The sequence below is a fragment of the Shouchella rhizosphaerae genome (assembly GCF_036700015.1).
GTDB classification, from domain to species: domain Bacteria; phylum Bacillota; class Bacilli; order Bacillales; family Bacillaceae_D; genus Shouchella; species Shouchella rhizosphaerae.
This window is the reverse complement of record NZ_CP144921.1, coordinates 114,746-225,001: the sequence shown is the minus strand read 5'-3', so window position 1 is coordinate 225,001 and position 110,256 is coordinate 114,746. Positions and strand designations below refer to the sequence as shown.

The following is a 110,256-nucleotide window of genomic DNA, read 5'->3' as shown; positions in this document are numbered from 1 at the left end:
ATAAGATGCAAGATTTGGCTGGCGTTCGCATTGTCACTCAATTTGTCGAGGATATAGACAAAGTCATTGAGCTCATGCGTGCCCGCTCCGATTTTGAAATCATTTCCGAACGAGACTACATACAAAAGAAGAAACCGAGTGGATATCGGTCATACCACTTAATACTTCGCTACCCTGTTCAGATGATTGAAGGGGAAAAGAAAGTCCTTGTTGAATTGCAAATCCGCACACTGTCAATGAATTTTTGGGCTACGATTGAACATTCATTGCGCTATAAATATAGCGGTGAAATACCGGAAGACATCAACATGCGTTTGCAGCGGGCTGCAGAAGCTGCCTTTTGGCTCGATGAGGAAATGTCGATCATCCGTGATGAAGTACAAGAAGCTCAGCGAATTATAACCGCAAAACAACAGCAAAGCCGCTGATAGCAAGGAGTGAAACAATTTTGAAGTTTACGGTTGCCTCGCGAGGGGATACACTCTCAGATGAATTATGCGATACGATAAAAACACGACTTCTTGCTGCCGATTTGGCACATGACAGCGATAAACCGGATATCGTCATTACGGTGGGAGGGGATGGAACGTTTTTAGAGGCATTCCATTCTTATGCACACCGGTTAGAGGAAACCGCTTTTGTAGGCATCCACACTGGCCATCTCGGTTTTTATGCTGACTGGGTTCCTGAAGAAACAGAGCATTTAATTACCCATATCATCAAGACGCCGTTTCAGATTGTCGAATACCCTTTGCTTGAAGTGGTCATCCGCTATCGTGGCGGCCAACGAGAGCCGAGGCGTCATTTAGCCCTCAACGAAAGTACGATTAAAAGCACCGAAGGGTCACTCGTTTGCACAGTTGAGATTAAGGGAGAGGCGTTTGAGACATTTCGAGGCGATGGCTTGTGCATGTCCACGCCTTCGGGGAGCACGGCTTACAATAAGGCGCTAGGGGGAGCAATCTTGCATCCGTCTCTTGCATCGATCCAGCTATCGGAAATGGCTTCAATTAACAACCGCATTTATCGGACGCTCGGATCGCCTTTAGTGTTGCCTCAGCATCATACGTGTTTGTTGAAACTGCTAAATGATGTGTCCGTCCAAGTTACCATCGATCATTTTAATGTACCGGTGTTTGCAGAAAATGTCGATACGATCCAAGTCCGTGTCGCAGAAGAGAAAGTTCGTTTCGCCCGTTTTCGGCCATTTCCTTTTTGGAAGCGGGTGAAGGAGGCCTTTATTAGTGAGTAATCCGACTTTTTCATGGCGCGTCGATGAAGACGCGCCCCTGCTATTACGGACGTTTTTGCGTGAAAAAAAACAAGTGTCGAAGCGGCTTTTGGCAGCCGTGAAATTTAAAGGCGGGCTTTTGCGGGTGAACGAGATGGAAGCAACGGTGCGCCATGTGGTGAAAACAGGGGATTTAGTGACAATGGTGCTACCGCCTGAATCGCCTAGCCTAAGTTTACAACCTGAACAGCTTTTATTTGGCATCCCTTACGAAGACGAGCATATGCTCGTTGCCGATAAACCCGGACATATGGCGACGATTCCTTCACGAGATAGACCAGGAGGTTCCCTTGCCAATGGAGTGCTCCACTATTATAAACAGCAGCACTTGCAGGCAACGTTTCATGCTGTTAACCGTCTTGACCGTGGCACAAGTGGGCTGCTGATTGTTGCCAAGCATCGTTACGCCCATGATTTGCTATCTCGGTTGCAGCAGCAAGGGGGCGTCAAGCGTTGTTATAAAGCGCTTGTAACAGGGGTTCTTTCAGAAAAAGCGGGCATTATTAATGCGCCAATTGACAGGAAGCCTGGAAGCATTATTGAACGAGAAGTGGGACCAGGTGGCAAATCAGCCATAACCCACTACAAGGTGGAAGCAGAATCAAAGACACACAGCTTAGTGTCTTTGCAGCTCGAAACGGGCAGGACACACCAAATCCGCGTCCATTTTGCTTACATAGGCCATCCACTTGTCGGCGATGGGCTATATGGAGATCATGACGAGGCGTTGGCCCACCAAGCGCTGCATTGCGATCGTGTGGCATTGACGCATCCGTTTACAGACGAAGTACTTTATGTCGAAAAAAGCTTGCCGAAGGAATGGCGTCCATTCGTTGAGGGCATGCATCCCATTCATTGAAGATGTTCCGTTGTATATGGCAGGAATTAAGACAGCAAACGCGAATTTTGCATAGTACCTTGTTAGGCATTATGATAAACTATTAGTACCTGATAATAAAATGGGAGTGATAACAATTGAAAGCAATTGATTTGTCGAACCGTACATACGTAGTGATGGGTGTCGCAAATAAACGCAGTATTGCTTGGGCGATTGCTCAAGCGCTAGCAGGGGCAGGAGCAAACTTGGTGTTTACTTACGCTGGAGAAAGGTTAGAAAAAAATGTCCGTTCTCTTGCTGAAACGCTCGAAGGGGAGCATCTTGTTTTACCATGCGATATTGCGAACGATGAAGAGATTGACAAAACATTTAACGAAATTAAAGAGAAAGCCGGCGTTATTCACGGACTTGCCCATTGTATTGCATTTGCAAACAAGGAAGAGCTCGAAGGCGAATATTTAAATGTCACACGTGATGGCTACTTGCTCGCTCAAAATATTAGTGCTTATTCATTGACCGCTGTAGCCAAAGCTGCCCGCCCGTTGATGAGCGAAGGGGGAAGCATTATTACAATGACGTACTTAGGCGGGGAGAAAGTTGTCCGCAATTATAACGTAATGGGTGTAGCCAAAGCCGCTTTGGACGCCAGCGTAAAGTATTTAGCAAACGACCTCGGGAAAGACGGCATTCGTGTCAATGCCATTTCGGCTGGGCCAATCCGGACATTGGCAGCAAAAGGAATTGGCGGTTTCAATAATGTTCTTAAGGAAATTGAAGAACGAGCACCATTGCGGAAAACGACGACCCAAGAAGAAGTAGGCGATGCCGCTCTATTCCTTGCAAGTGATTTAGCACGGGGCATTACCGGAGAAATTCTTCATGTAGATAGTGGCTATAATATTCTTTCACTTGCTTAATGTTAAAAAAGCAGCGCTCATCATCAATGATGAGCGCTGCTTTTTTTATTCGTTTTTGATTTATACATAAGGCACAGCACACATTCATAATCATGTCTATTATGGGAAGAAAGGATTTTGTATCAATGATCTCACCATTTGAATGGTTCGTGCTTGCTTTTGCGACTTACCGCTTTACACGTTTGCTCGTTTGGGATGATATTACCGTATGGCTTAGGCGCCCGTTTATTAAAGAAACAGAGATGGTAGATGAAAATGGAGAAAAGGTGTTGTATTTAGAAGGCAAGGGGCAAGGGCTGCGCAAATGGGTAGGAAGCCTACTATCCTGTTATTGGTGTACCGGTGTCTGGGTTGCGCTATTCTTTTATGGAGGGTATGTTTTTTTTCCACGCGTATTTTGGCCGTTAGCCGTTCTTTTTTCCATTGCTGCTGTGGCAGCAATTTTGGAAACGATGACAAGAAAGTTGGAATAATAGAGGAGTGCCACATAGGCAACTCCCCTTTTTGTGTATAGAAAAGATAAAGGACCATACATGAAAAAGAGCTTGGCATAAGATGGTTTTGCATTCATCAAAAAATATTATTCTTTAAGCGTACAATAGGTTGCCAATCTGTTAGGGCTAAACTGTTTTCCAATTAACGATCCTATCCTTTAATCCCTTTAAAAAGAATAAAGGGAGGAACGGTTTTTTCATCTTTCCATTTTAGGCCGTACTCATCTTCCACACGTCGAATCGTCTTATTGGCAACGTTTTGTAGCGTTGGTTGTTGTGTTTCGATTTCAATAAAGCCGTTGTTAACGAGCCATGTTTCATACGTTTTTTCTGGCCAATGGTAATCTTCAATTAGCAACTGATTTCCGCCCCAACGCAATTCTTTTTGAATGATATCGCCCCGTTTGTAGGTTTTGCCTTTTTCGCCGATACGGCATGTGGAAAAAACATGACCTGTGGAATTGGGATTGGTATCTAACAGCACAAATGGAGCACCTGGTTTTAATACACGGTATACTTCTCGCAAAATGTCGTTTAGTACTGCTTCATCCCCAATCGTAATGAAAACGAAACATGAAAAAGCACCATCAATGGAGTTGTCATCTAAAAAAGCGAGTTTTGGGTCTTTCACTAAACGATAATGCACGTTTTTATGGTTGTGTTTCTTGGAAGCAAGCTGAATCATTTCTGCCGATTGGTCGACTGCAATAACGGTCGCTGAAAACAACTCAGCAAAGCGTGTTGCGATTTTGCCTGGCCCACAGCCAAAGTCAAGAATGGTCTGGCGCTCGTCTTTGTCAAAATGGGAAAACACAAATTGATACCCTAATAGTTGCTCCAAAATGTCATTATAGGCTTCGTACTTTTCCGCTACTTCCTTTTGAAAGAAAAATTCAGTCATCCCTCTATACCTCCTAGTAAACATAGTTATATGCTTGGAATTAAAAGAGTGTGCAATGAAGGTGGAAACCGGTAAAAATAAAAAAAACAGGCTTAACAACGCCTGATTTAATAAAACAGCTATACAAGGGTGAAAGCGATCGCATTCAAAGCAGGAATTCCTTCTGGATGTTCGTCGCCGTATACAAAACCGTTTACTTGCATCGCCACAGAGCTTGTTGCCGCCATAGGCAATTGAATTTCAAAATTAGAAAACATAACAGTTGATAAGGCAGGAATTTCCGCTGTTTTTGGCTTCAGCCAATACTGGCCCGTTTCTTTTGCTTGTGCATCGCCGCTTTCCTCTAAAAAAGACCAGCCATCGCTTTCATTCATTTGAGCAACATGGTCTTTAGGCGCACGGGGGCGATTGATTTTCCCAGTCAAATTAGCCAATTCCGGTTTATTAAAGGCAAGGCAAATGATAGGAGTGGACAGTGGCGCCGTGCCTTTATTTTCGATAACAAAATGGCCCTTTACAAGCACTGTTTCATCTTCTTCGAAGGTAGAAGGCGCTAGAATGGAATACGAAAAATAAGGGACGATGATCGCTTGCCTCGTAGAATTTTGTTCATAGTCGTTCGCACCGGCACCGCTGTTTTTTTCAGCTTGTTGAGCCAATTCTTCCAGCCGGTCAGTCAATCCATCGATAATTCGCTTTTGTTCAAGCAATTTCTTCTCCTGCTGACGAAGCAGCCGTTCATTTTTGACCGTTTCAGAACGATAGTGCAATAATCGCTGCTTTAGTTGAATATGTTCTTTATGAACGTTTGTTTTCTGGTTAAAAGACATAGACGCCTCCTTAAAAAGTCGGACATTGAAAACAAGTCTGGTAATACAGACTACGCGGCATCTCGTTATTGTATGTATGGCTGATTCATTTACGACGAGAAAATCCGAGCCGTCGTGAAACGGCTCGGTGGCAAAAGGGGAGATTAGGATGCGGATTTTGAATGGCTTTTGCTTTTCTTGCCAGGAAATAGAGTAGGGCATTGTGGTGGGAATTTCGTTTCTTTGCAAAGAACATCGCTAATAGGAAATTCCAACCGAGGTTTGCAATATGCCGCTTCAATTTCCAGCAAAACGTCAGCTAATACATGGACATCTAGGCAGAAGGAGAAAGAAAGGTCCAGCTGCATATAAGAGCCGTCAAAGATAAGTTCAGCATCACATTGACCTGCTGTGACGAAAGCGCACACTTCAGTGCCTTCTGGCGCGCATAAGTAGAACGTTTCGACTTTTGTAAATTCAAATGGATCGCATGACGTACAAATATGGTTGCCAGCTTCGTCGTATAGGTCTACATCGACGGAAACCTTAATGAGAATTTTCACTTTCTCAAGCGTAACCTCTTCGCCATTTGGCATGGAAACTTCTACTTGCATCCTATTATGCGGATCAGTCACTTCCTTCGTGTAAATCTCGGACTCAATCACCCGGCAGACGGCTTCACATTTCGGGAATTGTTTAATAAACTCTGTAAACGATTCTGCCTCGCTGTCCCTGCATTTAAACAGTTCGGACAAATCACTGCCGGATTTATTTCCTTCATGGTAGCATGCCGTTGGCAAATCGACTTGGCGTGTGACCCAGTCGAACACTTTAGGGACACTAATGCATACATTATGCTTTTCGTGATCTGTGCTCATGCATAAACCTCCTTATGATTTCCTAGCGTGGTTTTCTCTCTTTGTGCCCTTAACTAGGTGTTCAGGCTACTGTATAGTATGAATGGCCAGTAAAAATGTGCAGCCTGATATAAATTATTTTCGGGCTCCTATCCGTACCTTCTAGCTACAGCAACATAAGATAGTAAATACGATAAATAGAAAGAGGAGGAAAAAGCGGATGAATCAAAAAAGCAATCAGCCTCAAGCGTTTATCAAAAGAGTAACAAACAAAAAGAGACCGAAAACGGGGTACAAACCAAAGCCTACCTGTTGCGGTGGTAAGAAAAAAACAAATAAACGTTCATCTTAGACTAGGATTAAAAAGACTTGGGCCTGTATGTTCATTCAATATAAAAGGAAGGCATGCCATCTCCACGAGGCATGCCTTCAGCTGTGAGGAAGCGTTTGCATCTTTCATCTTATGTATGAAGTGAACAAGTTGGAGTCATGTCGTTTATACGTTATTGCCGCTTCCTTCATTTAAATAGAAGTTCCCCGTCAGCAAAAAAATGCAAAAGAAATACGCGTAAATAAATGAAATGGGCGTGTTTAGCCGGTAAATGAGCTGATTTTTCCGCGTGTATCACTCACTTAAGACGAGCCAAACTCATATTGTATTAGTGTCCAATAAAAAACGATGAGGAGGTTTATGCATGCAAAATCAATATCAACAATTGATAGAAGTCCTTGTTCGCCAAGTTTTAAAAAAGCATAACGTCTCTCCGACAAAAGACTTGTCAGAAGAAGAAAAAGAAAAAATCCGTAGCACTGCTTTTGGTCTGCAGCAACAAGTGGAAGAGCTGTTGAAAGAAAAACAAACGGGAACAAACGAGGAAGCAAAGAATGGCAAAGGCAATGACTCGCAGGGGAAAAGCGATCCGTTTAGTGAAATCCTAAAACGGAAAGCGGAAAAGCGGAAAAAAACAGAGTAACAAGGGCCTTAGCTGAAATTAGGCTGCTGTTCCAGGGACATACGCACAGGCAAAATAGTCGGATGAGCATAATTTAAATTAGATTCTAAATTGGAGGGAAAATCATGAGTGAAGAATTTACACGGTTTTTAGATAAACCGCGCCATCATTCATCTTCATGCGATAGCTGCTCTTGCCATAGCTGTTCACATGGTGGACACGATTCACACTGTCATTCTGATAAACACTGTCATTCGGATAAGCATCATCATTCAGATAAGGAAAAAAGAGATGACCACCACAAGAAATGGTCTGCGTTAGACCCAGATGCGTGCCATCCAATGGGCTTTGACGAAGATATCGCACAAAGAGCAACACAGGCAAACAAAGATATCCAAGTTTCCGAAGAACTCATCTATATTAAAGATTCTTGCGATGTAGAAGTGGAATCGACCGACACGAAAGCAGCGATTAATTTACAAGTAGCGATTCAAGCTGCCATTGCGTTGATTATCCGCATCTCATTAGCTGGAAGCGACAATGCCGAAGAAATCACACAAGAAATTCTTCAGGTCTCAAAGACGAAGCAAATCACTCGTCAAAAAACGATTGTCGACAATTCCAGAAATGTTCAAGTGTCAACGACGGATACGCAAGTGGCGGTCAACATTCAAATCCAAATCGCAATTCTCTTGGCCATCCTCGTCGAATTGGATATCCTTTAATACCATGGAAAGCTGTCAAGTTTGGCAGCTTTTTTTGGTATGTTGATTTCGCAGATTGGCTATTGTGCCTTGGCGGTCATTCTTTCTTCGAGCGCCCTCGATCTAAAAGGTTACGAGAGAACCAGTTTGGCGACATTTCGCTAGTTGGTTCATGTGGAGCCGCCCGATGAGCTACGTAAAAAGTGGACTCTTGTAATTTTTCTTTTGGAGACGGGTGTTCTTCTTCTTGCACCTTTACCTCAGGGCCGGCAGCAGGGGCTGCTTCTTTTGGTGGCGGTGGGTTAGTAAATGACTTGGCTTTTGCTTCCGCCAGCTCTTCTGATAATTTGTGTTTCTCGTTTAGCGCCTGCTCAAGCCGTTCCTGCAGTTGTTTGTTCTCTGCTTGCAATTGGTCGATCATGTTGTAATGATAATCATTTTTATATCGTTTCAGCTCTATTTCTAATTTAGCCGCTTCTGCCTGGGCATGGATTAATCGTTGGTGCAGTTGGGCAGCTGTTAGACGCATTGGAGATCGATTCACTCTCATCAGTCCTTTCAGCTTCATAATTGCTTAGTTTAAATGTATGAAAGCAAAACAAAAACATGAATTGAAATTGGCGGTGTTTGATTGGAAAGGGGGAAAAGTAGAGAGTGTGCTTGCTTGTTTTTGCATCATCTCCTACTGTTATACTCCTCAATGGCAAACTCATTGAGGAGTAAACGTCACCGAGGTCGTGGCATCGATTTCCGGCGTTGTTACACGAAATGGATGCCTATAAAAGGAATGAGGGAAGAGCAGACTCGTCCTAGTTTTGGCTGCGGTTCATCAAGCTGCGCACAAATCGGGTTGGGTGGGCTCGTTTGCCCCGATAATGAACAGGGGCCGAGATCGCCAATTCCTTTTTCGCACGCGTCATCGCCACATACATCAGTCGTCTTTCCTCTTGCAAGGGACCATCATCGCCTTCTCGCCAAGCGTCAAGCGCATAGTCATGGGGGAGGCTGCCCTCGACTGCTCCTACAATAAAGACATGGCTAAATTCAAGCCCTTTTGAACGATGGATCGTCAATAATTGAATGCTTTTTGGGTGGCGAGTTTGGAACGTTTGGCATTCCTGTTGTTTGGCGATTACATGGTCGATATGGATCAAAAACGATTCGACTGTTTCAAATTGTGTCGCTGCGACTTTAAGTTGATTAAAATCGTCGCTGCCTTTTTCGAATTTATTCCCTTCCTGACCTTGTTTTTTGATCGTTTCATTCAATCCTAAACGTGCTTCGGCAAAAGCAAGCGCTTCGGATGGATTCATCTTTTGCATGCGGCGGCAATCAGCAGGCAACGTTTTTAGTTTTTTTGCTTGAAAGGCGGGCAACTCTGTTAAAAAAGGGATGGCTTCAAGAAGGCTGCACCGTTCTGTTTTCTGGATGTGTAACAACTGATCGAGATGCTCTTGCTTTATAAATAAAGCTTTCAACAGTTCTGCCATCACATATGGACTTTCTTCGTTCCTGCCAATCCGCAAAAAGGAGAGCGCACGGCGTACAAATGGCCGTTCATAAAAACAGGCAAATCCTTGTTCGAGCGAGAATGGGAGCGTCGTATCAACCAAACGGTCCACGAGGGCTCTCGCGCTTGTAGACGTGCGGTAAAGCACGGCGATTTCGCTTGGACAAATGCCCTTTCCAATTAGCCTCTTGATTTCTTCCACAATCATGGTTGCTTCCTCTTCCTCGTTGTAGGGGAAGAACAAATAAGGCAATTGATCGGATGTGTGCTGAGCAACGAGCGTTTTTTCTAGTCTCGTCCGATTTTCTGCAATCACTCGATTGGCACTGGCAATAATCGGGTGTGATGAACGATAATTTTCGACTAAATGAATCGTTTTCGCTTCTGGATAGTGAGCGGTAAAACTGCGAATAAAACGAGGGTCGCTCCCCCTAAACCGATAAATCGATTGGTCATCATCGCCAACAACGCATATATTGCGCTGGGGCATCGCTAACAATTTGACAATTTCAAATTGCACAGGGTTAATGTCTTGAAATTCATCGATTAACAAGTAGGCAAAACGTTCTTGGTAGCGCTGCAAGAGGCGGTTGTTTTCCTGGAGCACATATAGGCAGCCGAGCTGCATATCGTCGAAATCAAAACGCCCTGTTTCCCGCAAGGCTTTCTCATAATATTCGTAAAGGAGGGCTGCTTTTTCTTCAAACGGATCTGTTGTCTCAACATGTTCAGGAGCGATCATATGGTTTTTCCACCAGCTAATTTGTGTTGCTGCTTGATCATAAGGAAACTCGCTCTCATCTAAACCTAGCGCTCTGCCTTGTATTTTTAACAGTTCTTGCCCTGATTTTATTAATTTTGACCCATGCCATTTACTAGAATCAGCATGGACAAGCATTGTATAGAATAAACTGTGGAATGTGCGAATCAGCAACGACTGGGCGAACGTTGGTTCAATCCCTGGGTATTCAGTCATTCGTTCCCGCATTTCTTGTGCGGCTTTTGCGGTAAACGTAACGAGCGCCATCTTGTTGGGATGAATGTTTGCTTCGCTTATCATATAGGCTGCCCGTGCTGTGAGGACGCGTGTTTTTCCACAACCTGCGCCAGCTAAAAGGAGCAGCGGCCCATCGATATGCTTGACAGCTTTCCATTGCGCATCGTCGAGTGTAAGGCCGGCTTTTGTCAGTTGTTCGCGGTAGCCTTCCATGGCCATTTGTTTAGCAGAGGCTGGCACCGTAAACGGAGCAACGTTTGACAAGACAAGAGGCGCTTTCCATTCTGGGGTGGTTTTTAAAACCGCCTTTCTTTGAGGCAAACGAAACCCATGTACGGTTGTAGCAGCTGTTTGAGATTCTGCTTGCCTTGCTTGTTCAAAAGCTTCTACTTGCTCCCTGCAACGGTTGTCGCCGCTAGGGGGATGGATAAATGAGGGCATTTGGTGAATCGAGAAGGACATAGATAAAGGGGCGCCACAGTGTATGCAATGGAGCAACCCTTTTTTACTAAGCCGGTAAAATGTATGCCATTCCCCCCGATCAAGTTCTGGCAAATACAAAGGTTCGTTTAAATAAAGTGCCGTGTTCATACTAACTCCTTTCGGGTGCAATCGTTATCGTATCAAAAGGAACAGCAACCACGCAATAAAAGCTCATAACAAAATACTATATAAAAAAACAAAAAAGATGCAGGGAATTGCTAATAGATAGCGAAAAAACTAGAAAACTGTAAAGGAGGTTACAAATGGCTGACATTGAAGCAAAAAGCACGGCCATCCTTTATGAAGCTTTTCAGTCTGAAGCGAGCGACATTCATTTTCTCCCCACTTCAAAAGGGTACCTAGTTCATTACCGGGCACTTGGTGAAATTCATGCTGGGGAAACGTTAAAGGCTGAGGATGGCTTCAGAATCGTAAGCTATTTTAAGTACGCTTGCGGAATGGATATTGGCGAACGAAGAAAACCACAAAGCAAAGCGATCTCCTACGATTGGCAAGGCAATGGTTACACACTTCGCTTCTCGACATTGCCTGCTAAACCAAGTGAAAGTTTGGCTATACGCATTTCCCCACGCACGACTCCTTATACACTCCAATCTCTTTCCTTATTTGCTTCTGATACGCGAAAGTTCACGGAGCTTGCCCATTGCCAGAACGGTCTTGTCCTCTTTACAGGGGCGACAGGGTCGGGCAAAACAACGAGTGTTTATGCATTGCTTGATTACGTGCAGCAATCGAGCACGAAAATGATTGTAACAATTGAAGACCCGATTGAAAGGCCGATTGACGGCATGGTTCAAATTGAAACAAATGAAAAAGCGGGCATCACTTTTGCAACAGCTTTAAAAGCGGTGTTGCGCCACGATCCTGATGTGATTGTCATTGGGGAAATTCGTGATCGCAACACAGCGGAACTTGCTTTGCAAGCAGCGACAACAGGCCATCTAGTAATTGCCAGTTTACACGCTGCGAGTGCTTCTCTTGCCTTTGCCCGTCTAGCGGAGTTAGGCGTAAATGTACGCGTTGAATGCGTCCGGGCAGTCATTCACCAAAAATTAGCGAAAGTCGTAAGCAAAAACAAACGTGTGGCATTTTTTGAATGGTTGCTAAAGGATTCGCTCTTAAAAGGAGCTGATTCTATTGACAAGTCAGGTGAAATAGAAGCGCTTAGAGCGGTTCGCAAGGCGTGGGCCATTGGAGCGATTGACCGGCACTCATATAACTTGCTAACAGACAAAGGGATGACGGAGGTGGGCAGTGGGTACCGTTAGGGAAAAGCAAAAAGTGGAACAAGTGCAATTTTTGAAGCGTCTCGGTGAATTGTTGAATAAAGGGTACGAAATGGACCAAGCATTGTCGTTCTTGGCTGTCCACGCCTCAAGAGAGTTGCAGGGGAAAATTACAGGTTTAAAAAAAGATTTAAGAGAAGGGAAGACATTGTGGCAAAGCATCGAGCCATTCTCCCTACCTGGAGAAGCACAATCATTTGTCTATTTCTATGAAGAGCAAGGTGAGCTTGCAGAAGGGCTTGTGTCTGCTGCTCAGTTGGCTGAAAAAAGAGCTTATACAAAAAAACAGCTGCAAAAGCTACTGCGTTACCCCATTTTTTTACTTTGGGGCGCTGCGGTTGTTCTGATCGTATTAAACCAATTTGTTGTTCCACACTTTAAATCATTGTATGCGACAATGGAATCATCGCCTCCATGGCTAACGCAGTTCTTTTTTCAGTTCCTTACTTATGTCCCCTATATGCTCATTGGACTTGCTATGGTTGGGTTTATAGCAAGTATGCTCATATGGAAGCAGTACAAAAAACGCTCTCCACACGACCAAATAGCGGTCTTTCTAAAAATAAAGCCAATAAAAGCAACAGTCCAACAAGCGATTTCCTATTATTTCTCTTTGCAACTAGGAAGGCTCCTCGAAACGGGAATGTCGTTGCAACAAGCGCTAAACGTATTTGAAGGACAAGATTATTTGCGTTTTTTTAAAGAAGAAGCACGGTGGATGAACAATGAGTTAGAAAGAGGGGAGTCATTTATTGCTTACATTAAGGAAAAGCCTTATTATCTAGATGAACTAGCTGCTATTGTGGAGAATGGTATGCGTACCGGCACAATAGCTAGTGATTTGCAGCAATACAGTGAATGGCTTTATCAAGAAATGGATGATCGCTTGCAAAAAGGCGTTGTTTGGTTGCAGCCTGTGTTGCTTTTAGCAATTGGTGCGTTTGTATTTGGTCTGTTTTTAGTAGTCATGTTGCCGATGTTTGAAATGATCGGTTCGCTTGAGTAAGACTTGACCAATCCCTATCAGAATCGGTAATATAGAAAAAGAACGAGCACAAAAATGAGTTGGAAAAACTTTTTTAAAAAAGTCCTTGCGCAATGTCTGCTCCTATGGTATATTATTAAATGTCGCTGAGGTGATAGACAAGCGGCATTACATAATCTTTCATTTTCGGGGCCTTAGCTCAGCTGGGAGAGCGCCTGCTTTGCACGCAGGAGGTCAGCGGTTCGATCCCGCTAGGCTCCACTTTTACGGAGGAATACCCAAGTCCGGCTGAAGGGATCGGTCTTGAAAACCGACAGGCGGGTTACACCGCGCGGGGGTTCGAATCCCTCTTCCTCCGCCATTCTTTTGATTTATTCTTAACAACGCGGGGTGGAGCAACGAGCGCAGCGAGTTGTCTCGACGCACCAAACATCCCTGAATGAGCAAGCAGAGGAAGAGACAGTCATCCTCTTTCAAACAATAGCACAGCAAAATTTCATTTATTTAATAACAGCGCGGGGTGGAGCAACGAACGAAGTGAGTTGTCTCGACGCACCAAACATCCCCGAATAAGCAAGCAGAGGAAGAGACAGTTATCCTCTTACAAACAATAGCACAGTAAATCTCATATTCATTAGTAGCGACGCGGGGTGGAGCAGTCTGGTAGCTCGTCGGGCTCATAACCCGAAGGTCGGCGGTTCAAATCCGTCCCCCGCAACCAAATAATGGGCTATAGCCAAGCGGTAAGGCAACGGATTTTGATTCCGTGATTCCCTGGTTCGAATCCAGGTAGCCCAGCCATATGCGGAAGTAGTTCAGTGGTAGAACATCACCTTGCCAAGGTGGGGGTCGCGGGTTCGAATCCCGTCTTCCGCTTTTTTTATTGCAAAATCAATGATAGGCGGGTGTAGTTTAGTGGTAAAACCTCAGCCACGAGCGAAACATCCGTGAGTAATCTCCGAGTTGCCTCGACGCATTCACATCGCTTGAATAAGCGAGCGGAGGAAGAGGCATGTTGTTCGGTGCTTTAAAAATGAGGACAGTAGTTATTAATATATGCGGGTGTAGTTTAGTGGTAAAACCTCAGCCACGAGCGAAACATCCATGAGTAATCTCCGAGTTGCCTCGACGCATTCACATCGCTTGAATAAGCGAGCAGAGGAAGAGGCATGTTGTTCGGTGCTTCAAAAATGAGGACAGTAGTTATTAATATATGCGGGTGTAGTTTAGTGGTAAAACCTCAGCCTTCCAAGCTGATGATGTGAGTTCGATTCTCATCACCCGCTTTTCCTGTTTAGTAAGGGCCTGTAGCTCAGCTGGTTAGAGCGCACGCCTGATAAGCGTGAGGTCGGTGGTTCAAGTCCACTCAGGCCCATCACCTTACGGAAATAGGTTGGGCGCTTTGAATAGGAGAAGTACCCAAGTGGCTGAAGGGGCTCCCCTGCTAAGGGAGTAGGTCGCGTAAGCGGCGCGAGGGTTCAAATCCCTCCTTCTCCGCCATTTATGCTACAACTGAGCTTTGGTATGCGGGTGTGGCGGAATTGGCAGACGCGCTAGAATCAGGCTCTAGTGTCCTAACGGACGTGGGGGTTCAAGTCCCTTCACCCGCATTTCAAAAACTCTTTAAGCAACGGCTTAAGGAGTTTTTTTGTGTTTGGTATGTTGGCACTCAGGGACGGGATCAACGCCACCTGGATGAAAAGGATGGCATTTTAAAATTCGTTTTATGGCAAGGTAGCTCCCTTTAATGGCCCCGTGTGTTTCGATTGCTTCAATTCCATAGGCAGAGCAAGTTGGATAGAAGCGGCAGGATGGCGGGGTAAGCGGTGAAATAAACCGTTGGTAAAGACGGATGATTTGAATGAGGAGCTTGCGCATTTGTAACTTCCTTTCATTCTATATGCTTAAAGTATAGCAAAAAATAGCGGGCAGAAACAGCTATTGGGAATGGACAAAAATTTAGTCGTTTTGTGATGCAGGATTTTCGCTTGCTGTGTCTAATTGTATCGATAACCGGAAGCGAAAGGAGGGGCGCGTTTATTGGTAAATTCCTAATAGAAAGGTGTGAGTGAGGATAAAACGACTTAAAGATGAAAAAGGGTTTACGTTGATTGAAATGCTTGTTGTGTTGATGATTATATCTGTTCTCCTTTTAATTGCCTTGCCGAATATGACAAAAAATACAGACTTGGCTGGGGACAAAAGTTGTGATGCTACACGAAAACTCGTTCAGACACAAGTGTCCGCTTATGAAGTTGAACATGGGCAATTGCCTCGCTCCCTTGATACTCTTGTTCAAGAAGGGTATGTTGACCAAGTAACTTGTGCTTCAGGAAAAACACTCCGCTTAGATGGAAAAAATGTTATCATCGTTTCGGGCTGATGATGGCTTTACGTTTATTGAATTACTCCTCACGATCTTGCTTCTGTCTGTATTGCTTCTCCTTCCTATTGTTTATATTTCCGAAAACGAACCGATTAATGAAGAAAAAGCAGCCATTGCCAAACTCCGGGAAGACCTTGTTCTTGCTCAGCATATTGCGATGACAGAAGGAAAAAAGGTAACGGTATCCTTTGAAGAAGACCGGTTAGTGGTGTTTGCTGACAAAAAAGAGCATAGCACGTTCCGTTATCCACTTGTACTCGAAATGGAAACGGTGACTATGTCTATTAACGATGTTGTTTTTTTGGAAAACGGCCATCCGCAAAGATCCGGTTCTTGGAATGTAGCGACTTCACATGTTACAGCTAGGTTCAGCCTTCAGATCGGAAAGGGGCGTGTGTCTTATCGGGAATTGTAAGGGCTTTGTGTTAATGGAAGCGTTAATTGGCTTAGGCTTATTGGCTTTGGCCACTGCGTTTCTGGTGCCCCTTTACGCGTGGGTCTATGACGCGCGAAACAAATTAGCTGATGAGATGACGATGCTTGTTGCTCTTGAGGAAAAGCGCCATCATTACTATTTCCAACAGGGCAGCCAAGACTGGCAAGGTACGGCCTATGACAATATTTTGATGTATTGCGAGGAAAGTGTGGTGAAGGCAAACAGCCAGCTTTGTGTATACACGCTTAAAAAATGAGGGCGGTTTTACATTAATCGAGCATATAATTGGCTTGCTTGTGCTATCAGTTGTTGTATTTTGCTTGCCGTCGCTATTGCAGCTAGCCGGTTACAGCGATCCTGGTGAACCGTTTGACGCACAGCCTTTTTTAAACCATGTAACTAAAGAAGCAAAAGAAGCTGAACTCATCACTTGGAAGGACGACGCCTTGTTGATTTATAAGGATGGGTCAGCTGTTAGTTATGAGTGGCGGCCACAAAAACGGATCCAACGTTTTCGAGACGGCAAGGGGGTGGTCATAATGGCAGAAGCAGTTGAACGGTTTGGCTGCGAGAAAGCTGGTTATGGCTTAAGCTGTTTGATTACTTTTGAAAATGGGAAAACGACTACACGTTCGTTTTGGACGGCAAAGGATGTGGCTTTCAATTTTCATAAAAAATGAACGAGGCGCTATTTTGCCGCTGACATTGTTGACATTCCTTGTACTGGGCGGCTATTTTTCTTATCAATTGTTCCATTATGAACGGGAGCGCCTCTTTTATGAACAACAGCTCCAATTGCTTGAATTGGAAAATGCCCTGCAATTGGCGGTTTTGGATATTCTGGCAAGCGAGGGAGATGAAACTGAAGACAAGCACTATCCAATGGGGACGGTGTCGATTGTGCAGCAGGCTAAGGAGGACAAGAGCGTTTATGAGCTTGAAGCAACTTTGAAGAATGGTGCTACAAGAAAAGCGCGTTTGGCTGTCAATGCCGATTGGGAAATGGTTTCATATGAAGAAGGGCTGTAATTTTGTCTGAATGGCGAACAAACTGGTTACACTAAACAGTGAGGTGAAGCAAATGACATTCCAGGATTTGTTGAAGTTTGCGACACAGGAAGCGGTGAAGCGAATGGAAAAACCAAAAGCTATACGGCAAGAGGAGCGCAGCAAACGAAAGGCGGAAAAACAACCACTTTCTAATTGGGCATTTGGCGTGTTGCCGATGGCTGTTTCAATCACCAGGCGTCGATTGAAAGAAGGAAGGCGCAGTTAGCGTTTAAGGTGTCGATAATATCACTCAGACTGATAGAAAGCGCTTGTCAGCTGAGATGCCAAACGGAGTGAAGATGCGAATAGAACAGGAAGTCAGGAGCAGTGGTTATCTTGCGCATGGAACGCCAGTCTCAAAGCATCTGAGCGAAGGGAGCATTGAAGGATGCAAGCGTTTGTCTACAGTCTGAGGCTTTAGCGTGTGCTTCCTTTTAAGAAAGCATTTACAAAAAATCGGCTTAGCGTATATAATGAAAGAGATGATCGCTTAAAGAAGGAGGGCAAAGAGCATGGATCGCATGTTTCGGGTTTTAGGATTTTGGACGGGCATATTTGCGGTATTATTTTATATTGGGCATATGAATGAAATGGCTTTGCTGTTTTTTGCGCAAACCGTCATTTTGATTGCGCTAGGCTACCTAGGGCTGTCTGAGAGGGTATATGTTTATATTTTTGCTGGCTATTGCACGTTATTTTTTGTTGGCTTCACGTATTATTCCGTGTTTATCCTTGTTCCAAGTTTCGGACATTAACCTACATATGCAAAAACAGCTGCTTTACATGGTAAAGCAGCTGTTTTAATAGCCGTTCAGAAACGGATTGTGGTCCATTTCTTGGCCTATCGTTGTCAACGGCCCATGTCCAGAAGCGACGATGGTTTCTTCTGGGAGTGTTAGCAGTTTGTTGTGTATGCTTTGCACTAATAATTCGTGGTTGCCGCCGAAAAGGTCGGTTCGGCCAATTCCTTGTTGAAAGAGGGCATCGCCAGAAAAGACAATGTTTTCATCGGCAACATAGTAAGATACGCTCCCAGGAGAATGGCCAGGCGTATGAAAAAGCTTGAAAGAAAAAGAACCGACTTTCAGCGTGCCTTCATCCTTGAGCAAGTGATCTGCAGGCTTTGTTTTAATCGGCTGTCTTCCCATTCGAGCTGAACCATTTTTCAAAGGGTCTAACAGCCATTGTTTTTCTGCTTCATGCAGATAGACAGGACAGGCAAATGCTTGTCTGACTTCTTCTAGTGCGCCAATGTGGTCAAAATGGGCATGTGTAAGCAAAATCGCCTGTGGTGTTAATTTTTGTTCGCGTATCCAGTTGACAAATGCAGCTCCGTCGCCGCCTGGGTCAAACAGTACAGCCTCTTTTTTCTCGTTGTAGAGGACATAGGCATTTGTTTGTAAAGGGCCAAGGGGGATTTGTGTATACATGTCTGCCTCCTAATGGTTTCTTTATGTTCTACGATACATCGTAAAAACGTGATTCTGCAAGGAAGGCGACTCGACAAATGGCATGAAAACGGGTACAATAAGAACGACCATACATACTAGTAAAATGGAGGCTTTCGCTATGGTTTTAGCCATCTTGTTTCTCTTAATCGCCATTCTGTCTGTCTTTGGCGGAATTGTGAGCGTAAAAAGGAAAAATTTCTTTGCTGCTGGCTTTAGTGGCGTGGCTGTTATCGTATTTGGATTTTTTTCAATTGCAACATTGTACGCGATTATTTTTCAAGGCACCGGCGTACCTCTCGAATAAGAACGTACAAAACAGAAGCCCATTTCCGTCCTATTCGGTAATGGGCTTCTAGCATGTATATGATTAATGGAACATTTGCTGATGTAAATAAAAGATGCCGCCATTGACGAGAGAAACTTTGATTCTCGGCTCATATAATTCTTTTAACGCTTGTTTTTCAGCGACATAGCTTTCTGGTTTGTCTTCTTCTTGCTCATAAAAAGCTTCAAGCAATGCATCATCGCTTTCCCACCGCTCCATTGCCGATTTCGCCCAATCCTTTGGTTCTTGCTCAGCAAACGTACGAATCATTTTTTGCAGGCGCTTCATTCCTGACTCGACCCGAATCATTGGTGATAATGTAAAACAATAATCTGGGATTTTTGGTGTGAGTGTTAGAGACTCAAGCCTTTCAAAAAACTGTGGCACAATTTGTCCATGGATGAGGTTTAAGCCAAGCGAAAGCAAAACATCTTTTTTGCGGTCGCATTGAAACGCTACGTTGGCATTCATGCAAAGCCACGGATGTAAAGGGTGTGAGCTTTGTCCTACAGGCTGTTTTTGTTCATACATACGGACGAATGCGCCAAGTTTCTTGGCTGATTGGAAAATTTGTGCTAACCGGACTGAACCAAAATGAACCGGTTCGCCTTTAATGCCTTCTGGACAGCGGTTGTTGTCCGTAATGAGTGTTAACGTCATCGGATTTGGCACACCACCAGTCTTTTCTAAATAATGCCAGTAAAAAGGGCGGTTCATCAGCTCTTTATCCAGCTCAACCGAGAGCTGGACTTTCAGGTGACTTGGCGATTCTTCTAGAATGGGACTGTCATTTGCAAGAAAGTAACGGCGCAAGTATTGATGGATATCAGGCGGTCTCATGGCCATCGTCCTCCTTTCCTTTTTCAGCGCGGAGTTCTTCTTGTGCGTCCGTCATAATCGCAGCTAAGTGATCAAATTTAATTTTCATTTCGCCATCTGAAGTAGACTGGGCCATGACGGATTGCACATACTCTTCTATTTCAGGTAGATCAATTCTTGCTAGAATGTCATCTAATTCACCGATCACAGACTCAAACAAATGGATTTTCTCGTAAAGCAGCTCAAGAATATGTTGCTCAACTGTATGTTGGACAGCAAAATTATAGATGCGGACATCATGCTCTTGACCGAGGCGATGCAAACGGCCAATTCGCTGTTCGACACGCATAGGATTCCAAGGCAAGTCATAGTTGATAATATGGTGGCAAAATTGAAGGTTGATTCCTTCTCCTCCTGCCTCAGTGGCGATCAGCACTTGTGCATGTTTTTGGAATAGCTCCCGCATCCAATCTTTTTTGCCGCGTTTGAACCCACCGCGAAAGGGCACGCTTGTAATGCCATGTTGTTTTAAAAACCATTGCAAGTACAGTTGGGTGGCGCGGTATTCGGTAAAAATGATGACTTTGTCATCAATTTTTTGAATCAATTCGAGTGCTTTTTCGGCCTTGGCGTGGCCATCAACTGCAGTCGCTTCGTTGAGCAATTCGACAATCGCCCCTGTCTCTTTTTCCTCTTGTTCGTATTTATCAATCATGTTTTTCAGCGTAACAAAGACCGCTTCGCGGCTAGAACATAATTCTCGCTTTAACGTAAGCAACGTAAAATGGTTGATCGTGCCGTGTAACGATTCAAGCTTTTCATAAAAGTTCCGTTCACTTTGGCTAAATGTAATCGGCACTGTATTAACGACTCGTTTGGTCCATTCAATCCCTGTTTCCTCACGACGGTTGCGAACCATTACTTTTTGTATGAGGGCACGGAGCTGTTCATCATTTTTTGCGGAACGGTTATTGGCTCGGTATTGCTGTTTAAAGCTCTCGATATTGCCAAGGTGGCCGGGCTTTAATAAAGACACTAAATTAAAAATTTCCTCCAGCTTGTTTTGTACAGGCGTTGCTGTTAACAGCAGGCAAAACTTCTTTTTCAACAAACGGATAAACTCGTAGTTTTTTGTTTTCGGGTTTTTTAGTTTATGGGCTTCATCGATAATGACCATATCGTATGGCTGGGCGAGCACAATCTCACGGTGTGGCTGGCGTTTTGCTGTGTCAATCGAGGCGACGACCACGTCGCATTGCTCCCACACATATGCTTTTTTTTGCGGAATCGCAGGAATGTAAAATTTGCTGTTTAGCTCGATCGCCCATTGTGACACGAGTGATGCTGGCACTAAAATAAGCGCTTTTTTGACTAGGCCGCGAATCATATACTCTTTTAAAATTAGACCCGCTTCAATTGTTTTGCCTAGTCCAACTTCGTCTGCGAGAATCGCTTTGCCATTCATTTTTTCGATCACGGTTTGCGCGGCTTCAAGCTGGTGCTCGTAAGGTTGTAAAGCCGGCAAATAACGGGGCGCAAGCAATCCTTGAAAGTCGGGGATTTGCTCGTGTTGTTCTGCTTCATATGCGAGTTTGAACGTTTCAAAGTTAGACCATGGCCCGTCGTCGGCCAAACGTTGTAAGAACCGAACATTCCAACTATCATCAAAGTTAATGTTAATATCCAAGTCGGTCACATCCTTTATTTCTTGGAAATTGCCGCCGCATTTTTCAAAAAATCTGTTGCGAAACGGACGATCGGTTGTTAGGATAAGAAGTGAACATGTCGTCTGTTTAGTATGTACATATTCCAATCATTTGATTCGGCAAACGCAACTGAATAAAGCGGATGATGGTAAAGGGAGAGACTGGGCATTTACGCCCAGCGCCGAAGGAGCAAGCATTTTGCGAATCTCTCAGGCAAAGAAGACTTTTACTTGACGCATCTCTGGAGAGCGCTTTTTATAAGCCACCTACGAAGACAATTCGGCTTTTGGCCGAGGGAAACTTTCTGGTTCAAGGACAGGGCATACACAGCTTGTGTTTGCCGTGTCCTTTTTTCGTCTATTGAGGGGACTTATATGACTCAATGGCATGGTTTAAAAATCGAGGAGGGTTCTTTATGGAGACTAAGCTGTTACGAACACCGCTTTATGAACTTTACGGTCAGGCAGGAGCGAAAACGGTTGACTTCGGCGGCTGGGAATTGCCCGTTTTCTTTTCAGGAATTAAAAAAGAGCATCACGCCGTTCGAAACGCTGCTGGGCTTTTTGATGTTTCCCATATGGGCGAATTGCTTGTGGAAGGGCCCGATGCGTTAAACAGTTTGCAAGCACTAGTAACGAACGACTTGTCGAAATTGCAAGATAACCAAGCCCAATACAATGCAATGTGTACGGAATCAGGGGGGACGGTTGATGATTTAATTGTTTACCGCCGCAATGAAAATGCGTATTTGCTTGTGCTCAATGCGGCCAACATTCAATCAGATATTGAATGGATTCGCGCCCATGTATCGGGGCAAGTGACCCTTACCGACATTTCTAATGAAACAGCTTTGCTAGCTGTCCAAGGTCCAAAAGCATTAGCGGTTTTGCAGACGTTGACGGATGAGCCTCTGTCTGAGATTCGCCCGTTCCGCTTTAAAGAGAACGTTATGTTCGCAGCGATCCCTGTATTAGCTTCCAGGACAGGCTACACAGGCGAAGATGGCTTCGAGCTTTACGTAAAAGCAGGCGATGCGGCTGAACTTTGGCGGGCGATTTTAGCAGCGGGCGAACCGTTTGGCCTTCTGCCATGTGGGTTAGGAGCCCGTGATACGTTGCGTTTTGAAGCGCGGTTGCCATTATACGGGCAAGAGCTGACAAAAGACATTAGCCCCATTGAAGCTGGCATCGGTTTCGCAGTTAAGACTGATAAACAGGCTGCTTTTATTGGCCAACAAGCGCTTAAAAAGCAAAAAGAACAAGGGCCGAGCCGCAAGCTAGTCGGAATTGAAATGGTGGATCGGGGAATTCCAAGGACTGGGTACCGTGTCTTTTATCAAGGGCAGGACGTCGGCTTTGTCACGAGCGGCACGCAATCGCCAACGCTTGGCAAAAATGTCGGTCTCGTACTTGCCAAAGCTGATGGGGCAGCTATTGACACGGAACTTGAAGTAGAAGTACGAGGCAAACGCCTCCGTGCTCGAGTCGTAAAAACGCCGTTTTACAAGCGTACGAAATAGGAGGGGTAACTGTGAATACACACCGCTATTTGCCGATGACAGAGGAAGATAAAAAAGAAATGCTTGCTACAATCGGCGTTGATTCGATTGAGGCGTTGTTTGCCGATATTCCAGAGTCGACCCGTTTTAAAGGCCAACTTGCTATAGAGGCAGCGTTGAAAGAGCCAGAATTAATCGCTCATTTTCAAAAGCTTGCTGATGAAAACCAATCGATTAAAACGTACACGTCCTTTTTAGGGGCAGGCGTTTACGAGCATTATATCCCGTCGATTGTTGACCATGTGATTTCTAGGTCTGAATTTTATACAGCTTATACACCGTATCAACCGGAAATTTCCCAAGGTGAGTTGCAAGCCATTTTTGAATTTCAAACAATGATTTGCGAACTAACTGGCATGGATATTGCCAACTCTTCTATGTATGACGGGCCTACTGCACTTGCTGAAGCAGCGATGTTATCGTGTGGGCATACAAAAAAGAAGACGATTCTTGTTTCAAAAGCTGTCCATCCAGAGGCACGGGCGGTTTTGAAAACGAATGCGTACGGGCAACGTTTGAATGTCATTGAAATTGACGCTAATGCGAATGTGACTGATATCGAGTCATTAAAGGCGGCTTACAATGAAGAGGTTGCTTGTGTCATTGTCCAACACCCTAACTTTTATGGCAGCCTTGAACCTCTTGCTGAAATCGAGGAAATTGTCCATCAAGGCAAAGCTCAATTTGTTGTTTCCAGCAACCCGCTTGCCCTTGGTGTCTTAAAGCCTCCTGGCGACTTTGGGGCGGACATTGTCGTTGGCGATGCACAACCGTTTGGGATTCCGGTTCAATTTGGCGGACCTCATTGCGGCTATTTTGCGACAACGAAAAAATTAATGCGTAAAATCCCTGGAAGGCTCGTAGGGCAAACCGTCGACGAAGAAGGGCGGAGAGGTTTTGTTCTGACGTTACAAGCCCGTGAACAGCATATTCGCCGTGAGAAAGCAACCTCTAATATTTGCTCGAACCAGGCGCTTAATGCATTGGCTGCATCTGTGGCGATGACTGCCCTTGGCAAGCAAGGTGTGAAAGAAATGGCAAAACAAAATGTCCAAAAAAGCGCTTATTTAAAAAAGCAGCTTAGTCTTGCAGGTATTGACGTAGTAGGCGACGGGCCCACATTTAATGAATTTGTCATCAACTGCGGCCAGCCTGTCAAAGACGTAAATCGCCAATTGCTGGAAAAAGGCATGATCGGTGGTTTTGATCTCGGCAGTGTCGAGCCAGAACGGAACGGGCAAATGCTCGTTTGCGTGACAGAACTGCGCACAAAAGAAGAGTTGGATCTCTTCGCGAACGAAATGGGGGCGCTCGTATGACACAAGCAAAAGATGTTGCATTGATTTTTGAATTAAGCAAACAAGGACGCGTTGGCCATAGTTTGCCTAACTTGGATATTGAAGAGCAGCCGCTTGAATCGCTGCTCCCTGAAGCATATGTACGTGAGGAAGAGCCTGAGCTGCCTGAAGTGTCTGAGTTGCAAATTATGCGCCATTACACCGCTTTATCAAAACGGAACCATGGCGTTGACTCTGGTTTTTACCCACTTGGTTCGTGCACCATGAAGTACAATCCGAAAATCAATGAAGACATTGCCCGTTTGCCTGGTTTGGTGCATGTCCATCCTTACCAGCCGGAGGAGCAAGTACAAGGATCGCTGAAGATGCTCTATTCGTTGCAAACCGCACTTGCGGAAATTACAGGCATGGATGAAGTGACATTGCAACCAGCTGCAGGAGCCCATGGTGAATGGACAGGGTTAATGATGATCCGCGCTTATCATGAGGCGAATGGCGATAAGAAGCGTACGAAAGTGGTCGTTCCTGATTCGGCCCATGGGACGAACCCAGCCTCGGCGACTGTTGCTGGCTTTGAATCAGTGACAGTACGTACCAATGAAGCAGGGCTTGTCGATTTAGACCATTTACGTGAAGTGGTCAACGAGGAAACGGCTGCCCTTATGCTGACCAATCCGAATACGCTTGGCTTGTTTGAAGCAGACATACAGGAAATGGCTGATATCATTCATCGTGCAGGAGGAAAGCTGTACTATGATGGAGCCAACTCCAATGCGATACTGGGCATCGCTAGACCAGGGGATATGGGTTTTGATGTAGTCCACTTGAATTTGCATAAGACGTTTACAGGCCCACATGGGGGCGGCGGTCCAGGCTCAGGACCAGTGGGCGTCAAAAAAGAGTTGGTTCCCTTTTTGCCTAAGCCAGTGTTAGTCAACGATAACGGCTTTTTCCGCTTTGATGCTGATCGGCCACAATCAATTGGCCGTGTAAAACCGTATTACGGGAATTATGGCATTAACTTGCGCGCCTACACGTATATTCGCACAATGGGTCCAGACGGATTGCGGCAAGTCTCTGAAAACGCTGTGTTAAATGCCAATTATATGATGCGCCGGCTAGAATCCTATTATGATTTGCCGTATGCACAACATTGTAAACATGAATTTGTTCTATCGGGCAAACGCCAGAAGAAACTTGGCGTACGGACGCTTGATATAGCGAAGCGGCTTCTTGATTTTGGCTATCATCCGCCTACTATCTATTTTCCGCTTAACGTCGAAGAATGTATGATGATTGAGCCAACTGAAACGGAATCAAAAGAGACGCTGGATGAGTTTATTGAAGCGATGATTCAAATTGCCAAAGAAGCAGAGGAATCGCCAGAACTTGTCCAAGAAGCGCCACACCATACGGTCATTAAGCGCTTAGACGAAACACTTGCAGCGCGCAAACCGATTTTGCGCTATGAAATGAAAAAAGAAACGGTTTAAAATGAGAAAGCAGCCGAGGCACAAGGGGCCTGGCTGCTTTTTTCAAAACAAGTGGTTCATTATTTCTTTTTGACTTTGCCTGTCCAGTTGCGGAAGCCGCCTTTTAAATAAGAAATGTCTTGGACGCCCCGCTTTTTCCGCAGCAATTTTGCCGCTTGTTTGCTTCGTGTGCCTGATTGGCAATACAGATAGACGGGCTGGTCTTGGCGGATTTCGCTTAACCGCTGCCGCATTTGTGAGAGCGGAATATTGCGCGCTCCTAAAATATGGCCCCCCTCATATTCCCGTGTTTCCCGCACGTCAATTAGCTGTGCTTTGCGGTAGCCTTTAATAAATTCGTCTTGGCTCAATGTCTTCAAATACTTCGGTTTGTAAAAACGAGATGCAATAAAAACGATGAGCACAACTGTGAGGACAATAAGAATGATTGTTTGTGCATCCATAATATGAGGCTAGATTCTCCTTTTGCAATATCGACTATCATTATTATAAGCGTGGGTCTCCTTTTTTTCAATAATTGTAGCAGGCAGGAGAAGTGGCTTTTATGCTTACGGAGAATTCCTTAGTTTGGTAAACTAATAGAGGAATGTAGCAGACACTAGGAAAAGGAAGCGATTTTATGAGTGAAGTATGGCGCTTTATTGATTCAAAAAAACAAGGGCCTGCTTATAATATGGCCCTAGACGAGGCGTTGTTGAATTGGCACAGCGAAGGAAAAATCCCCCCGACTATTCGTTTTTATGGCTGGGAACCTGCGACGTTGTCAATTGGTTATTTTCAGCGTGTCGCCAAAGAAATCCGAATGGAAGCTGTTAGAGAAAAACAGCTCGGCTTTGTGCGCCGCCCTACAGGAGGGCGCGGCGTGTTGCATGAACATGAGTTAACCTATAGCGTGATTGTGTCAGAAGCCCATCCAGCTATGCCAAAGACAGTTACCGAAGCATACCGCGTCATTTCCACAGGGTTGCTTGAAGGATTTAAAGCATTGGGCCTCAATGCTTATTTTGCTGTTCCTGATAGCGAAAAAGAGCGTGAAGCATTAAAAAAGCCAAGGTCTGCCGTTTGTTTTGACGCCCCGTCCTATTATGAATTAGTCGTGGAAGGGAAAAAAATCGCCGGGAGTGCGCAAACGCGGCAAAAAGGCGTGATATTACAGCATGGTTCGATTCTACTAGATATCGACGAAGAGAAATTGTTTGATTTATTCCAGTATCGAAGCGACCGGTTGAGGGAGAGGATGCAACGCGCTTTTTCGCAAAAAGCCGTTGCGATTAACGCCCTTAGAAAGGAACCTGTCACATTAGACGAGGCAAGCCGAGCGTTTAAACAAGGGTTCGAGAAAGGCCTAGGCATTCAATTGGTCCCTTATCAGTTAAGTGAATCGGAAGAAAAGGAAGTCCAATTGTTAGCGAAAAGCCGTTATGAGAGCGATGAATGGAATTTCCGCCGTTAATTCGCTACTTGAATGGCTGAATCGCGCTATGCTAAGATAAACGTTGACTCTTTTTGAAAGCCCTGTGGAAAGGACGTGTTGCTTTGCAATACGAAAAAGAACGCGCCGCTTATATACATGCATTTATCAGGACAAAACAAGCGATGCTCCGTGAACAATTGGAAGGCGTAGCGGGCGATGAAATGGAATTGAAGGAAACGTTTTGGGATCATGTCACCGTCAACTTTTCCAATAGCCACGAGATTCAAGAAACGATTTCCAGCATTAAACAACAAGCCGAACTTTTACATGAACGGGAACGTAGTGGCGCACTAATTAAAAAACAAATGCGGACGTTGCGACGGTTAGCTGATTCTCCCTACTTTGGCCGAATAGATTTAAAGATCGAAGGCGAAGATCAGGCGGAACCGATTTACATTGGCCTCGCCTCGCTAATGGATGAAAACGATAGCGATTTTCTCATTTATGACTGGCGTGCCCCGATTTCTAGCGTCTATTATGACTCAGAAATTGGCCCTGTTACCTATACGGCGCCAGCGGGTACGGTCAAAGGGGTGTTAGAGAACAAGCGGCAATATGTGTTTCGCCGTGGCGAGTTAAAAGCCATGTTTGATACATCGCTTGCGATTGGTGACGAACGTTTAAAGGAATCTCTTAGCGAAGGCGCTTCCCGTTATATGAAAACGATTGTTTCCACGATTCAAAAAGAACAAAACCAAGCCATACGTGATGAAAAAAGCCGGTATTTGGTTATACAAGGAGTAGCAGGCAGCGGAAAAACGTCTGTGGCGATGCAGCGTGCTGCTTATTTGCTTTTTCGCCATCGTTCTCACATCGAAGCAAACCAACTTGTTTTGTTTTCGCCGAATGAGTTGTTTTCCAGTTATGTGTCGACTGTTCTTCCTGAGTTAGGCGAAGAAAATATGAAGCAATTGACGTTTCGTGGTTACCTTTATAAGCGACTTGGGCGTGTGTATGAAGTAGAAGACGGATTTGCCCACCTTGAATATATACTAGGCGCAGCTAAAGGCGAGTTGTACCGAACGCGAATGAGAAGCATTGCTGTAAAATCAGGACGTGCATTTAAAGAAAAACTGGATGCTTTTATTGAAAAGCTGAAAGAAGGGGGACTATTCTTTAAAGACATCCGTTTTCGCAAAAAGACACTGATACCAAAAGAAGATATTGAAACGTATTTTTATTGCTTGGACCACGGCATTCCTTTGCAAAATCGGCTTAGGCTCACTGGGGAATGGTTGCTAAAAGAGATCGCCAAACAAGAAGGGAAAGAACGTTCTGAAGCATGGGTCGAAAAAGCCCGTGAGCTGTTAGACAATGAAACACTGCTGCGAACGCACTGGGAAGTAGAAAAGGCAACTGCAAACGAAGAGGGGTTCGGTACCCAGGAAAGACAAGAACAACTCATTGCTAAACAACTGGTGCGCGAGGCGTTTGAGCCATTGAAAAAGCGGATAAAAGCGCTGGCTTTTATCGATAGTGAAAAGCTATACGAACAATTTTTGTTTGATGATTGCCATCGGGATACGGAGGGGTTTGCTGCTGTTGCCTTATGGTCTAGCAGTGAAATTAGTAAAAAGCGGATGCCTTATGAAGATGCAACGCCTTTTCTCTATTTACAGGACCGTATTAAAGGGTTACAAGTAGACCGGTCCATTAAACACGTCTTCATTGATGAAGCACAGGATTACACTCATTTTCAGCTCGTCTATATGCAAATGCTCTATCCAGCCGCCCATTTTACAATTGTCGGCGACGTCAGCCAGACGCTTTATTTCCACGGACCAAACCAAACAGGCTTAATCGGTGGCGACGAGGCTGATGTCAAATACATGGCGTTCTATAAAAGCTACCGTTCTACTGAAGCCATTATTCGTTTTGCTCGGGAGATGCTGCCGAATCCAGAGGAGATTATCCCGTTTGAACGGCCAGGTGATGTGCCTGTTTTAGTGAAGGGAACAAGCCGCCAAGCTTTAATAAAGCCTGTTAAAGAATGGGTCGAACAAATGGGAGAGAGAGGCTACAGGACGGTTGCCGTAATCGTCAAAACGGCGAAAGAAGCAAACGATGTCCATGCCCAACTGAGCGAATGGCTCGACATTCAGCTTGTGGCCAAAGACCATCATGAATACAAAGAAGGAGCAGTCGTTTTGCCTGTTTACTTGGCGAAAGGAATTGAATTTGATGCAGTCGGCGTATTTGATGCGTCTGCAAGCCATTATGCTTCTTCCCAAGAACGGTACCACCTTTACACAGCATGCACACGGGCGATGGACCACTTAACCGTTTTTGCCGCAGGCGAATGGTCGCCATGGCTGAAGCCGATCCCGTCCCATCTTTATGAAGAAAAACAAGCGCTCTCCTAACGGAAGCGCTTGTTTCAGCCTGTAGACAAACGCTCGCATACTTCGTCATTTGTCTCGGTCATATGTTCATGAACACTTGTTCTATTCACATCTTCCCTCGCCTGCATTCCTCGTCTGACAAGCGTTTTCTATCAGCTGACGGTTTGTCGACATAGTCGACAAACCCAAACAAGCGCTCTCCTAAACGGAAGCGCTTGTTTGGGTGTGAATATGCTCTGCAAGTGCTTGTTGCAGCTTTCTTGTTACAGGGCCGACGGACAGTGTAGCCACTACATCGCCTTTAAACGTATGGACAGGCGTAATTTCAATCGATGTGCTAGTAATGAACGCTTCTTCCGCATGAGCAAGCACTTCTTTTGGAAACGGCTCTTCCACAACATCGATCCCCATGTTCTTGGCAATCGAGATGATTTCTTGGCGTGTAATGCCATTTAAAATTAGATTGTTTGCCGGGTGTGTGTATAAAGTCTCATTGTTAACAAGAAATAAGTTAGATGAAGACCCTTCTGTGACCGCCTCATCACGGTAAAGCACCGCCTCTGCACAATCGTGGTCGCTTGCTTTCCGTTTGGCGAGGACATTGCCTAGCAAATTGATGGTTTTTATGTCACAGCGGAGCCAACGGATATCAGGCGTTACATAAACGGAAACGCCTTTTTCCTGACTTGCTTGCATCGGCTTATCAGGGAGTGCAAAGCCAGTTAAAACAGGCGTTTCTTCACGGGTATACAAATGGTTGCGAGCGCCTGCGCCCCTTGTAAATTGGACGTAAACAGAGCCATTTTCGATTTTTTCGGTGTTCTTGTAATCGTTTAGGCGGGCTGCCAACGTTTCTTTTTGATAAGGGATGCGCATGTCGAGTTTTTCTGCGCTGGCATACAACCGGTCTAAATGAGCATCGAGCGCAAAATAACTTCCTTCATAAATGCGTATAACTTCATAAATGCCATCACCGAAATGGTACCCGCGGTCATTGTATGAAACATGGGCCTCTGTTTCAGGGACGATGGAGTCATTCACGATAATATGATTCATTTTTAGCCCTCGTTTCCTATATTTTCTTCTTGACGTCTCTTCTATTTTCCAAAAAGAACGCTTGTTTGTCAATGGGAGTAATGAAATTCACCCGAGATACACATTCTATAGGAAAATAAAAAGGAGCGTTTTGATGAGACCATTTTATCCCCAACTTGTGTACTTTGAACCACAAGCACTTAATTATCCACTTGGTAAGGAATTATACGAGAAGTTTAAAAACGCAGATGTCGAAATTCGGGAGACAACGTCACACAACCAGGTACGAAACATTCCCGGGAAAAATGAAAATCAACAATACCGAAATGCCAAATCGACACTCGTAGTGGGTGTCCGAAAAACATTAAAATTCGACACATCCAAGCCATCGGCAGAGTATGCCATTCCATTGGCAACAGGGTGTATGGGGCATTGCCACTACTGTTATTTGCAAACAACGCTTGGAGATAAACCGTACATCCGAACATATGTAAACCTCGATGATATTTTTTCAGCAGCTGATGATTATATGAAAGAGCGTGCGCCAGAAATCACCCGTTTTGAAGCGGCGTGCACATCCGATATTGTCGGCATCGATCATTTAACACATTCATTAAAGAAAACAATTGAATTTATTGGGGAGCGTGAACATGGCCGGCTTCGCTTTGTCACGAAGTACCACCATGTCGATCACCTCCTCGATGCCAAACATAACGGCCACACGCGTTTCCGTTTTAGTGTCAATGCTGCACATGTTATTAAGTATTTTGAACCAGGAACGTCCAATTTTTTAGAACGAATTGAAGCTGCTGAAAAAGTCGCTAAAGCGGACTATCCACTCGGCTTTGTCATCGCACCGATTATTTGGCATGAAGGCTGGGAAGAAGGTTATCTAGAATTGTTTGAACGCTTAGAGGCCAGTTTGCCTTCCTATGCAAAGAAAGATTTGACATTTGAAATGATCCAGCACCGTTTCACACAAACGGCGAAACGGGTCATAAACAAACGTTATCCGAAATCAAAGCTGGAAATGGAGGAGAAGGAGCGGAAATACAAATGGGGCCGGTATGGACGTGGAAAGTATGTTTACAAAGATGAACGGGCGGCCGAGTTGCGAGACACTCTTACTGGCTATATTGACAAGTACTTTCCACGTGCAAAAATCGAGTACTTTACGTGATCCCCCTGTCTCTTATCTCCATTTTATAGTAAGATAAGAAGTGACGGCTTTCGCCTGTTTGATTGGAGGGATTTCATGCCAACACCAAGCATGGAAGATTATTTAGAGCGGATTTATATGTTAATTGAAGAAAAGGGATATGCAAGGGTATCGGACATTGCCGAAGCGCTTGAAGTCCATCCATCGTCGGTGACGAAAATGGTTCAAAAACTGGATAAAAGCGATTATTTGGTGTATGAGCGTTATAGGGGTTTGGTTTTAACGGCAAAGGGCAATAAAATCGGCAAAAGGCTCGTTTATCGCCACGAATTGCTTGAGGATTTTATGAAAATCATTGGTGTGGACGATACCCATATTTATAAAGACGTAGAAGGGATTGAACATCATATCAGCTGGGATGCGATAGACCGGATTGGCGACCTTGTCCAATACTTCCAAGAAAACCAAACGAGAATCGACGATTTGCGGGAAATCCAAAAGCGCAACGACTTTCCCGAAGACGAGTAACGATCACAGTTTATTAACTCCATTTATAGCCCCCCACAAAAAGAAGGAAACCATCCTTCTTTTTTCACATATAGGTGATAAGGGGGTGACGAAAGTGAATGTAGATGCCGTGTTTGCAGGAGGAGGCGTTAAAGCGTTTGCCTTTGTAGGGGCAGTGGAAGCAGCGGAAGAACGCAAGCTCTCTTTTACACGGATTGCCGGTACAAGCGCAGGTGCGATCATAGCAGCGCTGCTTATGGCTGGCTATACGAGTAAAGAGCTGTATCGGCTGTTAGATCAGCTTGACGTCGTAAAAATGAAAGATGAACGGATGTCGTTTTTGCCTTTGCCTGTTGCCAAGTGGATCAATCTTTACTTTCGCCTCGGTTTATATAAAGGCGATCAGTTGGAAGGATGGCTGCAAGACGTTTTGGCGGCAAAAGGCATCCGTCGTTTTGCTGATCTTCCGAGCGGCTCATTGCGGGTGATTGTTTCCGACATTACTCAAGGACGGATGGTTGTGCTCCCAGATGATTTGCCTAAATATAAATATGACCCCGGCGCCTTTAGCGTAGCAAAGGCCATTCGCATGAGCTGTAGCATTCCGTATTTTTTTGAGCCGGTAAAGCTAAATGACAGATCCACGAAAAAAAAGACGTTTTATATGGTCGATGGTGGGTTGCTGAGCAATTTTCCGATGTGGCTTTTTAAAGACGGCAGCCAAGGAGGTTGGAGGCGGCCGGTGATTGGCTTTCAATTAGCGCCCCGGCTTGACGAGCGGCCGCCAGCGGTGATTAACAATGCTGTTGACATGTACAAAGCGCTGTTCGAAACGGTGACAAGCGCCCATGATGTTCGCTATATTAGTGAAAAGCATGCGAAAAATGTCGTCTTTATTCCAGTCGAGGACATCAAATCAACCGATTTTTCGCTAACGAATGAAGAAAAACGGCATATGATTCAACTCGGTCGAGAAAAAACAACTGCCTTTCTATCGACTTGGACACCTTAAAAACAGGAGGCTCTTTCACGAAAGAGCCTCCTGTTTTTAGCTAAACGCAATGGGCCGTTCCACTATTCCCCCAATTGACTTGGTGGATAAACATTACGCTTTTTTCTTGCGCTTCGGTTTCGTTCCTTTGCCCTCAATGACAGTTAACTGGGGACCTGACCGGCGTTTTGCTCCTTTTTTTAATGGGCTTTTTGCCTTTGTCGCTGGTTTGGCTCCGTTTTGTTTGAACACTCGTTTTTGTTCCTGCTTGTTTGCAGAACTCGTTCGTTGCGCTTTTTTTATTTGAGCGCGTGTCGGCCCGTCTTTCCGTTTCGGAAAAATACTCGTGCCGTACCGTTTTGCGATCACAAGCCGATAAATAAAGTAAATTGCCGCGATGGCGATCACCGCTTTGCCAACCATTGCAAAAAAGCTGCCAATGTTGCTGAAAATGCCAATTGCCGCCAGTGCGAGTAAGACAACTAAAATGGTTTTCATTGGGTTATTCACGTCCATGTCCCCTTTCTAAATAAAAGCTTAAAGCTTGCGCAAACACGTTCGCAAAAATAGCGTCCATCGTCTAAAGCGGTTCCATGGACATTCGGCCAAATGAGGAAGACACATGCACAAGATCGTGAACATGCAAGATGGGGAAAACGAAGTTCTGATTTTATCGCTCATTCATTTATAAGTAAAGTATAAAACGTCTATGAACAGTGAGCAAGGCAAATTGACGAAAATTGGTTTTTAAAAGTATGTACGGCAAATGCTTGTTTATACCTTTTTTTAGCAAAAACGAACAAGCGTACAAGTATTTTTTCATTTAGGGCATGCTAGCAAATGGAGGTGTGCAAGCATGTCAAGAAGAAAAGAGTTGCATCGGAAAATAAAAGAAGAAAAACAAATGAGCTTTACTACTAAAACGATGTTGATCGGGTTTTTTGGTGGGCTTATTTGGTCGTTGATCGGCTATTTCTCTTATTATTTCAATTTTACACAAGTCGGGCCTTCCTTTGTCTTATTGCCATGGGCTTTAGGAGAGTGGAAAACGGGCCACATCGGTCAAGTTGTTGGCGTAGGCGTCATTGCGATTTGCTCGATTGGGGTTGCGTTTTTGTACAAATGGATGCTGCAAAAAGTAAATAGCATCTGGCCTGGAGTTGGTTTTGGCGTATTGATATGGGTGATTGTTTTTTACATTCTTAATCCTTTTATACCACAATTAAAACCAGTCCAATCGTACACAGTCAATACACTGGTAACAACGTTATGTCTATTTATCCTTTACGGATTGTTTATCGGCTATTCGATTGCTTATGAGTATTCGGAACAAAACGAAGCTCGCCATTAATGAGCGCCCCGTTTCCCAGTGGCAAAAATTGTGCTACAATTTGCTTATTCAAGGATGAAGCGAGGGATAGCCATGTCGATTGTAAAAGCATTGCAAGCAAAGCTAAGCGATTATGAATTGGACGGTTTGCTCATTTCCAGCAACGTTAACCGTCGCTATGTCAGCGGTTTTACCGGAACGGCTGGCGCTGTTTTACTTACGGAAACAGACGCACTGTTTTTGACCGATTTCCGTTATACTGAACAAGCAATGAAACAAGTCGTTGATTGTTCTGTAATGGAACAAAAAGGCACGCTACCACAGGAAGTTGCCGCGCAAGTGGAACGCCTCCGCATAAAGCGCCTTGGTTTTGAGAAAACACAGCTTACATATGCAGAATTTGAAACATATCAGAACTTGCTGGACAATACGAAATTGATCCCCGTTTCGCAAGTGGTTGAATCGCTTCGTGTCATTAAAACACAGGAAGAGATTGCAATTATGCAAAAAGCGGCAGCGATTGCCGATGAAGCGTTTGCCCATATCCAAGGATACATTAAACCTGGCGTAAGAGAAATAGACGTATCCAACGAGCTGGAGTTTTTTATGCGCAAAAAAGGAGCGACGTCGTCTTCTTTTGATATTATTGTTGCTTCTGGCGTTCGTTCTGCTTTGCCTCATGGCGTGGCTTCTGAAAAAACGATTGAGCATGGTGAATTGGTAACGCTCGATTATGGCGCTTATTATAACGGCTATTGTTCAGACATAACACGGACGCTCGCAGTAGGGGATATATCGGATGAACTGCTAGCTATTTATGAAACGGTCCGGGTTGCTCAAGAGCGAGCTGTTGAGGGCATTAAAGCAGGCATAACTGGCAAGGAAGGCGATGCCCTTGCACGAGATTACATTGCTGAAAAAGGATATGGTCAATATTTTGGTCACTCAACAGGCCACGGGCTCGGCATGGAAGTACATGAAGGACCGAGTTTATCAACAAAATCGGACATAGTTTTGCAGCCAGGAATGGTCGTGACGGTTGAGCCTGGTGTTTATATACCTGGCGTTGGTGGTACGCGTATTGAAGACGACGTCGTCATTACAGAAAACGGGAACTCGACGCTGACCCATTCGCCGCGGACGCTCATTCATGTCGGTGTATAAAGACACAGAGCGAAAGCTGTGGTATAGTAAACAAGGCAAATTGTGCAAATGGAGGAAACGAAATGATCTCAGTGAATGATTTTAAAACGGGCTTAACCATTGAAGTCGATAATGGCATTTGGCAAGTGATGGAGTTCCAACATGTTAAACCGGGAAAAGGAGCAGCGTTTGTCCGTTCAAAACTGCGTAACTTGAGGACGGGCGCAATCCAAGAAAAAACGTTCCGTGCTGGCGAGAAAGTCGCAAAAGCGCATATTGAAAACCGCCGTATGCAATACTTGTATGCTAGCGGCGACACGCACACATTTATGGATAACGAAACGTATGAACAGCTTGAATTGCAAACAGCACAAATTGAATACGAGCTAAAATTTTTAAAAGAGAACATGGAAGTGCATGTGATCTCGTATGAAAGCGAAACACTGGGCGTAGAAGTGCCGAATACGGTCATTTTAGAAGTAGTGGAAACCGAGCCTGGAATTAAAGGCGATACAGCCTCAGGTGGTACGAAGCCGGCAACTTTAGAAACAGGCTTGACGGTTCAGGTGCCTTTCTTCGTAAACCAAGGCGATAAGCTTGTAATTGACACAAGATCGGCTTCTTACGTATCAAGAGCATAACAGAATGTTAGCGGCTTTTCCTGACTACCAAGGAAAAGCCGCTTTTTTAGCCTTCGATTTCATAGGCGAGGTGGAGCGATTCTTTTAAATACTCTGCGGCTTCATCGACATTGAACGCATCTGTCGAAAAGCGGGAGTGATAATTTTCATAAGCCTTGCGTCTTACCGTGTATAGTTGTTTTAATTCAGGCATCGTTTTTCCTTGGAGAATCGGGCGGTTGTCAATCAGCATGTGGACACGATCTTTCCAAGACTCAAATGAAAGATCCAAATGGATGACAATGCAGTTCGCAAGGCAGCGCTGGCGGATCGCTTCTTGTGTAAAAGCGCCGCCGCCAAGGGAAATAATTTTCAATTTTTCATTGCAAGCAGAAAAAACGGCTTCCTTTTCATGTTGGCGAAAAAAAGCTTCCCCATGTTTTTCGAAAATCGTGGGAATGCTCATGTTCAACTTTGCTTCGATTTCGGCGTCAATATCAATAAAATCACGGTACATTTTTTTGGCGAGCGCTTGGCCAATGCTTGTTTTGCCGACGCCCATAAACCCGACTAAAACAATGTTTTTTTCAATTAAAGGCACTTCAGTTCTCATAGGTGGCACTCTCTTTTACAATCAATTTGCTTTTAGTATAGCAAAAAAATCAGCAGCGTGGGGAGGCGTATGCCCGTTTTTACGAAACGGCAGGATGGGCTTGCGTAAAAGGAGAACATCCGTTAAATTGAAATAATGTCATTTTGATTTTATTGGCTAAAATGTTTTAGACGGGCCAATTAACTGTAGAGAAGCTTCATTCAAAGGAGAGAACTTTTTTGGCTACTAAAAAAAATCCTGTTTCGTTTCTAAAAAAGCCTTGGCTATCTTCTATTTGTGTATTTTTATTGTCACAAATAATTTTTATTATATTTGAGACGACAGGCTGGATCCCTTATAGGGATTTTGATGATGGAACGTTATATGGAAAAATCGTTGGATCTCCCATTTTTACAAAGTGGTTTGCTTTTTATGAAGAACCACATATGAATTTACTTACTATATTTTTTGGTATCTTTTTTCTAGTACCTGGAATTATAGGGGCAATAAAAAATATTTTTGTCACTGGGAAATAGTGGCTTCCACAACCGGGCGCGATTGTTGGCTAAAAGATACGGAGAGCTTTCTCTTGTATCTTTTTTTATTTTTGAGTGGTTTTGTCCGTTACATTGGAAAACCAAAAGGCAATAAAAATGTTCTTTTTGCTGAGTCTTGCTTCGGTCCGTAAATGGCTGCTATGAAACAGTCGTTTCATTTGCGAGAAAACCGTTGTTTATGAACCACTCGTTCTATTCGCATCTTCCCTCGCCTACACTCCTCGTCTGTCAAACGTTTTCTATCCGTCCGATTCATTTTGTTGGTGTTTTTAATCGTTTTATCCTGTTCTAAAACGGTCCATGCCTTTCATAGAGTGTACAAAGTGCTTGTCTTTCGAAAAGACCGAAATGGGGTGACCGGCAAATTGAATATGTTTGTTGCCATTAAATGGGCGCTTCTTGTCATGGTAGGGTTGAGGCTGCTTTCTGGCTTGATTGAAATTAGCGCTGCCTTGCTAATGCTCAAATACAACAGCATTGAACGCGCTGTAGCGATCAATGCTGTCCTTGCCATCGTCGGTCCTTCAATTTTTTTACTATCGATCGCCATTGGCTTGATTAGCGTTGCTGATAAACTGTCGCCAAGCAAATTAGTCTTTATCGCCACAGGCGTTGCCCTCATTTTAATTGGCATCCGCAAATAGGAGGATCGCTTATGCTTCGTGACTTACTGCGGCTGTTTCCCCAGCCGGTTCAATCCTTTATAGAAAGCCTTCGCACAACGGAATTGGAGGAGCTTGAAGAAATCCGGTTACGGGTGGGTCAACCGGTTGAATGTCTGTTTGCCTCCCGTTCCGTTTATTCAACCAATCCGCTATACCGATTTTCCGTTGCTGACGCTAGCTATGTTTTAAACCAACTTAGCCAGTATTCACTCTATGCGTTTGAAGAAGAATTGCAAAAAGGCTATATCACCGTAGCTGGCGGGCACCGAGTCGGCCTTGCTGGGAAAACCGTTTTGGAAAATGGCGCGGTCCAGACCATTCGTCCAGTTAGCTCTTTTAATGTGCGGGTTGCCCGCCAAAAAATAGGCGCTGCAGAAAAGATAATTGACAAACTGTATGATCGACAAACACGTAGTTGGCAGAACGCGTTGCTCATTGGACCACCGCAAACTGGGAAAACAACGGTGTTGCGCGATGTAGCTCGGATCGTGAGCACAGGAAGCAAAAAAAACCACATACCCTCCTGCAAAGTCGGCATTGTCGATGAACGTTCAGAAATTGCTGGCTGTGTGGCTGGTGTGCCACAGCATGAACTCGGGGTACGGGTGGATGTTCTCGATGGTTGTCCAAAGGCAGAAGGGATGATGATGTTAATCCGCTCTATGTCGCCTGATGTTCTCATCGTCGATGAAATTGGCAGAGAAGAAGACGCAAAAGCGATTCTAGAAGCACGGCATGCAGGCGTTTGCCTTATTGCCACCGCTCACGGCCATACATTGGAAGAAGTAGCCAAGCGCCCTGTTTTTAAAGGGCTGTTTGAACAAGAGGCGTTCACTTGTGTCATTGAATTAGGGAAAAGCCCGCACCCTGGTAGCATTAAGCGAGTAAGACGCCCGCAGCAAACGAGGATCATGCGATGAAATGGTTCGGTGCTGCGCTCATTCTTTTATGCTCCACTCTTTACGGGCTAGAACAGGCGAAAAAGCTAAGAGACAGACCTCAGCAAATTCGCCAGCTTCGTATAGCATTACAGGCGCTTGAAGCAGAAATGCTTTACGGGCAAACGCCTCTCGCTCAAGCTAGCGAAAACATTGCCAAACAACTAGAAGGCGCAATCGGAGACATGTTTGCCTGTTTCGCCGCCAATCTTCGGGCGCGTAAGCAAACGGCAATGGACGCTTGGAGGGAAGCGTTAGAGGCTGTGTGGGAAGAAACGGCATTAAAAAGCGGAGAACGGGAAGTGCTGCATCAGTTTGGCGCTACGCTTGGAACAATGGACCGCAGCCAGCAACAAAAACAGCTAAAGCTCGCCCAAACCCATTTGGAGCGGGAGGAGCTTGAAGCGAAAGAGACACAGCTTCGCTATGAAAAAATGGCAAAAACGCTAGGCGTGCTTGCAGGGCTGTTACTGGTCATTTTATTTGTATAAAAAGCGAAAGCAGGGAGGATGAGCAGGTGGCATATGATGTGAATACGATATTCCAAATTGCCGGAATTGGCATTATCGTGGCGATGATGCATACCGTGCTTAAGCAAATGGGCAAGGAAGATTGGGCCCACTGGGTGACACTAATCGGCTTTGTCGTTGTTTTATATATGGTTGCCACAATCATTGACGACTTGTTCCAAAAAATCCGCAGCGTGTTTTTGTTCCAGGCGTAGCCAAGGAGGTGAGCTGCGATTGAAATCGTCCAACTAGTTGGATTAGGGCTGATTGCCACATTTCTAGCACTTGTCGTAAAAGAGCAGAAACCGGCATTTGCTTTTTTGCTGACAATGTTCGTTGGCGCTTTTATTTTTCTATTCTTGATTGACGAAATTGCCGTCATGATTGAGATGATCAGCCAGCTTGCCGAAAGTGCCAACATCCATATGGTTTATTTGCAAACGATTTTAAAAATCATAGGCATTGCTTATATTACAGAATTTGGTGCACAAATTGCCAAGGATGCTGGTCAAAGCTCAATCGCTTCTAAAATTGAACTGGCAGGAAAGATTTTTATTCTTGTGCTGGCAATCCCTATCATTAAGGCTGTCATTGAAATGATTTTGTCGCTTTTGCCCATGTCGGGATAAGGAGGACAAGCGTAATGGGAAGCAAAAAAATCGCCGTTTCCTTGCTTTTCTGCATCGTTTGTTGCTTTGGCCTTCAAAGCGAGAACGCGTTTGCAGAAGAAAATAACGTCCAACCGTCAGCAGAAGAGCTCGTAAACGAGCAGTTAAATATATTAAAGCTTGATGAAATCCAAGAATACTGGGAGTCCGTCTCAGAAGAGTACGGGGGCTTTCTTCCTGAAAGCCAAAAAGGGCAATTAATCGATTTTTTAAAAGGAGACAAGCAGTTTGAGCTAAAGGAATGGGGCGTCGGCCTCGTTAAATACTTGTTCCATGAATTGATCGTCAATGGAAAACTAATGGGAATGCTGCTGTTGTTAACGATTTTTTCTTATATCCTTCAATCATTTCAAACTGCATTCGAACATCAGACAGTGAGCAAAACCGCTTATGCGGTCACGCTGTTGGTATTAGCGATGATTGCAATGAATGGCTTTCATACAGCCATTACATATGCGACAGAAGCGATTAATTCGATGGTGCACTTTACAATTGCGTTGCTGCCGCTGTTGCTGGCAATGATGGCTTCCATTGGCGGCGCATCGACTTCCGCATTGTTTCATCCGATTATTATTTTTTTAGTCCATACGAGTGGGTTAATCGTCAATGCTGTCGTTTTGCCGCTTTTGTTCATTTCGGCTGTTCTTGGCATCGTCAGTACATTTAGTGACCACTATAAAGTGACACGACTAGCGAATTTATTCCGGACTGGAGCAGTTGGGCTGCTGGGCATTTGTATGACTGTCTTCCTAGGCGTCGTTTCAGTCCAAGGGACGACAACTGCCGCTGTCGACGGATTAACGTTGCGGACCGCAAAGTTTATCGCGAGCAATTTTGTGCCAGTAGTAGGACGGATGTTTACAGATGCAACGGATACTGTTGCGAGCGCTTCATTGCTTTTAAAAAATACGATCGGCATGAGTGGGCTTGTCATTCTCTTGGCTATATGCGCTTTTCCAGCGATTAAAGTGTTGTCGATTGCGTTTATTTTCCAGGTTTCGGCTGCCGTTCTACAGCCACTTGGCGACGGGGCAATCATTGATTGTTTAGGGATCATCGGCAAAGCCGTCCTATATGTGTTTGCGGCGCTTGCACTCGTCGGCTTCATGTTTTTCTTAGCAATCACATTAATGGTTGCGGCCAGCAACATCGCTTTTTTGATGAGGTGAGGAGGCGTACAAAATCGAATTTATTAATGGGTGGGTAACGTCGATTGTGCTGTTGATTTTGCTTGCGGTCGTCCTAGAGTTGCTTTTGCCAAATACAGCGTTAAAAAACTATGTCAAACTGGTTGTTAGTTTAATGCTGCTTGTCATGATGCTCCAACCTGTGCTTTCCCTGTTTCATCAAGACCCAGAAAAATGGCTCTACAGCCTGGTAGAGCAGGCATCTCAACAAGAAAAAGCCATTGACATTGAGGAAAAAATAAATTCACAAAAAAAAGAGATAGATCAGTTCTTTGATGCATATACATCTGAACAAGTGGCTGTCCAACTAAAAGACCAAGTTGAGGAAGAGTTGGCGAGTCGTCATCAAATGTTCATTACGCACATTGCCGTGGCGGAGACAGCAGAGGAACCTGGAGTGGCAATAGAAGTCCATGTAGGTTCGTCGGAAAAACCAGAGTCCAGCTTAGGCGCGGGGAAGCCCATTGAACCTGTATCCATTGAAATCGACACAACCGACGGGCGTAGCCAGCAAAAGCCAGTTGAAAACAAGGATGAGCTTGCTCTGTTTTTGGCCGACGAATGGGGTGTTCCAGAGTCCGCAATTACATTGGTAAGAGAAGGAGGGGTGGGTGAATGAATGACAAAGAAAAAGCTGACGATTGGTTTAAAAAATGGCTACCAAAACAGCCAGATAAAAAAAAACGCAGCTTTTCGCCCAAATACATCTTACTGCTAGGCTGTCTCGGTGTAGCGTTAATGCTTTTGAGTCAATTTTTGCAACCGGAAAATGATGACGCAATGCCAACTACAAATGAGGCAGACTCGAATGAAGACGGCGAGGAGGACACAGCCCCTGTGTTTGGCCGGAAAGTCGAAGAAAATTCAATGGCTGACTATGAAATGCGCTATGAAAATCAATTGCGCGAGGCGCTGCAAGAGATAGTCGGCGTCAATAATGTCTCAATCGTTGTCAATCTCGCGGAAAGTGAAAAGCAAGTCTATGAAAAAAATGTAAAACGCGGGCGCCAAGAGACAAATGAGACAGACCGTGAAGGCGGCAGCAGACAAGTAGAGGATACGCAAGAAGAAGAAAATGTTGTGATTACCCGCAACGGCGATCAAGATGAGCCGCTTGTCATCTCGAAAGAAAAACCAGCGGTAGCAGGCGTGCTTGTTGTTGCGGAAGGAGTGGAAAATGTACAAGTAAAGGCTTGGGTAGTAGAAGCGGTGAGCCGTGTGTTAGATGTAGCGCCACATCGCGTATCTGTTATGCCGAAGAAAATGAAGGAGGAATAAAAATGGTTCTTAAAAAGCAAACGGTTTGGCTATTGACAATGTTAAGCTTAATGTTGGTTCTTGGTGTGTACTATGCCTATCCAGGTAATCAAAACGCCGGGGATGAAGGGACAGACCCAATCGCTTCAGAAGAAGCAGGGGTGGAAGTCGAAGTAAATGAAGATGGCACGGTTGATGGTGATATGATCGCAAGCCTCTCTGGTAACGACAATTACACGGAAGCGCGTTTAAAATTGAATGAGGCACGCCACAAAGAAGCAGAGCAGTATACTCGTGAAGCATCTGCTGAAGGCAGCTCAGCTGAGGAAGCGGTAGCCGCGAACGACAAATCGATTGAAATCCTTGCCGTAGGGGACAATGAGCAAATGCTCGAATCACTCTTGCGTGCAGAAGGGTATAATGATGCGCTCGTCATGTCTGAAGCAGATAGCGTACAAATCATGGTTCAAGCTGAAAGCCTTTCAAAAGCCGAAGCCAACTCCATTATGCAGCTTGCCAAAGAGCATTTGCAAACAACGGCAGACATTTCGGTCCATTTGGACGAAATAGCAGAATAATACTAGTTATTAGCGGCTTGATGCAGCCTTTGCACAAGCTGCTTTTTTTGCAACATGCATTCCTCTTCTACACATGGTATAATACAGCAATGTATAATGAAGTAAGGAGAGATTGCAGATGGAATGGTCTGATTTAACAGAGGGAGCGAAAGCTGTCCTCGAGCAGACGCGCAATATAAAAAATGACCATATTCAAATCGTCGAATTTGAAGTTGGCTTTTCTGAAGAAATCGAAGACGAAGACGGCGACCGTGTGAGCGTGTCGATCCAAGAGGAAGACTACGAAAACTTAAAGCGTTATACCCAGGAAAATGAATACGGGGAAAAGTACCATATGGCCCGCAATAAAAATATTGTTAAGATCATTTTGCTGGAAAATGGGAAAATACCGGACAACCTCTCGGAATTTCCTGTGTTTCGGCAATACAAAAAAGACGCACAAACGACAGAAGAACAAGAGTAAGGGGGAGCACTCCCTCTTACGCCTGCAATTTTACTACATAATAAAGGATTTTTCCTCGCGAACCCCGAACGTTAGTACATGATGTATGGGACGGGTGGCGCTGAAGTGGTATGACCACTAAACGAAGCAATTGAAAAGGAGCTGCTACAAGATGTTTAAAGTTGAAGAAATTAAAAGTCTAATAGAAGCACTTGATTCCTCTTCTCTTGAGGAACTTGAACTGGAGCAAGAAAATGGCAAACTTGTATTAAAGAAAAACAATGGTCAAGTTGCAGTGCCGCTCGAACAGCCGACAGCCGCTGTACAAAAAGCGCCTGCTGCAGCGCCAGCACCAGTGGCGCTGCCGGAAGAAATAGTTGAAAGCAAAGAGCCAGAAGCCGATGCAGATGGCCGGGATTTGTTTACAGTTACGTCGCCGATGGTAGGGACGTTTTATGCTGCGCCATCTCCTGATGCTGATCCGTATGTGCGCACAGGCGATAGCGTTGAGGAAGACACGGTTGTCTGCATCGTTGAAGCAATGAAACTAATGAACCCGATTGTTGCCGATACAAAAGGGAAAATTGTGGAGATTGTGGCAGAAAACGGTGAACTTGTTGAGTATGGACAGCCGCTGATGGTTGTTGAACGGAATAAGTAGGGGCGATAACGATGATCAAACGAATTTTAATAGCAAACCGCGGCGAAATTGCCGTTCGGGTCATTCGCGCGTGTAAGGAGCTCGGCATTGAAACAGTGGCCGTTTTTTCTGAAGCAGATGCTGATTCATTACACGTCCAACTTGCAGACCAAGCATTTTGTATTGGGCCAACGGAGTCTGCCAAAAGCTACTTGAATTTCACAAACTTAATGAGCGTGGCGACATTAACGGAAACGGACGCGATTCATCCTGGCTATGGCTTTTTAGCGGAAAACGCCGATTTCGCGGAAATTTGCGCAGACTGTAACATTACCTTTATTGGCCCAAGCCCGACAGCGATAAGCCGGATGGGAACAAAAGATGTTGCGAGGGAAACAATGGCGAAAGCTGGCGTGCCAATCGTACCTGGGTCAAATGGAATTGTGGAAACAATTGAAGATGCAAAACAAATTGCCCGCGATATTGGCTACCCTGTTATTATTAAAGCAACGGCCGGCGGAGGCGGTAAAGGGATCCGTGTCGCCCGCAATGAGAAAGAATTAGAATCGGGCATAAAAGTGACACAGCAAGAAGCAGAGACGGCCTTTGGCAATCCTGGCGTTTATTTAGAAAAGTATATTGAAGATTTCAGGCATGTTGAAATCCAAGTGCTTGCCGATAACCACGGCAATGTTATCCATTTAGGCGAGCGCGATTGTTCGATTCAGCGCCGTTTGCAAAAATTGCTTGAAGAAAGCCCTTCTCCTGCAATTACAGAGGAAAAGCGTCAAGAAATGGGGCGCGCGGCCGTAGAAGCGGCAAGGGCCGTTCAATACTCTGGAGCTGGTACAGTTGAATTTATTTATGACCACAATACGGGCGATTTTTATTTCATGGAAATGAATACGCGCATTCAAGTTGAGCATCCTGTGACGGAGATGGTCACCGGTGTTGATTTGATTAAAGAACAAATCCGCATCGCAGACAATGAAAAGTTGTCGTTGACGCAAGACGATGTCACGTATAATGGGTGGTCAATCGAATGCCGCATTAACGCTGAAAATCCAGAAAAGAACTTTATGCCATCTCCAGGAAAAATCGTTGACTACCTTGCTCCTGGTGGACTTGGCGTCCGCGTTGATTCAGCTGCTTACCCAGGCTGCGTCATCTCGCCATTTTATGACTCGATGATCGCCAAAGTAATCGTGCATGGCGCTACTCGGGAGGAGGCCATTGCCCGGATGAGACGGGCGTTGTCTGAATTTGAAATTAGCGGTGTTGATACAACGATTCCGTTCCATCTCCAGCTTCTAAACCATGAGGTGTTTGTTTCTGGCGATTTTAATACGAAGTTTGTTGAAGAACATGATGTGATGCCATAAAAAAATAAGCAAAGGGGCGTTTAAACATGGAAGACCACCAACTGTTAGAACTTGACGAGCAAAAAGGCGGGCTTGGGAAAGTCGAAATCTCTCCAGAAGTCATTGAAGTGATTGCCGGGATCGCGACACAGGAAGTGGAAGGTGTGGCTGCCCTAAGAGGCAACTTTGCTGCTGATGTAGCCGAACGCCTCGGGAGAAAGAACCATGGAAAAGGCGTTAAAGTCGAACTAACGGAAGAAGGCATTATTGTCGACGTATCCATTATTATTTCCTATGGCGCGGCTGTGCCGGAAGTAGCCAAATTAATCCAGCTTAATATTCAACAAGCGCTGGAAACAATGACGGCGATTCGCTTAAATCAAATCAATGTCCATGTCGTCGGTGTTTACTTTGAGTCCCCAGAAGCACAAAACTCAGTGGATAACGACTACGAATAAGCGCCTTGAGACTTGATTCGAAAAACTTGATCAGGCTAATAGAAAACGCTTGTCAACCACAACGTATGCGAGCGTTTGTCTACAGTCTGAAAAACCGGCTACTGCCGGTTTTTTCTGTTTTTACGTCGCCGCTGATTTGCGCTATACTAAACAAGACAAATCATAAAGGAGTTAATTATGAACCGACGTGTAGCAAGGCTGCGAGCTGTGCAAACACTCTACCAGCTGACTTTAATTGATATCAACGTGGACAAAGCGATCGAAAATACGCTAAATGATGAAGAAGAACCGAGCGAATTTTACAATACGCTTGTCTATGGGACGCTTGAACACCAAGATGAAATTGACGGGTATTTAAGCGAAAATTTAAAGGGGTATACGCTTGACCGACTGGGCCACGTTGACCGGGCAATCGCCCGCATGGGGCTGTTTGAGATGTTGTATTTAGACGATATCCCTGTAAATGTAACGTTGAATGAAGCAATTGAGCTTGCAAAAGCATTTGGCGGGACTGATGCGGGGCGTTTTATCAATGGGGTATTGTCCAATTCATATGATATGGCAATGAAAAACAAATAAATTAGGAGGCTCGTGGGATGGCTGGAAATGCTGGTGTCGCTGAAGCTTGGACAGTAAGCGAAGCGACACGTTACATTAAGCAATTGTTAGAAGACGATCCCCATTTGCCTGAAATATGGATACGCGGCGAACTTTCCAATTTTAAACAGCATACGCGGGGCCATATGTATTTTACAATCAAGGATGAAGGATCGAGAATGCAAGCTGTCATGTTTGCTGGCTATAACCGCTTCCTCCGTTTTAAGCCTGAGAATGGCATGAATGTGCTCATTCGCGGTGAAATCAATGTGTACGAGCCATATGGGCAGTACCAATTTTACGCCAAAGAAATGCAGCCTGACGGCATCGGCAGTTTGTTTGCCGAGTACGAGCGTTTAAAGAAAGCGCTTGAGGCAGAAGGGCTATTTGCCGAGGAACGTAAGCGCCCGATTCCCCGTTTTCCAACGCATATTGCGATTATTACGTCGCCAACTGGTGCTGTGATCCGTGATATGATGACGACATTAAAACGGCGCTATCCGCAAATACGCGTGACGCTTTTTCCTGTACTGGTCCAAGGAGAAGGAGCGCCCCTTTCCATTAGCCGCGCGCTGGAACAGGCAAGCATGGCCAATATATTTGATGTCGTCATTGTCGCCAGGGGCGGTGGCTCGATTGAAGAGTTGTGGGCTTTCAACGAAGAAATGGTGGCTCGGGCGATTGCAGAAGCCGCTGTTCCTGTTATTTCGGCTGTCGGCCATGAAACAGACTTTACGATCAGCGATTTTGCAGCTGACAGACGGGCTCCCACTCCTACGGCGGCAGCAGAATTTGCAGTGCCTGATGCCCGTGAACTAATGGAGCATATCGGCCATTTGAAAAAGCGGCTAGAACGTTCGCTTGTCGAGCAAGTGAAAACAAGACGGAGAGAGCTAGAGCGGCTGAAACGCTCCTATGCGTTTCGTTACCCTGTCCAGCTCGTCCACCAAAAAGAACAGCAACTTGACGGGCTAATGGAACGGTTAAACCGGGCCATACAAATAAAATTGGAGCAAAAGACACTGGCGTTTAAACATATGAACCAAGCCATTCTTCGTCAACATCCTGCTACCCGGGTGAGCCAATTGCAAAAAGAACGACGGCAAAACCATGCCCGTCTCGTTCGAGCAATGGCGGCAGAGACGCAAAGGAAACGGCAAAGCCTGTCTGCCGTAATCCAACAACTTCAGCTCTTAAGCCCGCTAGCAGTAATGGACAGAGGCTATTCGCTCGTTTACAAAGACGAGGCGTTAGTAAAGACGGCAAAAGACGTGGAGATAGAAGACGATATCGTAGTGAAACTGGCAGATGGAAACTTACACTGCCAAGTAGTGGGGAAACGAGAAATGAAAAATGGAGGTGAATCAAATGGCTGAAACAAAGGATTTGCCGTTTGAGGAGGCCATGAGGCAGTTGGAATGGCTCGTGGAAAAACTAGAGGAAGGCAATGTCCCTCTCGAACAAGCAATTGATATGTTTAAGGAAGGCATGGACTTATCGCAAAGCTGTCATGAAAAATTACTGAAAGTCGAGAAGCAGCTTGACCAAATTATGCATGAGGATGGGGAACTGGTTGAAGCGAATTTAGAAGAGGAGGCAAACGAGTGAGCGCATTGTTCCAAACGTTCTTAGAAGAGGCTAGGCAGCTTGTCGACAAAAAGTTGCCTGAATACGTGCGGGAGTTAGAGGCTGAGCACCGGTTAAAGGAAGCGATGCTTTACTCACTCGAAGCAGGCGGCAAACGAGTGCGTCCTGTGTTGTTGTTGGCTGTGTTGGAGGCATATAACCAACCGATTTTACATGGCCTCGACACAGCGTGCGCAATTGAAATGGTACATACCTATTCTCTCGTTCACGACGATTTGCCTGCGATGGATGACGATGACTTACGCCGGGGCCAGCCAACGAATCATAAAGTATTCGGAGAAGCAACAGCGATTCTTGCAGGCGACGCTCTATTGACACAAAGTTTCGCCTTGATTGCCAATGCCGACGCTCCCCTTTCGGCAAAAACAAAAGTTTCGATCATTGCTGCTCTCTCTAAAGCGGCTGGCGCTAGCGGCATGGTTGGCGGGCAGCTTGCGGACATGTTTGCGGAAGGAAAACAGCTTACCGTTGAACAGCTTGCCAATGTTCATAAGCGCAAAACGGGCGAATTGTTGGCTTTTTCAATCGAAGCAGGAGCGCTTATTGCCGGGGTGTCAAACGAGGAACGGAGCAAATTAAACGAATTCGGACAGGAGATTGGGTTATTATTCCAAATTAAGGACGACATTCTTGATGTAGAAGGCGATTCAATCGCCATCGGTAAGCCTGTTGGCAGTGACGCTGTCAATAATAAAAGCACTTATCCAGGGCTTCTTGGCCTTGATGGAGCGAAAACAATGCTTCACACTCATTATGATCGGGCTTTACAAGTACTCGATGAGCTTCATTTGCGGGGGACGTTGCTTGAGGATTTGGCTAAGTACATCGTTACACGTGACCATTAAACACCAAACAGGGAAAAGAGAAAGCTGGAAGGAAGATCGAACGGCTTATACAACGGGGCAAACGACGACGTATGGGAGCGTTTGCCTGCAGTCTGAACCAACCTGGAGCCGGTTGGTTTTTTTATGAACAGCGATCGTAGGTTATTGCTGTTCTTTCCGTCCATCTTTTTGTTATAATTGCCTAAACAAAGACAAGACTCATTCTCCGGTAACAGCGATTGATTTGTAGGAGAGAAGCAGAACAGAAAATGGGGGTTTCAGCGATGAACCTTGAAGAAATCCAAGACCCGAGCTTTTTAAAGAACTATTCGAATAAACAATTGGAAGAGCTGGCTGCGGACATACGTCGTTTTTTGATCGAAAAACTCTCGGCGACAGGCGGCCATATTGGACCGAACTTAGGGGTAGTTGAGTTGACACTTGCGCTCCACCAGCTTTTTGACAGCCCGAAAGATAAGTTGCTATGGGACGTAGGCCACCAAGCATATGTGCATAAAATTTTGACTGGGCGCGCACCTCAATTTGACACACTCCGCCAATACAAAGGCTTATGCGGGTTTCCAAAACGTACGGAGAGCGAGCATGATGTTTGGGAGACGGGACATAGCTCCACTTCTTTGTCAGGAGCAATGGGAATGGCGACAGCCCGGGATTTAAAAGGCACCAATGAAAACATTGTGGCGATTATAGGCGACGGTGCCCTTACAGGGGGCATGGCTCTGGAAGCATTAAACCATATTGGCCATGAACAGAAACATTTAATTGTTGTCTTAAATGACAATGAAATGTCAATTGCACCTAATGTCGGCGCATTGCACAGCATTCTTGGCCGCTTGCGTACGGCTGGGAAATACCAAAAAGCAAAAGAGGACTTGGAAACGATTATCCGCAAAATCCCAGCCTTTGGCGGGAAACTTGCAGATACGGCCGAACGATTAAAGGATAGCTTAAAGTATTTAATGGTATCAGGCATGTTTTTTGAAGAAATGGGGTTCACTTATTTAGGGCCTGTAGACGGGCATGACTTAGACGACTTAAAACACCAGCTAAGCTATGCGAAAAAAACATCAGGACCAGTATTGGTGCACGTGCTAACGAAAAAAGGCAAAGGCTATAAACCAGCAGAAGAAGATGCGACAGGAGCTTGGCACGGGACAGGGCCGTACAAGATGGAAAGCGGTGAAATGGTGAAAAAGCCAGGACCGCCAAGCTATCCGAGCGTTTTTGCAAACACATTAAAACGAATTGCCCGCGAAGATGAACGGGTTGTAGCGATTACGCCAGCCATGCCAGGAGGCTCAAAGCTCGACTTGTTTGCTGAGGAGTTTCCTGATCGCATGTTTGATGTCGGCATTGCTGAGCAACATGCAGCCACGATGTCGGCTGGCCTTGCGACACAAGGAATGAAGCCTGTTTATGCTGTCTACTCAACCTTTTTGCAACGTGGCTATGACCAAGTCGTCCATGACATTTGCCGGCAAAACTTAAATGTGCTTATTGCGATTGATCGTGCTGGCCTTGTTGGTGCTGATGGGGAAACACACCAAGGTGTATTCGATATTGCGTTTTTGCGGTCATTGCCAAATATAACGATTTTAAACCCAAAAGATGAAAACGAGTTCCAGCATATGCTCTATACAGGCATTTGCTACGACGACGGCCCAATTGCGATCCGCTATCCCCGTGGAAATGGCACAGGCGTGAAAATGGACGCTAGCCTTTCAAGGCTGCCAATTGGCAAATGGAATGTGCTCCAAGAAGGCACAGATGCCGCTATTCTCACTTTTGGCACGATGATCCCAGTGGCAGAAAAAGCGCTGGCGCAATTAAAACAAGCAGGCTATAGCATTCGTCTCATTAATGCGAACTCTGTTAAACCACTTGACGAGAAATTGCTTGAAGCGCTTGCTGAAGAAGAGCTGCCCCTGCTGACCATTGAGGAATCTGTCCTTCAAGGCGGCTTTGGCAGTGCCGTACTTGAATTTTACAATGAGAAAGGCATGCACGTGGAATTGAAGCGAATGGGCATTCCTGATTATTTTGTTGAGCATGGGAGCGTAAGTGAGCTCTATCAAGAAGTTGGATTAACGCCAGAGCGGATTGCCGACACGCTCATTAGCATGTTGCCGCAAAAGCGGAAGAGGGCCTAAGCGAATGGCAGTGAAAGAACGCCTTGATGTTCTCCTCGTTGAAAGGGGACTATGTGAGACAAGGGAAAAAGCAAAACGAACGATCATGGCCGGGCTTGTCTATAGTGACTCCGAGAGGCTTGACAAGCCGGGCATGAAAGTAGCCGTTGATACGCCGCTGCGTATTAAAGGAGAACAAATGCCTTACGTGAGCCGGGGCGGATTAAAGCTGGAAAAAGCGCTGCAGACGTTCGATTTTCCTATCGCCGGAAAAGTCGGCCTTGACATTGGCGCGTCCACTGGCGGTTTTACTGACTGCGCCTTGCAGCATGGAGCGGAGCATATGTATGCCGTTGATGTTGGCTATAACCAGCTTGCTTGGAAAATTCGTCAGGACGAACGTGTGACGGTGATGGAAAGGATGAATTTCCGCCACGCTGTACCTAGTGATTTTGGCAACGGCATTCCCCAGTTTGCGACGATCGATGTGTCCTTTATTTCTTTGCGTTTAATGTTGTCGCCGCTTTTTGCAATTATCGCTACCGGCGGGGATGTATGCGCCCTTATAAAGCCGCAGTTTGAGGCAGGGAAGGACCAAGTTGGGAAAAAAGGGATTGTCCGCGACCCGGCTATTCATGAACAAGTGATTGAAAGCATCGCCGCTTTTAGCTGTTCGATTGGATTTGATGTTGTTAATTTAAGCTATTCGCCCATTACGGGCGGTGAAGGCAACATCGAATTTTTAATCCATTTGCAAAAAGGCAGTGGGCGCATGGATATACAAGAGGGAGTCATTCGCCAAGTCGTTGAGTCCTCCCAACGTTTAAAAAACCATTAAAAAACAAAGGAAAGCCAAGCTGGCAGCAGAACGGGCAAGCTTGCCAACCGGCCGCCATGCTGGATATCTTGGAGAAGGCAGCGGCATGCGGCCTTCTTTTTTTGTAGATAAGCAAGTGTATCAATCTTGCCGAAAGCGGGCAAACCGTAGATAATATAAAAAAGACGTTGTTCGTTGCAAAAATTGAATTTAATTTGAGGTAAGGTGAGGGCATGAATAAAGGGCAACGCCATATTAAAATACGGGAAATCATTACCAATTATGAAATTGAAACACAGGATGACTTAGTGGATCGGCTAAAAAGCGATGGCTACAATGTCACGCAAGCCACGGTTTCTCGTGATATCAAAGAACTTCATTTAGTAAAAGTACCGTTGCAAGACGGGCGTTATAAATATAGCCTGCCTGCAGACCAAAAATTCAACCCACAGCAAAAGCTGAAGCGAATTTTAACCGACAGTTTTATTAGTATTGATCGTACAGGCAACCTTGTCGTCATGAAGGCGATGCCAGGCAATGCGAACGCCATCGCTGTTCTAATTGATAATTTGGATTGGAACGAATTAATGGGGACGATTTGTGGAGATGACACGATTTTAATTATTTGCCGTACCGAGCGAGATGGACAAGTTGTAACAGAACGGTTCTTGAATATGCTTTGAGGAAGGTGGCGAGAGGATGTTAATGGAACTGTCGATAAAAAATTTTGCCATTATCCGCTCTTTAACAGTCCCTTTTGAAAAAGGGTTGACCGTGTTGACTGGGGAGACGGGCGCAGGCAAGTCCATTATCATCGATGCAATCGCATTATTGTTAGGCGGGAGAGGGTCAGCCGAGTTTGTCCGCTTTGGCGAAAAACGAGCCGAAATTGAAGGCTTGTTTGCGATTGGCGAGAACCACCCGGCTCTAAAAAAACTCGACCCAATTGGCGTTGAATGCGAAGAAGGAATGCTCATTCTCCGGCGTGATATTACAGACGCTGGAAAAAGCATTTGCCGGATAAATGGCAAGCTGACAACGATTGGCATGTTGCGGGAAGTCGGGCAGACATTAATCGATATGCACGGCCAGCATGAGCACCAGTCATTAATGCGGATCGAAGAACATGTTGAACTATTAGACAGTTTCGGTGGCGAGGCCTTAAAAAAAACGCGTGCTGAGTATACAAGGTTGTTTAATGAAGTCCAAAAAATGACGGACCGGATCAACAGTTTAAATCAAAATTCGCAAGAAATGGCAAGAAAAGCCGATTTGTATGCGTATCAACTACAAGAAATCGAACAAGCGAAGTTAACGCCAGGAGAAGACGAAGAGTTGCTGGCTAAACGTTATAAACTAGCCAATAGTGAGAAGCTTTATGAGGCCTTAACCCGTAGTTATGAACATATGTACGGCGAGGAACGAGGCCTGGATTACATGAGCGGCATGCTTTCCCACTTAGAAACTGCTGCCTCGATTGACAAGGAATTAGCGCCTTTATATGAACAAATGTCTTCAAGCTACTATATGCTTGAAGAAGGTACGTATGCGATTCGTGAAGCGATTGAAGCAATTGATTTTGATCCCGAAACACTTGCGTTTATTGAAACGAGGCTTGCTGAAATCGACAAGTTGAAACGCAAATATGGTGATTCGGTTGAAACGATATTGGAATATGCCGCCACGATTGAGGAAGAGCTGGAAGCGATAGAACATAAGGATGACCGGTTAGCGAATTTAACCGAAAAACGCGACGCCCTTGTAGAGGACTTGTTGCTTGAAGCGGAAGCATTAACTGATTTGCGCAAGGCGGCAGCAGCTGAATTGATGGAAGCGATTGAAAAACAGTTGCAAGACCTGTATATGGAAAAAGCGCAATTTCAAGTAGCGATTGAGCCTTATCCAAATAAAGGAGATCTCTCCAGTTTAAGAAGGTTAGGCCAAGACCGAATCGAATTTATGATTTCGGCGAATCCAGGTGAACCGTTAAAACCTCTTGCGAAAGTCGCTTCTGGAGGGGAATTGTCGCGGATTATGCTAGCGCTGAAGTCTGTTTTTTCCGCAAAAGAAGGAATGACCTCTGTCATCTTTGATGAAGTGGATACGGGCGTGAGTGGCAGAGTCGCCCAGGCGATAGGTGAAAAAATCCAACGAATATCTGCTGGCTCACAAGTGTTATGTATTTCTCATTTGCCACAAGTGGCAGCATTAGCTGACCACCATTTGTATATTTCCAAAACCGAAACCGATAACCGCGTGTTCACAAGCGTCAAGGTTTTAAATGAAAACGAAAAAGTGGACGAACTGGCACGGATGCTTTCTGGCGTCGAAGTGACAGATTTGACCAGGAAAAATGCAGAAGAATTGCTCGCGCTTGCTCAAACAAAAAAAATGTAGAAAAGCTACCCATTTTGGGTGGCTTTTTTCTCTTTTGCATGGTTATAAATATGGCCGTAGGAGGCAACATTAATAGTACAGCCAGCATGGAGGTGTGGGTTGGGAGCGAGGAGTGAAACGTTTGAGAAAAGAGGGTGTACGATATGTAATTGGCGTCTTGCTTTTTTTATGTGTGGTAGGGCTAGGTTTTTCACCACAAATAAGGCAATTTGTCAATACGCCTGTTGACCTGACCATATTTGAAGGAAGCAATGCTGTTATTGAAATGGCTGGCGCAACTGCTAAAGGCCATGTTGTTATTAAGGAACAAGATAACCGCACTTATTTGCATGGCAAATCGCCTGGCAGCGAAGAAGTTCTTGTAAAGGCTGGCCCGTGGCCAGTTAAAGCGATTGACGTTTCTGTTTTACCGAGCATAAAAGTGATTCCTGGCGGTCAGTCGATTGGCGTCAAACTAAACACGGAAGGCGTCTTAGTCGTTGGCCACCATTTGATTGAAACGGCAAAGGGACAAAAATCACCTGGGGAATTTGCTGGAATTGAAGTGGGTGACCGGATTACGAAAATCAACGGCATCAAAATGCACTCAATGAATGAAGTGGCTAAGCTTGTTCAAGATGCCGGGGAAGCAAACAAAGAACTGACGATAGAAGTACTCCGCAATGAAAAACCAATTAAAACGGTTCTTAAACCAGAAAGAGCAAAAGGCGACCATTTGTACCGTTTAGGCCTCTATATTCGTGATTCTGCAGCGGGTGTTGGGACAATGACTTTTTATGAACCACAAAGCATGAAATATGGGGCGCTGGGCCATGTGATTTCGGACGTCGACACCCGTAAGCCGATTTCGGTTCACGATGGGCAAATTATGCGCTCTTCTGTCACATCGATCTCAAAAGGGCTCCATGGCGAACCTGGCGAAAAGTTGGCGAGCATTGCGAAAGACCAAGACATTCTTGGCACCATTAGCAAAAACAGTTCTTTTGGCGTATTTGGGCAACTGGATCAAAAAGCGAAGATGAAAAATGGCTTGTATGACGAACCGATGGCAATTACCACAGCAGATGAAGTGAAAGAAGGGCCTGCCAAAATCCTAACCGTTCTCGAAGGGGAAGAAGTCGAACAGTTTGATGTTGAAATCGTCAGCAGCGTGGCTCAAAATGGGCCTGCGACAAAGGGAATGGTCATTAAAGTGACCGATAAAAAATTGTTGCAAGAGACAGGCGGCATTGTGCAGGGGATGAGCGGGAGCCCGATTATTCAAGACGGCAAATTGATTGGCGCAGTAACGCATGTATTTGTCAATGACCCGACAAGCGGTTATGGCTGCCACATTGGTTGGATGCTGGAAGAAGCCGGCATTCATACAGGATTGCTTGAAGCTAAAGCGAGTTAATTACTCGTTTTAGCTTCTTTTCGTGTAAAATCCTTTTATTCCTATTTTTTGTGCGCCATTCTTTGATACAATGGTACTGGACAATTTATGTCGAACAAATGGGATTTTAGGAGAATACGGTCTATTTTAAATTATTTAAAGGATTGCAGCCATCCTTGTCGAATCGATTACATACACCAAAAGGAATTGGGGGAAAACGAGATGAGCAACGTTACAGTCTGCATTGCAGATGATAACCGCGAATTAGTCCATTTATTGAGTGAATATGTAGGTGCTCAACCAGATATGGAAGTAATCGGAACGGCCTTTAATGGGCAAGAATGTTTAACGGTTGTAGAAGAAAAAATGCCAGATGTACTACTGCTTGACATCATTATGCCCCATTTGGATGGGCTAGCTGTGCTGGAACGTTTAAGTCAACGGGAGAAAAAGCCACAAATTATCATGTTGACTGCTTTTGGCCAAGAAGATGTAACGAAAAGAGCCGTCGATTTTGGCGCTTCCTATTATGTATTAAAACCGTTTGATATGGATGCGTTAATGGAGAAGATCAGGGAGATAGGCGGCAGCAAAAAAGCGAAGCGGACAAGAACATCCTCTTTGTCGTTTCATACTGCTCATCGCCCTGAAGACAGGCAAATCAACTTGGATGCGAGCATTACAAGCATCATTCATGAAATTGGTGTTCCAGCGCATATAAAAGGGTACATGTATTTGCGTGAAGCGATTACGATGGTTTATAAAGACATTGAACTTCTTGGCTCGATCACAAAAGTGCTTTATCCGGACATCGCTAAGAAATTCAACACGACAGCGAGCCGAGTCGAACGGGCTATCCGCCATGCGATTGAAGTTGCGTGGAGCAGAGGAAACATTGACTCCATTTCAAATTTATTTGGCTATACAGTAAGCCAGTCAAAGGCCAAACCAACCAACTCTGAATTTATTGCAATGGTTGCTGACAAGCTACGGATTGAACATAAGGTGAGTTGAAACTTGAATAGGCAAGAAACCAAGCGCTTAAGCCGAAGTGTCTTGGTTTTTTTGCGTAAAAAGAACGAATGGGCCCATACTAAAGGAGAGGTGGTGGCTATGACACTTACAAAAAGGAAGATGTTCTTTCCCCTATTGTCGGAAAGGACAAATCGAAAGAACCCATTAAGTACAAAGGCAGAACGAGCTAATGCGGGCAATCAATGGTTGTGTGCGAAAGACGTTCGTCCATTAAAGCGTGTCGATCCTAAATGATTACATTGTTTTTATTATTGCCGCTCCTTTCCATTGCCCTGAATATTGGTTTTGCTGATGCTGGATGGGCATTATCAGACAGCGGTGGCAAAAGGAAAATGCCATTTAGCCTAGGGGCTTTTATATTATTTAGCTATGCTGCTTTATGCAGCCAACTAGCGGGGTCGGTGGCCTTTTTTTCTTATTTGCCGTTAGCGTACGCCACGCTTGTTTGGGCAATTGGTTTTTATTATGATTGGCGCAAGAGCACCGATATCACGAGAAACGTTTTCGTTTGGAATGATCCACTAATTCTTCTTGGGATTTTAGCCGCTATGTTGTTCGCTTGGCAGATGACAAGCATGGCTAGCTTCTGGCATTGGCTCATTGCAATTGCGTTGTTGGTGATGCTTCCTTACACCGGACAAAAAATGAACAAACATCCACTTTTCTTATGGAAAGCCAGCTTCTGTTTTCTTGTTGTTGTCTTTTTCGTCATCGAGACGCCTCAATTCGCCGACGTATTATACGTTGTCACTGTGTTTTATATTGCTTTTGTAATGGAGGGAGAACGTGAAGCTTGTTTTGGTACAAGCGGGGCGTTGTTGCTCGGAAGCATGGCGGCGATTTGGGCCATATCTACCCATTCTTTGACACTGCAATTTGCTTGTTTAGCCGTATCCATATTTTTGGCGTATATACCGTTGACACAACTGCCTAGCAGAATAGGTGTTTTTCGCTGGATGGGCGAATTAGGAATAAACAAGCATGAATAAAAAGCATAACGAGCTCGCTATGCTTTTTTTCGCGTAAATGAACGAGTGACTTTTCCTCGTTTTTTATCACGGTGAAAAATAAAACCGGCCAAAAACCACATCCCTAACGCAAAAAAGAGCAATCCTGCCAAAAACTGAACCCAAATGGCCGGATAAGGCGGTTGTTGAATAAAGAAAAAGGCGTCGCGCATTAGCTTGATTCCATAGCCAGCGCCGATAATCGGAATAAGCAATATGCATAAAGCGATCACTCTGCCCATGATATCCCAACTTTCAAAAAGTCGCTTTGTTTCTGGAGTATTCTTTCTCTATTGTAAAGGAGTTTGCCAAAAAAGTACATGTATTAGTTGCATCCTGGGCGTAATTGTACGATACTTAAAGAACTAATAGCAGCGTATATGACCAAGTCCTAATTTTGGGGTGATAGAGTGAACAGCGCGATTTTTGTAGGCTCTGGCAATGAATCAAAACAGTTGCTAGCCGTGCTTTTGCAATTAGAATTGTTTACGTCAATCGCAGTAATATCAAATGATGCCCCGATTCAAGTGCTTGCCAAAAAGCATCGACTGCCTTGTTACCCTGATGCACAAGAAGGGATACAACCAGCCGACGTTGCTATTAGCGATGATCCGCGCTGGGATTCATTCTGTGTAAAAAGATGGACGTTCCAAATGGCGTGGGAAAAAGTGCTGGAAGCAATCAAAGACGACTTGCTCATGAAAAAAGCAATTCATGCGATTCAAGACGGGATGATTGTTGTCAATCGTTTTGCCCAAGTTCAATTTATGAATGAAGCCGCAGCACATATGGCTGGCGTTGAACTTGCTAAAGCAATTGGCAAGCCAATTCAAACACTTTTGCCTTCGAGCGGCTTACCACGGGTGATCGAAACACAACAACCGGAGTATAACCAATTGCATGAATTTGATAATGGCACGGTTATTGTCACGACGCGTGTGCCCCTTATTTTTGGCGGCGCGTGTAGCGGCGCAATTGCAGTCTTTAAAGATGTGACGGAAGCGACGCAATTGGCCGAGCAAGTCACGGACTTGCGTAGCATTCAAACGATGCTCGAAGCAATCATAAATTCATCCAACGATGCGATTTCAGTCGTTGATGAGAACGGGACAGGCTTAATGGTTAATCCCGCTTATACAAAGCTGACTGGGCTTGACAGCGATCAAATAATCGGTCAGCCGGCAACAGCTGACATCTCTGAAGGGGAAAGCATCCATATGCAAGTGTTGCGGACGAAAAAACCTGTCCGTGGGGCACGGTTGAAATTAGGGCCCCATAAAAAAGATGTCATCGTGAATGTAGCCCCTGTAGTTGTTGATGGCGAACTGAAAGGAAGCATCGGTGTCATCCATGATGTGTCTGAATTGAATCGCCTATCGTCCCAGTTACAACATGCACAAAAACGGCTGGCAACATTGGAGGCGACCTATTCCTTTTCCGAAATTGTCGGCACTTCGAAAGAAATGGCCTTTGCGATTGAACAAGCAAAGCGCGGCGCGAAAACGTCGTTTCCTATTTTGCTGTTAGGGGAAACAGGTACAGGGAAAGAATTGTTTGCCCATGCGATACATAACGAAAGCGAACGGAAAGGGCAGCCATTTGTTCGCGTAAATTGTGCAGCATTGACTGAGACGCTGCTTGAGTCAGAGCTGTTTGGCTATGAACAAGGTGCTTTCTCAGGAGCATTAAAGTCTGGGAAGAAAGGGTTGTTTGAAGAAGCAGAGCATGGCAGCATTTTTTTAGACGAAATTGGAGAAATGTCTCCTAATACACAAGCCAAACTGCTGCGTGTTTTACAAGAACAGGAAATCGTCCGGGTCGGTGGCACAAAGCCCATTCCTATCCATGTCCGTGTTATCGCTGCCACAAATGTCGATTTAGAGGGAGCAATTCGTGAAAGACGATTTCGAGAAGATTTGTATTACCGGCTGAATAAATTGCCAATCCGGATTCCCCCTTTGCGTGAGCGGCTAAGTGATTTGCCTGCGTTAATTGACCATCTTCTTAGAAAGTTAAATTTAGATTATGGCCATAACATCCAGTCGATTTCAAAACTTGTTCTTTCCCGTTTTGAAGGGTATTATTGGCCGGGGAATGTTCGCGAACTTGAAAATGTCCTCGCCCGTTCGATGATTTACATGGACCTTGGCGCGACAGAATTAACAGATGTCTCGCTGCCCCAGGAATTTGGCCAGTCAGGCAAAAGGGAAGAAAGCGATGCTACAGCTCCAAAACAACTTCAGGCGTTTTTAGCTGAAAAAGAAAAGGAACATTTGCTACGTACGCTTGCTGAAGTAGATGGTGTAAAGACAGAAGCGGCGAAACTACTTGGGATTTCCATTCGCTCGCTCTATTACAAGCTTGAAAAATACAACCTCGCATAATTTTGCCTGCAAAAATATGCATGCCTGCAAAAACGTGCAGGAAATAGCAGCCAATGTTAGGTATTTTTATCCCTAAAAGATTGGCATATCTTTTGCATGTTTGTTTAAGGACCAAGCGGCAATAGAGCCATAGCTTGAGTGAAGGGGGACCAAAACATGGAATTATTTGCAAAGATGGTAGAGCGCGATTACGAACAAGTAGTCGTGTGTCAAGATAAAACGTCAGGATTAAAAGCAATCATTGCGATTCATGACACCACACTTGGGCCTGCGTTAGGGGGAACAAGAATGTGGAAATACGCCACGGAAGAGGAAGCGATTGAAGATGTGCTCCGTCTGGCTAGAGGGATGACGTATAAAAACGCCGCTGCTGGGCTGAATTTGGGCGGAGGAAAAGCTGTGATTATTGGCGATCCACGCTCAGATAAAAATGAGGAAATGTTCCGGGCGTTTGGCCGCTATATCCAAGGGCTTAATGGCCGTTACATTACAGCTGAGGATGTGGGCACGACCGTTGAAGATATGGATATGATCCATCAGGAAACAGACTATGTGACCGGGATTTCGCCGGCATTTGGCGCTTCGGGAAATCCTTCTCCAGTGACCGCTTATGGTGTTTATGTAGGGATGAAAGCGGCAGCGAAAGAAGGGTTTGGTTCTGAGGACTTAGCTGGGAAGACGATAGCAGTCCAAGGAGTAGGCAATGTTGCTTACAATCTCTGCAAATACCTCCATAAAGATGGAGCTGAGCTGATTGTAACCGATATTCATAAACCGTCTGTAGAGAGGGCTGTTGCCGATTTTGGTGCTACTGCCGTTGATCCAACTGAGATTTACAGCATCAAATGCGATATTTTCGCGCCATGCGCCCTTGGAGGCGTCATTAACGATGATTCCCTTGCCAAGCTGAAGGCATCAGTCATTGCCGGTGCTGCTAACAATCAGCTTAAAGAAGAAAAGCATGGTGTTCGCCTGCAAGAAATGGGGATCGTATATGCTCCTGATTACGTTATTAATGCTGGCGGCGTCATTAATGTAGCGGATGAGCTAAACGGATATAATCGTGACCGGGCATTTAAAAAAGTCGAGGGCATTTATGATAATGTCGCCCGTGTGTTTGAAATTGCCAAGGAAGAAAATATCCCTACGTTTCAAGCGGCTGACCGTATGGCCGAGCAGCGGATCGAGCGGGTCCGTTATGCAAGAGGGACGTTTTTGCAAAATGAGCATCACATCCTTTCGAGGAAAAAGTAAGCAGGAAGAGGTGGGCTAAATGGCGGAAAACTACGACCTTGTCATTGTCGGAGGCGGCATTGGCGGCTATGTGAGCGCAATTCGCGCCGCCCAAGAAGGGTTGAAAACAGCGCTCGTGGAACAAGCATTGCTAGGAGGCACATGCTTGCATAAAGGCTGCATCCCAAGTAAAGCATTGCTAAGAAGCGCGGAAGTGCTGCGCACCGCCAAAGAAGCAAGCGTGTTTGGCGTCGCAACGGGACCAGTCGCATTTGATTTTGCCGGTGCGCAAAAACGGAAACAAGAGATTGTTGATCGTTTAGCGCAAGGGGTAAAGGCGTTAATGTCAAAAGGGAAAATCGATGTGTACGAAGGAAGAGGGCGGATGCTCGGGCCATCGATTTTTTCGCCGAGTCCAGGCACCATATCAGTTGATTTGGCTAATGGCGACAATCAAATGCTTATTGGCAAAAATGTCATTTTGGCAACAGGGTCGGTACCAAGACCACTTCCGCATACACCCTTTGATGGCAAACAAATTTTAAGCTCCGATGACGTTTTGCAGCTAAAAGAGCTACCCGCGTCGATGGTGATTGTTGGCGGCGGTGTGATTGGGATTGAATGGGCTTCAATGCTTGTTGACTTTGGCGTCAGCGTCACCGTTGTCGAAGCAAGTGAAACGATTTTGCCAACAGCAGATCAAGCGGTAGCGGCAGAAATGGAAAAACAGCTGAAAGCGCGAGGGGTCGTGTTTTATACGAACGCCCAATTAGATGAACAAACGGTGGCCACGACAAGTTCAGGCATAAAGGCGACTGTGCACCAAAATCAAGAAGAACATACCATTGAAGCAGATAAAATGCTTGTCGCCATCGGCCGTGTCGCCAATGTCTCTGACATTGGCATTGACAATACAGACATCGCCTTGGCACATGGCTGCATTGCTGTAAATGAATATGGGCAAACAAAGGAATCACACATTTATGCCGTTGGCGACTGTGTCGGCGGTTTGCAGCTTGCCCATGTCGCTGCCCATGAAGGCATTGCCGCTGTTTCCCATATCATTGGCAAACAGGTCGAACCAGTTGATCCGCTTGCTGTTCCTTCATGTGTGTACAGTTTTCCTGAAGCCGCACAAGTGGGGATGACGGAAATACAGGCGAAAGAAGCAGGCCATGCCGTAAAAGTTGGCACTTTTCCATTCGCAGCGAACGGCAAAGCTCTCATTCATGGCGAGGCAGGCGGTTTTGTCAAATTGATTGCCGATAAAGACACAAGCGATTTATTAGGCGTCCATATTATTGGCACGCACGCAACGGATTTAATTAGTGAAGCGGCGCTTGCAAAATTCCTTGATGCAGCGGACTTTGAGCTAGCAGAAACCGTACACCCGCACCCGACTTTAGCAGAAGCGATCGGCGAAGCGGCGCTGGCAGTTGATGGGTATGCAATCCATAAGTAGAGGGGATGGGAAGATGACGAACAAAAAACATGAAACGCTTGGATTAAGCGATGCTGAAGTGGTGGAAATGTACAAAACGATGTTGCTTGCAAGACGAATTGATGAGCGGATGTGGCTCTTAAATCGGGCCGGTAAAATCCCATTCGTCATTTCCTGCCAAGGTCAAGAAGCGGCCCAAGTCGGCGCTGCCTTTGCCTTAAATCGCGATGTTGATTACGTTCTCCCGTACTATCGCGATATGGGCGTGGTGCTGGCATTTGGCATGTCAGCGAGAGATTTGATGCTTTCTGGCTTTGCGAAAGCGGAAGATCCAAGTTCCGGCGGCCGGCAAATGCCAGGGCATTTCGGTCAGAAGAAAAACCGGATCGTCACTGGTTCTTCTCCCGTGACCACACAAGTCCCCCATGCGGTCGGGATCTCACTTGCGGGCAGGCTAGAGGGCAAGAATTTCGTCACGTTGACAACGTTTGGCGAAGGATCGTCTAACCAAGGTGACTTTCATGAAGGGGCCAACTTTGCCGGCGTCCATAAACTTCCTGTCATTTTTATGTGTGAAAACAACAAATACGCCATTAGCGTCCCAATTGAAAAGCAATTAGCATGCGAGCATGTCGCAGACCGGGCAGTAGGCTACGGGATGCCAGGGGTAACGGTGGACGGCAACGACCCTCTTGCCGTATATGAAGCAGTCAAAACAGCAGCGGACAGGGCACGGCGTGGGGAAGGACCTTCTTTGATCGAAACCGTTTCTTACCGCTTGACACCTCATTCAAGCGATGACGATGACCGCGCTTATCGCTCACGGGAAGAAGTGGCAAAAGCAAAAGAAAAAGACCCGCTTGCCACATTTGCAACCTATTTATTAGAGTCAGGAACAATCGATGCCACTGGAATGGAAACGTTGGAAGAAGAAGTGAAACAAATCGTCGACGAAGCAACTGATTATGCGGAAAAGGCTGCTTATGCTGCCCCGGAAACCGCTTATTTGCATGTGTATAGCGAGGAGGCAAACTAATGGCCGTAATGTCCTATATAGAGGCTGTCACAAGAGCACTCGAAGAGGAAATGGAAAAAGATAAACGCGTATTTGTGCTTGGGGAAGATGTCGGCAAACGCGGCGGCGTTTTCCGGGCGACAAAAGGGTTATATGAACGCTTCGGTGAAGAACGCGTCATTGACACGCCCCTTGCGGAATCAGCGATCGCTGGTGTGGCAATTGGCGCAGCCATGTACGGCATGCGGCCAGTCGCAGAAATGCAGTTTGCTGATTTTATTATGCCAGCTTTTAACCAAATTATTTCGGAAGCAGCCAAAATCCGTTACCGCTCCAACAATGATTGGTCATGCCCGGTGACGATTCGTGCTCCTTATGGTGGCGGCATTCACGGCGCCCTTTACCATTCGCAAAGCATTGAAGCACTGTTTTCAAGTACGCCAGGGCTGAAAGTGGTGATGCCTTCGACTCCTTACGATGTCAAAGGTCTTTTGAAAGCGTCGATTCAACTCGATGATCCAGTATTGTTTTTAGAACATAAACGGGCTTACCGATTAATTAAAGGCGAAGTGCCTGAAAAGGAATACACGTTGCCAATTGGCAAAGCTGATGTAAAACGGGAAGGAGACGATGTGACGGTCATTACGTATGGATTGGCTGTCCATTTCGCCTTGCAAGCGGCTGAAAGACTAGAAAAAGATGGAATTTCGACCCATATTCTCGATTTGCGCACTGTTTATCCGCTTGACCAGGAAGCGATTAAAGCAGCAGCAAGCAAAACAGGAAAAGTCTTGCTTATCACAGAAGACAATAAAGAGGGCAGTGTCCTTGGTGAAGTAGCCGCTATTATTGCGGAACATTGCCTATTTGATTTAGATGCGCCAATTGAGCGTCTGGCCGGGCCTGACATCCCAGCCATGCCTTATGCGCCTACGCTAGAAAAAGAATTTATGATTAACCCTGATAAAGTGGAGCGTGCGATCCGCAAACTTGCTGAGTTTTAAGGAGGTAGAACCGTGGCGACAAAAATGACGATGCCTCAATTAGGCGAAAGCGTAACGGAAGGGACGATCAGCAGGTGGCTAGTTGGACCAGGCGACACCGTCCAAAAGTATGAGCCGATTGCTGAAGTGTTAACGGATAAAGTGAGCGCAGAAATTCCTTCCTCCTATACAGGTACGATTGAACAGTTGCTTGTTGACGAAAATGAAACAGTTGCTGTCGGCGTTGACATTTGCACCATTGTAGAAGAAGCGAGCAGCGAGGCCGAGGAAAGCAACAAGGAAATCAAAACGGAACAAAATCCTAATCCCCCTGCGAAAGAGCAAACAAAAGCGGAACCTAGCCAAAAAAGCCGTTATTCGCCAGCTGTTGTCCGATTGGCCCAAGAACATGGACTCGACCTTACGACCATTTCTGGAAGCGGCAGAGGCGGACGCATTACAAGGAAAGACGTTGAAGCTTATATCGCTAGCAACCATACATCGGAGCCGCAACAACCGCCAGCGCAGGCAAAGCAACAGGAACCCGTTCGCAGCACACCTTCTCAAGCAATAGCAGCCCACGACCAGGAAATCCCAGTCACAGGTGTACGCAAAGCGATTGCTGAAAACATGGTTAAAAGCAAAATGGAAGTGCCTCATGCTTGGACAATGGTGGAAGTGGACGTAACCAATCTCGTCAAGCTCCGTGATAAGAAAAAGGCCGCATTTAAAGAACAAGAGGGGATTTCGCTAACGTATTTTCCTTTTTTCATGAAAGCATGCGTCGAAGCGCTAAAAGAATTTCCAGAAATCAACGCCCAATGGAACGGCACAACCATCGTCCGCAAAAAAGACATCAATCTTTCGTTAGCGGTGGCAACGGAGGATGCTTTGTACGTTCCTGTTATTCATCAGGCCGATGAGTTAACAATAAAAGGGCTGGCCAAAAAAGCCGATGAATTGGCGAAAAAAGCGCGCACTGGGAAATTGACTGGAGCCGACATGCAAGGAGGAACGTTTACGCTCAACAATACAGGCTCGTTTGGATCAATCTTGTCACAGCCCATTATAAACAGCCCCCAAGCAGCGATCCTTTCAGTCGAATCAATTGTCAAGCGCCCCGTTGTCCGCGAAACGGAAGAAGGCGACGTCATTGCGATTCGCCATATGGTCAACTTGTGCTTGTCGCTGGACCACCGTGTGTTAGACGGCCTCGTTTGCGGCCGGTTCCTCGCATCGATGAAACGTCGGTTAGAACAAATGAACGAGGATTCGACATCCATTTATTAACCAAGTAGTTCCTGGGCAGCTTAAGTCTACAAAATGGGGACCACGGAAACGCATTGCTTGTGAAATAAAAGCGAGCAGCTTACAATAAGGTCAGAACAAAAAGGAGGGCGAAACATGCAACAGTTTAATTTTTTTATGAATGACGTCGTCCAAGAGGCGCGCAATGATATGGTTCACGCTGGTTATACGGAACTAAAAACCGCTGAAGAAGTCGAAGAGGTATTAACACAAAAAGGAACAACGCTCGTGATGGTCAATTCCGTATGCGGGTGCGCAGGTGGGATTGCCCGCCCAGCGGCAGCTTATATGAAAAATTACGAAACACAACCTGATCGTTTTGTAACTGTATTTGCTGGCCAAGATAAAGAAGCGACGGCACGGGCGCGTGAGTTCTTTACAGGATATGGACCATCTTCGCCTTCATTTGCATTGCTAAAAGACGGCCAAATCCAAACAATGGTTGAGCGCCATGAAATTGAAGGCCATGAGCCAATTGAAGTGGTGCAGAAGCTAGAACAGGCAGTCGACACGTACTGCAAATAAGCCGTTTTGGCATAGTCTTGACATCGAGCAAAAACGCTTATACAAAACTCATAAGCGAGTACGCTGAAACGGTGTGCATAGGGCCTTTCCTTACAAGGGAAGGCCCTTATTTTTGCTGTAGGTCAATGCTTCAAATGCGCTTGGCAAACATGAACTTAAGATGGCAAGCAAGCAGTGCATATGCTATAATGGCAAAGTGTAAAGGGGTGTTTCTAGTGCAAGCACAGTATGAACGAATCCAACAATATTTAAATATGGATGAGGAAATTTCGTTTAAAGAATTTCAAGACTTCTACAAAGAAGTGATCAATGAATTAAGCAAAGCCCATCAAGGAATGGACGAGGCTACATTGTGGAAAGCGCTATTTGTCGTTGAAAATATTATCTCCAATGCTGACGGGCGCGCCAAAGAGACAAAGGGAGCAGAAGCAAAAAAATACAGCAAAATGTCCCAGCGCTTGCAGCTCTATGCGAAAAATTTCGGCGTACGACTAGGCGAAGCAGGCTATACAGAAGAAGATATTAATGAACGTTTCCAGCAAATGTTTGCTGAAGGAGAAGAAGCAGCCAAGTTGTCATAATAAAAAAGAGGGAGAATTGGATTGTTGACAGCTCCCTCTCAATCAAGTATACTTATACATGTCGTTAAAATACTTATAGGCGCCTATGGTGAAATGGGATATCACACGAGATTCCGGTTCTCGCGTTGTGGGTTCGAATCCTGCTAGGCGCGTCAAAATGCTTATATACCAGTACTTACAAACGTTTTACAAGGTTGAACAACACGAGATTAAGCCTAAAAAATCTTGCGTTGCCTTGAAGTCTCTTTCTACTCGAAAGGGGCTTTTTTTATATGCGAAAAAACAAGTTGGATGAAAAGGTTGTACAATCGCTCCAAACATTTGATAGGATCAAGGAAAAATCATTTGATGAAGCGTTTGAGTTCTTTTGCGAGGATAGAAGAAGGGCAGGAACTAGAGAAAGTACCATTGTTTATTATCAAAAAGAGCTATCACTGTTCAGGCGCTTTATGGTACGCGAAAAAGAAGGCGTTATTAAAGTATCGGAAATAGACAAGGAATTACTTGATGGCTTTGTGAACTATCTTAGAGACGAAAGAGGAAATAACATAGGTGGGGTCAATGCAAAAATTCGCGCGGTTAGGGCGTTTATGTTTTATTGCGCGGAAATGAAATACATATTAAACAATCCAGCAGAGAACCGGAAGCAGATTAAAGGGAAAGAACCAGCGATAAATGCATTTACATCTTCGCAAATAAAAGCATTGTTAAAGCAGGCCGACCGACAAACATTTACGGGCTTGAGGGATTATAACCTAATGCTTTTCTTGCTGGATACAGGCGCAAGGATTAGCGAAGCGCTATCTGTAAAAGTAGACGATGTTCTAAGGGCAGAAGGTCGAGTATTCCTAAGAAACACAAAAAGCAACCTAAATCGTTATGTTCCAATTTCTGATCGGCTAAAAAATGAACTTAAACAATATATTCGTGTGCATGATGGTATGAGTGAATATTTGTTTTGCAGCCTAGACGGTCAGTTATTAAATAGGAATAGGTTCAAGTTACATTCTACATACATACGGCAAAGAGGCAGAGATTAAAAATGTTAGATGCTCTCCACACACGTTTAGACATACATTTGCTAAGTTCTATATTTTGAATGGCGGCGATGCATTTAGCTTGATGCAAATAATGGGCCATTCAACATTAGACATGACAAAGAAATACGTTAGGTTATTTAGTACTGATGTTGTGAACAAGCACAAGCAGTACAGCCCAATTAACAATTTATAAGTTCGGAAAGAAAAAAGACAAAGAAAAGAACAAAAAAAGATCAAGAATGGAACAATCATTGCGTTTAACATCGTATAGTAAGGATAAGCCGACAGGGGAAATATTGCTGTAATAAATAATTTTCTGTAAACTTATAGATTATCCCCCTATTTTGTGCTATAATAAAAGTGACCAATAAGATAGGGAGTGATAAGTATGATGAAGGCATTGTTTAGTATTCTGAGAGTTATGGGTGACGCGAAAGCTGTCGGTAATGGTACTTATCACAAGTGGGTTGCACGTCGGGCCATTAGACGGCCAGTTAATAGAGCTATCAATAATTTGTTTAAATAAGCTGCTCATTCCTGTGGGCAGCTATTTATTTTGTCCTGTGTAATTTGATGCAGGGAAATGAAAAAACATGTCGAATATTACCTTTATAATCATTTAGGGGGTAATACATTTGTTAAAAGAACAAGTGCAAGAATTTCTAAATAAGGCCGAGGTCAATCATTCTGAATACGAGCGGAAAATGCAGGAAATAAGTGATTACAAAAAGGAATTGGTTCAGAAAATAAAACTTGTAATCAATGAAATGAAACCTGTTTACGATTTCATTTATTCAAAAAGATACTTGTTTCAGAATGAAGAATTAGATATTTCTTTTGCGAGAGGACCGGTTTTTGGTATAGATAATAAAGAAGATGAAATAATTTATTACGATGTTAAGACAGGCCGTCCTTATGCACAATATAAATTCAACCTAGACAGAGAACCTAGATATATCCAATATATGCAGTTAGTTGAGATGATGGATATTGACAAGTTGATTGAGCGTGCAAAAGAGCCATTGAATCATTATAAAGCAATTAATTATATACTCGAGCGAGAAATTGATAAATATTCAACTCAAGTAAAAGAATAAGGATTTTTAGCATCCACCAGCAGTGGGTGTTTTATTATGTTTTAGTCTTGAAAAAAGTTAAAGGAAAATGTCATCCACTGTCGAAGTTTGATGGTGGAGGTGGTATAGACGTTGAAAAGAGACATGGATCTTATAAGACGATGTTTGATAGAAGTTGAAGAAAACGCAACACATTCTCCTAAACCATTTGAAGTAGTAATTGAAGGTGTGGGAAGACAACTTGTTTTTTATCATTTAAAGCTATTATTAGATCAAGGTTATATAAAAGGTCTATCCTTTGACACAAAAGATGGGGTTGGTGTATACCCCACCGAGTTAACTTGGGAAGGTCATGAGTTACTGGATTCAATTAGAAGTGAGAAAGTATGGAGTAAGATTAAGGCTAAGATTAAGGAAGAAGGTGGAGACTGGACAGTTAATGTTTTAAAAGGTTTAGGTACAAAAATAATTGAACAACAATTATCTTTATAGCATCTACCAATTGGTAGGTGTTTTAATATGCTTTAGCCTTGTGAAAAAAGATGCAGGAATTTCATGTTCGCTGTCGAAATGTGGGGGCGGAGGTGCGACATCATGAGGGAGAACATTGAGTGGTTTGGTAATTGGTTTTTAGAGTTCACGAATGATCAACGTTTTTCTTGGGATGCTGTAGTAGCAATTTCGAATATAATCATAATTTTAGTGACAGTAGGCTTAGGTTTACTTTCATATAACATATCGAGATTAGCCGTTGCGTCTAAAGGAAAAATAAAGTATTCAACTAAAATACACATTTATTCAAGTAGAAACTTTAATCTTATCAATAAGAGCGCAGTACCTATTCACGTTGTTAGTTATGGTATCTTAAAATGGAAACCTTTTTGGAAAAAGAGAAAACAGGACATATTGATTTATAAAGAGACTAGAAATGCAAGAGTTGTTGAACAAGGTGGGAATTTTCAAACTCACTTTAGAGACAGTCAGATTGATGAATTTATCTCTGAAAAATTTCCTGATTTTAAAAAAGGAAAAGTGATTATTGCTAAGTATGTAGTGACCGATAATCATGGGAAATTATATTCCAGAACATTCTTGTATAAATTTGAAGGTTTTATTAATGAGTCAAGAACTAACCGTGATGAATCTGGAAAATTAAAATTGAATATTGATTGACTTGAACATCCTCAATTATGAAGGGTGTTTTTATTATGTCTAAGGAGAGGTGCTTAATGACTCAATTAAAATATGAGCTAACAATGTGTGAACTCATTTGCTATCCAGATGTACGACTTGAATCGAAGCAAGGCATTGATAATGTAATTGATAAGATGACTCGCGACCAGCGGTTCAAATTGCAAACCGGCGCTAGAAAAGCAGACAAAAAGCCCATTCGAAACGGAGAATGGGCTTTGTCTATTAGAGTAATCCAACCATTTTTAAGCCATGATCAATGCCATTTTCATGCACAGGCTTTGTTACGTAGCGGGCTTGTGCTTTCACTTTTTCAGGCGCATTGCCCATTGCTACTCCATGCTCGACAAATGAAAGCATTTCTAAATCATTTAATTGGTCGCCGAAAGCATAAACATTGGCCAAGTCTATGTTTGCGCGCTGAATAAATTTGGCAATGCCATTTGCTTTTGAACCTTCGCGAGGCAGCACATCTACAGACAGTGGATGCCAGCGGACGAAGCGAAGCGCTGGAAAGCGAGTTTCATAGTCTTTTTCTTCGCCTTCCTCACAAAAGAGCAATGCTTGATGGAGCGGTTGCTCGTTGTATAAATCAGGATTGTATTGGGGCAAGTCAATTTTTAATGTCTTGATGCTTTTAATCACATAAGGGTGGTCTTCACGGTTAGAGGTATACGTTTTTGCCCCCATAAACACTAGAGGGTGCTCCTGCGAAGACGCATAACGCTCCATCTCGGTAAATGCGTCCATATCAAGCGTGTTTTCGTAAATCAATTCCCCTTTAAAGACGACGTATTGGCCATTAAAGCAAATATATGAATCGATCTCTAGTTCTTCGCGCAATTCCTTAAAAAAGTAAGGCGCGCGCCCTGTGGCAATGGCCACTTCATGTCCTTTCTCTTTTAAAGCAGCGATCGCTTGCTTTGTTGATTGCGGCAGGCGCTTCTCTTCATCTAGCAACGTACCGTCAATATCAAAAAAAATAGTTGCTCTCTCCATCCGATCGATTCCTCCTTCACTCTGTCAATGAAAACAATACATGACTCGATTTTGCCTGTCAAATGCGATACAGGGGGTTAATAGGCACTGCTGGCGGGTAAGATGATAATAAAAGGAGTGATTCGTATGCCAGCATATAAAGTTGTGCTCAGTTTTATTGACGGGACGATGGATGAGTGGCTCTTTGAAGAAAACCCCAATTTAAAAATTAGCGAGTGGACAAAGCAACAAACAGGATGGGTTAATATCCAAGGAACGTATGTAAATACCAATACGGTAAAGCGGATTGAGACGATTGAAATTGATGAGCAGACGGATCGATAACTTTTTACTTCTGCCCTTAAGGCATGTATACTAACAAGAAAACGGGTATGAGGTGAAAAGGTTGGAAGAGCAAGTCACAGACCGGACGAGACATCGCCATACAACAGATAAAGCAAAATTGCAAAACCGCTTAAAACGGATTGAAGGCCAAGTGCGCGGCGTCCAAAAAATGATTGAAGAAGACCGCTATTGCGTCGATGTCCTTGTGCAACTTTCGGCAATCCAAGCCGCACTGAAAAAAGTAAGCATGCATATGCTTGAAGACCATTCCAAACATTGCGTGGCAGATGCGATTAAAAAAGGCGACGGCGACGAAGCCATTTCAGAATTAATGGATATCATCAGCCGCTTTTCAAAATAAGCAGCTGATTTTTTGTGTACCCTATATACCTAACGGGGGTATTGTGTTATGCTAAATAGAACAACGAAAAGGAGTGAGTAGGATGGCAACAATAACCCTTTCTGTGTCAGGAATGTCGTGCAACCATTGTGTAACAGCGATTCAAACTGCGGTTGGCGAACTAAACGGCGTAAAAGAAGTCAATGTATCTCTCGACAAAAATGAAGTAGCCGTTTCCTACGATGAAACAGCGGTGGCTAAAGACAAAATCAAGGCAGAAATCGAAGACCAGGGGTACGAGGTCAATTAGGCTCCTGAAGGCAAAAAAAACCGCAGCTTGTCCGCTGCGGTTCGTTTTTTACTCCATTTCCTCCCGAAGGAGAGAAAAGACGAGTTGGTCGACGTAACGGTTGCTTTTATATAACGCTCCGCGCAACCTGCCTTCCTGCATGAATCCAAGTTTATGTAAAGCATGAATAGAACGGTCATTATCCGGTTCGATATAAGCCTCGACTCGATGAAGACGGCGTGTCCGAAAGCCATCCGCTAAAATACAACGCAATGCTTCGGACGCATAACCTTTGCCCCAATAAGGTTTCCCAAGTTCATAGCTAATTTTCGCACTATGGTGTTCTGTTTGAAAGGTTTCAAACCCGCATGTGCCAATAATGTGACCCGTGTCCTTTAGTTTGATTACGTACCGCGAAGCTTTTCCTTCTGCCATTTCTTGAACAATCGTGCGGATCAGCGAACGCGCTTCATCAACCGTCCGGAGTGTGTCAATTTTCATATACCTTGTCACGCGCACGTCAGACCAATAAGGAAACAACGCTTCTGCATCACCTTCTAAAAGTTTACGCAAAACCAAGCGAGGGGTTTCAAAACGACTTTCACTGTCCACCAGTGGTCACCATCTCTCTCTTTATGCTTTTTTTCATATTTTAGCATGAACGACACCTACTTGCACGCTCTTCGGCAAGTAATTTAACAGTTGACTTCTATGAAAAAATCGGTTATAGTTATAAATGTCCAAGAGATGCAATGCTTATACATACTGATTGGATCCGTTAGCTCAGTTGGGAGAGCGCTACCTTGACAGGGTAGAGGTCACTGGTTCGAGCCCAGTACGGGTCATCTGCGTTAATAAACAGCGTTATATCAACGTTTTGTGAGCCGTGACGTTAGCGGTGATTTAGTCGTAGGGTTACGGTCTACCACTACCCATCGCCGCTCTCAACGTTGAGCTAAGCGCACTAACCGTCTTCATTCCGATGATTTAATCGAGAAGGAGGCGGTTTTTTGTATGGCGGAAGATATACGAAAGGGTAAACGGACTAAAGCGAAGAGATCGAGAGGGGCGCGCGACAAGTACGACTTGGACGGCCTATTCGATAAGTTTCGGCTACACCAGGCGGCGCGAGGCTACGCCAAAGCCACGTTAACACAATACGAGGACAACTACCGTTTTTTCGCGGCCTATATGGACGAGCGCGGCTTTGCGCGGGACGTACGCCTAGTGACCGAGGATATTGTGCGCGACTACATAATCGACATGCAGACGATGCACGTTAAGTTCGAGGGGCATCGCTTCAAGAAAGACGAACACATGACGGTCGGGCTCGCGGCAAGTACGATTAATACGCGATTAAAGACGCTGCGAGTTATGTTTAAGTATTTAGTAGAGAGCGGCCTGCACGGGGATAACCCAATGGTAAACGTTAAAAACGTAAAAGAGACATTGCCGCAAATTAGCATCTTAAACGCGGAAGAATTGCGCGCTTTATTCAGCCAGCCCGACCAACGCGCCTTTGCTGATTTCCGCGACTATACGCTGATGCACTTGCTGCTTGACGCGATGTTGAGGGTCAGTGAAGCTACGAAACTGGAAAAGCGAGACGTAGACTTTAGAGCAGGCATCTTGACCGTTAGGGCCGAGATTGCCAAGAACCGGAAGGAGCGCATTATACCGTTATCAAAAAAGACGCTGAAACTGATGCGCGAGTTAATAGAAGAAAACGAGGAAGACTTCGACTCGCCGTTTGTTTTTCTGTCTTACTACGGAGAGCGGTTACAGTCGAGCCATTTCCGTAAGAGACTACAGGAGTTCGGAGAGGCCGCGGGCATTGACAAGCGTATTTATCCGCACCTCATGCGTCATACCGGCGCGACAATCTTCCTAGAAAATGGCGGGGACTTGCGCCACTTGCAGAAGCTTCTCGGCCATAGCGACTTGCGTACGATTATAAGATATACGCACCTGTCCGACGCATCACTCGTAAGGCAGCACGCTCAGTATACGGCTTTAAATAACGTACTCAGCCCGCAACAAAAGCCGCGTAAAACTATTCGGAAATAACGAAAACCCCTCGAAAGGGGCCGTTACTCGCGCGGCTTATAAGATAGCAAGTCCTCGACATTGTAGCGTCTCTTCACGCCCTGGGACGCTGCTATCCGATTAAGGGCGTCGAGCAGGGCCGTCAATTGTTCGAGGTTAATGCGCTGTATGTCTCCGCTCACGTAAGCGCGCAAGGTGGCGGGGCGGACGCCAGACGCGAGCCAAAGTGCATTTTGCGATACGCCAAGCTCGGCCATGATCGCGTCCAAGCCCCACTCGTAGCGATGTTTAACGGACATTATGATGACGCCTCCTGCTTAAATACTACCGTAGCCGGGGCGTGTTGGTAATTTGGCTCTTGCGGTCTGACTCGTACAGTCATACAATATAACTAAAAAGGGGTTGGCTTGACGTTGCGAACTAACTACGCTCAATTAACGCACGGCCAAATACGACTTACGACCTACGATATTGACACGACCTACGATATCGAGAGGGTAACGGGCTGGATCGATGAAACGCACGGCCAGGCGTACTACCAGATCGGAGACGAGCTGCTTATGTCCGGCTATGATTACGATGCAGAGGCGGACGAGTACGATGTGACCGACTACGACCGCGTGCAGCTACTAAATAGTAGATCGGCGATAACGGACGACGAGTTTATAACGCTCTTTTGTCGCCTAGAAAAAATGTCGCTCCATACGTTTTTACGTAAATACTATGACCGCAAGCTCGATTACAATTTGCGGCTGGACGGGCTTTTGTAGGCTTCGGGAACTTCCCGGGCCTTTTTTCGTATGGTATATTTATAGAAACGGGAAAGGGGACGGTGATTAATATGGAGGCATTTGAAACAATCGCAGTTAAACGTAAAAAGAAAGGCGTATTTAATTTGCTAGGGCGCGTGATGCTTGGACTAGTCGGGCTGTTCGGACTAATGCTCGCGGCAATACTGATACTTACTATAATAGGTATAATTCCGGGAATGGCGTTCATGGCATCGTCAATGCTCTTTGTTGGAATCGCCTTTTTGGATATGCAGGAAGTCCGCTGCCCACACTGCCATAAAAAGGCAGGCGTCCATAAGAAAGCGGAAGACTTCGAATGTAAAAGATGTAAGCGTACAACTATAATAGATTGGGAATAAAACTTCGTCGACCATGGCGGGGTTTATTTTTTTGCGCGAAAATGACCCAACCGACCAAGTCGCCTAGCATAATAAGTGACGGACAAAAAACTTGCCGCGAAAGTGTGTTAAATGGCAAAGTCACACCGCATAACTAGTATAAGCGAAAAGGAGGTCAGAACCTTGTCGGATGCTCAGATTCGCGAAGGTAACACACGCACGGGATTCTCGCTCCTGTACAACGAGCTATTCGACCTCTACCACGACTACATCGGAGACAAGGCGCTACTCTACTACGCCTACTTGCTCCGTTACCGAAACACGGAAAAGGGGTCGGAACTATACGGTAAGTCGTGGAGGGGCCGTCGCGGTGTTGTCGAGAAGTTTCAGTTTTCATATTCGGCCTTGCCGTTGCTAGACGACGTATTAGTTTGCGCAGGCTTAATCGACATCGAGACGAAGCCTTGCGGGAGGGGCCGCGAAAAGATATTCTACATCGTCCATGACCCGAAGACGCGCGAAGAGTTTAGAGAGGACGAGGCGGACATTAAACGAAAGCTGCTCGCACTGATCGAAGAGAAATCCGGGGCGCGGTCAATCGTGGGGAAGGCGGTGAAGCCGAAGCGGAAAACACGGACAACTAGTTAGTTTAGTAACTTATATCTACTACATAGTAACTTTAAAGCTACTACGTAGTAACTGAAGAAGAACTATATATAAAGAACTATATAAGAAGACTAAATACTAGCGGGGCTAGAAGAACGAAAGTCAAAGGATTACCGTTCGCTTACGCTCACTCAGACTGCGGGATAAAAAACAATCCCTTGTCTATATAACACCGCGGGAAGACCTTTATATAAAAGAAAAGACACTCGCAGACAAGGGCGAATAAGCATGCCACAGCCGCCTGCCGCCGCACCTAGACCGATAGGCCCCGGCCGCCCGAAACGCCGCTCTCAGCACGGCAAAAACAAGCGAAAAGGAGGCGTTCTTATGAAGGACTACCCGCGGCACTATATCGTCAATGTAGGCGGCTCCGACACGGAGACTTACCGCTACTACGGCGACAACGGCTACATCTTACGCCGCACCGCCGATCTCTGTACGCTGGAACGATCATTGCCGCGCATCCTCACGCAACTAGGCGTCGTTAGTTCAACGTCGGAAGTAAGGCGTAATCGCGCGGAACTAGTCGAGGACTTGCCGGACAGTCCGCACTTTCAACGTATCAACTACGGCAAGCGAGTCGTAGACATATTCGTACATTAAAGGAGGCCAACCGCCATGCTAACGAAATTCCCTGTAACTACTGACCGCGGAGAGTATCGCGTTGACGTATGTAGTCACTACCGACATCGATTAATCCCTAATTGGACGGTTCTTATATACAAGCCGCGTATAAAACCGTCGTTATTCCGTAAATTCGATTTACTATACGAATTTGACACAACTGTTTCCGCTTATGAGCGGTACTCGGGGAACTTAATCGAACTTGCCACGGACGCGGTTAAGATGTACGAGGAAGCAATCGAAGAAAGGGATCGGATAGAGTTAGCGCGAGAGGAAGCAATCGAAGCCTTCCACGCATGGGATGGCGACATGACTACGAAGGAGGAATCGCGATGAAAACCAAACCGCTACCAATCACGCACAACTACGGAATCAAGTCGGACGGCATCCGCAACTTCCAGCTATGTGGGCGGAGAATGATCGACCCGACGAAATCGCCAAAGTGGGCGGAGAAAGTTGCGGAAAATCCCGACCTCGACTCGGCCCCCTACGAAAAGTGGGTCGAAATCGAGTCGTACCACGGCCGCCTAGAATCCGCACTCCACGCTATTGTTGTCCGCGAAACTTTGCAGTTTGACGGCGACTCAATAGCGGAATTAAAGGCGCACCTGGACGGTATACACGAATTAATCGCGGAAAGCTTGAAATTACACGATTTTAGCGAGGAGATAGCGCGATTTGAAGTGTCAGAGGGGTAACGTAAGAGAGACGCAAAATAACGCTAATAACATGGGGAGGGGACGGTAAAATGGCGAAAACTGAACCGTTAGTGTTAACGAAGGAACAAGCGGAGGCAATACAAACTTTAAATAGGCTGTCCGGCGGAAAAGATGAAGTGCTTAAACAAAAGGCTTTGGGGCGTGTATGGGGGAGGGACTTGGCGTGTATAGATAGCTTAAGCCTAGACGAACTCGCCCGCGCCCTCTACGTAGGTTACGAAATAGAGAAGACGCAGGAAGAGCGTTACGAGGACGTAAGGGAAGCGTATTTAGATTCGATTGGTCATGCGAATTTCGAAGAACGCGATGCAATCCTACTAACGCTCGACCTACTCGGAATCACCATCGAGGGGGTTAACGGCTAATGCCCGTCAAATTAACGCAAGCTCAAGCGGCCGCCATCGAATTTGTACGCCAGGCGCCCGAAAAGGAATCGATCATCACCGCGCACATCGAAATGGGGAGTAGCGGATGGACTAGCGCAACGTTGGCGCCGTTGAACGGAATGCTGCCCGCTGCCCTATTGCGCGCGGTGTACGAAGGTTACGAGGAGGCGGACGACTAATGACGAAAGTCTCAACGAAAGACTGGCGTAACTTGCCGCTCGACCGCTGGAACGTCACGACCTTTCACGCCTACCTTGTCGACCGCACACGCGAACTCTACGGCGTCGACTATGCGCCCGGTGGCGGCGGATCGAAGTCTGCCCGGTGGTCGCGCGAAAAGGGTATGCTCAAGCAGGCGCAGGGTACGTATGGCAACGCAGTTTTACGCAAATTTATCGATCTGTGCCACGACAACTACACGCCTAAACGCGAGTATCCCTATCCGGCCTTTACGTTTATGTATTCGTACCAGGATCGTTTATTTGCGCAGGCACAAACGGCAGTAGCAGCGGAACAAAGACGCGATGAAGCGTTGTCCGACGTAGAAGAACGGGCGAAGGCGCTGGCTGACGAGGATTGGGGCGATTGGTTGTGACCGCGCAGTATAACGTATTTGTTAACGGACTGTTTTACGGCAGAGGGCCGATTGAGTACGTGCATGAACTGACGTCCGACCGGATTGATACGTGGCAGGCGTTTGGAGCGGAGGACGTAATCGAAATTAAAATCGCGAAAATAAACTATGCGGAGGCGATACGATGACGAATACTTACGACAAAAGCGGTGTCCTTGGCGGAAACTACGATTCTTGCGCGCTAGATTTCGAGGCGGCGCACCAGGCATTGCTAAAAGAGGTTCGAAATAAAGCATATGCAGAGGGATACGAAGCAGGGCGCGAACATGAGCGGAACCTACCGTTTGCTAACGGACAGAATCCGTTTAAGCTAGGCAGCAGAAGTGAAGTTGAACGCGAAGCTTTCGATGTAGCTGAGGGAGTCGCGGAATCATTTACGGTGGGCGATCAACAAGCGAAAGAATACGTCGAGTCCGCCATTAAGGAAACCCGCGCGTTCAACCAGCAGGCTAGACGTGATGAGATCGTAGAGGATGCAAAGGAAATTATCGCAACGATTAAAGGAGACGTAGACTTTGTAATAAACAAAGAAAAAAGAACGGTTGTAGCATTTCAGAGAGGAACTTCGACAGGTAAAGTAATTAGCCGTGGAATCGCCAAATGTGCGCCAGGAGACTGTTTCAATAATTATATCGGGATGGTCATTGCTTGGTTTCGCTCTCTTGACGTAGAGGTGCCCGAAAAGTATCTGAACGCCCCGCAGCCGACCGAAGTACGAGTGGGCGACGTAATCGGATTTCCGTTTGATCCACTTGATGACGAGTTTGAAACAGTAATAAAGGTAGAGGATGGCAGGGCGTATGTAGGCGACGGCGAATTTTACTACCTGGCTGAATTGTTCACGATTGTCGAGCACGACCCGGAATGTGACCCGTACATTATCGACGACTCGCGCGAAACGGAGGTAGGCGAATGATTAGATGGGAGATTAGGAGGGTTATTAGGCACGACGTAGAGTATCTCGCGAATAAAGTAACGTGCAATAAGTGCGGTAAGAGTGCGGAGATTAAAGAAGGAGACGCCTCCGACATACAGTTCAAGCTAGAAGAGTTCCCGACAATCGAACTAGGCTTCGGCTACGGCAGTAAGTGGGACATGGAGCGCTGGTCATTTAACTTGTGCGAAGAATGCCTAGAGACGTTCGTAGAATCATTCGCGCACAAACCTGACGGCTACGGAGAGGACTACTATTAATATCGCGGAGGTGATAGCGCTTGACCAACGAAAGTAAATGTATTCTCGCGCCATCCTGCGCTTTTTCTGGGGACACCGAGAAATGCCACGACCGCTGCCCGGCCTTTATACAGATGCATAGCGCAAGTGGACGCCACACACTCGCGGGATTGCCGTCAGAGTACGCGCTGATCGACCTAGCCACGGCCCCGCCACGTAAAGATCAGCCTGCCGTCTATAAGTTTGTAGACGCATACGTGGCGACGTTTGAACGGCAGTTTGACGACAAGCCCGCCATTAAATCGGCCTATCTTTACAGCGACGAGCCGGGCACGGGCAAGACGACCACAGCGGCGGGTCTAATCAACGCTTGGCTGCGGGCACATTATGTCGGAGCCGCGCGGTTAGGACGGCAGCCATTACGTAAACCCGCGGAGTTCTTCGACCTCAACGAATACCAAACCGCGTACAATCTCGCAGCTATGGCGGGCGATGCCGTTAAGCTACAAGCGTTGACTAAGCGACTAAACGAGGCCGCACGGGTTCCGTTTCTTGTACTAGACGACGTGGGGATACGGAGCGCATCGGAGGCCTTTCGCGGATTTGTACACGCGGTCATTAACGCGAGGCTGGCAGCGGGACGGCCGACTGTATATACGTCCAACATCGAAATGGGCGACTTGGCTGACGTCTATGACGCGAGGCTGGCGGACAGGATTCGTGACAATTGCCAAGACTTGCCGTTTATAGGGAAGAGCAAAAGGGGGCTGCGTAGAAAATGAAGCTAAAACACATCGGCGCCATCGCTGCGGCCATATGCGCGGGCCTAGCCGTTCGTAATTACGCACATAGACGAAAGATTGACGCGATACTTGCGAAGAGAGACGAAATACAAGCGGAAGCCGATGCGCTAGAAGCGGAAGAATCCGAAGAAGAAGGCGTGAAATGGCGGGTAGATGTTTATCCGGTCTATGATGCCTACGCCCCGTTTTACGAAGTCGGCGACCCGGTTATCGTAGTCAATCCGTATATCTCTCAGTCTTACCGAGAACCCGACCATGGCGTTATCATTGACCGCAAACAAAACGAGTATGAAGCGTATGTTTATCGTGTTAGCGGCCAGGACGGTTGGATCAACGAAAACTGGTTAGACTACGACGAATTTGGGCCGAAGGAGGTACGCGAAATGGCTGCGAAAAAAGATATTCGCGCAGAAACGATAAAAGCGAAGATTGATGCCCTTTTAGACGAAATGAATGATAATACGGAATTGACACAGATTACCGGCGACGATTCGTTTAAACAGCGTAATGAAACGTTAATCCCGCGCCTAGTAGCGCTACACGAAAAGCTACCGAAGGAGGGCGTCTAATTGACGGGCGGCTACGGTGAACAGTTGCTTAGTAAAGTCGTCGATACGGGCGACATGGGCGCGCTAAAAAGGTACGGCATACAGCGCGAACACTTCCAGACGGAGGCCGAGCGGCAGGCGTTTGACTTCGTAGTCTCATACGGCTCACAAAACGGCCAGGCGCCTTCCTATGCGACTTATGTGCGCGAGTGCCCCGACGTCCTCTATATACCGGAAGTGTCGGATACCTTCGAGTGGATGTCGCGTAAACTAAAGGCGGCGGCGGCCCGTAACGACTTGGTTGAAAGGCTACAAAGCAAGGAGTTTGACACACAGTTTGAGGGCGTAGACGACGGCGTTGAACTGGCAAAGTATCTGGAATCCATCGCGCAAGAAGTAATTGAAAGGAACACGGTCACACAAGCGGTGGGCAAGACTTTAGAAGACCTTAAAGCGGACTTTGTGAGCGAATATAAACTACGAAAAGAAGGGCGGTCGTTTAAGATATGGAAAACGCCATTCGAATCTCTAAACGAAGAAATTGGAGGGCTTTATTCCGGCGACATCTACGGCTTCTTTGCGGAGTCAGGGCGCGGTAAGTCCTATTCGATAATCGTATTCGTCCACCACTTACTGCGACAAGGGGCGCGCGTACTCGTTAAGTCATTCGAAATGCACACGTATCGATGGCTGTCCCGTTTGTTTTCCGTCATGACCGCGGAAAAGGGATTCCTTAAGGACGAAAAAGGCGAAGCAGTCGGCGTCCCTAACCGAGAAATTTTGACCGGAAAGCTAGACGAAGAGTACGAAGAAGCGTTTCTGTCGATAGTGGACGAAATCAACGAGTATTATTCTGGAACGTTGATCCTGCAAGCGAAGGGGGAAACGGGGGCCGGAAAGTTGAGACGTAGCCTAGACGAACTCGACGCGGAGCTAGCGAGAGATCCCGACATTGACGTCGTTGTAATCGACCCCATTTACGGCTTTAGCGACGTCTACGGACGCAATAGCAACCGAACAACCGGAGGGGCGGCCGAACAGACAGCGCGTAGATTTGAAACCCTAGTCGGCGACCATAACGTGGTTGGCATTTACGCGGTGCAGGCGGACGTGGATAAAAAAGACAAGTCGGACGAAGATGGGGCGCACGCCATTCGTTTACCGCGGCGAGACAAAGTTAAAACGTCGAAAGCCTTACTCGAAATCGCGACGATACTGTTTTCGTTTGACTCTAACAACGACGGACTGGCGGCGATTGGAATTGAAAAGGGGCGCGACGGCGGCGAGGATTTCGAGCTGGAACTAATCTCGATGCTGGACGTCGGTGTGCTTAAAGAGCCGGAAGTGAGCGCCAGCCAATTCGAATTGGATTTTTAACGAAGGAGGTGCGGCCATGCCCGAAATAGACTACCGCGCAGAACTCGAAACGTTTGAATGGGATCGCGCAACCTGGACGGACGACAAGCTTATAGCACGCTCGCCCTTCCGCAGCGGGGACAGCACGCCTAGCTTTTACGTATGGCTTGACGGCGAAAACGCGGGCCTATGGGGCGACAGTGGGGCGCCAGAAGAATCGGAATACAAGCGGGGCGGCTTCGTTAAACTGCTCGCATATCTCCGCGGTGAGGACGAAGCAGAAACGCGAGATTACCTCGGCTTAGACGACGCCGTAGAGGACGACACGCCGCGCATTAGGCAGCTTAATCTAGCGCGCTTTAAGCGGGCGGTCAGCGGTGCGCAGCGTAAAGCTAAGATCGTGCTGGATCGCGCCATACTCGCAGGGCTACGTTATCGCCATCCGTACTTAGGGAGGCGCGGCATTAGCGAGGCAGCACAGCGTTTATTTTCCGTTGGCTACGACCGGGCTACGCGCGCGATTTCCATGCCGTGGTTTCATGCGGATGGTTCGTTAGCCGCGATTAAATACCGTTCGGTTACGCACAAGGCCTTTTGGTATCACGCAGGCGGAGCGCCGGTCTACGATTTGATTTACGGAATTGATAACGTCTATAAGTACGGCTGGCGAGACGTCATGTTGTGCGAGTCGGAAACAGACGCAATGGCAGCGGTAACGGCGGGCTGTAACGCGATTGCAGCGGGTGGGGCGTCATTTAACGGGGCAAGACGGGACTTAATCGTAAAGTCATCGGTTGAGTGCGTCTATATAGCCGCGGACAATGACGAGGCGGGCAACAAATTTGCGGAGGAGGTGATCGCACAGTTGGCGGGTAACGTAAAACTGTATCGTGTCAAGTTCGCGGAAGGAGAAAAAGACGTGGCGGAAGCGCTGAATGAAAGCGGTGTCGAACGCGTTCGCGCGCTTCGTGACGCGGCTGAATCGGTGCGGGGTCGGATTTTGTCGAAGGAAAAATACTATTTTTCAAAAAAAGGTCTTTAAACGCAAACTTTTTCGTGGTAAGATTCCTGTATAAAGTTTCCTAGTCGATTAACTTTATAAAATAAGGGACTCTATAGGGGCGATAGTAATGGAAAGCGTAATTAATAAGCTAAAGGAAGAAATGATAAACAAAGGAATTAGGCAAGTAGACATAGTAAATGCGACTGAATTAAATAAGTCGTATGTGTCAAAGGTGCTGAAAAACACTATTGAGCCTTCGTTCTCTCAGATGTTTAGCATCATTAATTTCGTTTCTCCAAAAAATTACTACGAAATCTTAGATGATTTTGCTCGTCGAGTCCAAATAAAAGATAATGTATTGAGCGCTTTTGAGTATGCGAGTTACTTTTGCCGTAACGGTTTATTGAGCGAGCTAATCGATACGCATAGAGGCAACAAAAAAGAATTTGAGGAATATGCGATTGTCTATGAGCTTGCAAATAACCGAGAAGCTAACAGAAAAGAATTATGCCGCGAAGTATTCGGAACACTCAAATCGCCGGAAATGAAGGTCAAAGTGCTGCTCGTAGAGGCAGTAGACTATTATAGTTCGGGGGAAGTATCCCTTGCTTTAGGGTTTTCTAACAAGATTAAAGAGTCTTTAGAAAGTATAAATAATACATTTTTCAGTGAAGCTCTAGAAACTCGTTTGTTTGGGATGCTTGCCAACGCGCTTCTATACCACAAATCCGACGTGGAAGGCGCAAGAAAATATTCTAGATTGGTCTTAGAGAACTCGGTGTCGTCTCTTTCTGCTCGGGTTTCTGCAACGCACATCTTAGCCCATTCATATATTTTTGATAACTACGATCAATCAATTGAGTATTTTAAAAGAGCATGTGTATTGTACTCCGATTTTAATGAGTCGATGGTGGGGGAAATTCTAACAAACGAAATCCCATTTTTAAAGAACGTTCACGGGGTGCCTTTAGAGATAGGGAAAGATGTTGTTTGTACTGAGGAGTTGCTCCATTTCCATGTCAGACAAGGTAACCGCGAGGAGGCGTACGAGTTATTAAACAGCGCCCACTTGGAAAAAGATAGTCCTTATGTAAAAGCATATATAGGGACACTAGAAAAAGACTTTACTAAGTTGCTTGAATCTCAGGTCTCTCTTATCGACCGCGGAAACAGATTCTTTATAAAGGTTGTTGAATGTCTTGCAAGAACTATTAATTAGGAGTGGATTTTATGTTTAAAAATATTGTTAAGTTTATGGGAGCAATTTTAATTTTTGGTGGTATTTTAGTTGGAGCATCTTTTGGGAGTGATTCAGCGGGACCAGGAAATGTACCCCTTCCGGGCAGTGAGATAGGAGGGCCAGGGAATGTTAATCTTCCAACTGGTTCAGAGAAACTAGACTAATAGTGTGCGGGCGCTTCGGCGCCCTTGAAAATACATAAAAGTATCCTAAAACGATCAAAATCATAATCAAGAAACTTTTAGTCTGGATATATTACTACGATCTCAGCAGACTCGACTTTCAAGTAGTTGCAAAGAGCTTGTATAGTGTCTAACCTAACGGATTCTCCTTTGCTAAATTTAGCACAAGTTGATTTACCGCAAACTTGGTAAAGGTCTTTAAGCTTCATATTCCTAGATTTTAATGTGTCAAACAAAGGTTCGTATGAAATCATCTTTACATTTACCTCCGCGAAAGGTTGTGAGGCCGAATAAAAATTAATTTATAAAAAGTGTGCAAAAACACAAAGTCATAACCCATAACTAGTATAAGGAAAAGAAAGGGGATAATAACCTTGTCAGTTGAAAACTTAATAAAGAGTAACCGCCACCTTGTAGATGTGGTAGTATCCGACTTCGCCAAGAGTCGTCCACATCTTAGAGAAGAGATAGAAAGCGGACTTATGCTTGAGCTTTGGGAATCTGTCAGAGATTACGACCAAACTCGGGGCGCTAAACTTTCTACCTACGTACTAGGTAGGTTAAAAAGAAAAGCGTTAAACTTGGTCAACCCGAAGAAAAGCGCTGTCGCTTCGTACTATAATCGTTTAGTTGCGCCAACAACTAACGAAAACGGCGAGCGATATACCGTTGAAGAATTTATCGACATCGTTTACTCAGAATGCGAAAGAATACCTAATACGACAGAAGCCGATCAACGCCAATTGATCGACTCCCTGTGTGACCCATCCCAGGTCGATGACGTAACGACTGCCATCGTTACAAATTTTCCGCGATACAAGAATCTGAACGCCCTCGCCAAAGGGCTTGGACTCCATCGCGAAGTTGTAGATCGGAGACTGCGCAAGCTAGCCCGTAATTATGACGCCGAGCTTTTCGGCGACTACCGAGACTATTTGTACGCAGTTTGACGCAAAGCTGACGTCGCCAAACGACAGTGTAGCGTCTATAGCATCGCAGACTCAAAATAATGCCTACGTAGCTACTGTTATTTGTCGCGCATTAAAAATTGCACGGTATTTACAGTATTACTAAAAACATTATAGCCCAATGTTAAATTCCCAACAAGCGAACGTAAGTTCCATATTACGACATTTCGCGTAAAACTTTCGACAAATCGCATTTTCCCAATTGACATTACGACTAAATGCCCAAAAGGAGACGATTACCGTGTACTCATATAATACCCAAATTTCCCAAGATTCAAACGTCCTTCCGACAAAAAAGCGCCCGCCTGCGCCACTAGCGCTCGCACTCGCCGACCTAGCGTATAGCGGCCCTCAAGCGGACTTCGATCCGGCCGATTACGTAATCCCCGTGAAAGGGGTGCGCGTCGGATGAAACGTTATAACGTAAGTGACCACGCAATAAAACGAGCCACAGAGCGCCTAAGAGTCAAGCGTTCGCAAGCTGTCGGATACCTTAATCAACTCATGCAGACGGCCGTTTATATCGGAGACAGAACGAATGAAGACGGCTCTATCGTCGCCGCTTATTATCACGAAAATAGCCGCACAGAAATCCGCGTATCGACTGACGGAAAAGACATCGTCACATGTATGAAGAAGCCGCGCTTAGTCGGAACCATCGAAGCGCAATTGCCAACGCCACTACTGTCCGCGGTTAAACGAGAGGCCGCGAAGCTATTACGTAATCACGGCCGCGAGCTGCGTAAGCTAGAACGGGAACTGGCCGAAGCCGAATTGTTACTCGCTCAAAAGCGGCTCAACCGCCTAAAAACGAACAATCCGCGCACCAAAGCGGCCATTGATCGCGATATTACGGATATTTCGACGAAGATTGACGCTAACAAGACGTCAATTGGCGATATTGAGGCGGCCATTTCCCAATTAAAGGCGCACGCCTAATGGAAGCCCTAGTATATTTCGCAGGCTTGGCGCTACTGGCGGTGCTATTTCGCAACGACGGCCGCTAACGCCGTCGACGGTATCCTGGCGCGCGCAAACGTTGGGGTATCGTCGCGGGCGTTAGCAAGACAGCCCGAAAAATTAACGTAAAGGGGACGGTTAATTAATGGCAGAGATTCTAAGCGGCGCTGGTGCTTTGGACGCGTTAAACAATGACGGCCAAGGAGGCGGCTCGGATAAGGACTGGACGAAGTTTAACGGCGGTTCTAAGTACGTTGTTAAAGTCATCGGCATGCACGATCTGTTCGCATTTTACAGCTACGGTATCTTCAAGCAAGTAAATTCCTTCGTCGCGAAAAATCCAAGCAAGAAGACGGATAAAGGGTTCCCTGTCGACAACTTGACGCCGTGGGACAAAGCGTTCCTTTATCATCGCGATAAATCAAAAGAGTTCGGGGATAAGCACTCAAACGAGGCCTACAAGTATAAGCCGGAGTTACGTTACGCGCTCGGATTCTTCGACCTTGATGCCGGCGAGCGAATTGTAATCGACGTATCTAAAAAGCAGGCGCAGTCAATACGGACGGCACTCGCTAAATACGAAAAAAAGATCGGAAAGCTAGCGTTTGAGTTGTCGAAGGATTCGAATGGTACCGCATCACTAACGCCAATCATCGACATGGACGAAGACTTGACGGATAAGCAGCGTAAAAACTTCGATGAGGCTCCGACCGAATTTAACATCGAAGAGTTTCACGGCATCCTTTACGAGCAGGACGAACAGCAAATGGTCGAATTGCTATCGAAGGCTGGCTTTGACGTATCGCTTATCGGCTATTCCGCTTCCGCAAACGATCCTAACGACGAAGCCGTGGAAATCTCGGAGGACGACGTTCCGTTTTAAGCGCGGGGCAGGACGGAAACTAAACGAAAAGGGGCGATTGGATGGCGCATTCAACGGAAAGAACCGGCGCGTACTCGGAGCTGGTCGCTATGACCGCTCTGACCGCGAACGGCTACACGGTATCGAAGCCGTTTACGAAGGAGAAGTACGATCTTATCGCGGAAGACCCACTCGGCCATACGGCGCGCTATCAAGTAAAAACGATCCACCGGCGCGCTGACCGTAATAATGACCTCGTAGTCTTCGCGACCACAGGCGGCGGCAAACGTTATAATCAGTCAGACTTCGATTATTTTATTGCAGTACTGGGAGATGAAAACGAGCCGCCGCGAGCATTCCTCTTTGAAAACACGGGGCAGCGCGAATATTGGGCGACTGAAAGCCGGGCTGCCAAGCGTTGGGTTGAGCTGTCAATTACGCTTAATCGCGCGCTACTGGCGGGTCTGGACATGACTACTTTAAACGAAGGAGTGACGCATTAATGGCGAAACTAAGCGGGGTTAAAATTGTAGATATGACGGCGGGCGAAGTGACGAAGGTAGCGTATGAAGGCGCGGAATATGAGCGCGCAGAACATCCGATCAAAAAGGACGATTTGATTCTGAATGTAGACGACCATGAGATCGATCTAACCATTGGCGCTTTTTACAAAGTAATATCGGTGGATAACTTTAACGAGGTACAGTTTCTTGACGACGAGGATGACGGAAGGGATCGACACGAAGACGACATCGACTTTGTACCTTTCCGCAAAGTCTCCGCCCAAGACCCAACGCTTGAGGCGCGAGTCGGCAAGCTAGAGTCCGATGTGGCTACGTTAAAGGGCGAGCAGGGGCCGACCCTGAAATTTAAAGCTGGCGATAAGGTGCGCGGTAAACCAAACGGAGAAAAATTAACGCTTAAAGAACGTATGCCGCAATACGACGGTATACACGGATTAGCGTGGAACACAGAGGAGTATTCTTCGGATAAGTGGGTCGGCGAGAACCAAGTCGAACTAATCGAAGAAAAGCCGTTGGCGGTCGGAGATTACGCGAAGGTTGTACCGCATAACAACGACATTGGATTCGGGGGCAGCCCGGGCGACATCGTGATTATTCGCGATAAAAGAGTTGACCGGTATAGAACAAAAGAACTCAGCGGTGGGAATTATCACGGAAATCCGTGGGTTAAAACGGAAGGGTTAGTCCGCGCAACTGACGAAGAGGTGGCTGAAGCAAAAGCCGCGCATTTTGAAGTCGGTGACTACGCAAAAGTGGTCGGCAGAACGTATCTAGGCGACATCAAGACGGGAGCTGTCGTAAAGATTACGGAAGACGCCGACGAGGACGGCGATTACGAAATCGAGCTTCTCGACGGCAGCGACCATGATTACGCCCAAGTAACCTCGCTTGAAAAGGTTGACGCCGATAAAGCAGCGATCATCGATAAATGGGCGAAGATCGGGCGCGGTGTTAACGAATATAAAGAGGGCGACATCGTAACCTTGCCGGGCCCTTTCGTTTTATGTTCCGCAGGGGAAGTAGATTCCGTCGGGGAGGTACTTGTGGTACGCCGGTTTGACGGGGGTTTCGACACAATGCACGCGTCAAAAGCCACGTTGATCGCCCCCGTTGAATCCCGTGTTGACCGCAACTAAGAAGGAGCGTGGTTCCTATCGCAAAGCTACGTTTAAACATCGATAAGCCTACGTCGGCGGCGCCTAATGAGCGTGTAAAGAGCGCCGTCCAGGCCCGCAAGGCAGCGGAGACGATTGACGAGGCTTGGGCGCGCATTCTATCTAACGATAAATTGGCAGCGGCCGACAGACGAAAATTGGACGAAGTAAAGGCGGCTATGGATGCGGGGGTTATCGGTCGTGATCCCCGCGACGCCGTCACGAAGGCTGGCCGTCCTAAAGCGTTTAGTAAGGCGGAAGCGCTGCGGCTGTATCCGGGCCTCCTCGAAAAGAAGCGCGCTGATATGCTCGCTAAAATGGTCGCGGAAACGCCGGACAATTACTGGCTGATTACGACAAAGGCGGGACTTGACGAATTTCTAGCGCTACTGGCCGCCGAGGATGAAATCGTATTTGACGTCGAAACAACGGGCGTCGACATCTTTAACGACTACATCGTCGGCCACGTAATCAGCGCGGTCAAAGCGGACGTACACGCGTATATACCGACCAAGCACGTTACGGAGGCGGCACAGCTCGACCATGACTACGTGACTGAGCGCCTAAAGCCGTATTATGAGGACGGACAGCTCGGCAAGATCGCCCATAACGCGAAGTTCGACATTCATATGTTGGCGCGGGAAGGCGTGACGTTGCGGGGGCTTACGTGGGATACACAAGTCGCGATGCACGTACTAAACGAAAACGAGCGGGCACAGGGTGGCAATTATCAGCTAAAGAGTCTCGTCACGAAATACCTAAAGATACCGTCCTATACGTACGGAGACTTATTCGGCTCTAAAGGATTCCACGAAGTAGGCGATCTGACGCAAGCCTTAGCATACGCGGCCAAGGATGGCGACGTGACGCTTAAATTACGGAACTTTCAAAAGGCCCACCTCGAAAAGATAGACTTGCTGAGTTACTACAACGAAGTGGAAAATCCGGTCATTGACGTAACAATCGAAATGGAGTCGGCGGGCTTCGTTCTTGATCGCGAAAAGGCAGCGGAACTAGGTGACGAGCTGCGGCAGGAGCTTGACGAAATTTCCGCTAACCTCACGGAAGAGTTCGGGGACGTTAACTTAAACAGTCCCGCGCAATTATCTAAGCTATTTTTCGAGGAACTAAAGCTCGACCGACACTTGCCTAAAGGCTACAAGCTCTCAACCGACGTTAAGACGCTTAAACTATTGGCGCCGCACCATTCCGGCATCAAGTTACTACTAGAATATCGCGAGAAATCGAAGTTGCTCGGCACATACATCGACGCATTGCCGTCACTGGTTCAGGCGGACGGGCGCGTACATGGGACGTTTCAGCAGGACGGTACGGTGACGGGGCGCTACGCCTCGAAGTCGCCAAACCTCCAAAACCAGCCCGTTTATGCGCGTAAGCTATTCGTAGCACCGCCGGGCCAAGTCATTCTTAGCGGAGACTTTTCGCAGCAGGAGCCGCGCTTTCTCACGCACTTTACGCAGGAGCCGGTGTTGTTGGACGCCTATCGAAGCGGCAAGGACTTATACTCCACGGCCGCGAGCGAACTGTTTAAGCTACCGATTGAGGAGTGTGGCGACGGATCAAAACCGCGGAAGATGATGAAAACGGGCATACTCGCGGTCATGTACGGTGTAGGCCCGAAAACCCTAGCGGAACAGCTCGATATTAGCGAAAAGGAAGCGAGAGATTTCGTTGAGAATTTTTACGAGACATATCCGCGAGTGAAAGCGTGGATTGACAGCAACGAACAGTTCGCGAAAAAGTACGGCTATGTAAAGATGTTGTACGGGAGGAAGCGCCGATTGCCCGAAGCTAAGTCCCGCGATCGTTTCGTACAGTTTCGAGCGATGCGGCAGGCAACAAACGCTATAATCCAAGGCAGCGCGGCCATACAGACGAAAAAGACAATGATCGAGCTACAGCGATTATGTCGTGCAAAAGGATGGCAGATGGCCTTCTCAGTCCATGACGAAATCGGCGTGTATGCGAACGAGGATTTGACGATAGAGGACGTACGCGACTTCGAAGCGGTCTTCTTAAATACTGTGAAACTATCAGTACCAAACAAGACCGACGTCGAAGTGAGTAGAAGGTGGGGAGAGGGTAGATCGATTGAAGAATGGTTCAATTTGTTAGCTTAGATAATAAATCGTACGCAGAATGGTCGCCACCGTACCACTTTTCTATAATTTCTTCAGTTTTAAGAGTAAAAATATCTTTAACAAACTGTGCCTCTAATTGGTTTTCGCCAGGCAATACGTAATCTTTCAACGTAGATTTTATCCAACTATGATTAGCATGATTGCTCACTAGGGGTAGTTTAATAAGGATTAAATATAGCCTTTCAGTATCTAACTCTTTTATTTTCAATATTATCACCTCTTCACAAGTTTACTAGATTATACCACACATTTATAAATTAGGAGCGTGATCTTATCGCGATAATCAAAGGACAGGACGCATTGAGCGGACTAGACGTAACCGCCCCGGAACAGAAGTTCGCGGAAATAATCGCGCAGGATTTTAACGACATGCTAGCGGAGTTCCACCGGCACCCGCAGCCTTACGATGACGAAATGGACGCGGAACTGCACGAACAATATGCGGCTGTCTTACGCGAACAATTGGCGGAAGTGAACGGTTGGCGCAAGTATTTGTACGCGCCGGACGGAACGAGAAGGCCCGCTTTTAGCCCGTCGTCGTCCGGCAACAGCGACCGCGAACTGTACGAAAAGGCGGTCGGAGGACGTAAGGCGGCTGATCCGCAAGTACCAACGCCTAATCAGCGCGATTGGACTGGACTTGGCAGCGTCGTGGGGGAATATATACAGCGCGAAATGTTGCTGATAGAGCGCCACTTCGAAAAGTTGACGGGGAAGAAGCCGAAGTTTCGATTTGAACGGACAGCACGAAATGAGCCAGCCTTTGAACACTTCGTTAAGGTAGTTAAGGAGTGCGAGTACGAGGGTGAGAGATTTGCGCTCAACGGGCTGCCGGACGGAATTATGATTTACACCGCGGACGACGGAACGGAATGCCGCGTCGGCCTAGAGGTCAAGTCGTTCCAAAAATCTTACGCGGAGTTTAAGCGGCTCAACGCACCTAAAGAAGGACACGTCTTACAAACGTATTGCTATTCGGAAATGTACGGACTCGATTACTACATCGTACTGAATCATCTTACGTATGGAGCTAAGTGGGCTGACGACATTAACCGAAACAAAACGTTCGGACTTTACGTTACGCAGGATAATCGCGACCAAGTGCTGACAAAGTTTGCGAGGGTAACGAAGGCTTGGCGCACTAAGGAGCCACCGGAAATCGATTTAATCAGCGAGTGGCGTTTCAACAAATATAAGACTGCGATTGCTAAGTCGACGACGGACGAAGAATTTGCGCGGCACAAACGACAGCTAGAACGCGTACTTGCGAGTAGAATGCCGGACTGGAAAAAGTTGCAGCTACAAGAGGCCGTTCAGTTTATCGAAAAAGTTCGCGAAGGGACGGCGGCCAATGGCGACTAAACCGAAGCCCTTCCGTATACTCGGACTTGACCTTTCGATCACATCGCCAGGCTTCGCGGTAGTCGACGTTAAAAAGGGCGCGCCTTCCCTCGTCACGACCGCCCACTTTACGACAGCGGCCGCCACTCCGCAAGCCTTACGGTATGAGGAGATCGAAGCCTTCGCGCTACTATTTATCCGCGATCATATGCCGTTTGATGTGGTGGTGCGCGAAATTTGGCCGCCGAGTCGCAACTATGCGCAAAACAATAAGATTCACGGAACTTGGGCGTCTGTTGAACGCGCGCTACATCGATACGGGTACGAAGTCGACGTCCATGTGACGCCTGCTAACGTTAAGAAGACGGTAACTGGAAACGGGAATGCTAAGAAGCCGGAGGTAGCGCAAGGTGTGCGAGACATCCTACGACTAGAAGAAGATTACGCGTTTAAGACGGACGACCATAGCGATGCTGCTGCGGTGGCGTTGACGTACTGTGTACGCGAAAAATTAATAACGATAGGGGAGGACGATTGAATGAAGTATTTCGGGTACCTTGGCGCAGGTTTTTGGGCGTTGTTGCTGATTTTGTTCCTGGTTGATGTTTATGATCCTACTCCGGGTGTCATTTTTAACGCGATGTTTATGTCGATACTTGCCTTCGTATTCATGGTGCTGCTTTTTAATGAGGTATGCGAACGATGAGTGACTACACGCCCGAACAAGAACTCGCTTCACGTAAGCAGTTCCTTCGTTACATCGAAGAGTCCGTCCACGATGCGCGCTTTAACGTCGAATTTCTCCGCAAAAAACTCGCAGAAGCGGAGGCCGATTACGATGAGAAAGTGCGCGGTATGGCCCGACAGTTATCGCTCATTTGCCGCTTAGAAGAACAAATTAACGCGAAGGAGGACGAATAATGTTCGCAGTTATCGCGCTCATATGCCAGGTATTCGTATTCTTTGCCGTGACCATCGCGGCCCTAAACGATGAGGTCGACAATAAGTTCGCTATTTTTATCGCATGGCTCGCCGTGGCCGTTCCGACCGTCTGGATTGCGCTGGCGGTGCTTAATTAATTTCGACTAAGGGAGGAATCTGATTGACAACTATTACAAAAAATGAAGGTAAAAGAAGATTGCCGTTTGATAGAGTGAGGCTAGAAAAATTCGTTAAACGCATGACATCAGATTACCCACAACTTAGATCAGAAACAATTACTGATCGTTTAATTCCTGCCATAGAGTCTCGTGAAGAGTACAAAGCAAGCAGCATAACGGATCAGATTATTATGGCCATGCTCGAAAACATCGATATGGGAAGGCCTGAATGGACTTTTGTTGCCGCTAAAACCTATTTACATCGACTGTATAAGGAAGCTTCCCGTAACCGTGTGTACGACGCAGAGCAAAAGTACGGAGATTTTTACGGCTTGCTAACATCATTAACAAACAAAGGAATATATTCTCCTCTAATTCTACAGCGGTACTCAAAGGAAGAAATCGCTGATCTCGCGGAAATAATCAACCCTTCTCGCGACGAGTTGTTTACCTATATAGGAATCGTCACGCTACACGACCGCTACTTAGCCCGCTATAAAAACGAAACATACGAACTACCCCAGGAGCGCTGGCTGATTATCGCAATGCATCTTATGGCCGATGAGCCTTCGGATAAAAGAATTGAGCTTGTAAAAGAAGCTTATTGGGCCTTATCTAATCTCTATATGACTGTTGCAACCCCTACCATGGCTAATGCAGGCAAGACATACGGTCAACTGTCTAGTTGTTTCATAGATACAGTGGAGGACAGCCTAGAAGGTATTTACGACAGCAATACGGACGTCGCTAAGCTGAGTAAAGGTGGGGGCGGAATCGGCGTTTACGTAGGCAAAATCCGCGCAAGAGGTTCCGACATTCGTACGAACGTAGGCGCGTCTTCCGGTGTCATTCCGTGGATGAAGCAGCTTAATAATACCGCGGTGAGTGTCGATCAAGGCGGAGTTCGTAAAGGCGCGATTGTTGCTTACTTAGACGTTTGGCACAAAGACATATTTTCGTTTCTTGATGCGCGACTTAACAATGGAGACGAGCGCCTTCGGACACATGACCTTTTTACAGGCGTTTGTCTGCCGGATTTGTTTATGGAGAAAGTCGAAGCTCGCGGCGATTGGTTCCTTTTTGATCCGCACGAAGTCCGCAAGGTAATGGGTTACTCACTCGAAGACTTCTACGACGAAAAAGAGGGAGACGGACAATTCCGTCAGCGTTACGAAGAGTGCGTACAAGAAAACGCGCTGTCCAAGGTGAAAGTCCCCGCTATCGACATTATGAAGCGAATTATGATTTCGCAACTAGAGACGGGAACGCCTTATATGTTTTATCGCGATGAGGTTAACCGGAAGAATCCGAACAAGCACGCTGGGATGATTTATAGCTCAAATTTATGCGTGGAGATAAGCCAGAATATGTCCCCGACTACGGTAGATGAGTCCTATACGGAAGACGGAAAAATTATTACGATAAAGAGTCCGGGAGACTTCGTAGTATGCAACTTGTCTTCAATCAATCTTCCAAAGGCCGTCACTGACGACGTATTAGAGCGCTTGATCGCGATAGAGGTTCGGATGTTAGATAACGTAATTGACCAAAACAACATCGAGGTTTTACAAGCTCAACTAACGAATCAGAAGTATCGCGGCGTAGGACTCGGAACATTCGGATGGCACCACCTACTGGCGCTAAAAGGAATCGAATGGGAATCGGACGAAGCTGTCGAGTATGCTGACGCACTATACGAAAAGATCGCGTACCTTACGATTAAAGCAAGCGCGGACTTAGCGGTGGAGAAGGGCGCCTACCCTGCGTTCGAGGGAAGCGATTGGCAAACGGGAGAGTACTTTAAGCAGCGGGGATATGGCGGAAACTGGGTGAGTCTGAAGAAGCAAATCGCGGAAACCGGTATTCGTAACGGCTATCTACTCGCTGTCGCTCCGAACATGTCTACGGCAATTATCGCGGGAAGTACGGCGTCAATCGATCCAATATTCAACGTGGAATATAGCGAAGAGAAGCGCGACTATAAGATTCCAGTAACGGCGCCCGACATTACGTACGAAACATGGCAAATCTATAAGAAAACAGCGTATCTCATCGACCAAAAGACGAGTATAGCTCAGAATGCCGCTCGACAGCGCCATATAGACCAGTCACAATCATTTAACCTTTACGTCACGAACGACATTAAGGCCCGAGACTTACTCGACCTGCACCTTACTGCGTGGAAAAATAAGCTGAAAACAACGTACTATATCCGCTCAACCTCAGATGAAGTCGAAGCGTGCGAGTGGTGCCAGTGACTACGGAGTGACTAACATCAAGAAAACATGGAAAAAGAAAGGGGAATCCGCTTGAATATTAACAAACGCCACATCATGGATGCCGAGGCTCCTAACAAGTCTACCGCGATCATAAACGGGTTATCCTCGAATGTCCTTAATTGGGACGACGTACGGTATTCGTGGGCTTACCCGAAATATAAGCGCATGCTGTCGAACTTTTGGACGCCATTTGAAATATCGATGTCTAGCGATATTCAGCAGTTTCCGAAGTTGTCGGATGCCGAAAAGGATGCGTTTCTTAAAATTATTGGATTGCTTGCGTTGTTAGACTCGATTCAAAGCGACTATGCCGGTAAGGTCGCGGACTATCTCACTGACTCGTCCCTTAACGCGCTCATGATTATGTTGGCGCAGCAGGAAGTTATCCATAACCATTCGTACTCTTACGTATTGTCGAGCATCGTTGACAAAGCGAAACAAGACGAGGTTTTTGACTACTGGCGAACTGAACCTACCTTACGTAAGCGAAACGATTTCGTGACGGAGGGCTACCGGGCTTTTGCCGAGGAGCCTAGTGTGGACAATTTTTTAAAGTCAATCATTTACGACGTGATTCTCGAAGGCCTGTTCTTTTATTCAGGGTTCGCATTCTTTTACAACTTGGCTAGAAATCAAAAGATGGTTGCAACTAGTACAATGATTAACTATATAAATCGCGACGAACAAATTCACGTGGATTTATTTGTCAAGATATTTAAGGAAGTTCTTGCGGAGTACCCGGAGTACGATACGCCTGAATTAAAGGCTTTCGCACAAGACACTTTCCGCCGCGCAGGTGAGTTGGAAATCGAATGGGGCCGAACAATTATCGGTGACAAGATCGATGGGATTGCGATGGCCGATCTTGAGCAGTACATCAAGTTTTACGCAAACGTACGATGCAGTCAGATGGGCTTCGGTAAAGAGGCATTCCCAGATGCCCCACACAAAAATCCGCTACGGTGGATAAAGGCTTACGAAGACGTAGATAGCGGAAAGACCGATTTCTTCGAGCAGAAGCCGCGACAATATACAAAAACAGGTATTGATAACGGATTTGATGACTTATAAGGAGGCGACGCAATGACCCGACTAGACATCGCGATAGCCGCAGCAGTCCTCGCGGTCTTCACGCTATTCAACGGAGTTTACAACGGAATATACTACGGAGTCCTAACGCTAATCGTCCTAGCCGTCTGCAATTGCGCTGATTCGCTAAGGACGATAGCTGACGAAATTAAAACGAAGGAGGGCGCAGAATGAGTGTTTTCATCTTCGGGGTAGCTTACTACGCGGTAATTAGTCTCGGTTTCCTATCTCTTATTGTGTTGATCGGATGGCTGTGGTACCTAGTCTTAAATAAACTTTATATGACGTGGAAAGCGACGCATCAGATATTTGAGTATTTTGTTTATCGTAAGAAGTTCAAGGCGTGGCTAAAAGATAACGAAACCCAACGATACCACACACCTAATGCGGAGAACGAACGTTGAACCTAAACGAAGGCCAGCGAGTATACGCACGAAACTTTCACGTTAACGGGACGGGCGTGGTCGTTTATATCGCGCCTACCCGTGATCGCGAAATGTTGCCCGTGCAGGTCGAAATGGACGAAGGTGACGAAGACGGCCATCGCATGTATCGATTTAAATATGACGAAGTGGAGGCGTTGTGATGACGAATTTAACAGCGAAAATCAAACAGTGGGCGGTTGACCGTAATCTCCATACCGCGAACCCTGACAAGCAAATGCTTAAATTGTTCGAGGAACTAGGAGAATTGGCCGAAGGTATGGCGAAGGATCGTCCGTCTCAAATAGCGGACTCTATCGGAGACATCTACGTTGTGCTAACGATTCTTTCCGCGCAACTAGGCATCGACATCGAGGAGTGTATCGCGCTCGCTTACGACGAAATCAAAGCTCGTCGCGGAAAAATGGTGGATGGAGTATTCGTAAAGGAAGCGGACTTATGAGCGAATCAATCTACGTGTTGGTCGATAAGAATGGCAAAACCCCAACGAAGTCTAGCGGTTGGAAAGATAAGCGAAAACTGCTCGTTTATACGTCAATAGGGCGAGCGAAGGCGGCTATTAAAGCGCGAAGTCTGAACGAAGAGGATTACGATATTATCGAGTATACACCGAAGGAGGATCAGTGATGGCCGATAAGCTATGGAAGTTTTCGTGGGACTGCGGTAGATCAGGAAGAGTCGAATCAGTATTCGTCGCGGCAGAGGGAGATGTTAATGGCGTTATTGGAAAGAACGTTAATTTCGGAGAAATCCTCGGTAAGCATAGCGAGGTGTACGGGACTATTGAAGAATCGGATATTACTAAACTGAATGTATCTGATGAGGTAGTTAAGGAAGTTACCGCAATTCTAGGGCGCACATGGTCAGGTCACAATCCGCTAGATTATTACGACGAGGAGGGCGATGAATGACGAAATTAGGCATTTTAGATCATGGCTATATCCGCTTGGTAGACGTAATGGGCAGCGACCTCACCGTCGTTAACGCTGCCCGCGTATCATACGCGAAAGAATCTAGCGAACTATCTGAACGAGACATCCGGCTTATTAAGTTTCTTGCGCGGGAAGGCCATACGTCACCTTTCCGCCACGCCATCGCACAATTCGAAATCTACGCTCCGTTGATGGTCGCACGCCAATGGTGGAAGTACGTAATTGGATCGGCTCATGCGGAAGGTTCCGGCGATTCCCTAGACGCTTGGAACGAAAGCTCGCGGAGATATATAACGGAGGAACCAGTATTCTACGTACCGCGTGACGATGAGTGGCGGTCAGTACCGGAAAGCTCTAAGCAAGGTAGCGCTGAGCCTATAGCAAAGTCGATTGGAGCCGAATACTCTAGCGAGTTGCATCAGTTAATCGCATTAGGAGAGACTCTTTACGATAAAGCGATAGCTGACGGTATTTGCGCGGAACAAGCACGCCTATTCCTTCCGGCTTACGGAATGTACGTCCGCTGGTACTGGACGGCCTCTCTACAATCCGTTTGCCACTTTCTCGCCCAACGGCTGGAACACGATGCGCAGAAGGAAATACAAGAATATGCCAAGGCGATCTTAAAATTGATCGAGCCGCATTTCCCTGTCGCGGTGGGTGAACTACTATCCGATTAGTCGTAGCAATAGCGCTATGTAGCGCCCAACTCGCGATACAGACGATAAACGACGTAGAAAGGACGGTGGCCGAAGTTGACGAAGAAGAACCCGCAGGCGAAATACAGCCCGCCGAAGACGGAAGCGGAGAAACTGACGGAGCTACAGCGGACGAGGACGCGGCAACAGTCGAGGAAGAAGAGTCCGACGATGTCGACGGATCAGTGGATAGAAGCGATAGCGGTGTTGAGCGTTCCGATATTGACGGTGGTAGCGATACTGCTAATGCTTCTGCCGATTGGCTAACCTACGAAGCTACGGCCTATATCGCGCTATGTGATTCTGGATGTTCGGGCGTTACAGCGACCGGCATCGATGTCCGCGGCTCGATTTATCACGGAGGTGACCGTATTATAGCCGTTGATCCGTCCAGCATAGCGCTAGGCTCGAGGGTAGAAGTACGGTTAGCCGACGGCACGACATTTACGGCACAGGCGCAAGACACTGGCGGTGCAATTAAGGGAGCGAAGATAGACGTTTTAGTGGCGACGGAAGCAGAGGCGTGGGACTTCGGTAGGCAAAGCGTAGAACTGCGTATATTAAACGATTAGGAGGCGGTAAGATGGCGAAAACACACGTAATCGATGGCGTTACTTACAAAGAGGTGGCGCGGATGGCAAAAGAAGGAGATAAGGTCGTTCACGTTGACGACGGTATTGTTACGGAAGTGGAAGATGTTGGGGTTAGCATATCGGGATACACTTGTCCGGAAACCGGAGACGAGGTCATCAGAATAAGCGAGGGCTATTACCGCGTACTCGAACCAACAGCGCCGACCGACGAACTACTCGAAATCACCGCCAATTTAACTCGCCGCGTCCACGAACTTGAGCGCGAAAATAAGCGCCTACGCGACGATGTAACGGAAACGCTCGGCACTATTACAGACTTACTAAGACGCCGCGACCATCGCATTGACGAAATCGAACGGAAGGTATTCGACACTTCCGCACTTAAAACGTATAGCTTAGCCGATTTAAACGGAAAGCAAGTAACGTTATTGCACGGACAAGACGGCGGATACGAAATCTTGTCCGCGAAAGATGAGGACGGAAACTTTTATGTAATTTCCGAAAAGGAGGCGTGCGAATGACGCTAAAAATCGCTTTGACTGGCGCTGCTAGGAGCGGTAAAGGCGAGGTGGAACGCATTCTATGTGAAGATTACGGGTTTACAGCGTTTGCATTTGCTTCCGGCGTCAAGGACGGTTTCCACAAGGAGAATCCGCATATACCGCGCCATCCGAAGCCTCGCCGCGGATACATCTTATACGGACAGTATAAGCGCTACACACACGGAGAGGATTATTGGATTCGTGAAGTATTTAACAAAATTTACGATGAGCAACGCAGGCGAGCTGCCCTTGCACTTGCGCCGCTATTTCCGGTGTTGGGCGACGTCCGCCAACGTAACGAATACGACCGTTGCCGCGCGGAAGGTTACACGATCATCCGCGTTGAGGCCGATGACGTCACGCGCCTAGAGCGTATGCGTGCGGCTGGCGACCGTTTCAATATTGACGACCTTAAGCACGATACCGAAACGCAGCTAGACGCATTTGAGGCGGACTATGTCATCAATAACGGCGCGGGCGTTACGCTAGACGATTTAAAGCGCCAAGTGGATGCGATTATGGGCGAACTAATCACGCAAAGCAAACGCGTAGGTGCCGGGCGGGTACGCTAAATGAGCCTGTTTAGACGCTTCGCCGTCTCCGATCATATAAAAGCGAATTGGCGGCGCATGCTTATCGAGATTAGCGCCCTTTAGGATCGCGGCTGCACGTTTACAATAGGCGCGGTTGTCGAACTTGAACGGCTCGACGTCGGCGGAAACGTCCTCAGGCTTGGCTACGATAAGCCTCTGCGCCTCTAGGTCGTAGCCCATCGTCAGGAAGAAGCCGGTCTTATCTGGCAACTTGATTATACGCCGCGCATCAGCGGAAACATAAATACGGCCCTGCGAGTCCAGCGTAATGTAGGCGGCGGTATTATGTGAGCTTATCCACGTTATTGACACGTTATCACCTCGATTATTAACGATTATTACGACTATTTTATGCGATAAACGTACGAGAGTCAAGCGAAGGAGGGCGTTATGGGTAAAGCTGACCGCCGTCGATGGGACGGCAACGTAAAGTCGATGGAGATTATTGCAAAGCCTCTCGACCAAATAACAGAGGATGACTTAATCTTTTTGCGCGAAAATTATACGTCAGCGGGTGGGTTGCTGCCTAACGCGTACTCAGGCGGCGCTTTCTTTACGCCAACACACGTAGCTCGCTTTATGTGGGACGCGCTAAAGCCGCTATTGCCTGCGAAACCGCGCGTACTAGAGCCGTCTGTAGGAGCGGGCGTATTCATAGAGCACGCACCGTCGGACGCGGAAATAACTGCGCTCGAACTCGATAAAACCAGCGCAAAGGTGACGTCCTTACTTTATCCGTCCGTGGCAGTAGTCGAAGGGGATGCGCTAACACACGACCGCCGCGACTATTACGATTTGGTTATCGGCAATCCTCCGTATGGGGTTAGCGTCGAGTTCGCGCCGCCATTTGAATTGGAGGAATGGACGCTATCAAAGGCGCGAGGTAGGCGCAAAGGGAAGTCAGAGGTTGCGTTTATCGAATTAGCGATTAAGGCCGTTAAGCCGGGCGGTTATGTCGCTTTTGTATTACCGACGGGGCTTGCGTTTGCTAACTATGCGAAAAAGCTGCGGGCGTATATGCACGAAACCTGCTGGCAAGTCGCTACTATCCTACTGCCGGGCGAAACTTTTGCCGCGACAGGTACGACGATAGCCACGCAGATATTGATTATACGCAAGGCGCCGCCAAACGCGAAGCTAGTCGAGCCAGCAACGAAAAAGTGGGGCAGCAACTTTAGGCGGTCGGATTTCGGCGACATTACCGACTATGGCGCGAAGTTCCTCGAGGGCCAGACGCCAGCATACTTTGCGAAAATAACAGACATCGGCATCGACAAACACGGAAAGGTGACGATACCGGACGGGGAAGAATCGCAACTAGACGCTCTGCTCGAAGACTTTACGGACGGCGGTCTTGTCCGCGAAAACCTGTACCCGCACATACCGTCATGGTACGGAGTGGATAAAGGGAACGAAGCCTTTTTCTTCTCGCACGGGAACGGGATGTGCGACGGCATTAGAGACGCAGAATACACGTACAGCGACGGGCCGCTACGTTGGCAGGAATTAACGCTAGGTGCTGGCGAGGAAATTGACGGGCGCGGTACGTGGTTTGACGCCTGTTTAGAGTGGCAGGACGACACATTAAAAAGCTCCGCTACAAAAACGTAACGAAACTCGGCAGCCGCAAATAACCCGCCTTTGTAAGGTTGCGGTACTTCACGCGACATGGGATCGGTTCTCTTAAACGCGCTATCCCTTTCACCTCGTCCGCAATGGCCGCGCGATAAACGGCATGTCTAGCGTCGGCCGGGACGCCAAGCTCAAGTATTCCGGCGGGCCTACCGTCTTCAAACGCGAGCAACCAGCCGAAGTCGCCAGCGGTACGATAGCCGGTTATTAATACGTCCTCCTGCGCGTAATTAACGTGCTTGAGCCAGTTTTTGGAGCGTTTATTAATGTAATAAGACGAGTCAGCGCGCTTAACGACGACGCCCTCAAGATTACGCTCCTTGACCGCGTTAAAATAAGCAGCACCGTTGCCTTCGACGTAGCTTACCGGAGCAACATTGGCGGGCTGTACGGCTAAGAGCGCGGTCAGCTCGGCCTTGCGGTCGATTAACGGCAAGCGCGTAATAGAGCGACCATCTACGCGGATAACGTCAAATGGGCAGTATATTAGCGGACGTGTCACCGAGGCCGACGCCACCTTTAGTGCGTTCGTGACGTGGAACCGCTCCATTAGCGCCTCAAAGTCGGGCGCTCCGCTAGAGTCCGACAATATAACTTCGCCATCAACTACGGTATCGGGCGGCAAGGCGCGGGCAAAGTCGTGTAGTTCCGGCATGCGGCGAGTGACGTCCGTTCCGTGACGTGTAAATATGCGGAAGTCCTTGGTCGGGGCCTTGACGATGATCAGACGGATGCCATCGAGCTTGAGTTCCGTAATATAGTCCGCGCCGTCGAAGGGGTTATTTATATCAACAACTTTGTGCAAAAGCATTGGTTTAATAGGTTTTATATTCATATGACGATTTTATCATTAAAAAGTAGTTGTTAGGTTAGGAGACTAATGGAAAAGGGGTGTTTATTATATACGATTACCCAGCGCTATCCCAGCCGCAACAAGTACGGTTATTACTCAGCGACATACATGCGTTACAAGCCCGCGCCAACAGCGGTGATTACACGGCCGTTGACGTCCTAGTCGACTTGGGCGCGGCCATTAAGCAAGCGAATTTAACGCGCAGACAACGCGAGGCCCTGCATTACGTATATATACGCGATATGACGCAAGCGGCAGGGGCGGCCGAAATGGGATCGCGCCAACAACGTGTTGCGGACTACGTAGCCGGAGCCGAGCAAAAGATCGCGGACGTGTACTATTATTGGGCGGGACATAAGGAGGGTTATGACGTATGAGGACGGCGAAGGACGTGATCGACGAAAACTTGGACGATGTAAAGGCGCGCATGGACGCGGTAGAAGCGTTTTATGTAGCTGCTCGCCTAGAAAGACGGAAAGTAAGCAGCGCCGACATAGACGCGCTTAACTCGTATGTACTGCGTGATGACTTACGTTGGAGCCATCCCGACAAAATGACGCTTATTGATTACCCGTTTGAGTCGGACACACAACGTAAGCGGCGTGATAATAAAAAGGCGCCTTACACGGTTGATGTGCTGGAAATTGGCGCTGACGGGCGGAGTCATCGTCTACCAACGCGCAAGAGGCGGTCGGCCTACGAAAATTGGTACGTTAACCACCATGCGAAAGCGCGTAATAAAGAGAGGCGCCGCCGCTACAATGCGTTTATTAAGACACAGCCAGTCGTAAGTTACTCTTTAAAAACGGGCGAATAAGCCCTTTTCTTTTTTATTTTTAAATTTTATGTGTACAGCGTACACTTTTTATGTTATACTTAAGGTAACAAATAAGAGGAGTTGGTTTCTAATGAAAAAACTACTTACGGCTACACTACTTGGCGCGGCACTCTTAACGGCTTGTTCGGCGCAAGCAGACGAAAAGGATGTGACGATTGACGCATTAGCAACGGAGATTAACGAACAAGCGGCTGAGATCGAATACCTCAAGAGCCATCGCGTTTATGTCGAATATGAACTCGTAGACATTACGACAGATGACCGCGGCCTAACGCAATATACGCTCAAAGCCGTTGACGAGGCGGTCATATACGACGATGACATGCCGGAAGGCGCGGAAGTAGGCCAGCGCTACAGATTCGAGGTTGATCCGAGCGGTGACGATGTAGTGGACGGCATTACGGCGGTCGAGCTTATTGATTAAATCGCTATTTCGCCGTATCCTAAAGGCGGAGGGGACGGCAATGTCTAAAATACCGAAGCTGCTGACTAAGTCCGATATGTCGACGCGCTGGAACTTGAAACGCAACGCAATAAAGAATCGCGAAGATAGACACGATGACTTTCCGCCGGTCGTACAACGCGTAGATAACGGCCGGACGCCGCTGTACTTAGAGGAAGACGTAATTAAATACGAGCAGAAACACGGATTGGCCCGCAACGATTAGCGGGTCTTTTTTGTGTCCGCGTTTAAATAATAGGCCACGACGCCTTTCACACGCTTCTTGACGAGATATTTCGCGCCACCGACATCGCCTATGCGGCCACGGTGCCAATACGTAAATGAGACGGTATTGCCCTGCGCAGTCGAGCGCGGTTTATCGTCTACGCGCAAGTTAGCCCGCGCCATGTACGCTTTAATGTCGCGCATGTCGGCAGATAGGCGAGCCAGCGCGTCTTTTATGAGGGCCGCGTAAACAGACGGATACTTAACGGGCAGGGCGGCGTTTTCGAATAGCGCGAGTTCCCGTTCGAGGATGGCGCGGGCGTAACGTGTATAAACGTAGGTGCAGGCGGTTAGCTCAGGCGAAGGGTCGGCGCCTTTGGACGGGGCAGGGACGCCGAATATCGCCTCTACTTCTTCATCATATGCGCTCATTACGAAACCTCCTTAACGTTATTATATGCGAATGAGCGTTCGTATACTAGCGGAAATTTACGGTAAAAAGCGGTAAAGTGTCCGATCGGTCGCATTAGAGTAGTGAAGGCCCCAAAGAGGGCGAATAAAACTTAAAAGGGAGCTGATTTACATGGCGGCTGAAAAAGAAGCGCGCGTAGTAGAAATGACCAGCGAGGGGCTAACGGTTAAATTAAACGTAGACGTATCGGAAGCGTTGACGGGGCTTAAGGCGGTGCAGCGCGAAGCTAAGATGGCTACGAGGGCCGTTGCGGAATTGGGAGCGTTCGGGGAATTGCGCGATATTAATTGGGATAGGCATGAAAATTTTATCCTGATTCTCGCCGCGAAAGAAGAAGGTATGACGTATTCTGACCGCGAGTTTGTTATCGTGTATCCGGCGGACGTGGCCGACAAAATAAACGATTTGCGCAAAGAAGGTTATAAAATCTTTACCGTGCTACAACCGCTTGGTGTCGTTGATGACTTTATGGCCGAGCATGAAGGCCGTAGAGAAAGATTGACTTCGAAGAGGGCGGTGCGTGATTAGTGATACGTGTAGCGAGGGTCGGAAACGAAATAATAGTCGTTGACAATGAAGATCAACTTGAGTTCGCCAGGGAACTAGATCGCGAAGAATTGCTGGCCGCGGTCAAAGAAGCGATTAAAGAAGCGACGCAAGATTTAAGTGCCTTAAAATATAAAAGCGAATAGGGGCGATATTATGACGCTAGACGAACGAATTAAGCATACAAGCGAACAGCACAACGTATCTGTCGAAAATATCCATGACGCGCTGGATTATTACGTAGGGGATTGGCCGGAAGAAAAGACGTTAGAGGCGATTGGCGTATTAGGCGACGGAGGCATTCACGGAAAGCGAGCGGGATTTGATTTGACGACAATCAGCAGAGGAATCGCCCTAAAAAGAACGCTTGCCTCGCGCTGTATCCTGCATGACGCGGGTTTATTGGAGGAATATCCGGATGAGCTACGCTAGAATTAAAACCGACGTTGTGGAGGCGTCAGTGGACGGAGAGTTGGCCGAAATAAGGTGCCTAGAGACCGGCAAGGTAGATTGGTACCGCCTAAACGTAGAGCCTGTCGAATACAGAAACGTCGAGAGGTGGATAAACAGCGTGATTAAGTCCGTACAGTCAATAACGATTGAAGTGTCCGGCGATTACTTTACCATCGAAAGTAATTGGGCGTCCGAATAGGGCGTCTTTTTTGCGTTTGGGTAACGAACGAGGCGGGTAAGTTCCGCCCGCCCTTCGCGTAAATAAACGAGGAGGGGAACGTTATTAAAGATTGGGCGATGATAAACCGGACAACCGGAGAGACACGAGAATTAACGGAATTTGCAGAGGCTAAAAAGCGCCAAGCGGACGGCCTTAAACGCCACCAAGAAGGGCGCCAGCAGGAATTTACATTCACCGACATGCGTTCGATTCCGAAGGTGATCGGCGCGATAAACGATAAGCATTGCGGCTATCTTCTGTACTTACAGTGCTTTATTTCGTTTGACGGCGGCATCCTAACGAATCCTGGCCGCGGCAAGACGCCAATGACCAAAGCGGACATACAGCGCGTGCTCGACTTAAAAAAGACGGCCTTCTACGAATTCTTTTCGTCGATGACGGAAAACGGAATTATTTACGAAGTTGACGGCAAATGGGCGGTTAACGACGCCTACCATTTCCGCGGCACTAGCGATAACCAGCACGTCATTAAATCGTTTACGACGAGAGTTCGCGAGCTGTATACGGCCCGAAACGCGAAGAAGCTCGGCTTTATTTACAAGCTGCTGCCGTACATTCACTTCGAAACGAATACGGTGTGCGCGAATCCTTACGAGGCGGCCGTTGAAAAGACGCAGCAGCTATCGAAGCAGGAAATCGCCAAGCTAACGGGCGTGAGCGAGAAGACCGTTTACTCGTATTTGAGGACGATGAAGCTAGGCGACGAGCACGTATTTGCGGAAATTAGGCGCGGAAAAGAGCGTTACTACAAGCTGAATCCGTTTATATTTTATCGCAAAAACGGACAGCCTGACGCTACTTTACGAGAGATGTTCCGGCTCGGTTTCGGTAACTGACGAATCGTCATCGGTAAATTCGCGGACAAAATCGGGGGTTCATCGGTAAATTCGCGGAAAAAACGGATAGAGTAGCATTAGGGAGGAAACGGGAGCATACGGGCGATTACGTAGGATTTTCGGCATATTGGATCGCGGAAAATCGGATATTATATCTTAGTCTTTAGTTCCGCTAATAACGATAAGGACAAAAGAAATTCGGGGGAAGACCGCCCCTCAGACTTCATTCGCTAACGCTCATTCGTCCATACTGTTTATCGCGGAATACCTTACTTAAATGATTATCGCGAAGAAAGGAATATTGACCGACGCCGTTAGGCGGAAGGTTGAGCCCTGGTTTTGGGCGATATGGTTTAAATGATTACCGTTCGCTATCGCTCACTTAGACTGCGGGATAAAAAGCAATCCCTTGTCCAATAAAACAAACGGAGGTATCACGAATATGAACGAAAATATTATCGAACACGCAAACGCAATCTCGACGTGGCTAAAGGAAAACGTTAATCCGCACACGGCCGTTGTTATCACGGACAGTGGCGTTAAGGTAGTCGCGGACGAAGCGTATGTGCCGCTCAATGATCGATAACCACGCGTTGCTCATTGCCGCTAGTTATTATGGCATAGGCGTATCTCAGGCGTTTAAAAATGCGGACACGTTACGCAAATCTAGCGTTTACAATATCGCAAGAATGGGCGTCGCTTGGCGCGATATTAAGCACGAAATAAGGAGGGCGTTACTATTAAAGTCTTACAAGCAATCCCATACTTAAATGACGAAAAGGTTCCGCACTGTACACATTTCGAAATTAAAGACGGCGAGAGTTATATCAAGTTTTTACTGACGGATGATACTCAGTATCTACTTAGTTCGCCTACGTCCTGTCTAAAGTTTAAGGTCGGAGAGTCTACCTACGAGGTTGGACAGATGGTCGTAGAGCTTTCGCACTTAGTATCTCCGGCCTCAGCTAACGAATTTACCGAAGTCACATTACGCTTAAGCAATTAACGATAAGGAGGAACGTACTTAAATGGCAAATCGAAAACTATCCGAAAAACAATGGGCGGCAATTGCTTTGCTGGCCCTACCGAAAAAGGGCGGACTTACTAACTTACAAATCGCTGAGCGAGTAGGAGTCGCGGAAAAGACGATCTACGAGTGGAAGAAGTCGGACTCATTTACGAACGCGCTGAAAGAACAGATTATGCGGAACACACTCGACCGCTTACCCGAAGTTATGGACAGCGTGCCCGACCATATTATTAACGACGGCAATGCGGCTATGTTGCGTACGTTACTACAGGCCCATTCGATGCTTACCGAAAAGGTGGACGTTAGTAATACGTCTGATCGCGCTAGTCTCGATGAAATGCGGGAACAAGTTGCGAAATTACGTGGGGATAAAAGCGGGGAATAATCCGGTAATTATTTGGCCTATTTTTCGCGGGTATTAATGCCGGAATTATTTAGCCGATTATTTGCCCGTATTTTTGGCGGATTATTTGCGGGCTATTAGCGGCTATTTTCACAGGGGTTATTACGGTATTAGACGGCCAATTAAACCGTTATTAACACGGGTATAATGCGGCAATTATATGGCGGATTATTACCGGCAATTATTCGGGGGATTACCGCGGCTATTATACAGTAGGAAGGAAGCCGGAATTGTGGGCGGTATTGTCCGCGTAAGGTTGCGTAAGTGGTCGCCTATTTTGCCCGGCGAGCGCCCTTCCCGCGTGACCCCTCGATCACTTTCGGACGCTCACCGCTGCCAGCGATTACCAGCGTATGCAGTATCGTATACATCGCGCAGTCCACGCTAGACGGACTGGTGACGCAGTGGCGCGGCTTGCAGCGTTGCATAAACGTTGTAACGTCGTGCTACGAAGGCGAACGCGGAAACCGTTGATACGAAAGGGTTCGCAAAAGTCGCTAGTTTACGTAATAACTTATTACCGGAACCAATTTTTGTATGCGGATGTATACCGTATGCAGGGGCGGATTCGCAATTTTGCGGGGCGGGTCGGCGAGACGGAAGGCCCCCGGGGGTGGGAAACGCGGCTGCCCCGACGCCAGGCGGATTTACCGCGCGAGAATCAAAAAATCACTTTGGTTTATCGTAACATGCCCGCCCTATCGTCATCAAACGTAATTTTGCCATCCTAAACGCATGCTATTAGCCGTTTTTATCGCGATCAGGTATAAACGGTCTACCCACGCTAAAAAACGCTAATAAGACGTAAATAACACGGAAAGGAGGCGTTGCTTATCGCGTGGCTAGATGGGCGCTGGCTTAACGCTAAAGAACGCGCCGAATATATCGCAACCTACACGGAATACCTCGATGCCCTCGACGAGGCTTACCCGAGCAC

Annotated in this window: 141 protein-coding genes, 11 tRNA genes, 1 pseudogene and 1 riboswitch (1 of these 154 running past the window's edge); of the genes and pseudogenes, 131 read left to right on the top strand and 22 right to left on the bottom strand. The window is 46.4% G+C overall.

The window, feature by feature from the left end:
- The 5 genes from V5G21_RS01380 to V5G21_RS01360 form a co-directional block, all read left to right on the top strand.
- A protein-coding gene (locus V5G21_RS01380) for a GTP pyrophosphokinase (RefSeq protein ID WP_011247363.1) crosses the window boundary here: on the top strand, positions 1-428 show its 3' portion. The gene continues 196 nt to the left of window position 1, outside the view; 428 of the gene's 624 nt are visible here — the last part of the coding sequence; its start codon lies off the left edge, out of view; it ends in the stop codon at positions 426-428.
- Between the two features lie 20 nt (positions 429-448).
- Entirely contained in the window at positions 449-1,252 is an 804-nt protein-coding gene (locus tag V5G21_RS01375; protein WP_011247362.1) for an NAD kinase, read from the top strand.
- Entirely contained in the window at positions 1,245-2,150 is a 906-nt protein-coding gene (locus V5G21_RS01370) for an RluA family pseudouridine synthase (RefSeq protein ID WP_212929738.1), read from the top strand. Before V5G21_RS01375 ends, V5G21_RS01370 begins: the two co-directional genes overlap by 8 nt.
- A 155-nt stretch (positions 2,151-2,305) precedes the next feature.
- Entirely contained in the window at positions 2,306-3,046 is a 741-nt protein-coding gene (fabI, locus tag V5G21_RS01365) for an enoyl-ACP reductase FabI (RefSeq protein WP_051881110.1), read from the top strand.
- 125 nt (positions 3,047-3,171) lie between these two features.
- Positions 3,172-3,519: a DUF1360 domain-containing protein gene (locus tag V5G21_RS01360; protein ID WP_338465174.1), complete on the top strand. Its 348-nt coding sequence runs from the start codon at positions 3,172-3,174 to the stop codon at positions 3,517-3,519.
- Between the two features lie 172 nt (positions 3,520-3,691).
- On the opposite strand, the gene V5G21_RS01355 is transcribed toward V5G21_RS01360, so the two are convergent.
- The 3 genes from V5G21_RS01355 to V5G21_RS01345 form a co-directional block, all read right to left on the bottom strand.
- Entirely contained in the window at positions 3,692-4,441 is a 750-nt protein-coding gene (locus tag V5G21_RS01355) for a class I SAM-dependent methyltransferase (protein WP_338465173.1), read from the bottom strand.
- 119 nt (positions 4,442-4,560) lie between these two features.
- Positions 4,561-5,271 (bottom strand): hypothetical protein, encoded by a 711-nt coding sequence (locus V5G21_RS01350; RefSeq protein WP_095326370.1) that lies wholly within the window; start codon positions 5,269-5,271, stop codon positions 4,561-4,563.
- A gap of 143 nt (positions 5,272-5,414) precedes the next feature.
- Positions 5,415-6,128, bottom strand: a complete 714-nt coding sequence (locus V5G21_RS01345; protein ID WP_338465171.1) for a hypothetical protein — start codon at positions 6,126-6,128, stop codon at positions 5,415-5,417.
- A 674-nt stretch (positions 6,129-6,802) separates the two neighbouring features.
- Here V5G21_RS01345 and V5G21_RS01340 point away from each other — a divergent pair.
- Both V5G21_RS01340 and V5G21_RS01335 read left to right on the top strand, forming a co-directional pair.
- Positions 6,803-7,081 (top strand): hypothetical protein, encoded by a 279-nt coding sequence (locus V5G21_RS01340; RefSeq protein WP_095255102.1) that lies wholly within the window; start codon positions 6,803-6,805, stop codon positions 7,079-7,081.
- 254 nt (positions 7,082-7,335) lie between these two features.
- A pseudogene (locus tag V5G21_RS01335) lies at positions 7,336-7,785 on the top strand (spore coat protein); the annotation flags it as partial.
- Positions 7,786-7,861: 76 nt separating this feature from the next.
- On the opposite strand, the gene V5G21_RS01330 reads toward V5G21_RS01335, so the two are convergent.
- Positions 7,862-8,308 carry a hypothetical protein gene (locus tag V5G21_RS01330; protein WP_011247353.1) on the bottom strand — a complete coding sequence of 149 codons (447 nt, stop codon included), beginning with the start codon at positions 8,306-8,308 and terminating at the stop codon, positions 7,862-7,864.
- Between the two features lie 265 nt (positions 8,309-8,573).
- Positions 8,574-10,862, bottom strand: a complete 2,289-nt coding sequence (locus tag V5G21_RS01325) for an ATP-dependent helicase (RefSeq protein ID WP_338465170.1) — start codon at positions 10,860-10,862, stop codon at positions 8,574-8,576.
- 155 nt (positions 10,863-11,017) lie between these two features.
- Between V5G21_RS01325 and V5G21_RS01320 the strand changes: the two genes are divergently transcribed.
- The 11 genes from V5G21_RS01320 (at position 11,018) to V5G21_RS01270 (ending at position 14,656) form a co-directional block, all read left to right on the top strand.
- Positions 11,018-12,043: an ATPase, T2SS/T4P/T4SS family gene (locus V5G21_RS01320; protein WP_338465169.1), complete on the top strand. Its 1,026-nt coding sequence runs from the start codon at positions 11,018-11,020 to the stop codon at positions 12,041-12,043.
- On the top strand, positions 12,030-13,067 hold the full coding sequence (comGB, locus tag V5G21_RS01315) for a competence type IV pilus assembly protein ComGB (RefSeq protein WP_338465168.1): 1,038 nt from the start codon (positions 12,030-12,032) through the stop codon (positions 13,065-13,067). Before V5G21_RS01320 ends, comGB begins: the two co-directional genes overlap by 14 nt.
- 167 nt (positions 13,068-13,234) lie before the next feature.
- Positions 13,235-13,307, top strand: a tRNA-Ala gene (locus V5G21_RS01310).
- 7 nt (positions 13,308-13,314) lie between these two features.
- Positions 13,315-13,407, top strand: a tRNA-Ser gene (locus V5G21_RS01305).
- Between the two features lie 283 nt (positions 13,408-13,690).
- Positions 13,691-13,767: transfer RNA gene (locus tag V5G21_RS01300), tRNA-Met, on the top strand.
- 5 nt (positions 13,768-13,772) lie between these two features.
- Positions 13,773-13,847: transfer RNA gene (locus tag V5G21_RS01295), tRNA-Gln, on the top strand.
- A 3-nt stretch (positions 13,848-13,850) separates the two neighbouring features.
- Positions 13,851-13,922, top strand: a tRNA-Gly gene (locus V5G21_RS01290).
- 339 nt (positions 13,923-14,261) lie between these two features.
- Positions 14,262-14,332, top strand: a tRNA-Gly gene (locus V5G21_RS01285).
- A gap of 15 nt (positions 14,333-14,347) precedes the next feature.
- Positions 14,348-14,421 (top strand) — tRNA-Ile (locus tag V5G21_RS01280).
- A 34-nt stretch (positions 14,422-14,455) separates the two neighbouring features.
- Positions 14,456-14,546, top strand: a tRNA-Ser gene (locus V5G21_RS01275).
- A gap of 26 nt (positions 14,547-14,572) precedes the next feature.
- Positions 14,573-14,656: transfer RNA gene (locus V5G21_RS01270), tRNA-Leu, on the top strand.
- A 25-nt stretch (positions 14,657-14,681) separates the two neighbouring features.
- Here the strand turns inward: V5G21_RS01270 and yidD are convergent.
- Entirely contained in the window at positions 14,682-14,924 is a 243-nt protein-coding gene (gene yidD, locus V5G21_RS01265; RefSeq protein ID WP_011247349.1) for a membrane protein insertion efficiency factor YidD, read from the bottom strand.
- 190 nt (positions 14,925-15,114) lie between these two features.
- Between yidD and comGC the strand changes: the two genes are divergently transcribed.
- The 7 genes from comGC to V5G21_RS01230 all read left to right on the top strand — a co-directional run bounded on the left by comGC (position 15,115) and on the right by V5G21_RS01230 (position 17,673).
- The gene (gene comGC, locus V5G21_RS01260; protein ID WP_011247348.1) at positions 15,115-15,429 is read left to right on the top strand and encodes a competence type IV pilus major pilin ComGC; all 315 of its coding nucleotides are present in this window, start codon (positions 15,115-15,117) and stop codon (positions 15,427-15,429) included.
- Positions 15,407-15,847, top strand: a complete 441-nt coding sequence (comGD, locus tag V5G21_RS01255) for a competence type IV pilus minor pilin ComGD (protein WP_161797016.1) — start codon at positions 15,407-15,409, stop codon at positions 15,845-15,847. Before comGC ends, comGD begins: the two co-directional genes overlap by 23 nt.
- Positions 15,848-15,860: 13 nt before the next feature.
- Positions 15,861-16,124, top strand: a complete 264-nt coding sequence (locus V5G21_RS01250; protein WP_035201667.1) for a hypothetical protein — start codon at positions 15,861-15,863, stop codon at positions 16,122-16,124.
- Positions 16,102-16,548 (top strand): competence type IV pilus minor pilin ComGF, encoded by a 447-nt coding sequence (locus tag V5G21_RS01245; RefSeq protein ID WP_338465165.1) that lies wholly within the window; start codon positions 16,102-16,104, stop codon positions 16,546-16,548. The genes V5G21_RS01250 and V5G21_RS01245 overlap by 23 nt, the downstream gene beginning before the upstream one ends.
- Positions 16,520-16,897, top strand: coding sequence for a competence type IV pilus minor pilin ComGG (locus V5G21_RS01240; protein WP_035201666.1), 378 nt, complete (start codon positions 16,520-16,522; stop codon positions 16,895-16,897). Before V5G21_RS01245 ends, V5G21_RS01240 begins: the two co-directional genes overlap by 29 nt.
- Positions 16,898-16,949: 52 nt before the next feature.
- Entirely contained in the window at positions 16,950-17,144 is a 195-nt protein-coding gene (locus V5G21_RS01235; protein ID WP_011247344.1) for a YqzE family protein, read from the top strand.
- 286 nt (positions 17,145-17,430) lie between these two features.
- Positions 17,431-17,673 carry a DUF2626 domain-containing protein gene (locus V5G21_RS01230; RefSeq protein WP_011247343.1) on the top strand — a complete coding sequence of 81 codons (243 nt, stop codon included), beginning with the start codon at positions 17,431-17,433 and terminating at the stop codon, positions 17,671-17,673.
- Between the two features lie 45 nt (positions 17,674-17,718).
- Here V5G21_RS01230 and V5G21_RS01225 read toward each other — a convergent pair whose 3' ends face one another.
- Positions 17,719-18,348 carry an MBL fold metallo-hydrolase gene (locus V5G21_RS01225; RefSeq protein ID WP_011247342.1) on the bottom strand — a complete coding sequence of 210 codons (630 nt, stop codon included), beginning with the start codon at positions 18,346-18,348 and terminating at the stop codon, positions 17,719-17,721.
- A gap of 139 nt (positions 18,349-18,487) precedes the next feature.
- On the opposite strand from V5G21_RS01225, the gene V5G21_RS01220 reads away from it, so the two are divergent.
- Positions 18,488-18,673, top strand: coding sequence for a DUF2759 family protein (locus tag V5G21_RS01220; protein WP_011247341.1), 186 nt, complete (start codon positions 18,488-18,490; stop codon positions 18,671-18,673).
- Between the two features lie 63 nt (positions 18,674-18,736).
- Here V5G21_RS01220 and V5G21_RS01215 read toward each other — a convergent pair whose 3' ends face one another.
- Both V5G21_RS01215 and V5G21_RS01210 read right to left on the bottom strand, forming a co-directional pair.
- Positions 18,737-19,534, bottom strand: coding sequence for a YqhG family protein (locus V5G21_RS01215; RefSeq protein ID WP_011247340.1), 798 nt, complete (start codon positions 19,532-19,534; stop codon positions 18,737-18,739).
- A complete protein-coding gene (locus V5G21_RS01210; RefSeq protein ID WP_338465163.1) occupies positions 19,521-21,200 on the bottom strand; it encodes a DEAD/DEAH box helicase in 1,680 nt (559 codons plus the stop codon). Before V5G21_RS01210 ends, V5G21_RS01215 begins: the two co-directional genes overlap by 14 nt.
- Positions 21,201-21,361: 161 nt before the next feature.
- Positions 21,362-21,455: riboswitch (glycine riboswitch) on the top strand.
- A 179-nt stretch (positions 21,456-21,634) separates the two neighbouring features.
- On the opposite strand from V5G21_RS01210, the gene gcvT reads away from it, so the two are divergent.
- From gcvT to gcvPB, 3 genes are read left to right on the top strand one after another with little or no spacing between them, the layout of a single operon-like run.
- Positions 21,635-22,738 (top strand): glycine cleavage system aminomethyltransferase GcvT, encoded by a 1,104-nt coding sequence (gene gcvT / locus V5G21_RS01205; protein ID WP_095235958.1) that lies wholly within the window; start codon positions 21,635-21,637, stop codon positions 22,736-22,738.
- A gap of 35 nt (positions 22,739-22,773) precedes the next feature.
- Positions 22,774-24,096 (top strand): aminomethyl-transferring glycine dehydrogenase subunit GcvPA, encoded by a 1,323-nt coding sequence (gene gcvPA / locus V5G21_RS01200; RefSeq protein ID WP_095235968.1) that lies wholly within the window; start codon positions 22,774-22,776, stop codon positions 24,094-24,096.
- The gene (gene gcvPB, locus V5G21_RS01195) at positions 24,093-25,568 is read left to right on the top strand and encodes an aminomethyl-transferring glycine dehydrogenase subunit GcvPB (protein ID WP_095235957.1); all 1,476 of its coding nucleotides are present in this window, start codon (positions 24,093-24,095) and stop codon (positions 25,566-25,568) included. The genes gcvPA and gcvPB overlap by 4 nt, the downstream gene beginning before the upstream one ends.
- Positions 25,569-25,627: 59 nt before the next feature.
- Here gcvPB and V5G21_RS01190 read toward each other — a convergent pair whose 3' ends face one another.
- Positions 25,628-26,011: a rhodanese-like domain-containing protein gene (locus V5G21_RS01190; RefSeq protein WP_011247335.1), complete on the bottom strand. Its 384-nt coding sequence runs from the start codon at positions 26,009-26,011 to the stop codon at positions 25,628-25,630.
- Between the two features lie 176 nt (positions 26,012-26,187).
- Here V5G21_RS01190 and V5G21_RS01185 point away from each other — a divergent pair, with 176 nt between their 5' ends.
- Entirely contained in the window at positions 26,188-27,021 is an 834-nt protein-coding gene (locus tag V5G21_RS01185; RefSeq protein WP_011247334.1) for a lipoate--protein ligase family protein, read from the top strand.
- 83 nt (positions 27,022-27,104) lie between these two features.
- The gene (helD, locus tag V5G21_RS01180) at positions 27,105-29,405 is read left to right on the top strand and encodes an RNA polymerase recycling motor HelD (protein ID WP_338465162.1); all 2,301 of its coding nucleotides are present in this window, start codon (positions 27,105-27,107) and stop codon (positions 29,403-29,405) included.
- Between the two features lie 180 nt (positions 29,406-29,585).
- Here helD and dat read toward each other — a convergent pair whose 3' ends face one another.
- Positions 29,586-30,440, bottom strand: a complete 855-nt coding sequence (gene dat / locus V5G21_RS01175; protein WP_011247332.1) for a D-amino-acid transaminase — start codon at positions 30,438-30,440, stop codon at positions 29,586-29,588.
- Positions 30,441-30,573: 133 nt separating this feature from the next.
- Between dat and splB the strand changes: the two genes are divergently transcribed.
- The 3 genes from splB to V5G21_RS01160 all read left to right on the top strand — a co-directional run bounded on the left by splB (position 30,574) and on the right by V5G21_RS01160 (position 33,097).
- Positions 30,574-31,599, top strand: coding sequence for a spore photoproduct lyase (gene splB, locus V5G21_RS01170; RefSeq protein ID WP_011247331.1), 1,026 nt, complete (start codon positions 30,574-30,576; stop codon positions 31,597-31,599).
- Between the two features lie 75 nt (positions 31,600-31,674).
- Positions 31,675-32,106 (top strand): transcriptional regulator MntR, encoded by a 432-nt coding sequence (gene mntR / locus V5G21_RS01165; RefSeq protein ID WP_011247330.1) that lies wholly within the window; start codon positions 31,675-31,677, stop codon positions 32,104-32,106.
- A 94-nt stretch (positions 32,107-32,200) separates the two neighbouring features.
- Positions 32,201-33,097 carry a patatin-like phospholipase family protein gene (locus V5G21_RS01160; protein ID WP_338465534.1) on the top strand — a complete coding sequence of 299 codons (897 nt, stop codon included), beginning with the start codon at positions 32,201-32,203 and terminating at the stop codon, positions 33,095-33,097.
- A gap of 93 nt (positions 33,098-33,190) precedes the next feature.
- Here V5G21_RS01160 and V5G21_RS01155 read toward each other — a convergent pair whose 3' ends face one another.
- A complete protein-coding gene (locus V5G21_RS01155; RefSeq protein WP_338465160.1) occupies positions 33,191-33,586 on the bottom strand; it encodes a hypothetical protein in 396 nt (131 codons plus the stop codon).
- A 346-nt stretch (positions 33,587-33,932) separates the two neighbouring features.
- On the opposite strand from V5G21_RS01155, the gene V5G21_RS01150 reads away from it, so the two are divergent.
- The 3 genes from V5G21_RS01150 to efp all read left to right on the top strand — a co-directional run bounded on the left by V5G21_RS01150 (position 33,933) and on the right by efp (position 36,190).
- Positions 33,933-34,427: a YqhR family membrane protein gene (locus V5G21_RS01150; RefSeq protein WP_011247327.1), complete on the top strand. Its 495-nt coding sequence runs from the start codon at positions 33,933-33,935 to the stop codon at positions 34,425-34,427.
- Between the two features lie 72 nt (positions 34,428-34,499).
- On the top strand, positions 34,500-35,570 hold the full coding sequence (locus V5G21_RS01145; protein WP_338465159.1) for a Xaa-Pro peptidase family protein: 1,071 nt from the start codon (positions 34,500-34,502) through the stop codon (positions 35,568-35,570).
- Positions 35,571-35,632: 62 nt separating this feature from the next.
- Positions 35,633-36,190, top strand: coding sequence for an elongation factor P (gene efp, locus V5G21_RS01140; protein WP_011247325.1), 558 nt, complete (start codon positions 35,633-35,635; stop codon positions 36,188-36,190).
- 46 nt (positions 36,191-36,236) lie between these two features.
- On the opposite strand, the gene V5G21_RS01135 is transcribed toward efp, so the two are convergent.
- Positions 36,237-36,782, bottom strand: coding sequence for a shikimate kinase (locus V5G21_RS01135; RefSeq protein ID WP_011247324.1), 546 nt, complete (start codon positions 36,780-36,782; stop codon positions 36,237-36,239).
- Between the two features lie 218 nt (positions 36,783-37,000).
- Between V5G21_RS01135 and V5G21_RS01130 the strand changes: the two genes are divergently transcribed.
- From V5G21_RS01130 to V5G21_RS01010, 25 genes are all read left to right on the top strand, one after another.
- Positions 37,001-37,297 carry a YfzA family protein gene (locus tag V5G21_RS01130; protein WP_011247323.1) on the top strand — a complete coding sequence of 99 codons (297 nt, stop codon included), beginning with the start codon at positions 37,001-37,003 and terminating at the stop codon, positions 37,295-37,297.
- A 392-nt stretch (positions 37,298-37,689) separates the two neighbouring features.
- Positions 37,690-37,962 (top strand): YqhV family protein, encoded by a 273-nt coding sequence (locus V5G21_RS01125; protein WP_035201738.1) that lies wholly within the window; start codon positions 37,690-37,692, stop codon positions 37,960-37,962.
- An 11-nt stretch (positions 37,963-37,973) separates the two neighbouring features.
- Entirely contained in the window at positions 37,974-38,903 is a 930-nt protein-coding gene (gene spoIIIAA / locus V5G21_RS01120) for a stage III sporulation protein AA (RefSeq protein ID WP_338465158.1), read from the top strand.
- Positions 38,900-39,412, top strand: a complete 513-nt coding sequence (gene spoIIIAB / locus V5G21_RS01115) for a stage III sporulation protein SpoIIIAB (RefSeq protein WP_035201658.1) — start codon at positions 38,900-38,902, stop codon at positions 39,410-39,412. The genes spoIIIAA and spoIIIAB overlap by 4 nt, the downstream gene beginning before the upstream one ends.
- A 26-nt stretch (positions 39,413-39,438) precedes the next feature.
- The gene (gene spoIIIAC, locus V5G21_RS01110; RefSeq protein WP_011247319.1) at positions 39,439-39,645 is read left to right on the top strand and encodes a stage III sporulation protein AC; all 207 of its coding nucleotides are present in this window, start codon (positions 39,439-39,441) and stop codon (positions 39,643-39,645) included.
- Positions 39,646-39,663: 18 nt separating this feature from the next.
- On the top strand, positions 39,664-40,059 hold the full coding sequence (gene spoIIIAD, locus V5G21_RS01105) for a stage III sporulation protein AD (RefSeq protein WP_073304298.1): 396 nt from the start codon (positions 39,664-39,666) through the stop codon (positions 40,057-40,059).
- 14 nt (positions 40,060-40,073) lie between these two features.
- Positions 40,074-41,267 carry a stage III sporulation protein AE gene (gene spoIIIAE / locus V5G21_RS01100; RefSeq protein ID WP_338465157.1) on the top strand — a complete coding sequence of 398 codons (1,194 nt, stop codon included), beginning with the start codon at positions 40,074-40,076 and terminating at the stop codon, positions 41,265-41,267.
- Positions 41,268-41,313: 46 nt separating this feature from the next.
- On the top strand, positions 41,314-41,904 hold the full coding sequence (spoIIIAF, locus tag V5G21_RS01095) for a stage III sporulation protein AF (protein WP_338465156.1): 591 nt from the start codon (positions 41,314-41,316) through the stop codon (positions 41,902-41,904).
- Positions 41,901-42,563: a stage III sporulation protein AG gene (gene spoIIIAG / locus V5G21_RS01090; RefSeq protein WP_011247315.1), complete on the top strand. Its 663-nt coding sequence runs from the start codon at positions 41,901-41,903 to the stop codon at positions 42,561-42,563. Before spoIIIAF ends, spoIIIAG begins: the two co-directional genes overlap by 4 nt.
- 2 nt (positions 42,564-42,565) lie before the next feature.
- The gene (locus V5G21_RS01085) at positions 42,566-43,120 is read left to right on the top strand and encodes a SpoIIIAH-like family protein (protein ID WP_011247314.1); all 555 of its coding nucleotides are present in this window, start codon (positions 42,566-42,568) and stop codon (positions 43,118-43,120) included.
- Positions 43,121-43,238: 118 nt separating this feature from the next.
- On the top strand, positions 43,239-43,583 hold the full coding sequence (locus V5G21_RS01080; RefSeq protein ID WP_011247313.1) for a hypothetical protein: 345 nt from the start codon (positions 43,239-43,241) through the stop codon (positions 43,581-43,583).
- A gap of 151 nt (positions 43,584-43,734) precedes the next feature.
- Positions 43,735-44,223, top strand: coding sequence for an acetyl-CoA carboxylase biotin carboxyl carrier protein (gene accB, locus V5G21_RS01075; protein WP_338465155.1), 489 nt, complete (start codon positions 43,735-43,737; stop codon positions 44,221-44,223).
- Between the two features lie 11 nt (positions 44,224-44,234).
- The gene (accC, locus tag V5G21_RS01070) at positions 44,235-45,584 is read left to right on the top strand and encodes an acetyl-CoA carboxylase biotin carboxylase subunit (protein WP_338465154.1); all 1,350 of its coding nucleotides are present in this window, start codon (positions 44,235-44,237) and stop codon (positions 45,582-45,584) included.
- A 26-nt stretch (positions 45,585-45,610) separates the two neighbouring features.
- Entirely contained in the window at positions 45,611-46,021 is a 411-nt protein-coding gene (locus V5G21_RS01065) for an Asp23/Gls24 family envelope stress response protein (RefSeq protein ID WP_011247310.1), read from the top strand.
- A gap of 177 nt (positions 46,022-46,198) precedes the next feature.
- Positions 46,199-46,600, top strand: coding sequence for a transcription antitermination factor NusB (gene nusB / locus V5G21_RS01060; protein WP_095293720.1), 402 nt, complete (start codon positions 46,199-46,201; stop codon positions 46,598-46,600).
- 17 nt (positions 46,601-46,617) lie between these two features.
- Positions 46,618-47,994: an exodeoxyribonuclease VII large subunit gene (gene xseA, locus V5G21_RS01055; RefSeq protein ID WP_338465153.1), complete on the top strand. Its 1,377-nt coding sequence runs from the start codon at positions 46,618-46,620 to the stop codon at positions 47,992-47,994.
- On the top strand, positions 47,987-48,226 hold the full coding sequence (gene xseB / locus V5G21_RS01050; RefSeq protein WP_011247307.1) for an exodeoxyribonuclease VII small subunit: 240 nt from the start codon (positions 47,987-47,989) through the stop codon (positions 48,224-48,226). The genes xseA and xseB overlap by 8 nt, the downstream gene beginning before the upstream one ends.
- Positions 48,223-49,110 (top strand): polyprenyl synthetase family protein, encoded by an 888-nt coding sequence (locus V5G21_RS01045; protein WP_011247306.1) that lies wholly within the window; start codon positions 48,223-48,225, stop codon positions 49,108-49,110. Before xseB ends, V5G21_RS01045 begins: the two co-directional genes overlap by 4 nt.
- A gap of 263 nt (positions 49,111-49,373) precedes the next feature.
- Positions 49,374-51,260, top strand: coding sequence for a 1-deoxy-D-xylulose-5-phosphate synthase (gene dxs / locus V5G21_RS01040; protein WP_063608424.1), 1,887 nt, complete (start codon positions 49,374-49,376; stop codon positions 51,258-51,260).
- 4 nt (positions 51,261-51,264) lie between these two features.
- Positions 51,265-52,077: a TlyA family RNA methyltransferase gene (locus V5G21_RS01035; protein ID WP_338465152.1), complete on the top strand. Its 813-nt coding sequence runs from the start codon at positions 51,265-51,267 to the stop codon at positions 52,075-52,077.
- Between the two features lie 212 nt (positions 52,078-52,289).
- A complete protein-coding gene (gene ahrC / locus V5G21_RS01030; RefSeq protein WP_011247303.1) occupies positions 52,290-52,739 on the top strand; it encodes a transcriptional regulator AhrC/ArgR in 450 nt (149 codons plus the stop codon).
- 16 nt (positions 52,740-52,755) lie between these two features.
- Positions 52,756-54,453, top strand: a complete 1,698-nt coding sequence (gene recN, locus V5G21_RS01025) for a DNA repair protein RecN (protein ID WP_338465150.1) — start codon at positions 52,756-52,758, stop codon at positions 54,451-54,453.
- 121 nt (positions 54,454-54,574) lie between these two features.
- Positions 54,575-55,849, top strand: coding sequence for a SpoIVB peptidase (gene spoIVB, locus V5G21_RS01020; RefSeq protein ID WP_338465149.1), 1,275 nt, complete (start codon positions 54,575-54,577; stop codon positions 55,847-55,849).
- A 201-nt stretch (positions 55,850-56,050) separates the two neighbouring features.
- A complete protein-coding gene (gene spo0A, locus V5G21_RS01015) occupies positions 56,051-56,842 on the top strand; it encodes a sporulation transcription factor Spo0A (RefSeq protein ID WP_011247300.1) in 792 nt (263 codons plus the stop codon).
- A 251-nt stretch (positions 56,843-57,093) separates the two neighbouring features.
- Entirely contained in the window at positions 57,094-57,852 is a 759-nt protein-coding gene (locus V5G21_RS01010; RefSeq protein ID WP_035201647.1) for a hypothetical protein, read from the top strand.
- A 17-nt stretch (positions 57,853-57,869) separates the two neighbouring features.
- Here the strand turns inward: V5G21_RS01010 and V5G21_RS01005 are convergent, their stop codons facing one another.
- Positions 57,870-58,112, bottom strand: coding sequence for a DUF2627 domain-containing protein (locus tag V5G21_RS01005; RefSeq protein WP_011247298.1), 243 nt, complete (start codon positions 58,110-58,112; stop codon positions 57,870-57,872).
- 168 nt (positions 58,113-58,280) lie between these two features.
- Here V5G21_RS01005 and V5G21_RS01000 point away from each other — a divergent pair, with 168 nt between their 5' ends.
- From V5G21_RS01000 to V5G21_RS00940, 14 genes are all read left to right on the top strand, one after another.
- Positions 58,281-60,254 carry a sigma-54-dependent Fis family transcriptional regulator gene (locus V5G21_RS01000; RefSeq protein ID WP_338465148.1) on the top strand — a complete coding sequence of 658 codons (1,974 nt, stop codon included), beginning with the start codon at positions 58,281-58,283 and terminating at the stop codon, positions 60,252-60,254.
- Positions 60,255-60,410: 156 nt separating this feature from the next.
- Positions 60,411-61,508, top strand: coding sequence for a Glu/Leu/Phe/Val family dehydrogenase (locus V5G21_RS00995; RefSeq protein WP_011247296.1), 1,098 nt, complete (start codon positions 60,411-60,413; stop codon positions 61,506-61,508).
- Between the two features lie 19 nt (positions 61,509-61,527).
- Positions 61,528-62,949: a dihydrolipoyl dehydrogenase gene (gene lpdA / locus V5G21_RS00990; RefSeq protein WP_338465146.1), complete on the top strand. Its 1,422-nt coding sequence runs from the start codon at positions 61,528-61,530 to the stop codon at positions 62,947-62,949.
- A gap of 13 nt (positions 62,950-62,962) precedes the next feature.
- A complete protein-coding gene (locus tag V5G21_RS00985; RefSeq protein ID WP_011247294.1) occupies positions 62,963-63,964 on the top strand; it encodes a thiamine pyrophosphate-dependent dehydrogenase E1 component subunit alpha in 1,002 nt (333 codons plus the stop codon).
- A complete protein-coding gene (locus V5G21_RS00980; RefSeq protein WP_212929851.1) occupies positions 63,964-64,947 on the top strand; it encodes an alpha-ketoacid dehydrogenase subunit beta in 984 nt (327 codons plus the stop codon). Before V5G21_RS00985 ends, V5G21_RS00980 begins: the two co-directional genes overlap by 1 nt.
- Before the next feature lie 24 nt (positions 64,948-64,971).
- Positions 64,972-66,216 carry a dihydrolipoamide acetyltransferase family protein gene (locus tag V5G21_RS00975; protein ID WP_212929856.1) on the top strand — a complete coding sequence of 415 codons (1,245 nt, stop codon included), beginning with the start codon at positions 64,972-64,974 and terminating at the stop codon, positions 66,214-66,216.
- A gap of 114 nt (positions 66,217-66,330) precedes the next feature.
- On the top strand, positions 66,331-66,759 hold the full coding sequence (locus V5G21_RS00970) for a BrxA/BrxB family bacilliredoxin (RefSeq protein ID WP_011247291.1): 429 nt from the start codon (positions 66,331-66,333) through the stop codon (positions 66,757-66,759).
- 215 nt (positions 66,760-66,974) lie between these two features.
- Positions 66,975-67,340 carry a hypothetical protein gene (locus tag V5G21_RS00965; protein ID WP_011247290.1) on the top strand — a complete coding sequence of 122 codons (366 nt, stop codon included), beginning with the start codon at positions 66,975-66,977 and terminating at the stop codon, positions 67,338-67,340.
- Positions 67,341-67,419: 79 nt separating this feature from the next.
- Positions 67,420-67,492, top strand: a tRNA-Arg gene (locus V5G21_RS00960).
- A gap of 120 nt (positions 67,493-67,612) precedes the next feature.
- A complete protein-coding gene (locus V5G21_RS00955; RefSeq protein ID WP_251225665.1) occupies positions 67,613-68,380 on the top strand; it encodes a tyrosine-type recombinase/integrase in 768 nt (255 codons plus the stop codon).
- The gene (locus V5G21_RS21385; RefSeq protein WP_422397445.1) at positions 68,325-68,573 is read left to right on the top strand and encodes a tyrosine-type recombinase/integrase; all 249 of its coding nucleotides are present in this window, start codon (positions 68,325-68,327) and stop codon (positions 68,571-68,573) included. Before V5G21_RS00955 ends, V5G21_RS21385 begins: the two co-directional genes overlap by 56 nt.
- 442 nt (positions 68,574-69,015) lie before the next feature.
- The gene (locus V5G21_RS00950) at positions 69,016-69,477 is read left to right on the top strand and encodes a hypothetical protein (RefSeq protein ID WP_251225666.1); all 462 of its coding nucleotides are present in this window, start codon (positions 69,016-69,018) and stop codon (positions 69,475-69,477) included.
- Positions 69,478-69,588: 111 nt separating this feature from the next.
- Positions 69,589-69,948 (top strand): DUF2513 domain-containing protein, encoded by a 360-nt coding sequence (locus V5G21_RS00945; protein ID WP_251225667.1) that lies wholly within the window; start codon positions 69,589-69,591, stop codon positions 69,946-69,948.
- Positions 69,949-70,050: 102 nt separating this feature from the next.
- Positions 70,051-70,629: a hypothetical protein gene (locus V5G21_RS00940; RefSeq protein WP_251225668.1), complete on the top strand. Its 579-nt coding sequence runs from the start codon at positions 70,051-70,053 to the stop codon at positions 70,627-70,629.
- Positions 70,630-70,872: 243 nt separating this feature from the next.
- Here the strand turns inward: V5G21_RS00940 and V5G21_RS00935 are convergent, their stop codons facing one another.
- Entirely contained in the window at positions 70,873-71,646 is a 774-nt protein-coding gene (locus tag V5G21_RS00935; protein ID WP_095293726.1) for a Cof-type HAD-IIB family hydrolase, read from the bottom strand.
- Between the two features lie 126 nt (positions 71,647-71,772).
- Here V5G21_RS00935 and V5G21_RS00930 point away from each other — a divergent pair, with 126 nt between their 5' ends.
- From V5G21_RS00930 to copZ, 3 genes are all read left to right on the top strand, one after another.
- On the top strand, positions 71,773-71,970 hold the full coding sequence (locus V5G21_RS00930) for a hypothetical protein (RefSeq protein ID WP_011247288.1): 198 nt from the start codon (positions 71,773-71,775) through the stop codon (positions 71,968-71,970).
- Positions 71,971-72,031: 61 nt separating this feature from the next.
- Complete coding sequence (locus V5G21_RS00925; RefSeq protein WP_011247287.1) at positions 72,032-72,331, top strand: metal-sensing transcriptional repressor; 300 nt, start codon at positions 72,032-72,034, stop codon at positions 72,329-72,331.
- 82 nt (positions 72,332-72,413) lie between these two features.
- A complete protein-coding gene (gene copZ / locus V5G21_RS00920) occupies positions 72,414-72,620 on the top strand; it encodes a copper chaperone CopZ (RefSeq protein WP_212929850.1) in 207 nt (68 codons plus the stop codon).
- A 48-nt stretch (positions 72,621-72,668) separates the two neighbouring features.
- Here copZ and V5G21_RS00915 read toward each other — a convergent pair whose 3' ends face one another.
- A complete protein-coding gene (locus V5G21_RS00915; protein ID WP_063608414.1) occupies positions 72,669-73,211 on the bottom strand; it encodes a GNAT family N-acetyltransferase in 543 nt (180 codons plus the stop codon).
- Positions 73,212-73,371: 160 nt separating this feature from the next.
- Between V5G21_RS00915 and V5G21_RS00910 the strand changes: the two genes are divergently transcribed.
- Together V5G21_RS00910 and V5G21_RS00905 are read left to right on the top strand one after the other, a co-directional pair.
- Positions 73,372-73,444: transfer RNA gene (locus tag V5G21_RS00910), tRNA-Val, on the top strand.
- A 169-nt stretch (positions 73,445-73,613) separates the two neighbouring features.
- The gene (locus V5G21_RS00905; protein WP_338465145.1) at positions 73,614-74,666 is read left to right on the top strand and encodes a tyrosine-type recombinase/integrase; all 1,053 of its coding nucleotides are present in this window, start codon (positions 73,614-73,616) and stop codon (positions 74,664-74,666) included.
- 23 nt (positions 74,667-74,689) lie between these two features.
- On the opposite strand, the gene V5G21_RS00900 is transcribed toward V5G21_RS00905, so the two are convergent.
- A complete protein-coding gene (locus V5G21_RS00900; protein ID WP_338465144.1) occupies positions 74,690-74,944 on the bottom strand; it encodes a helix-turn-helix transcriptional regulator in 255 nt (84 codons plus the stop codon).
- A 114-nt stretch (positions 74,945-75,058) separates the two neighbouring features.
- Between V5G21_RS00900 and V5G21_RS00895 the strand changes: the two genes are divergently transcribed.
- The 18 genes from V5G21_RS00895 (at position 75,059) to V5G21_RS00810 (ending at position 85,090) form a co-directional block, all read left to right on the top strand.
- A complete protein-coding gene (locus V5G21_RS00895; RefSeq protein ID WP_338465143.1) occupies positions 75,059-75,415 on the top strand; it encodes a hypothetical protein in 357 nt (118 codons plus the stop codon).
- A gap of 71 nt (positions 75,416-75,486) precedes the next feature.
- A complete protein-coding gene (locus V5G21_RS00890; RefSeq protein WP_338465142.1) occupies positions 75,487-75,795 on the top strand; it encodes a hypothetical protein in 309 nt (102 codons plus the stop codon).
- 162 nt (positions 75,796-75,957) lie between these two features.
- The gene (locus tag V5G21_RS00885; protein WP_338465140.1) at positions 75,958-76,422 is read left to right on the top strand and encodes a hypothetical protein; all 465 of its coding nucleotides are present in this window, start codon (positions 75,958-75,960) and stop codon (positions 76,420-76,422) included.
- Between the two features lie 345 nt (positions 76,423-76,767).
- Positions 76,768-77,043, top strand: coding sequence for a hypothetical protein (locus V5G21_RS00880; RefSeq protein ID WP_338465139.1), 276 nt, complete (start codon positions 76,768-76,770; stop codon positions 77,041-77,043).
- A gap of 15 nt (positions 77,044-77,058) precedes the next feature.
- The gene (locus V5G21_RS00875) at positions 77,059-77,400 is read left to right on the top strand and encodes a hypothetical protein (protein ID WP_212952742.1); all 342 of its coding nucleotides are present in this window, start codon (positions 77,059-77,061) and stop codon (positions 77,398-77,400) included.
- On the top strand, positions 77,397-77,762 hold the full coding sequence (locus tag V5G21_RS00870) for a hypothetical protein (protein ID WP_338465138.1): 366 nt from the start codon (positions 77,397-77,399) through the stop codon (positions 77,760-77,762). Before V5G21_RS00875 ends, V5G21_RS00870 begins: the two co-directional genes overlap by 4 nt.
- A gap of 50 nt (positions 77,763-77,812) precedes the next feature.
- On the top strand, positions 77,813-78,148 hold the full coding sequence (locus V5G21_RS00865) for a hypothetical protein (RefSeq protein ID WP_338465137.1): 336 nt from the start codon (positions 77,813-77,815) through the stop codon (positions 78,146-78,148).
- Entirely contained in the window at positions 78,148-78,348 is a 201-nt protein-coding gene (locus V5G21_RS00860) for a hypothetical protein (RefSeq protein ID WP_338465136.1), read from the top strand. Before V5G21_RS00865 ends, V5G21_RS00860 begins: the two co-directional genes overlap by 1 nt.
- Positions 78,348-78,764 carry a hypothetical protein gene (locus V5G21_RS00855; RefSeq protein WP_338465135.1) on the top strand — a complete coding sequence of 139 codons (417 nt, stop codon included), beginning with the start codon at positions 78,348-78,350 and terminating at the stop codon, positions 78,762-78,764. Before V5G21_RS00860 ends, V5G21_RS00855 begins: the two co-directional genes overlap by 1 nt.
- Positions 78,755-78,931: a hypothetical protein gene (locus V5G21_RS00850; RefSeq protein ID WP_338465134.1), complete on the top strand. Its 177-nt coding sequence runs from the start codon at positions 78,755-78,757 to the stop codon at positions 78,929-78,931. The genes V5G21_RS00855 and V5G21_RS00850 overlap by 10 nt, the downstream gene beginning before the upstream one ends.
- Complete coding sequence (locus tag V5G21_RS00845) at positions 78,928-79,719, top strand: hypothetical protein (RefSeq protein WP_338465133.1); 792 nt, start codon at positions 78,928-78,930, stop codon at positions 79,717-79,719. The genes V5G21_RS00850 and V5G21_RS00845 overlap by 4 nt, the downstream gene beginning before the upstream one ends.
- Positions 79,716-79,997 (top strand): hypothetical protein, encoded by a 282-nt coding sequence (locus tag V5G21_RS00840; RefSeq protein ID WP_338465132.1) that lies wholly within the window; start codon positions 79,716-79,718, stop codon positions 79,995-79,997. The genes V5G21_RS00845 and V5G21_RS00840 overlap by 4 nt, the downstream gene beginning before the upstream one ends.
- Positions 79,998-80,017: 20 nt before the next feature.
- Entirely contained in the window at positions 80,018-80,758 is a 741-nt protein-coding gene (locus V5G21_RS00835; protein WP_338465131.1) for a DNA replication protein, read from the top strand.
- Entirely contained in the window at positions 80,755-81,348 is a 594-nt protein-coding gene (locus tag V5G21_RS00830; protein ID WP_338465130.1) for a hypothetical protein, read from the top strand. The genes V5G21_RS00835 and V5G21_RS00830 overlap by 4 nt, the downstream gene beginning before the upstream one ends.
- On the top strand, positions 81,349-82,704 hold the full coding sequence (locus V5G21_RS00825; RefSeq protein ID WP_338465129.1) for an AAA family ATPase: 1,356 nt from the start codon (positions 81,349-81,351) through the stop codon (positions 82,702-82,704).
- A gap of 16 nt (positions 82,705-82,720) precedes the next feature.
- The gene (locus tag V5G21_RS00820) at positions 82,721-83,725 is read left to right on the top strand and encodes a toprim domain-containing protein (protein ID WP_338465128.1); all 1,005 of its coding nucleotides are present in this window, start codon (positions 82,721-82,723) and stop codon (positions 83,723-83,725) included.
- Between the two features lie 88 nt (positions 83,726-83,813).
- Positions 83,814-84,905, top strand: a complete 1,092-nt coding sequence (locus V5G21_RS00815) for an AimR family lysis-lysogeny pheromone receptor (protein WP_338465127.1) — start codon at positions 83,814-83,816, stop codon at positions 84,903-84,905.
- An 11-nt stretch (positions 84,906-84,916) separates the two neighbouring features.
- Positions 84,917-85,090, top strand: a complete 174-nt coding sequence (locus V5G21_RS00810) for a hypothetical protein (protein WP_338465126.1) — start codon at positions 84,917-84,919, stop codon at positions 85,088-85,090.
- A gap of 77 nt (positions 85,091-85,167) precedes the next feature.
- Here the strand turns inward: V5G21_RS00810 and V5G21_RS21380 are convergent, their stop codons facing one another.
- Complete coding sequence (locus V5G21_RS21380; protein WP_422397444.1) at positions 85,168-85,317, bottom strand: helix-turn-helix domain-containing protein; 150 nt, start codon at positions 85,315-85,317, stop codon at positions 85,168-85,170.
- A gap of 165 nt (positions 85,318-85,482) precedes the next feature.
- Here V5G21_RS21380 and V5G21_RS00805 point away from each other — a divergent pair, with 165 nt between their 5' ends.
- The 7 genes from V5G21_RS00805 to V5G21_RS00775 all read left to right on the top strand — a co-directional run bounded on the left by V5G21_RS00805 (position 85,483) and on the right by V5G21_RS00775 (position 91,717).
- Positions 85,483-86,058: a hypothetical protein gene (locus V5G21_RS00805; RefSeq protein ID WP_338465125.1), complete on the top strand. Its 576-nt coding sequence runs from the start codon at positions 85,483-85,485 to the stop codon at positions 86,056-86,058.
- Between the two features lie 259 nt (positions 86,059-86,317).
- Entirely contained in the window at positions 86,318-86,488 is a 171-nt protein-coding gene (locus tag V5G21_RS00800) for a hypothetical protein (protein ID WP_338465124.1), read from the top strand.
- Positions 86,485-87,015, top strand: a complete 531-nt coding sequence (locus V5G21_RS00795) for a hypothetical protein (protein WP_338465123.1) — start codon at positions 86,485-86,487, stop codon at positions 87,013-87,015. The genes V5G21_RS00800 and V5G21_RS00795 overlap by 4 nt, the downstream gene beginning before the upstream one ends.
- Positions 87,016-87,181: 166 nt before the next feature.
- Positions 87,182-87,919 (top strand): hypothetical protein, encoded by a 738-nt coding sequence (locus V5G21_RS00790; protein ID WP_338465122.1) that lies wholly within the window; start codon positions 87,182-87,184, stop codon positions 87,917-87,919.
- A gap of 41 nt (positions 87,920-87,960) precedes the next feature.
- The gene (locus V5G21_RS00785; protein WP_338465121.1) at positions 87,961-88,401 is read left to right on the top strand and encodes a group I intron-associated PD-(D/E)XK endonuclease; all 441 of its coding nucleotides are present in this window, start codon (positions 87,961-87,963) and stop codon (positions 88,399-88,401) included.
- A complete protein-coding gene (locus tag V5G21_RS00780) occupies positions 88,401-89,558 on the top strand; it encodes a hypothetical protein (protein WP_338465120.1) in 1,158 nt (385 codons plus the stop codon). Before V5G21_RS00785 ends, V5G21_RS00780 begins: the two co-directional genes overlap by 1 nt.
- A gap of 8 nt (positions 89,559-89,566) precedes the next feature.
- The gene (locus tag V5G21_RS00775) at positions 89,567-91,717 is read left to right on the top strand and encodes a DNA polymerase (RefSeq protein WP_338465119.1); all 2,151 of its coding nucleotides are present in this window, start codon (positions 89,567-89,569) and stop codon (positions 91,715-91,717) included.
- Here V5G21_RS00775 and V5G21_RS00770 read toward each other — a convergent pair.
- On the bottom strand, positions 91,701-91,946 hold the full coding sequence (locus V5G21_RS00770) for a hypothetical protein (RefSeq protein ID WP_338465118.1): 246 nt from the start codon (positions 91,944-91,946) through the stop codon (positions 91,701-91,703). The two genes, V5G21_RS00775 and V5G21_RS00770, sit on opposite strands and share 17 nt — an antisense overlap.
- A gap of 92 nt (positions 91,947-92,038) precedes the next feature.
- Here V5G21_RS00770 and V5G21_RS00765 point away from each other — a divergent pair, with 92 nt between their 5' ends.
- The 15 genes from V5G21_RS00765 (at position 92,039) to V5G21_RS00695 (ending at position 101,327) form a co-directional block, all read left to right on the top strand.
- Entirely contained in the window at positions 92,039-93,100 is a 1,062-nt protein-coding gene (locus tag V5G21_RS00765) for a hypothetical protein (protein WP_338465117.1), read from the top strand.
- Entirely contained in the window at positions 93,090-93,617 is a 528-nt protein-coding gene (locus V5G21_RS00760) for a crossover junction endodeoxyribonuclease RuvC (protein ID WP_338465115.1), read from the top strand. Before V5G21_RS00765 ends, V5G21_RS00760 begins: the two co-directional genes overlap by 11 nt.
- Positions 93,618-93,785, top strand: coding sequence for a hypothetical protein (locus V5G21_RS00755; protein WP_267522316.1), 168 nt, complete (start codon positions 93,618-93,620; stop codon positions 93,783-93,785).
- A complete protein-coding gene (locus V5G21_RS00750; RefSeq protein ID WP_338465114.1) occupies positions 93,782-94,000 on the top strand; it encodes a hypothetical protein in 219 nt (72 codons plus the stop codon). Before V5G21_RS00755 ends, V5G21_RS00750 begins: the two co-directional genes overlap by 4 nt.
- Positions 94,000-94,158 (top strand): hypothetical protein, encoded by a 159-nt coding sequence (locus tag V5G21_RS00745; protein WP_338465113.1) that lies wholly within the window; start codon positions 94,000-94,002, stop codon positions 94,156-94,158. The genes V5G21_RS00750 and V5G21_RS00745 overlap by 1 nt, the downstream gene beginning before the upstream one ends.
- Positions 94,159-94,181: 23 nt before the next feature.
- Positions 94,182-96,437, top strand: coding sequence for a ribonucleoside-diphosphate reductase subunit alpha (locus V5G21_RS00740; protein WP_338465112.1), 2,256 nt, complete (start codon positions 94,182-94,184; stop codon positions 96,435-96,437).
- Between the two features lie 75 nt (positions 96,438-96,512).
- Positions 96,513-97,529 carry a ribonucleotide-diphosphate reductase subunit beta gene (locus tag V5G21_RS00735; RefSeq protein WP_422397443.1) on the top strand — a complete coding sequence of 339 codons (1,017 nt, stop codon included), beginning with the start codon at positions 96,513-96,515 and terminating at the stop codon, positions 97,527-97,529.
- Between the two features lie 418 nt (positions 97,530-97,947).
- Positions 97,948-98,133: a hypothetical protein gene (locus tag V5G21_RS00730; protein WP_338465111.1), complete on the top strand. Its 186-nt coding sequence runs from the start codon at positions 97,948-97,950 to the stop codon at positions 98,131-98,133.
- Entirely contained in the window at positions 98,133-98,432 is a 300-nt protein-coding gene (locus tag V5G21_RS00725) for a MazG-like family protein (RefSeq protein WP_338465110.1), read from the top strand. The genes V5G21_RS00730 and V5G21_RS00725 overlap by 1 nt, the downstream gene beginning before the upstream one ends.
- Positions 98,429-98,617: a hypothetical protein gene (locus V5G21_RS00720; protein ID WP_338465109.1), complete on the top strand. Its 189-nt coding sequence runs from the start codon at positions 98,429-98,431 to the stop codon at positions 98,615-98,617. The genes V5G21_RS00725 and V5G21_RS00720 overlap by 4 nt, the downstream gene beginning before the upstream one ends.
- Entirely contained in the window at positions 98,617-98,901 is a 285-nt protein-coding gene (locus tag V5G21_RS00715; RefSeq protein ID WP_338465107.1) for a hypothetical protein, read from the top strand. Before V5G21_RS00720 ends, V5G21_RS00715 begins: the two co-directional genes overlap by 1 nt.
- Complete coding sequence (gene thyX, locus V5G21_RS00710) at positions 98,898-99,602, top strand: FAD-dependent thymidylate synthase (RefSeq protein ID WP_338465106.1); 705 nt, start codon at positions 98,898-98,900, stop codon at positions 99,600-99,602. The genes V5G21_RS00715 and thyX overlap by 4 nt, the downstream gene beginning before the upstream one ends.
- A 65-nt stretch (positions 99,603-99,667) precedes the next feature.
- A complete protein-coding gene (locus V5G21_RS00705; RefSeq protein WP_338465105.1) occupies positions 99,668-100,192 on the top strand; it encodes a 3D domain-containing protein in 525 nt (174 codons plus the stop codon).
- 11 nt (positions 100,193-100,203) lie between these two features.
- Positions 100,204-100,734 carry a hypothetical protein gene (locus V5G21_RS00700; RefSeq protein WP_338465104.1) on the top strand — a complete coding sequence of 177 codons (531 nt, stop codon included), beginning with the start codon at positions 100,204-100,206 and terminating at the stop codon, positions 100,732-100,734.
- On the top strand, positions 100,731-101,327 hold the full coding sequence (locus V5G21_RS00695) for a dephospho-CoA kinase (RefSeq protein WP_338465103.1): 597 nt from the start codon (positions 100,731-100,733) through the stop codon (positions 101,325-101,327). The genes V5G21_RS00700 and V5G21_RS00695 overlap by 4 nt, the downstream gene beginning before the upstream one ends.
- Here V5G21_RS00695 and V5G21_RS00690 read toward each other — a convergent pair.
- On the bottom strand, positions 101,283-101,660 hold the full coding sequence (locus tag V5G21_RS00690) for a hypothetical protein (protein ID WP_338465102.1): 378 nt from the start codon (positions 101,658-101,660) through the stop codon (positions 101,283-101,285). The genes V5G21_RS00695 and V5G21_RS00690 overlap by 45 nt on opposite strands.
- Before the next feature lie 78 nt (positions 101,661-101,738).
- On the opposite strand from V5G21_RS00690, the gene V5G21_RS00685 reads away from it, so the two are divergent.
- On the top strand, positions 101,739-102,959 hold the full coding sequence (locus V5G21_RS00685) for an HsdM family class I SAM-dependent methyltransferase (RefSeq protein ID WP_338465101.1): 1,221 nt from the start codon (positions 101,739-101,741) through the stop codon (positions 102,957-102,959).
- Here V5G21_RS00685 and V5G21_RS00680 read toward each other — a convergent pair.
- Positions 102,946-103,815 carry an ATP-dependent DNA ligase gene (locus V5G21_RS00680; RefSeq protein ID WP_338465100.1) on the bottom strand — a complete coding sequence of 290 codons (870 nt, stop codon included), beginning with the start codon at positions 103,813-103,815 and terminating at the stop codon, positions 102,946-102,948. The genes V5G21_RS00685 and V5G21_RS00680 overlap by 14 nt on opposite strands.
- A gap of 56 nt (positions 103,816-103,871) precedes the next feature.
- Between V5G21_RS00680 and V5G21_RS00675 the strand changes: the two genes are divergently transcribed.
- From V5G21_RS00675 to V5G21_RS00665, 3 genes are all read left to right on the top strand, one after another.
- Positions 103,872-104,210, top strand: a complete 339-nt coding sequence (locus tag V5G21_RS00675) for an RNA polymerase subunit sigma (RefSeq protein WP_338465099.1) — start codon at positions 103,872-103,874, stop codon at positions 104,208-104,210.
- On the top strand, positions 104,207-104,650 hold the full coding sequence (locus V5G21_RS00670) for a hypothetical protein (protein ID WP_338465098.1): 444 nt from the start codon (positions 104,207-104,209) through the stop codon (positions 104,648-104,650). Before V5G21_RS00675 ends, V5G21_RS00670 begins: the two co-directional genes overlap by 4 nt.
- Before the next feature lie 91 nt (positions 104,651-104,741).
- A complete protein-coding gene (locus V5G21_RS00665) occupies positions 104,742-105,095 on the top strand; it encodes a hypothetical protein (protein WP_338465097.1) in 354 nt (117 codons plus the stop codon).
- A gap of 240 nt (positions 105,096-105,335) precedes the next feature.
- Here V5G21_RS00665 and V5G21_RS00660 read toward each other — a convergent pair whose 3' ends face one another.
- The gene (locus V5G21_RS00660; protein WP_338465096.1) at positions 105,336-105,770 is read right to left on the bottom strand and encodes a hypothetical protein; all 435 of its coding nucleotides are present in this window, start codon (positions 105,768-105,770) and stop codon (positions 105,336-105,338) included.
- A 151-nt stretch (positions 105,771-105,921) separates the two neighbouring features.
- Here V5G21_RS00660 and V5G21_RS00655 point away from each other — a divergent pair, with 151 nt between their 5' ends.
- The 6 genes from V5G21_RS00655 (at position 105,922) to V5G21_RS00630 (ending at position 109,301) form a co-directional block, all read left to right on the top strand.
- Positions 105,922-106,338: a hypothetical protein gene (locus V5G21_RS00655; RefSeq protein WP_338465095.1), complete on the top strand. Its 417-nt coding sequence runs from the start codon at positions 105,922-105,924 to the stop codon at positions 106,336-106,338.
- Complete coding sequence (locus V5G21_RS00650) at positions 106,338-106,502, top strand: hypothetical protein (RefSeq protein ID WP_338465094.1); 165 nt, start codon at positions 106,338-106,340, stop codon at positions 106,500-106,502. Before V5G21_RS00655 ends, V5G21_RS00650 begins: the two co-directional genes overlap by 1 nt.
- Before the next feature lie 10 nt (positions 106,503-106,512).
- Positions 106,513-106,788, top strand: coding sequence for a hypothetical protein (locus V5G21_RS00645; RefSeq protein WP_338465093.1), 276 nt, complete (start codon positions 106,513-106,515; stop codon positions 106,786-106,788).
- Between the two features lie 318 nt (positions 106,789-107,106).
- Positions 107,107-107,886, top strand: a complete 780-nt coding sequence (locus V5G21_RS00640; protein WP_338465092.1) for a helix-turn-helix domain-containing protein — start codon at positions 107,107-107,109, stop codon at positions 107,884-107,886.
- 442 nt (positions 107,887-108,328) lie between these two features.
- Positions 108,329-108,472: a hypothetical protein gene (locus tag V5G21_RS00635; protein ID WP_338465091.1), complete on the top strand. Its 144-nt coding sequence runs from the start codon at positions 108,329-108,331 to the stop codon at positions 108,470-108,472.
- Positions 108,473-108,914: 442 nt separating this feature from the next.
- Positions 108,915-109,301: a phBC6A51 family helix-turn-helix protein gene (locus tag V5G21_RS00630; protein ID WP_095305137.1), complete on the top strand. Its 387-nt coding sequence runs from the start codon at positions 108,915-108,917 to the stop codon at positions 109,299-109,301.
- The last annotated feature ends 955 nt before the right edge of the window (positions 109,302-110,256 follow it).

Coding starts and splice junctions, on each gene's coding strand:
- fabI (WP_051881110.1), top strand. CDS start 2,306: ATGGGTGTCGCAAATAAACGCAGTATTGCTTGGGCGATTGCTCAAGCG.
- V5G21_RS01360 (WP_338465174.1), top strand. CDS start 3,172: ATGATCTCACCATTTGAATGGTTCGTGCTTGCTTTTGCGACTTACCGC.
- V5G21_RS01355 (WP_338465173.1), bottom strand. CDS start 4,441: ATGACTGAATTTTTCTTTCAAAAGGAAGTAGCGGAAAAGTACGAAGCC.
- V5G21_RS01350 (WP_095326370.1), bottom strand. CDS start 5,271: ATGTCTTTTAACCAGAAAACAAACGTTCATAAAGAACATATTCAACTA.
- V5G21_RS01345 (WP_338465171.1), bottom strand. CDS start 6,128: ATGAGCACAGATCACGAAAAGCATAATGTATGCATTAGTGTCCCTAAA.
- V5G21_RS01340 (WP_095255102.1), top strand. CDS start 6,803: ATGCAAAATCAATATCAACAATTGATAGAAGTCCTTGTTCGCCAAGTT.
- V5G21_RS01325 (WP_338465170.1), bottom strand. CDS start 10,862: ATGAACACGGCACTTTATTTAAACGAACCTTTGTATTTGCCAGAACTT.
- V5G21_RS01320 (WP_338465169.1), top strand. CDS start 11,018: ATGGCTGACATTGAAGCAAAAAGCACGGCCATCCTTTATGAAGCTTTT.
- yidD (WP_011247349.1), bottom strand. CDS start 14,924: ATGCGCAAGCTCCTCATTCAAATCATCCGTCTTTACCAACGGTTTATT.
- comGD (WP_161797016.1), top strand. CDS start 15,407: ATGTTATCATCGTTTCGGGCTGATGATGGCTTTACGTTTATTGAATTA.
- V5G21_RS01250 (WP_035201667.1), top strand. CDS start 15,861: ATGGAAGCGTTAATTGGCTTAGGCTTATTGGCTTTGGCCACTGCGTTT.
- V5G21_RS01240 (WP_035201666.1), top strand. CDS start 16,520: ATGTGGCTTTCAATTTTCATAAAAAATGAACGAGGCGCTATTTTGCCG.
- V5G21_RS01235 (WP_011247344.1), top strand. CDS start 16,950: ATGACATTCCAGGATTTGTTGAAGTTTGCGACACAGGAAGCGGTGAAG.
- V5G21_RS01230 (WP_011247343.1), top strand. CDS start 17,431: ATGGATCGCATGTTTCGGGTTTTAGGATTTTGGACGGGCATATTTGCG.
- V5G21_RS01225 (WP_011247342.1), bottom strand. CDS start 18,348: ATGTATACACAAATCCCCCTTGGCCCTTTACAAACAAATGCCTATGTC.
- V5G21_RS01220 (WP_011247341.1), top strand. CDS start 18,488: ATGGTTTTAGCCATCTTGTTTCTCTTAATCGCCATTCTGTCTGTCTTT.
- V5G21_RS01215 (WP_011247340.1), bottom strand. CDS start 19,534: ATGAGACCGCCTGATATCCATCAATACTTGCGCCGTTACTTTCTTGCA.
- gcvT (WP_095235958.1), top strand. CDS start 21,635: ATGGAGACTAAGCTGTTACGAACACCGCTTTATGAACTTTACGGTCAG.
- gcvPA (WP_095235968.1), top strand. CDS start 22,774: ATGACAGAGGAAGATAAAAAAGAAATGCTTGCTACAATCGGCGTTGAT.
- gcvPB (WP_095235957.1), top strand. CDS start 24,093: ATGACACAAGCAAAAGATGTTGCATTGATTTTTGAATTAAGCAAACAA.
- V5G21_RS01190 (WP_011247335.1), bottom strand. CDS start 26,011: ATGGATGCACAAACAATCATTCTTATTGTCCTCACAGTTGTGCTCATC.
- V5G21_RS01185 (WP_011247334.1), top strand. CDS start 26,188: ATGAGTGAAGTATGGCGCTTTATTGATTCAAAAAAACAAGGGCCTGCT.
- dat (WP_011247332.1), bottom strand. CDS start 30,440: ATGAATCATATTATCGTGAATGACTCCATCGTCCCTGAAACAGAGGCC.
- splB (WP_011247331.1), top strand. CDS start 30,574: ATGAGACCATTTTATCCCCAACTTGTGTACTTTGAACCACAAGCACTT.
- mntR (WP_011247330.1), top strand. CDS start 31,675: ATGCCAACACCAAGCATGGAAGATTATTTAGAGCGGATTTATATGTTA.
- V5G21_RS01150 (WP_011247327.1), top strand. CDS start 33,933: ATGTCAAGAAGAAAAGAGTTGCATCGGAAAATAAAAGAAGAAAAACAA.
- V5G21_RS01145 (WP_338465159.1), top strand. CDS start 34,500: ATGTCGATTGTAAAAGCATTGCAAGCAAAGCTAAGCGATTATGAATTG.
- efp (WP_011247325.1), top strand. CDS start 35,633: ATGATCTCAGTGAATGATTTTAAAACGGGCTTAACCATTGAAGTCGAT.
- V5G21_RS01135 (WP_011247324.1), bottom strand. CDS start 36,782: ATGAGAACTGAAGTGCCTTTAATTGAAAAAAACATTGTTTTAGTCGGG.
- V5G21_RS01125 (WP_035201738.1), top strand. CDS start 37,690: ATGTTTGTTGCCATTAAATGGGCGCTTCTTGTCATGGTAGGGTTGAGG.
- spoIIIAA (WP_338465158.1), top strand. CDS start 37,974: ATGCTTCGTGACTTACTGCGGCTGTTTCCCCAGCCGGTTCAATCCTTT.
- spoIIIAB (WP_035201658.1), top strand. CDS start 38,900: ATGAAATGGTTCGGTGCTGCGCTCATTCTTTTATGCTCCACTCTTTAC.
- spoIIIAE (WP_338465157.1), top strand. CDS start 40,074: ATGGGAAGCAAAAAAATCGCCGTTTCCTTGCTTTTCTGCATCGTTTGT.
- spoIIIAG (WP_011247315.1), top strand. CDS start 41,901: ATGAATGACAAAGAAAAAGCTGACGATTGGTTTAAAAAATGGCTACCA.
- V5G21_RS01085 (WP_011247314.1), top strand. CDS start 42,566: ATGGTTCTTAAAAAGCAAACGGTTTGGCTATTGACAATGTTAAGCTTA.
- V5G21_RS01080 (WP_011247313.1), top strand. CDS start 43,239: ATGGAATGGTCTGATTTAACAGAGGGAGCGAAAGCTGTCCTCGAGCAG.
- accB (WP_338465155.1), top strand. CDS start 43,735: ATGTTTAAAGTTGAAGAAATTAAAAGTCTAATAGAAGCACTTGATTCC.
- accC (WP_338465154.1), top strand. CDS start 44,235: ATGATCAAACGAATTTTAATAGCAAACCGCGGCGAAATTGCCGTTCGG.
- V5G21_RS01065 (WP_011247310.1), top strand. CDS start 45,611: ATGGAAGACCACCAACTGTTAGAACTTGACGAGCAAAAAGGCGGGCTT.
- nusB (WP_095293720.1), top strand. CDS start 46,199: ATGAACCGACGTGTAGCAAGGCTGCGAGCTGTGCAAACACTCTACCAG.
- xseA (WP_338465153.1), top strand. CDS start 46,618: ATGGCTGGAAATGCTGGTGTCGCTGAAGCTTGGACAGTAAGCGAAGCG.
- xseB (WP_011247307.1), top strand. CDS start 47,987: ATGGCTGAAACAAAGGATTTGCCGTTTGAGGAGGCCATGAGGCAGTTG.
- dxs (WP_063608424.1), top strand. CDS start 49,374: ATGAACCTTGAAGAAATCCAAGACCCGAGCTTTTTAAAGAACTATTCG.
- V5G21_RS01035 (WP_338465152.1), top strand. CDS start 51,265: ATGGCAGTGAAAGAACGCCTTGATGTTCTCCTCGTTGAAAGGGGACTA.
- ahrC (WP_011247303.1), top strand. CDS start 52,290: ATGAATAAAGGGCAACGCCATATTAAAATACGGGAAATCATTACCAAT.
- recN (WP_338465150.1), top strand. CDS start 52,756: ATGTTAATGGAACTGTCGATAAAAAATTTTGCCATTATCCGCTCTTTA.
- spo0A (WP_011247300.1), top strand. CDS start 56,051: ATGAGCAACGTTACAGTCTGCATTGCAGATGATAACCGCGAATTAGTC.
- V5G21_RS01010 (WP_035201647.1), top strand. CDS start 57,094: ATGATTACATTGTTTTTATTATTGCCGCTCCTTTCCATTGCCCTGAAT.
- V5G21_RS01005 (WP_011247298.1), bottom strand. CDS start 58,112: ATGGGCAGAGTGATCGCTTTATGCATATTGCTTATTCCGATTATCGGC.
- V5G21_RS00995 (WP_011247296.1), top strand. CDS start 60,411: ATGGAATTATTTGCAAAGATGGTAGAGCGCGATTACGAACAAGTAGTC.
- lpdA (WP_338465146.1), top strand. CDS start 61,528: ATGGCGGAAAACTACGACCTTGTCATTGTCGGAGGCGGCATTGGCGGC.
- V5G21_RS00985 (WP_011247294.1), top strand. CDS start 62,963: ATGACGAACAAAAAACATGAAACGCTTGGATTAAGCGATGCTGAAGTG.
- V5G21_RS00980 (WP_212929851.1), top strand. CDS start 63,964: ATGGCCGTAATGTCCTATATAGAGGCTGTCACAAGAGCACTCGAAGAG.
- V5G21_RS00975 (WP_212929856.1), top strand. CDS start 64,972: ATGACGATGCCTCAATTAGGCGAAAGCGTAACGGAAGGGACGATCAGC.
- V5G21_RS00970 (WP_011247291.1), top strand. CDS start 66,331: ATGCAACAGTTTAATTTTTTTATGAATGACGTCGTCCAAGAGGCGCGC.
- V5G21_RS00955 (WP_251225665.1), top strand. CDS start 67,613: ATGCGAAAAAACAAGTTGGATGAAAAGGTTGTACAATCGCTCCAAACA.
- V5G21_RS00940 (WP_251225668.1), top strand. CDS start 70,051: ATGAGGGAGAACATTGAGTGGTTTGGTAATTGGTTTTTAGAGTTCACG.
- V5G21_RS00935 (WP_095293726.1), bottom strand. CDS start 71,646: ATGGAGAGAGCAACTATTTTTTTTGATATTGACGGTACGTTGCTAGAT.
- V5G21_RS00930 (WP_011247288.1), top strand. CDS start 71,773: ATGCCAGCATATAAAGTTGTGCTCAGTTTTATTGACGGGACGATGGAT.
- copZ (WP_212929850.1), top strand. CDS start 72,414: ATGGCAACAATAACCCTTTCTGTGTCAGGAATGTCGTGCAACCATTGT.
- V5G21_RS00905 (WP_338465145.1), top strand. CDS start 73,614: ATGGCGGAAGATATACGAAAGGGTAAACGGACTAAAGCGAAGAGATCG.
- V5G21_RS00900 (WP_338465144.1), bottom strand. CDS start 74,944: ATGTCCGTTAAACATCGCTACGAGTGGGGCTTGGACGCGATCATGGCC.
- V5G21_RS00890 (WP_338465142.1), top strand. CDS start 75,487: ATGGAGGCATTTGAAACAATCGCAGTTAAACGTAAAAAGAAAGGCGTA.
- V5G21_RS00880 (WP_338465139.1), top strand. CDS start 76,768: ATGAAGGACTACCCGCGGCACTATATCGTCAATGTAGGCGGCTCCGAC.
- V5G21_RS00875 (WP_212952742.1), top strand. CDS start 77,059: ATGCTAACGAAATTCCCTGTAACTACTGACCGCGGAGAGTATCGCGTT.
- V5G21_RS00870 (WP_338465138.1), top strand. CDS start 77,397: ATGAAAACCAAACCGCTACCAATCACGCACAACTACGGAATCAAGTCG.
- V5G21_RS00865 (WP_338465137.1), top strand. CDS start 77,813: ATGGCGAAAACTGAACCGTTAGTGTTAACGAAGGAACAAGCGGAGGCA.
- V5G21_RS00860 (WP_338465136.1), top strand. CDS start 78,148: ATGCCCGTCAAATTAACGCAAGCTCAAGCGGCCGCCATCGAATTTGTA.
- V5G21_RS00855 (WP_338465135.1), top strand. CDS start 78,348: ATGACGAAAGTCTCAACGAAAGACTGGCGTAACTTGCCGCTCGACCGC.
- V5G21_RS00845 (WP_338465133.1), top strand. CDS start 78,928: ATGACGAATACTTACGACAAAAGCGGTGTCCTTGGCGGAAACTACGAT.
- V5G21_RS00840 (WP_338465132.1), top strand. CDS start 79,716: ATGATTAGATGGGAGATTAGGAGGGTTATTAGGCACGACGTAGAGTAT.
- V5G21_RS00830 (WP_338465130.1), top strand. CDS start 80,755: ATGAAGCTAAAACACATCGGCGCCATCGCTGCGGCCATATGCGCGGGC.
- V5G21_RS00820 (WP_338465128.1), top strand. CDS start 82,721: ATGCCCGAAATAGACTACCGCGCAGAACTCGAAACGTTTGAATGGGAT.
- V5G21_RS00815 (WP_338465127.1), top strand. CDS start 83,814: ATGGAAAGCGTAATTAATAAGCTAAAGGAAGAAATGATAAACAAAGGA.
- V5G21_RS00810 (WP_338465126.1), top strand. CDS start 84,917: ATGTTTAAAAATATTGTTAAGTTTATGGGAGCAATTTTAATTTTTGGT.
- V5G21_RS21380 (WP_422397444.1), bottom strand. CDS start 85,317: ATGAAGCTTAAAGACCTTTACCAAGTTTGCGGTAAATCAACTTGTGCT.
- V5G21_RS00795 (WP_338465123.1), top strand. CDS start 86,485: ATGAAACGTTATAACGTAAGTGACCACGCAATAAAACGAGCCACAGAG.
- V5G21_RS00790 (WP_338465122.1), top strand. CDS start 87,182: ATGGCAGAGATTCTAAGCGGCGCTGGTGCTTTGGACGCGTTAAACAAT.
- V5G21_RS00785 (WP_338465121.1), top strand. CDS start 87,961: ATGGCGCATTCAACGGAAAGAACCGGCGCGTACTCGGAGCTGGTCGCT.
- V5G21_RS00780 (WP_338465120.1), top strand. CDS start 88,401: ATGGCGAAACTAAGCGGGGTTAAAATTGTAGATATGACGGCGGGCGAA.
- V5G21_RS00760 (WP_338465115.1), top strand. CDS start 93,090: ATGGCGACTAAACCGAAGCCCTTCCGTATACTCGGACTTGACCTTTCG.
- V5G21_RS00755 (WP_267522316.1), top strand. CDS start 93,618: ATGAAGTATTTCGGGTACCTTGGCGCAGGTTTTTGGGCGTTGTTGCTG.
- V5G21_RS00750 (WP_338465114.1), top strand. CDS start 93,782: ATGAGTGACTACACGCCCGAACAAGAACTCGCTTCACGTAAGCAGTTC.
- V5G21_RS00745 (WP_338465113.1), top strand. CDS start 94,000: ATGTTCGCAGTTATCGCGCTCATATGCCAGGTATTCGTATTCTTTGCC.
- V5G21_RS00735 (WP_422397443.1), top strand. CDS start 96,513: ATGGATGCCGAGGCTCCTAACAAGTCTACCGCGATCATAAACGGGTTA.
- V5G21_RS00725 (WP_338465110.1), top strand. CDS start 98,133: ATGACGAATTTAACAGCGAAAATCAAACAGTGGGCGGTTGACCGTAAT.
- V5G21_RS00720 (WP_338465109.1), top strand. CDS start 98,429: ATGAGCGAATCAATCTACGTGTTGGTCGATAAGAATGGCAAAACCCCA.
- V5G21_RS00715 (WP_338465107.1), top strand. CDS start 98,617: ATGGCCGATAAGCTATGGAAGTTTTCGTGGGACTGCGGTAGATCAGGA.
- thyX (WP_338465106.1), top strand. CDS start 98,898: ATGACGAAATTAGGCATTTTAGATCATGGCTATATCCGCTTGGTAGAC.
- V5G21_RS00700 (WP_338465104.1), top strand. CDS start 100,204: ATGGCGAAAACACACGTAATCGATGGCGTTACTTACAAAGAGGTGGCG.
- V5G21_RS00695 (WP_338465103.1), top strand. CDS start 100,731: ATGACGCTAAAAATCGCTTTGACTGGCGCTGCTAGGAGCGGTAAAGGC.
- V5G21_RS00685 (WP_338465101.1), top strand. CDS start 101,739: ATGGGTAAAGCTGACCGCCGTCGATGGGACGGCAACGTAAAGTCGATG.
- V5G21_RS00680 (WP_338465100.1), bottom strand. CDS start 103,815: ATGAATATAAAACCTATTAAACCAATGCTTTTGCACAAAGTTGTTGAT.
- V5G21_RS00670 (WP_338465098.1), top strand. CDS start 104,207: ATGAGGACGGCGAAGGACGTGATCGACGAAAACTTGGACGATGTAAAG.
- V5G21_RS00665 (WP_338465097.1), top strand. CDS start 104,742: ATGAAAAAACTACTTACGGCTACACTACTTGGCGCGGCACTCTTAACG.
- V5G21_RS00660 (WP_338465096.1), bottom strand. CDS start 105,770: ATGAGCGCATATGATGAAGAAGTAGAGGCGATATTCGGCGTCCCTGCC.
- V5G21_RS00655 (WP_338465095.1), top strand. CDS start 105,922: ATGGCGGCTGAAAAAGAAGCGCGCGTAGTAGAAATGACCAGCGAGGGG.
- V5G21_RS00645 (WP_338465093.1), top strand. CDS start 106,513: ATGACGCTAGACGAACGAATTAAGCATACAAGCGAACAGCACAACGTA.
- V5G21_RS00640 (WP_338465092.1), top strand. CDS start 107,107: ATGATAAACCGGACAACCGGAGAGACACGAGAATTAACGGAATTTGCA.
- V5G21_RS00635 (WP_338465091.1), top strand. CDS start 108,329: ATGAACGAAAATATTATCGAACACGCAAACGCAATCTCGACGTGGCTA.
- V5G21_RS00630 (WP_095305137.1), top strand. CDS start 108,915: ATGGCAAATCGAAAACTATCCGAAAAACAATGGGCGGCAATTGCTTTG.